The 115343-nt window shown below is 66.4% G+C and carries 102 protein-coding genes and 11 pseudogenes (2 of these 113 only partly in view); 65 read left to right on the top strand and 48 right to left on the bottom strand.

What is annotated here, in order from left to right:
• Positions 1–198, bottom strand: partial view of a TetR/AcrR family transcriptional regulator gene (locus M5I08_RS23780; RefSeq protein ID WP_219068287.1) — the 5' end (the start) only. Its footprint begins 423 nt before the window's first position; the window shows 198 of its 621 coding nt (coding positions 1–198); it begins with the start codon at positions 196–198; its stop codon lies beyond the left edge, outside the window.
• A gap of 129 nt (positions 199–327) precedes the next feature.
• On the opposite strand from M5I08_RS23780, the gene M5I08_RS23775 reads away from it, so the two are divergent.
• Positions 328–1647 (top strand): cytochrome P450, encoded by a 1320-nt coding sequence (locus M5I08_RS23775; protein ID WP_219068286.1) that lies wholly within the window; start codon positions 328–330, stop codon positions 1645–1647.
• Positions 1648–1739: 92 nt separating this feature from the next.
• Here M5I08_RS23775 and msrA read toward each other — a convergent pair whose 3' ends face one another.
• Complete coding sequence (gene msrA / locus M5I08_RS23770; protein ID WP_219068285.1) at positions 1740–2261, bottom strand: peptide-methionine (S)-S-oxide reductase MsrA; 522 nt, start codon at positions 2259–2261, stop codon at positions 1740–1742.
• A 58-nt stretch (positions 2262–2319) separates the two neighbouring features.
• On the opposite strand from msrA, the pseudogene M5I08_RS23765 reads away from it, so the two are divergent.
• Both M5I08_RS23765 and M5I08_RS23760 read left to right on the top strand, forming a co-directional pair.
• Positions 2320–2436 (top strand): annotated as a pseudogene (locus M5I08_RS23765) (hypothetical protein); the annotation flags it as partial.
• Positions 2437–2811: 375 nt separating this feature from the next.
• Complete coding sequence (locus M5I08_RS23760) at positions 2812–3192, top strand: DUF427 domain-containing protein (RefSeq protein WP_219068284.1); 381 nt, start codon at positions 2812–2814, stop codon at positions 3190–3192.
• Here M5I08_RS23760 and M5I08_RS23755 read toward each other — a convergent pair.
• A complete protein-coding gene (locus M5I08_RS23755) occupies positions 3189–3587 on the bottom strand; it encodes a nuclear transport factor 2 family protein (RefSeq protein ID WP_219068283.1) in 399 nt (132 codons plus the stop codon). The genes M5I08_RS23760 and M5I08_RS23755 overlap by 4 nt on opposite strands.
• 136 nt (positions 3588–3723) lie before the next feature.
• Between M5I08_RS23755 and M5I08_RS23750 the strand changes: the two genes are divergently transcribed.
• Complete coding sequence (locus M5I08_RS23750) at positions 3724–4638, top strand: DNA-3-methyladenine glycosylase family protein (protein WP_219068282.1); 915 nt, start codon at positions 3724–3726, stop codon at positions 4636–4638.
• A gap of 46 nt (positions 4639–4684) precedes the next feature.
• On the top strand, positions 4685–5239 hold the full coding sequence (locus M5I08_RS23745; RefSeq protein WP_219068281.1) for a Dps family protein: 555 nt from the start codon (positions 4685–4687) through the stop codon (positions 5237–5239).
• Between the two features lie 4 nt (positions 5240–5243).
• Here M5I08_RS23745 and M5I08_RS23740 read toward each other — a convergent pair whose 3' ends face one another.
• Positions 5244–6704 carry a chloride channel protein gene (locus M5I08_RS23740; protein ID WP_219068280.1) on the bottom strand — a complete coding sequence of 487 codons (1461 nt, stop codon included), beginning with the start codon at positions 6702–6704 and terminating at the stop codon, positions 5244–5246.
• A gap of 161 nt (positions 6705–6865) precedes the next feature.
• On the opposite strand from M5I08_RS23740, the gene M5I08_RS23735 reads away from it, so the two are divergent.
• From M5I08_RS23735 to M5I08_RS23710, 6 genes and pseudogenes are all read left to right on the top strand, one after another.
• A complete protein-coding gene (locus tag M5I08_RS23735; protein ID WP_219068279.1) occupies positions 6866–7498 on the top strand; it encodes a TetR/AcrR family transcriptional regulator in 633 nt (210 codons plus the stop codon).
• Between the two features lie 73 nt (positions 7499–7571).
• A complete protein-coding gene (locus M5I08_RS23730) occupies positions 7572–8501 on the top strand; it encodes a class I SAM-dependent methyltransferase (RefSeq protein ID WP_219068316.1) in 930 nt (309 codons plus the stop codon).
• Positions 8498–9238: an SAM-dependent methyltransferase gene (locus M5I08_RS23725; protein ID WP_219068278.1), complete on the top strand. Its 741-nt coding sequence runs from the start codon at positions 8498–8500 to the stop codon at positions 9236–9238. Before M5I08_RS23730 ends, M5I08_RS23725 begins: the two co-directional genes overlap by 4 nt.
• A gap of 43 nt (positions 9239–9281) precedes the next feature.
• Positions 9282–10709, top strand: a complete 1428-nt coding sequence (locus M5I08_RS23720) for an aldehyde dehydrogenase family protein (RefSeq protein ID WP_219068315.1) — start codon at positions 9282–9284, stop codon at positions 10707–10709.
• A gap of 71 nt (positions 10710–10780) precedes the next feature.
• Complete coding sequence (locus tag M5I08_RS23715; protein WP_219068314.1) at positions 10781–11644, top strand: SDR family oxidoreductase; 864 nt, start codon at positions 10781–10783, stop codon at positions 11642–11644.
• A gap of 10 nt (positions 11645–11654) precedes the next feature.
• Positions 11655–12047, top strand: a pseudogene (locus M5I08_RS23710) (MDR/zinc-dependent alcohol dehydrogenase-like family protein); the annotation flags it as partial.
• Between the two features lie 88 nt (positions 12048–12135).
• On the opposite strand, the gene M5I08_RS23705 reads toward M5I08_RS23710, so the two are convergent.
• The 4 genes from M5I08_RS23705 to M5I08_RS23690 all read right to left on the bottom strand — a co-directional run bounded on the left by M5I08_RS23705 (position 12136) and on the right by M5I08_RS23690 (position 16423).
• Positions 12136–13671: a PE-PPE domain-containing protein gene (locus M5I08_RS23705; protein WP_219068277.1), complete on the bottom strand. Its 1536-nt coding sequence runs from the start codon at positions 13669–13671 to the stop codon at positions 12136–12138.
• A 330-nt stretch (positions 13672–14001) separates the two neighbouring features.
• Positions 14002–14235, bottom strand: a complete 234-nt coding sequence (locus M5I08_RS23700) for a hypothetical protein (protein WP_249762991.1) — start codon at positions 14233–14235, stop codon at positions 14002–14004.
• A 144-nt stretch (positions 14236–14379) separates the two neighbouring features.
• Complete coding sequence (locus M5I08_RS23695; protein WP_219068275.1) at positions 14380–15210, bottom strand: tyrosine-protein phosphatase; 831 nt, start codon at positions 15208–15210, stop codon at positions 14380–14382.
• Position 15211: 1 nt separating this feature from the next.
• Complete coding sequence (locus M5I08_RS23690) at positions 15212–16423, bottom strand: acyl-CoA dehydrogenase family protein (protein ID WP_219068313.1); 1212 nt, start codon at positions 16421–16423, stop codon at positions 15212–15214.
• An 87-nt stretch (positions 16424–16510) separates the two neighbouring features.
• Here M5I08_RS23690 and M5I08_RS23685 point away from each other — a divergent pair, with 87 nt between their 5' ends.
• The 4 genes from M5I08_RS23685 to M5I08_RS23670 all read left to right on the top strand — a co-directional run bounded on the left by M5I08_RS23685 (position 16511) and on the right by M5I08_RS23670 (position 19943).
• Entirely contained in the window at positions 16511–16876 is a 366-nt protein-coding gene (locus M5I08_RS23685) for a DUF1348 family protein (RefSeq protein WP_219068274.1), read from the top strand.
• A 224-nt stretch (positions 16877–17100) separates the two neighbouring features.
• Entirely contained in the window at positions 17101–18198 is a 1098-nt protein-coding gene (locus tag M5I08_RS23680; RefSeq protein ID WP_219068273.1) for a Re/Si-specific NAD(P)(+) transhydrogenase subunit alpha, read from the top strand.
• Positions 18199–18522, top strand: coding sequence for an NAD(P) transhydrogenase subunit alpha part 2 (locus M5I08_RS23675; RefSeq protein WP_219068272.1), 324 nt, complete (start codon positions 18199–18201; stop codon positions 18520–18522).
• 56 nt (positions 18523–18578) lie between these two features.
• Positions 18579–19943, top strand: coding sequence for an NAD(P)(+) transhydrogenase (Re/Si-specific) subunit beta (locus tag M5I08_RS23670; RefSeq protein WP_249763439.1), 1365 nt, complete (start codon positions 18579–18581; stop codon positions 19941–19943).
• Positions 19944–20020: 77 nt separating this feature from the next.
• On the opposite strand, the gene M5I08_RS23665 is transcribed toward M5I08_RS23670, so the two are convergent.
• Positions 20021–20152 (bottom strand): hypothetical protein, encoded by a 132-nt coding sequence (locus M5I08_RS23665; protein WP_219068165.1) that lies wholly within the window; start codon positions 20150–20152, stop codon positions 20021–20023.
• 145 nt (positions 20153–20297) lie between these two features.
• On the opposite strand from M5I08_RS23665, the gene M5I08_RS23660 reads away from it, so the two are divergent.
• Positions 20298–20957, top strand: coding sequence for a TetR/AcrR family transcriptional regulator (locus tag M5I08_RS23660; RefSeq protein ID WP_219068164.1), 660 nt, complete (start codon positions 20298–20300; stop codon positions 20955–20957).
• A gap of 875 nt (positions 20958–21832) precedes the next feature.
• Here M5I08_RS23660 and M5I08_RS23655 read toward each other — a convergent pair.
• Both M5I08_RS23655 and M5I08_RS23650 read right to left on the bottom strand, forming a co-directional pair.
• A complete protein-coding gene (locus M5I08_RS23655) occupies positions 21833–22216 on the bottom strand; it encodes a type II toxin-antitoxin system VapC family toxin (RefSeq protein ID WP_249762990.1) in 384 nt (127 codons plus the stop codon).
• Positions 22213–22476, bottom strand: a complete 264-nt coding sequence (locus tag M5I08_RS23650) for a hypothetical protein (protein ID WP_219068163.1) — start codon at positions 22474–22476, stop codon at positions 22213–22215. The genes M5I08_RS23655 and M5I08_RS23650 overlap by 4 nt, the downstream gene beginning before the upstream one ends.
• A 219-nt stretch (positions 22477–22695) precedes the next feature.
• Between M5I08_RS23650 and M5I08_RS23645 the strand changes: the two genes are divergently transcribed.
• Positions 22696–24048 carry an FAD-binding oxidoreductase gene (locus tag M5I08_RS23645; RefSeq protein ID WP_370328539.1) on the top strand — a complete coding sequence of 451 codons (1353 nt, stop codon included), beginning with the start codon at positions 22696–22698 and terminating at the stop codon, positions 24046–24048.
• Here M5I08_RS23645 and M5I08_RS23640 read toward each other — a convergent pair.
• Positions 24045–24581, bottom strand: coding sequence for a TetR/AcrR family transcriptional regulator (locus M5I08_RS23640; protein ID WP_219068162.1), 537 nt, complete (start codon positions 24579–24581; stop codon positions 24045–24047). The genes M5I08_RS23645 and M5I08_RS23640 overlap by 4 nt on opposite strands.
• A 98-nt stretch (positions 24582–24679) precedes the next feature.
• A pseudogene (locus M5I08_RS23635) lies at positions 24680–24866 on the bottom strand (CoA transferase); the annotation flags it as partial.
• On the opposite strand from M5I08_RS23635, the pseudogene M5I08_RS23630 reads away from it, so the two are divergent.
• A pseudogene (locus M5I08_RS23630) lies at positions 24867–25052 on the top strand (CoA transferase); the annotation flags it as partial.
• Between the two features lie 26 nt (positions 25053–25078).
• Here the strand turns inward: M5I08_RS23630 and M5I08_RS23625 are convergent.
• Entirely contained in the window at positions 25079–26188 is a 1110-nt protein-coding gene (locus tag M5I08_RS23625) for an alcohol dehydrogenase catalytic domain-containing protein (protein WP_219068161.1), read from the bottom strand.
• Positions 26189–26202: 14 nt separating this feature from the next.
• Between M5I08_RS23625 and M5I08_RS23620 the strand changes: the two genes are divergently transcribed.
• From M5I08_RS23620 to M5I08_RS23550, 15 genes are all read left to right on the top strand, one after another.
• Positions 26203–26691, top strand: coding sequence for an acyl-CoA thioesterase (locus M5I08_RS23620; protein WP_219068160.1), 489 nt, complete (start codon positions 26203–26205; stop codon positions 26689–26691).
• A gap of 24 nt (positions 26692–26715) precedes the next feature.
• Positions 26716–27159, top strand: a complete 444-nt coding sequence (locus M5I08_RS23615; RefSeq protein WP_219068159.1) for an SRPBCC family protein — start codon at positions 26716–26718, stop codon at positions 27157–27159.
• A 46-nt stretch (positions 27160–27205) separates the two neighbouring features.
• The gene (locus M5I08_RS23610; protein ID WP_219068158.1) at positions 27206–27898 is read left to right on the top strand and encodes an AMP-binding protein; all 693 of its coding nucleotides are present in this window, start codon (positions 27206–27208) and stop codon (positions 27896–27898) included.
• Between the two features lie 306 nt (positions 27899–28204).
• A complete protein-coding gene (locus M5I08_RS23605) occupies positions 28205–28924 on the top strand; it encodes an MlaE family ABC transporter permease (protein WP_219068171.1) in 720 nt (239 codons plus the stop codon).
• Between the two features lies 1 nt (position 28925).
• The gene (locus tag M5I08_RS23600) at positions 28926–29795 is read left to right on the top strand and encodes an ABC transporter permease (protein ID WP_219068157.1); all 870 of its coding nucleotides are present in this window, start codon (positions 28926–28928) and stop codon (positions 29793–29795) included.
• Positions 29796–29812: 17 nt separating this feature from the next.
• Positions 29813–31135, top strand: a complete 1323-nt coding sequence (locus M5I08_RS23595; protein ID WP_219068156.1) for an MCE family protein — start codon at positions 29813–29815, stop codon at positions 31133–31135.
• Positions 31132–32169: a virulence factor Mce family protein gene (locus tag M5I08_RS23590; protein WP_219068155.1), complete on the top strand. Its 1038-nt coding sequence runs from the start codon at positions 31132–31134 to the stop codon at positions 32167–32169. The genes M5I08_RS23595 and M5I08_RS23590 overlap by 4 nt, the downstream gene beginning before the upstream one ends.
• Positions 32166–33755: a virulence factor Mce family protein gene (locus M5I08_RS23585; RefSeq protein ID WP_219068154.1), complete on the top strand. Its 1590-nt coding sequence runs from the start codon at positions 32166–32168 to the stop codon at positions 33753–33755. Before M5I08_RS23590 ends, M5I08_RS23585 begins: the two co-directional genes overlap by 4 nt.
• A gap of 6 nt (positions 33756–33761) precedes the next feature.
• Positions 33762–35417 (top strand): virulence factor Mce family protein, encoded by a 1656-nt coding sequence (locus tag M5I08_RS23580; RefSeq protein ID WP_219068153.1) that lies wholly within the window; start codon positions 33762–33764, stop codon positions 35415–35417.
• A gap of 20 nt (positions 35418–35437) precedes the next feature.
• Positions 35438–36571, top strand: coding sequence for a virulence factor Mce family protein (locus M5I08_RS23575; RefSeq protein WP_219068170.1), 1134 nt, complete (start codon positions 35438–35440; stop codon positions 36569–36571).
• Positions 36565–38124: a virulence factor Mce family protein gene (locus M5I08_RS23570; protein ID WP_219068152.1), complete on the top strand. Its 1560-nt coding sequence runs from the start codon at positions 36565–36567 to the stop codon at positions 38122–38124. The genes M5I08_RS23575 and M5I08_RS23570 overlap by 7 nt, the downstream gene beginning before the upstream one ends.
• Complete coding sequence (locus M5I08_RS23565; protein WP_219068151.1) at positions 38088–38786, top strand: Rv1363c family protein; 699 nt, start codon at positions 38088–38090, stop codon at positions 38784–38786. Before M5I08_RS23570 ends, M5I08_RS23565 begins: the two co-directional genes overlap by 37 nt.
• Positions 38783–39781 carry an RDD family protein gene (locus tag M5I08_RS23560; RefSeq protein ID WP_370328538.1) on the top strand — a complete coding sequence of 333 codons (999 nt, stop codon included), beginning with the start codon at positions 38783–38785 and terminating at the stop codon, positions 39779–39781. The genes M5I08_RS23565 and M5I08_RS23560 overlap by 4 nt, the downstream gene beginning before the upstream one ends.
• A complete protein-coding gene (locus M5I08_RS23555; protein WP_219068150.1) occupies positions 39778–40332 on the top strand; it encodes an Rv1363c family protein in 555 nt (184 codons plus the stop codon). Before M5I08_RS23560 ends, M5I08_RS23555 begins: the two co-directional genes overlap by 4 nt.
• Positions 40299–41042: a mammalian cell entry protein gene (locus M5I08_RS23550; protein WP_219068149.1), complete on the top strand. Its 744-nt coding sequence runs from the start codon at positions 40299–40301 to the stop codon at positions 41040–41042. Before M5I08_RS23555 ends, M5I08_RS23550 begins: the two co-directional genes overlap by 34 nt.
• 5 nt (positions 41043–41047) lie before the next feature.
• On the opposite strand, the gene M5I08_RS23545 is transcribed toward M5I08_RS23550, so the two are convergent.
• The 5 genes and pseudogenes from M5I08_RS23545 to M5I08_RS23525 form a co-directional block, all read right to left on the bottom strand.
• A complete protein-coding gene (locus M5I08_RS23545; protein WP_219068148.1) occupies positions 41048–41485 on the bottom strand; it encodes a hypothetical protein in 438 nt (145 codons plus the stop codon).
• A gap of 269 nt (positions 41486–41754) precedes the next feature.
• The gene (locus M5I08_RS23540; protein WP_249763438.1) at positions 41755–42792 is read right to left on the bottom strand and encodes a phosphodiester glycosidase family protein; all 1038 of its coding nucleotides are present in this window, start codon (positions 42790–42792) and stop codon (positions 41755–41757) included.
• A 181-nt stretch (positions 42793–42973) separates the two neighbouring features.
• Positions 42974–44326 (bottom strand): YhgE/Pip domain-containing protein, encoded by a 1353-nt coding sequence (locus tag M5I08_RS23535; protein WP_219068146.1) that lies wholly within the window; start codon positions 44324–44326, stop codon positions 42974–42976.
• Between the two features lie 27 nt (positions 44327–44353).
• On the bottom strand, positions 44354–45091 hold the full coding sequence (locus M5I08_RS23530) for a pirin family protein (RefSeq protein WP_219068145.1): 738 nt from the start codon (positions 45089–45091) through the stop codon (positions 44354–44356).
• Between the two features lie 159 nt (positions 45092–45250).
• Positions 45251–45622, bottom strand: a pseudogene (locus M5I08_RS23525) (sigma factor); the annotation flags it as partial.
• 84 nt (positions 45623–45706) lie between these two features.
• Here M5I08_RS23525 and M5I08_RS23520 point away from each other — a divergent pair.
• The 3 genes from M5I08_RS23520 (at position 45707) to M5I08_RS23510 (ending at position 47901) form a co-directional block, all read left to right on the top strand.
• Positions 45707–46546, top strand: a complete 840-nt coding sequence (locus M5I08_RS23520) for an alpha/beta hydrolase (RefSeq protein ID WP_219068144.1) — start codon at positions 45707–45709, stop codon at positions 46544–46546.
• A gap of 96 nt (positions 46547–46642) precedes the next feature.
• Positions 46643–47392, top strand: a complete 750-nt coding sequence (locus M5I08_RS23515; protein WP_219068143.1) for a DUF2786 domain-containing protein — start codon at positions 46643–46645, stop codon at positions 47390–47392.
• Positions 47389–47901, top strand: coding sequence for a TIGR04338 family metallohydrolase (locus tag M5I08_RS23510; protein WP_219068142.1), 513 nt, complete (start codon positions 47389–47391; stop codon positions 47899–47901). Before M5I08_RS23515 ends, M5I08_RS23510 begins: the two co-directional genes overlap by 4 nt.
• A 3-nt stretch (positions 47902–47904) precedes the next feature.
• Here the strand turns inward: M5I08_RS23510 and mymT are convergent, their stop codons facing one another.
• Positions 47905–48048, bottom strand: a complete 144-nt coding sequence (mymT, locus tag M5I08_RS23505; RefSeq protein ID WP_219068141.1) for a copper-binding metallothionein MymT — start codon at positions 48046–48048, stop codon at positions 47905–47907.
• 129 nt (positions 48049–48177) lie between these two features.
• On the opposite strand from mymT, the gene M5I08_RS23500 reads away from it, so the two are divergent.
• Positions 48178–48834: an O-methyltransferase gene (locus M5I08_RS23500; RefSeq protein WP_219068140.1), complete on the top strand. Its 657-nt coding sequence runs from the start codon at positions 48178–48180 to the stop codon at positions 48832–48834.
• 393 nt (positions 48835–49227) lie between these two features.
• Positions 49228–49665, top strand: a complete 438-nt coding sequence (locus M5I08_RS23495) for an SPW repeat protein (RefSeq protein ID WP_219068139.1) — start codon at positions 49228–49230, stop codon at positions 49663–49665.
• Positions 49666–49729: 64 nt separating this feature from the next.
• On the opposite strand, the gene ilvD is transcribed toward M5I08_RS23495, so the two are convergent.
• Positions 49730–51445 (bottom strand): dihydroxy-acid dehydratase, encoded by a 1716-nt coding sequence (gene ilvD / locus M5I08_RS23490; RefSeq protein WP_219068138.1) that lies wholly within the window; start codon positions 51443–51445, stop codon positions 49730–49732.
• A 189-nt stretch (positions 51446–51634) separates the two neighbouring features.
• On the opposite strand from ilvD, the gene ricR reads away from it, so the two are divergent.
• The 3 genes from ricR to M5I08_RS23475 all read left to right on the top strand — a co-directional run bounded on the left by ricR (position 51635) and on the right by M5I08_RS23475 (position 54372).
• Positions 51635–51925 carry a copper-sensing transcriptional repressor RicR gene (gene ricR, locus M5I08_RS23485; protein ID WP_219068137.1) on the top strand — a complete coding sequence of 97 codons (291 nt, stop codon included), beginning with the start codon at positions 51635–51637 and terminating at the stop codon, positions 51923–51925.
• 112 nt (positions 51926–52037) lie between these two features.
• Positions 52038–53264, top strand: coding sequence for an MFS transporter (locus tag M5I08_RS23480; protein WP_219068168.1), 1227 nt, complete (start codon positions 52038–52040; stop codon positions 53262–53264).
• Positions 53265–53403: 139 nt separating this feature from the next.
• Positions 53404–54372, top strand: coding sequence for a L,D-transpeptidase (locus tag M5I08_RS23475; RefSeq protein WP_219068136.1), 969 nt, complete (start codon positions 53404–53406; stop codon positions 54370–54372).
• A gap of 98 nt (positions 54373–54470) precedes the next feature.
• On the opposite strand, the gene M5I08_RS23470 is transcribed toward M5I08_RS23475, so the two are convergent.
• Entirely contained in the window at positions 54471–56465 is a 1995-nt protein-coding gene (locus M5I08_RS23470; protein WP_219068135.1) for a M13 family metallopeptidase, read from the bottom strand.
• Between the two features lie 155 nt (positions 56466–56620).
• Here M5I08_RS23470 and M5I08_RS23465 point away from each other — a divergent pair, with 155 nt between their 5' ends.
• Both M5I08_RS23465 and M5I08_RS23460 read left to right on the top strand, forming a co-directional pair.
• On the top strand, positions 56621–57253 hold the full coding sequence (locus M5I08_RS23465; RefSeq protein ID WP_219068134.1) for an Rv1363c family protein: 633 nt from the start codon (positions 56621–56623) through the stop codon (positions 57251–57253).
• Entirely contained in the window at positions 57250–57939 is a 690-nt protein-coding gene (locus M5I08_RS23460) for a hypothetical protein (RefSeq protein ID WP_219068133.1), read from the top strand. Before M5I08_RS23465 ends, M5I08_RS23460 begins: the two co-directional genes overlap by 4 nt.
• Here the strand turns inward: M5I08_RS23460 and M5I08_RS23455 are convergent.
• From M5I08_RS23455 to M5I08_RS23445, 3 genes are read right to left on the bottom strand one after another with little or no spacing between them, the layout of a single operon-like run.
• Positions 57926–58381, bottom strand: coding sequence for a CoA-binding protein (locus M5I08_RS23455; RefSeq protein ID WP_219068132.1), 456 nt, complete (start codon positions 58379–58381; stop codon positions 57926–57928). The two genes, M5I08_RS23460 and M5I08_RS23455, sit on opposite strands and share 14 nt — an antisense overlap.
• The gene (locus M5I08_RS23450) at positions 58381–58902 is read right to left on the bottom strand and encodes an XRE family transcriptional regulator (protein WP_219068131.1); all 522 of its coding nucleotides are present in this window, start codon (positions 58900–58902) and stop codon (positions 58381–58383) included. Before M5I08_RS23450 ends, M5I08_RS23455 begins: the two co-directional genes overlap by 1 nt.
• Positions 58899–61892 carry an MMPL family transporter gene (locus M5I08_RS23445; protein ID WP_219068130.1) on the bottom strand — a complete coding sequence of 998 codons (2994 nt, stop codon included), beginning with the start codon at positions 61890–61892 and terminating at the stop codon, positions 58899–58901. The genes M5I08_RS23450 and M5I08_RS23445 overlap by 4 nt, the downstream gene beginning before the upstream one ends.
• A gap of 277 nt (positions 61893–62169) precedes the next feature.
• On the opposite strand from M5I08_RS23445, the gene M5I08_RS23440 reads away from it, so the two are divergent.
• A complete protein-coding gene (locus tag M5I08_RS23440) occupies positions 62170–62736 on the top strand; it encodes a hemophore (RefSeq protein ID WP_219068167.1) in 567 nt (188 codons plus the stop codon).
• A gap of 8 nt (positions 62737–62744) precedes the next feature.
• Here M5I08_RS23440 and M5I08_RS23435 read toward each other — a convergent pair whose 3' ends face one another.
• Positions 62745–63875, bottom strand: coding sequence for a lysylphosphatidylglycerol synthase transmembrane domain-containing protein (locus M5I08_RS23435; protein ID WP_219068129.1), 1131 nt, complete (start codon positions 63873–63875; stop codon positions 62745–62747).
• A gap of 105 nt (positions 63876–63980) precedes the next feature.
• On the opposite strand from M5I08_RS23435, the gene M5I08_RS23430 reads away from it, so the two are divergent.
• A complete protein-coding gene (locus M5I08_RS23430) occupies positions 63981–65132 on the top strand; it encodes an AI-2E family transporter (RefSeq protein ID WP_219068128.1) in 1152 nt (383 codons plus the stop codon).
• Here M5I08_RS23430 and mmpL3 read toward each other — a convergent pair.
• The 3 genes and pseudogenes from mmpL3 to trmB form a co-directional block, all read right to left on the bottom strand.
• Positions 65129–68065 carry a trehalose monomycolate exporter MmpL3 gene (gene mmpL3, locus M5I08_RS23425; protein ID WP_219068127.1) on the bottom strand — a complete coding sequence of 979 codons (2937 nt, stop codon included), beginning with the start codon at positions 68063–68065 and terminating at the stop codon, positions 65129–65131. The two genes, M5I08_RS23430 and mmpL3, sit on opposite strands and share 4 nt — an antisense overlap.
• A 48-nt stretch (positions 68066–68113) precedes the next feature.
• Positions 68114–68509 (bottom strand): annotated as a pseudogene (locus M5I08_RS23420) (NYN domain-containing protein); the annotation flags it as partial.
• A gap of 62 nt (positions 68510–68571) precedes the next feature.
• Positions 68572–69390: a tRNA (guanosine(46)-N7)-methyltransferase TrmB gene (gene trmB, locus M5I08_RS23415; RefSeq protein WP_304502948.1), complete on the bottom strand. Its 819-nt coding sequence runs from the start codon at positions 69388–69390 to the stop codon at positions 68572–68574.
• Positions 69391–69604: 214 nt separating this feature from the next.
• On the opposite strand from trmB, the gene M5I08_RS23410 reads away from it, so the two are divergent.
• The 8 genes and pseudogenes from M5I08_RS23410 to M5I08_RS23375 all read left to right on the top strand — a co-directional run bounded on the left by M5I08_RS23410 (position 69605) and on the right by M5I08_RS23375 (position 78108).
• Positions 69605–70582: a hypothetical protein gene (locus tag M5I08_RS23410; RefSeq protein WP_219068125.1), complete on the top strand. Its 978-nt coding sequence runs from the start codon at positions 69605–69607 to the stop codon at positions 70580–70582.
• Positions 70561–72123: a hypothetical protein gene (locus M5I08_RS23405; RefSeq protein ID WP_370328537.1), complete on the top strand. Its 1563-nt coding sequence runs from the start codon at positions 70561–70563 to the stop codon at positions 72121–72123. The genes M5I08_RS23410 and M5I08_RS23405 overlap by 22 nt, the downstream gene beginning before the upstream one ends.
• Positions 72124–72257: 134 nt before the next feature.
• Positions 72258–74090: a phosphoenolpyruvate carboxykinase (GTP) gene (locus M5I08_RS23400; protein WP_219068124.1), complete on the top strand. Its 1833-nt coding sequence runs from the start codon at positions 72258–72260 to the stop codon at positions 74088–74090.
• Positions 74091–74358: 268 nt separating this feature from the next.
• Positions 74359–75642, top strand: a complete 1284-nt coding sequence (locus M5I08_RS23395; RefSeq protein WP_219068123.1) for a calcium:cation antiporter family protein — start codon at positions 74359–74361, stop codon at positions 75640–75642.
• A 100-nt stretch (positions 75643–75742) separates the two neighbouring features.
• Positions 75743–76103, top strand: a pseudogene (locus M5I08_RS23390) (AMP-binding enzyme); the annotation flags it as partial.
• Positions 76100–76297: a hypothetical protein gene (locus M5I08_RS23385; protein ID WP_219068122.1), complete on the top strand. Its 198-nt coding sequence runs from the start codon at positions 76100–76102 to the stop codon at positions 76295–76297. The pseudogene M5I08_RS23390 and the gene M5I08_RS23385, both read left to right, overlap by 4 nt.
• A 76-nt stretch (positions 76298–76373) precedes the next feature.
• Positions 76374–77158: pseudogene (locus M5I08_RS23380) on the top strand (IS110 family transposase); the annotation flags it as partial.
• Positions 77159–77397: 239 nt separating this feature from the next.
• A complete protein-coding gene (locus tag M5I08_RS23375; RefSeq protein ID WP_219066108.1) occupies positions 77398–78108 on the top strand; it encodes a YcnI family protein in 711 nt (236 codons plus the stop codon).
• Between the two features lie 128 nt (positions 78109–78236).
• Here M5I08_RS23375 and M5I08_RS23370 read toward each other — a convergent pair whose 3' ends face one another.
• The gene (locus tag M5I08_RS23370; RefSeq protein WP_219066107.1) at positions 78237–79388 is read right to left on the bottom strand and encodes an acyl-CoA dehydrogenase family protein; all 1152 of its coding nucleotides are present in this window, start codon (positions 79386–79388) and stop codon (positions 78237–78239) included.
• Between the two features lie 29 nt (positions 79389–79417).
• On the opposite strand from M5I08_RS23370, the gene M5I08_RS23365 reads away from it, so the two are divergent.
• A complete protein-coding gene (locus M5I08_RS23365) occupies positions 79418–80404 on the top strand; it encodes a MaoC family dehydratase (protein ID WP_219066106.1) in 987 nt (328 codons plus the stop codon).
• Positions 80405–80500: 96 nt separating this feature from the next.
• Positions 80501–81031, top strand: a complete 531-nt coding sequence (locus M5I08_RS23360) for a hypothetical protein (protein WP_370328536.1) — start codon at positions 80501–80503, stop codon at positions 81029–81031.
• A gap of 82 nt (positions 81032–81113) precedes the next feature.
• Here the strand turns inward: M5I08_RS23360 and M5I08_RS23355 are convergent, their stop codons facing one another.
• From M5I08_RS23355 to M5I08_RS23330, 6 genes and pseudogenes are all read right to left on the bottom strand, one after another.
• Positions 81114–82274, bottom strand: coding sequence for an acyl-CoA dehydrogenase family protein (locus M5I08_RS23355; RefSeq protein WP_219066104.1), 1161 nt, complete (start codon positions 82272–82274; stop codon positions 81114–81116).
• A 54-nt stretch (positions 82275–82328) separates the two neighbouring features.
• Positions 82329–83453, bottom strand: coding sequence for an acyl-CoA dehydrogenase family protein (locus M5I08_RS23350; RefSeq protein ID WP_219066103.1), 1125 nt, complete (start codon positions 83451–83453; stop codon positions 82329–82331).
• Positions 83454–83462: 9 nt separating this feature from the next.
• On the bottom strand, positions 83463–84356 hold the full coding sequence (locus M5I08_RS23345; protein ID WP_219066102.1) for an alpha/beta hydrolase: 894 nt from the start codon (positions 84354–84356) through the stop codon (positions 83463–83465).
• Positions 84357–84525: 169 nt separating this feature from the next.
• The gene (locus M5I08_RS23340) at positions 84526–85533 is read right to left on the bottom strand and encodes an MIP/aquaporin family protein (protein ID WP_249762987.1); all 1008 of its coding nucleotides are present in this window, start codon (positions 85531–85533) and stop codon (positions 84526–84528) included.
• Between the two features lie 336 nt (positions 85534–85869).
• A pseudogene (locus tag M5I08_RS23335) lies at positions 85870–85999 on the bottom strand (aldehyde dehydrogenase family protein); the annotation flags it as partial.
• Between the two features lie 42 nt (positions 86000–86041).
• Entirely contained in the window at positions 86042–86812 is a 771-nt protein-coding gene (locus M5I08_RS23330) for a class I SAM-dependent methyltransferase (protein WP_219066100.1), read from the bottom strand.
• 41 nt (positions 86813–86853) lie between these two features.
• On the opposite strand from M5I08_RS23330, the gene M5I08_RS23325 reads away from it, so the two are divergent.
• Together M5I08_RS23325 and M5I08_RS23320 are read left to right on the top strand one after the other, a co-directional pair.
• On the top strand, positions 86854–88008 hold the full coding sequence (locus M5I08_RS23325) for a glycosyltransferase family 4 protein (protein ID WP_219066099.1): 1155 nt from the start codon (positions 86854–86856) through the stop codon (positions 88006–88008).
• Between the two features lie 52 nt (positions 88009–88060).
• Positions 88061–88383: pseudogene (locus M5I08_RS23320) on the top strand (JmjC domain-containing protein); the annotation flags it as partial.
• On the opposite strand, the gene M5I08_RS23315 reads toward M5I08_RS23320, so the two are convergent.
• The 3 genes from M5I08_RS23315 to pgfA form a co-directional block, all read right to left on the bottom strand.
• Entirely contained in the window at positions 88287–88604 is a 318-nt protein-coding gene (locus M5I08_RS23315) for a DNA methyltransferase (protein WP_249762986.1), read from the bottom strand. The pseudogene M5I08_RS23320 and the gene M5I08_RS23315 overlap by 97 nt on opposite strands.
• A gap of 473 nt (positions 88605–89077) precedes the next feature.
• A complete protein-coding gene (locus tag M5I08_RS23310) occupies positions 89078–90790 on the bottom strand; it encodes an MmpA family trehalose lipid delivery protein (RefSeq protein WP_219066098.1) in 1713 nt (570 codons plus the stop codon).
• A gap of 14 nt (positions 90791–90804) precedes the next feature.
• The gene (pgfA, locus tag M5I08_RS23305) at positions 90805–92067 is read right to left on the bottom strand and encodes a cell envelope lipid trafficking protein PgfA (RefSeq protein WP_219066097.1); all 1263 of its coding nucleotides are present in this window, start codon (positions 92065–92067) and stop codon (positions 90805–90807) included.
• Positions 92068–92254: 187 nt separating this feature from the next.
• On the opposite strand from pgfA, the gene M5I08_RS23300 reads away from it, so the two are divergent.
• Positions 92255–93433 (top strand): acyltransferase family protein, encoded by a 1179-nt coding sequence (locus M5I08_RS23300; protein ID WP_219066096.1) that lies wholly within the window; start codon positions 92255–92257, stop codon positions 93431–93433.
• A gap of 199 nt (positions 93434–93632) precedes the next feature.
• Here M5I08_RS23300 and M5I08_RS23295 read toward each other — a convergent pair whose 3' ends face one another.
• The gene (locus tag M5I08_RS23295; protein WP_219066095.1) at positions 93633–94613 is read right to left on the bottom strand and encodes a phosphotriesterase family protein; all 981 of its coding nucleotides are present in this window, start codon (positions 94611–94613) and stop codon (positions 93633–93635) included.
• Positions 94614–94869: 256 nt separating this feature from the next.
• Positions 94870–96111 carry an amidohydrolase gene (locus M5I08_RS23290; RefSeq protein WP_249762985.1) on the bottom strand — a complete coding sequence of 414 codons (1242 nt, stop codon included), beginning with the start codon at positions 96109–96111 and terminating at the stop codon, positions 94870–94872.
• A gap of 228 nt (positions 96112–96339) precedes the next feature.
• On the opposite strand from M5I08_RS23290, the pseudogene M5I08_RS23285 reads away from it, so the two are divergent.
• Positions 96340–96684 (top strand): annotated as a pseudogene (locus tag M5I08_RS23285) (TetR/AcrR family transcriptional regulator); the annotation flags it as partial.
• A complete protein-coding gene (locus M5I08_RS23280; protein ID WP_219066093.1) occupies positions 96681–97616 on the top strand; it encodes a R2-like ligand-binding oxidase in 936 nt (311 codons plus the stop codon). The pseudogene M5I08_RS23285 and the gene M5I08_RS23280, both read left to right, overlap by 4 nt.
• A gap of 73 nt (positions 97617–97689) precedes the next feature.
• On the opposite strand, the gene M5I08_RS23275 is transcribed toward M5I08_RS23280, so the two are convergent.
• Positions 97690–99066, bottom strand: coding sequence for an NADP-dependent succinic semialdehyde dehydrogenase (locus M5I08_RS23275; protein WP_219066092.1), 1377 nt, complete (start codon positions 99064–99066; stop codon positions 97690–97692).
• Between the two features lie 81 nt (positions 99067–99147).
• On the opposite strand from M5I08_RS23275, the gene M5I08_RS23270 reads away from it, so the two are divergent.
• A complete protein-coding gene (locus M5I08_RS23270) occupies positions 99148–100794 on the top strand; it encodes an acetolactate synthase large subunit (protein ID WP_219066091.1) in 1647 nt (548 codons plus the stop codon).
• Positions 100795–100810: 16 nt separating this feature from the next.
• On the opposite strand, the gene M5I08_RS23265 is transcribed toward M5I08_RS23270, so the two are convergent.
• The 4 genes from M5I08_RS23265 to M5I08_RS23250 all read right to left on the bottom strand — a co-directional run bounded on the left by M5I08_RS23265 (position 100811) and on the right by M5I08_RS23250 (position 108594).
• Complete coding sequence (locus tag M5I08_RS23265; protein ID WP_219066090.1) at positions 100811–102250, bottom strand: lipase maturation factor family protein; 1440 nt, start codon at positions 102248–102250, stop codon at positions 100811–100813.
• An 85-nt stretch (positions 102251–102335) separates the two neighbouring features.
• Complete coding sequence (locus M5I08_RS23260; RefSeq protein ID WP_249762984.1) at positions 102336–103979, bottom strand: alpha/beta hydrolase; 1644 nt, start codon at positions 103977–103979, stop codon at positions 102336–102338.
• A 147-nt stretch (positions 103980–104126) separates the two neighbouring features.
• Positions 104127–108359 carry an alpha-(1->3)-arabinofuranosyltransferase gene (locus M5I08_RS23255; protein ID WP_219066121.1) on the bottom strand — a complete coding sequence of 1411 codons (4233 nt, stop codon included), beginning with the start codon at positions 108357–108359 and terminating at the stop codon, positions 104127–104129.
• Between the two features lie 61 nt (positions 108360–108420).
• Positions 108421–108594: a DUF2613 domain-containing protein gene (locus tag M5I08_RS23250; protein WP_219066088.1), complete on the bottom strand. Its 174-nt coding sequence runs from the start codon at positions 108592–108594 to the stop codon at positions 108421–108423.
• Between the two features lie 103 nt (positions 108595–108697).
• Here M5I08_RS23250 and M5I08_RS23245 point away from each other — a divergent pair, with 103 nt between their 5' ends.
• The 3 genes from M5I08_RS23245 to M5I08_RS23235 all read left to right on the top strand — a co-directional run bounded on the left by M5I08_RS23245 (position 108698) and on the right by M5I08_RS23235 (position 111806).
• Positions 108698–109852: a glycoside hydrolase family 3 N-terminal domain-containing protein gene (locus tag M5I08_RS23245; RefSeq protein WP_219066087.1), complete on the top strand. Its 1155-nt coding sequence runs from the start codon at positions 108698–108700 to the stop codon at positions 109850–109852.
• A gap of 72 nt (positions 109853–109924) precedes the next feature.
• On the top strand, positions 109925–110554 hold the full coding sequence (locus M5I08_RS23240) for a TetR/AcrR family transcriptional regulator (protein ID WP_219066086.1): 630 nt from the start codon (positions 109925–109927) through the stop codon (positions 110552–110554).
• Between the two features lie 25 nt (positions 110555–110579).
• The gene (locus M5I08_RS23235; RefSeq protein WP_219066085.1) at positions 110580–111806 is read left to right on the top strand and encodes a chloride channel protein; all 1227 of its coding nucleotides are present in this window, start codon (positions 110580–110582) and stop codon (positions 111804–111806) included.
• Here M5I08_RS23235 and M5I08_RS23230 read toward each other — a convergent pair.
• A complete protein-coding gene (locus M5I08_RS23230) occupies positions 111803–112645 on the bottom strand; it encodes a MaoC/PaaZ C-terminal domain-containing protein (protein ID WP_219066084.1) in 843 nt (280 codons plus the stop codon). The genes M5I08_RS23235 and M5I08_RS23230 overlap by 4 nt on opposite strands.
• 17 nt (positions 112646–112662) lie before the next feature.
• Positions 112663–114027, bottom strand: coding sequence for a 3-oxoacyl-ACP reductase (locus tag M5I08_RS23225; RefSeq protein WP_219066083.1), 1365 nt, complete (start codon positions 114025–114027; stop codon positions 112663–112665).
• Between the two features lie 126 nt (positions 114028–114153).
• Here M5I08_RS23225 and M5I08_RS23220 point away from each other — a divergent pair, with 126 nt between their 5' ends.
• Positions 114154–115343, top strand: the 5' portion of a protein-coding gene (locus M5I08_RS23220; RefSeq protein ID WP_219066082.1) for an acetyl-CoA C-acetyltransferase. 166 nt of this gene lie beyond the right edge of the window; only the first 1190 of its 1356 coding nucleotides appear in the window; it begins with the start codon at positions 114154–114156; its stop codon lies beyond the right edge, outside the window.

Here is a 115343-nt window from a genome sequence, read left to right as displayed (position 1 = left end):
ACACAGCTCTTTGCTGGGGAACTGGCCGTAGAACGTGCGCTTCGACGTGCGCGCGTGCCGGACGATGTCGGCGACGGTGGTGGCGCGGTAGCCGCGCTCGCCGATCGAGGCCGCGAGGCCGTCGAGCAGCCGGCGGCGGAACGGGTCGATGTCGACCGATTCGGCCGAAGCCGCTTCGCGGGAAACGGTTGTCGCCACGTCGCCTCCCTTCGGCGAATCCACGCCGGCTCAGCCCCGCCCTTGCCAGCTCTTGGTACCAAACGGTACCGTACCCGAATACGCCGTTGGTACCGTGCTGTACCAGATCGATGTTGGGAGTGCACAGCGATGAGCACCATCGACACCCAAGCAGCCCCGGCGGTCAAACTGCCCCCGGCGCCGCGGATTCCGAAGGCGCTCCAGGGTGCCGCATTCGCCATCTGTCGCCGGGAGCTTATGCACCGGATGGCATGCCGCTACGGCGACGCCTTTCAGCTCAATGCGCCGGTGTTCGGCCGCGTCGTGGTGGTGGCGAATCCGCAGTTGGCCAAGCAGGTCTTCACCGCCAGCGCGGCGGTGCTCGGCAACATCCAGCCGAACCTGAGCCGGCTGCTCGGGGCGGGCTCGGTTTTCGCGCTCGACGGCGACGATCACCGGCAGCGGCGCCGACTACTGGCCCCGCCCTTCCACGGCCAGAGCATCAAGAACTACGAAACGATCATCGAAGAAGAGACGCTGCGCGAAATCGCCGGCTGGCCGGAATGCAAGACGTTCCCCACACTGCCCTCGACGATGCGGATCACGCTCAACGCCATCCTGCGCGCGGTGTTCGGGGCCGAGGGCGCCGAGCTCGACGAGCTGCGGCGAATTCTTCCGCCGTGGGTAACGGCGGGCTCGCGGCTGGCAGTGCTGCCGAAGCCGTCGCGCAGCTACGGCCGCTACAGTCCGTGGGGCCGGCTCGCAGCGTGGCGGCGCAGCTACGACGTCGTCCTGGACAAGCTGATCGCAAACGAGCGCGCGGACCCGAACTTCGAGAATCGCACCGACGTGCTGGCGCTGATGTTGCGAAGCGCCTATGAGGACGGTTCCGCGATGTCGCGCAACGATATTGGTGATGAACTGCTCACACTGCTGGCAGCGGGGCATGAAACCACCGCGGCCACGCTGGCTTGGGCGTTTGAACGGCTGAGCCGGCACCCCGACATCCTCGCGGCGTTGGTGACCGAGGCCGACACCCAAGACAACGAGCTACGCCAGGCGGCGATCCTCGAAGTGCAACGGAGCAGAACAGTCATCGATGCCACCGGTCGTCACGTTTACGCACCGGTCTTTGAACTCGGCGAATGGGGCATCCCTCGCGGGTATTCGATCATCGTCAGCATTTCACGGCTGCACGCCGACGCGGAGATCTTCCCCGAACCCGACCGGTTTGATCCGCAGCGCTTCATCGGCTCGAAACCACCGAGCTTCGCATGGATTCCGTTCGGCGGTGGCGCGCGGCGTTGTGTGGGCGCGGTGTTCGCCAACATGGAGATGGATGTAGTGCTGCGAACAGTATTGCGCCACTTCGCTATCGACACCACCACTGCTCCAGGGGAGAACTACCACTCCCGGGGCGTCGCCTATACCCCGAAGGACGGCGGCAAGGTCGTCGTGCGTCGGCGTTAAGATCGGCGGTCACGACTGCTGACGCCACCCCGCTCGTGGGCTACCGGCGAGCAGCCGCAGAATCGCACGATTAGAGCTCGCGGAGTGCGATTCTATGTCTGCTCGGCGCCGGCCGGTCGCGGCAGCTTCCAGTCGGGCCGGATGAAGTGGCAGGTGTACCCGTTGGGGTAGTGCTCCAGGTAATCCTGGTGTTCGGGTTCGGCCTCCCAGAAGTCGCCGGCGGGGCTGACTTCGGTCACGACCTTGCCGGGCCACAGGCCGGATGCCTCGACGTCTGCGATGGTTTCCAATGCGATGCGCTTCTGCTCCTCGTCGAGGTAGAAGATCGCCGAGCGGTAGCTGGGTCCGACGTCGTTGCCCTGCCGGTTGCGGGTGGTCGGATCGTGGATTTGGAAAAAGAATTCCAGAAGTGTCCGAAAGTCGGTGTGGGCCGGGTCGTAGGTGATCTCGATGGCTTCGGCATGCATGCCGTGGTTGCGGTAGGTCGCGTTGGGGACAGCTGGGTCGCCGGTGTAGCCGACCCTGGTGGAACCCACCCCAGGCTGCTTGCGGATCAGATCCTGCATGCCCCAAAAGCAGCCGCCGGCCAGTATCGCCTTGCTGTAGTCCGTCATGGGTTCCATTATTACGGCTGCTCGACAAAACCCAATAGAACGTGTTCTAGTTTCTTGCGTGAGGCGGGTGTGCAGCCGCGACGAGCTGGTCACGGCGTTCGACACGTTCGAGCAGACCGTCGCACGCGCTGCCAAGAGCAGGGACTGGGACGCCTGGGTGGAGCACTACCATCCGCTGCCGGTGCGCCGGCGCCGGGGCGTGGCGACGCTGTATGCGAAGGCGCTGGACGCCGACTTCAAGAAGCCGATCCTGGGCGATCGGTTCGCCAAACTCGTTGTCGAGCGCATCGGCTACGACTGGAAGAAGACAACCATCGGCGGTGCCCGGGGTGCGGCCGGTGGGTTGGCAGCGGTGGTTCGAGTCGGACACGTTCGCAAAGTTGCCGCGCCTCGCCAAGCCGATGGGCACGGTGATGGCGCCGGTTTCATCAGTGGCCAACCCGTCCCAATATCACCGCTACGAGTTTGAAACGACATGAATTGAGCGGCAGCGGGAATCTTGTCCGTCGCACGGTGTTGAACAAGCTATTCACACCTGAGGAGATGTCACATGACTAGTCGGCCTGTCCTGGAACCCACCACCGAGCATCCGATCACGATCAACCCGACCCGGGCGCGGGTGGTCGTTCGGGTCAACGGCGAGGTCGTTGCCGACACCCACAACGCCGTGCAGCTGCAAGAGTCGACTTACCCAGCTGTGCAATACATTCCGCTTGACGATGTGCTTCAAGAGCTACTTACCCGCACCGACACCAGCACGTATTGCCCGTACAAGGGCGAAGCTGCCTACTACAGTGTGACCACCGCTGCGGGCGACACCGTCAACGACGTGATCTGGACCTACGAAAAGCCCTACCCCGCAGTGGCGGAGATCGCGGGGTGCGTCGCCTTCTACCCCGACAAAGCTGAGATCACCGTCGACCCCGATTAGGAACTCGCCGGGCCGAACTGTGGCGCGGCGAGTTGGGTGTCGCCGTATTCGCGCAACGACACAATGAGCCCGTCGCGGGTCTCGAAGATGAAGACCGCGGGACTTTCGTAGCGGACGCCGTCGGTGGTCTCGCCTTCGGCCAGCGCCTCGATCACTACGCTTTCGCCATCGTTGAAGCATTGGACGAAGTCGAGGTTCATCTCGGCACGGCGCTGGCGGCGCTCGACCTCCTGGCGCAGCGCCGCCTTGCCGACGGATTCGCGGCCCCGAAGGCTCCAATATGTGAAGTCGTCGCTCAGCAGCCCGAAGCACTCGTCGACGTCCCCGCCGTCGGACACGCACTGCAAAAACATCCACGCCAGTTCGGATTGCGGATCGTCGAACGGGGTGGTCATGCGCCACTCCTCGGCATCGCTTCGCTCTGCATCGTCGCCGGCGCGGTGGTCACCCGACCATCCTGACGCGCAAGACCGTTACCGGTCAATCGCGGTCGGGCCGCGCAGGCGCCGTCCACAACATACGATCGACCGGATGGTGAGTAGAGCCCGCACGGTGACGTTCGCGGGCGTGGTCAGCCCCGGGCTCACCCTTCTCCCGCTGCGCCGAGGACCTCGTGATCCCTGCCTTGAGGTAGGCGATGACGGCGCCATCTGGCGGACCAGCCTGCTGCCCAGCGGATCGGTCACAGCGCGGATCAGCCGGGCCGCACCCGACGCGGTCGAATGCACGGCATGGGGAGGCGGCGCTGAGGAATTCCTCGACACCCTCCCGGCCTTGCTCGGCACGCAAGACGATGCATCAGACTTCATCCCGGCCGACCCGATTGTCGCCGCCGCGCACCGCCGAGTGCCGCACCTGCGGCTTGCCCGCACCGGTCAGGTGTTGGAAGCCCTCATCCCCGCGGTCATCGAGCCGCGGGTGCCGGGCGCCGACGCTTTTCGGGCCTGGCGGCTGCTGGTCACCAAATTCGGCACACCGGCGCCGGGACCCGCGCCGGCGCGGATGCGGGTGCCGCCGTCAGCCGACGTCTGGCGGCACATCCCGTCGTGGGACTTTCACCGTGCCAACGTCGATCCCGGACGGGCGCGGACCATCGTCGGCTGCGCGCAGCGGGCGCCGTCGTTGGAACGGCTGGCGTCATGGCCGGCGGCAAAGGCGCGAAACGCGCTGACGTCGCTGCCCGGGGTCGGGGTGTGGACGGCCGCCGAGACTGCGCAACGTGCGTTCGGCGATCCGGATGCTTTGCCGGTGGGCGACTACCACGTCCCCACGATGATCGGCTGGACGTTGCTGGGGCATCCGATTGTCGATGCCGACATGATCGAGCTGCTTGAGCCCATGCGACCGCATCGGTACCGGGTGGTCCGCGTGCTGGAGGCCAGCGGGCTGGCCTACCGGCCGCGACGCGGCGCGCGACTGCGCGTGCAGGACATCCGAGCATTGTGAGGGGTCTGGCGGTTACCGCTCGTGGTCACCGGGTATGCGACCAGCCATGACTCAGTTCACGATTCCCGGCATGACCGAAAAGCAGGCAACCAAAGTCGCTGGGCTGTTGCAGAAGCAGCTGAGCACCTACAACGATCTGCACCTGACCTTGAAGCACATCCACTGGAATGTGGTCGGGCCCAACTTCATCGGGGTGCATGAGATGATCGACCCGCAGGTGGAGCTGGTGCGCGGCTACGCCGACGAAGTGGCCGAGCGGATCGCAACTCTTGGTGGGTCGCCGCAGGGTACCCCGGGCGCGATCCTCAAGGACCGCACGTGGGACGACTATTCCGTTGGCCGCGACACCGCGCAGGCGCACCTGGCCGCCCTTGACCTGGTCTACAACGGGGTCATCGAAGACACCCGTACGGCCATCAACGAAACCGAAGAGGCGGACCCGGTCACCCAGGACATCCTGATCGAGCAGGCCGCCGAGCTGGAGAAGTTCCAGTGGTTCGTGCGGGCGCACCTGGAGAATGCCGGTGGCAAGCTGGCTCACGAGGGCGCGTCCACCGAAAAGGGCGCCGCGAAAACGGCGCGGCAAAAGACTGCGAACTAGCCCGTCAGCCTCGTTTGGTAGCGGCCGCTGCCAGGCGTTCAGCTTCGGCGGTTTCGCGGTTGAGACGTTGCGAGCGGTAGATCGACACCTTGGTGTGATACATCAGCAATGAGGCGACCCCGACGGCGATGATCGCGCCGGGAACCACCGAGAACGAGCCGGTCATCTCGGCCACCATGATCAGCACGGCCAGCGGCGCGTGCGCGACGCTGCCGAAGCACGCCATCATCCCCACCACCACGAAAATGCCGGGCCCACTGGGGATTCCGGGCAGGTGAAGCAGATCGCCCAGCCGCCAGGTGGCGGCGCCGACGAATGCGCCGATCACGATCCCGGGGCCGAAGATGCCGCCAGATCCGCCGGTGCCGATCGATAGCGATGTGGCGACGATCTTCGCCAGTGGGAGCGCCAGCACGATCCAGAGGGGGATCGTCATCAGGGTTTGCTTGGTGGTGGCCAACTGCACCCAGCCGTACCCGCTGCTCAGCACCTGGGGTATCGCCAGGCCGATGAACCCGACCAGCAAGCCGCCGACGGTGGGCCAAAGCACCGATCCGCCGGGAAGCCGTTCGGTGAGCTTCCCTACGCCATAGAAGATGCGCGCATATGTGTAGCCGGCGGATGCCGCGAGAACGCCGAGGAGCACGAACCACAGCAGCGGCCCGGCGTTCTCGAAACGATATTCGGCGTCGACGTAGCCGAACATCGGGTCGAAGCCGATGGCGGAGCCAAAGACCGCAAAAGCGGTCGCCGATGTGACGAAGCCGGGGTAGAGCATGCGGTAATCGAAGTCGTCGCGGTAAATGATCGACGCCGGCAGAACGGCTCCGCCCAGGGGGGCGCCGAAGATCGAGCCGATGCCGGCACCGACACCCAGTGACACCAGGATCCGGCCGTCGGCGTCAGACAGATGCAGTCGACGGGTCACCATCGACGCGAAACCGGCCGAGATCTGGGCGGTGGGGCCTTCGCGGCCACCTGAACCACCCGACCCGATCGTCAGGGCGCTTGCCACGATCTTGACCAGCACCACCCTGCTCCGGATGTGCCGCGGGTCGGTGTGCACCGCTTCGATTGCGCTGTCGGTGCCGTGCCCGCTGGCTTCCGGAGCCAATTTGGCCACGATGATCGCCGACACCCACGCGCCTGCGGTGGTCACCAGCGGAAGCGCCCACGGTCGGCGGTAGTCGGACGACCCCAAGCTGTCGCCCTCGCCGTGCGGGGTCGGCAGGTGGTAGCCGGCAACATAGCCCAACAGGAAATCGGCGGTGTGCTTCAGCGCGACGTAGAAGACGATGGCGCCCAGGCCGGCGGCGACGCCGATCACCATCCCGAGCAACAGCCATTTGCGCACGTATTCGAGGTTTCTGATGAACCGGCCCAGTCGCCCGCCGGGCTCAGCGGTGACTGCTTGAGGGCCGGCCTCGGATCGGGCTCCGAGGTGGCTGTCGTCTGCCTGCGCCATGTACGGCACCCTAGCTAGTAGCGCGCCGGTCACGGCAAGCCCCGGCGCCCGGGGAATAAGCCGACGATCGCCCAGTCGTACCGGCCGGGTCGCCGCACAGCTAATAACTGGCTTCGGCCGAACGCGGCGGTTCAAAGTGTGAGCTATGGCACAATTCATCCGTGGTGCCGCCCGCGAGTCGGGGACCGGGTCGCCCCCCTGCAGCGAAGGCGGCCGAGACGCGTAAGCGCATTTTGCGTGCTGCTCGTGAAGTGTTCAGCGAACGGGGTTACGACGCGGCCACGTTCCAGGCGATCGCGGTCCGCGCCGACCTGACCCGGCCGGCGATCAACCATTACTTCGCCGACAAGCGTGCGCTGTACCGCGAGGTGGCGACGGAAACCTACGACATGGTCGTGGCAGCCAATATCCAGCGGGCACGGGGCGCGACAACGCTGGCAGGTCGGGTGTTTGCGCTCATCGATGCCGCGACTCTGGCCGACATCGAAAATCGCACAGCGTCGGCATTTTTGATCACCGTCGCGCTGGAGTCGCAGCGCCACCCCGACCTGAACCATGACGAGGCCGACTCGCTTCGCGCCACCCGGGAATTCCTGTCGTGGGCGGTCGGTGACGCGATCAGCCGTGGCGAGCTGGATTCGGATACCGACGCCGCGGCGCTCACCGAGACCTTGCTCGCGGTCTTGCTGGGAGTCGGCTTCTATGCCGGGTTCGTCGCCACGGACGAGCTTGTGCCGGTCGCTCGTCAGTTGCACCAACTGTTGGCCGCCAGCCTCGCCCGGCGCCTCGATTAACGGCAGTGATGTAGCGCACACGACCATCTAGCTTGCCTAACTTCTTGGGTAGCATGGTTGCACTATGAGCACAATGCGCACCGACGACGACACTTGGGACATCGCCACCAGCGTCGGCGCCACGGCGGTGATGGTCGCCGCCGCCCGGGCCGTCGAAACCGATCGCCCCGACCCACTGATCCGCGACCCCTACGCGAAGCTGTTGGTCAGCGAGGCCGGCACCGGTGTGTGGGAAACCATGCTGGACGACTCCCTGGTTGCCAAGGCGGAGTCGTTCGACCCGGAGGCGGCCGCGGTCTTTCGGCACATGCGCAGCTACCAGGCCGTGCGGACGCACTTCTTCGACACCTACTTCGCCGGCGCGGTGGCCGCGGGCATCCGGCAGGTGGTGATCCTGGCGTCCGGGCTGGACTCGCGGGCCTACCGGCTGGACTGGCCGGTCGGCACCACGGTGTACGAAATTGATCAGCCCAAGGTGCTGGCCTACAAGTCGGCCACGCTGGCGGCGCACGGCGTCACACCGTTGGCCGACCGTCACGAGGTGCCGATCGACCTGCGGCAGGACTGGCCCGCCGCGCTCATCGTCGAGGGGTTCGACGCGGGAGCGCCGACGGCCTGGCTGGCCGAAGGGCTGCTGATGTATCTGCCCGCCGACGCCCAGGACCGGCTATTCGCGCAGATCACCCAGCTGAGCGCGCCGGGCAGCCGGATCGCGGCGGAAACCGCGGCCAGCCATGCCGAGGATCGACGCCAAGAAATGCGCGATCGGTTCCAGCGGGTGGCCGACGAACTCGGCATCGAGCAGCCCATCGACATCCAGGACCTGATCTACCACGACGAGGATCGCGCGGTGGTTGTCGACTGGCTCAACGACCACGGCTGGCGGGCCACCGCGCAGCACTCCGACGACGAGATGCGCCGGCTGCACCGCTGGGTGGACGGCGTGCCGATGGGCGACGACCGCGACGCATTCGCGCAGTTCGTGACGGCGGAACTCCGGTGAGTGCGCCGGGTCGCTCAGACGACGACACTTGGGACATCGCGACCAGCGTCGGGGCGACCGCCGACGGCATCCGCCAGCACGTCATCCTGGCCGCCGGACTGGATTCGCGGGCCTACCGGCTGAATTGGCCGGCGGGGACCAGCGTGTACGAAGTGGACCAGCCAAAAGTGCTGGAGTACAAAGCCGCAACGCTGGCGGCCAGCGGCGTCCAGCCGGTGGTCGACCGTCACGAGGTGGCCGCCGACCTGCGGTTCGACTGGCCGAAAGCGTTGCGCGGCCAGGGGTTCGACCCGGCGCAGCGCACCGCGTGGCTGGCCGAAGGTCTGCTGATGTTTCTGCCGGGCGAGGCCGAGAACCGGTTGTTCGCCGACATGGACGCGCTGAGCGCGCCGGGGAGCCGAGCCTGCATCGAGGATCTCACCTTCGACGACGCGGCCCGCGAGGGATACGAGAAGCTCCGCGCCAAGATCGACGAACTGCGCCAGCGGATCGGCGACGAGAACGTGTTCGACCCTGGCGACCTGTGGTACACCGAGGACGACGCGTTGCGATCCGGCAGCTTGGTTCGGCGCGCACTCCTGGCGTGTCGAATCGTTGACCGGCCACGACTACCTCGCCCAAGTCGGTCGTCCGGTCCCCGACGAACCCACGATTGCGGCGACGTTCCGGGCTGTGTTCGTCTCCGCGGAAAAGCCGTCGGCGTCCTAACGCAGCCTGTTGCCCAACCGGGCGGTTGATTAGGATTGGGTTCCCCGGGTCAGGAAGGGAACCCCAGTGACCATCAAGACCACCGAAGCCACCGCGAAAACCTCCGATGCCCCGGTCGGCGCCGCCGCGCCCGGATCCGACGTCCCGAAAATCGTCGCTCGGCTACGGCAGACGTTTGCCACCGGCAAAACCCGCAGCGTGCAGTGGCGACGTACCCAGCTGCACGCGCTGGAGAAGATGATGACCGAGAACGAGCCGTCGATAGCCGCGGCGCTGGAGCAGGATCTGGACCGCAGCCCGTTCGAGGCGTGGCTGGCCGACTCCGCAACCACCGCGGGCGAGGCCCGGTATGCGGCCAAGCACGTCAAGAAGTGGATGCGCCGCAAGTACCGCCTGCTCGAGATGGCGCAGCTGCCGGGCCGCGGCTGGGTCGAGTACGAGCCCTACGGCACCGTGTTGATCATCGGCGCCTGGAACTACCCGTTCTACTTGACCCTCGGCCCCGCGGTGGGCGCGATCGCCGCGGGAAATGCCGTGGTGCTCAAGCCATCCGAGATCGCTCCGGCATCGTCGGCGCTGATGGCCGAGCTGGTTCCGCGCTACCTGGACGGTGATGCGGTCGCGGTGGTCGAGGGCGACGGCGCACTCAGCCAGGAGCTGATCGCGCAGGGCTTCGACCGGGTGCTGTTCACCGGCGGAACCGAGATCGGCCGCATGGTCTACGAGGGCGCAGCGCCACACCTGACCCCGGTCACCCTCGAACTCGGCGGCAAAAGCCCGGTGATCGTGGCGGCCGATGCCGACGTCGACGTCGCGGCCAAGCGGATCGCCTGGATCAAACTGCTCAACGCCGGCCAGACCTGCGTGGCGCCGGACTACGTGCTGGCCGATGCGAAGATCCGCGACGAGCTCGTCTCCAAGATCGGCGACGCCCTCACCAAGTTCCGCTCGCAGGAGAAGACCGGGCTGCGTATCGTCAACCAACGCCAGTTCGATCGCCTGACCGGATACTTGGCTACCACGAAGGGCACGGTCGCGTTGGGCGGCAACTCCGACGCCGCGACGCTGCGTTTGGAACCGACCGTCGTCGTCGACCCCGATCCGGACGAGCCGCTGATGAGCAACGAGATCTTCGGTCCCATCCTGCCGGTGATCTCGGTCCAATCCCTCGGCGACGCAATCCGTTTCGTGAATTCGCGGCCCAAGCCGCTGTCGGCGTACCTGTTCACCAAGACGCGGGCGGTGCGGGAGCGGGTGATCAGGGAGGTGCCCGCCGGTGGCATGTTGGTCAACCACCTGGCCTTCCAGGTGTCGACGGCCAGGTTGCCGTTCGGCGGCGTCGGCGCATCGGGCATGGGCGCCTACCACGGTCGCTGGGGTTTCGAAGAATTCAGCCACCGCAAGTCGGTGTTGACCAAGCCGACCCGACCCGACTTATCCAGCTTCATCTACCCGCCGTATACAGATAAGGCGTGGAAGTTAGCCCGCCGGCTGTTCTAGGCGCGGCACCACGCTGACCGAACCGGCCTGAGAAGCGTCGGGCGATGACGCCCGAGAAAGAGAGAATGCCGATGCCCGGAGTGCAGGATCGCGTTGTCGTCGTCACCGGAGCCGGTGGGGGACTGGGCCGCGAATACGCGCTGACCCTTGCCAAGGAAGGCGCCAGCGTCGTCGTCAACGACCTCGGCGGCGCGCGCGACGGCACCGGCGCCGGACACAACATGGCCGATCACGTCGTCCAAGAGATCAAGGACGCCGGCGGACGTGCGGTCGCCAACTACGACAGCGTCGCCGAGGCCGACGGTGCGGCGAACATCATCAAGACCGCGCTCGACGAGTTCGGCAAGGTCGACGGCGTGGTGAGCAACGCCGGAATCCTGCGGGACGGCACCTTTCACAAGATGTCGTTCGAGAACTGGGATTCCGTCCTGAAGGTGCATCTCTACGGCGGTTACAACGTGATCCGCGCCGCCTGGCCGCACTTTCGTGAGCAGAGCTTCGGGCGAGTGGTTGTCGCGACCTCGACCAGCGGACTGTTCGGCAACTTCGGCCAGGCCAACTACGGCGCAGCCAAACTGGGCCTGGTCGGCTTGATCAACACGCTGGCCCGGGAAGGCGCCAAGTACAACATCAAGACCAACGCGCTGGCGCCGATCGCGGCCACCCGGATGACCGAGGACATCCTGCCGCCCGCGGTGTTGAAGAATTTGACGCCGGACTTCGTGGCGCCGGTCGTTGCCTACCTGTGCACCGAGGAGGTGCCCGACACCGGCTCGATCTTCATCGTCGGCGGCGGCAAGGTGCAGCGCACCGCGCTGTTCCAGAACGAGGGTGTCACCTTCAAGGCACCGCCGTCGGTCGGCGATATCGCCGCCCACTGGAACGAGATCGACGACTTGTCCGCGGCAAAACAGGCGAATTTCTCGATCCGATGAGCGAAACGTGATGAAAGCCTGTGTATTACGGGAACTTTGAGGACCATCCGGCCTTGGCTACACAGATGTCGATGATGTCGCCGGCAACGACGACGCACTCATTGTCGACGTCCGTGCCGCCGGAGCGCGCTTTCCGGACCTGCTGCTGAGCAGGGGTGAATACCAGCTCAAGCTGCCGCCGCTGCTGGTGAACTACAACACCATGTACTTTGCGCTGGCTCGTCGTGCCGCGATGCGTCCGGGTGACAGCGTGCTGGTGCTGGGCTCCGCCGGAGGCGTGGGCGCCGACGTGGTGCTGCCGTTGACCGACGGCTGGGCTAAGGCGGTGCGCGACCATACCGACGGTCGAGGTGTCGACATCGTGGTCGACCCGATCGGCGGGCCGGCTTTCGGCGATGCCATTCGAGCCGTGAACTAGCGCCGAGTGTGGGTTTGATGCACGCACCGTCGCCGGTGAGCGGTCGTCAACCCCGCACTCGGCGCGACCGCTTTTAGAACAGACCCGAGAAGGCGTCGGTGATCTGGGTGGCCGCAGATTCGAGGACGGAGTACTCGAAGCCGGCAGCGAGCGTGTCCAGCGCGGCGTTCGCCGCGATCGGCAAGCCGAAAGCGTCGAGGAGGTTACCGGAGGAAAGGTTGTCCGAGATCAGCGAGGCGTCGTAGGCCGGGATGCTGGTCACCAGAGCGTTGATGATGTCCGCTGTCGGCAGCAACGTCGAGTAGGCTGCCGAGGCTGCTGTGGAGAGCGCGTTGACGAAGTCGGTGAGCGTCGCCGCGGGATTTGCGGCGTCCGCCGACAACGCTGACATCAGGTCGGTGAAGCTCGCCGCCGACGAGGTCGCCGGATCCGCCGCCGAGAAGGGGTCTGTGCCGCTCATCAGATCCTGGAAGCCTTGCTCGGTGTCGGTGGTCAGCGTGCTGAGCATCGACGACAGGCTGACGTCGGGAAACAGCCCGAACGGGGTGTCCACGTTCGCCGGCGAATCAGCCGTCACGGAGTAACCGAGGGAGCCGTCGCCGTAGCCCAAGTTGATCAAATACGTCAGATCGGGTCCCAGCAATTCTTGCAGCTGCTTGGGCAGCAGCGATACCAGCGGCGCCGTCTCGTCGATCATGTAGTAGTTGGTGAGGCTGTCGGTGGCGCCGTCGGCCGCCGACCCCGGCAGCAGCGTCGCGCTAGCGATCTCCGCCGCGGTCGGGCCGCTGCCGTCGACGCCCCCGTTCAGGTAGGTGCCGTGGATCGTCTCGATACCCAGGAAGGCGTTCAGGTCGGACAGGAAGTCGATCGGATAGCGCGGGAAGTCCGCGAAGCCGTCGTACTCCAGCGTGTAGATATTGGTGACGTAGTCGTCGGCCGGGGTGGCGCTGTCGAACGACACCCCCAGGCTTGGGAGGTTCAGTGGGTCCGAGACTGTCTGACCCGACGTGGTCTCGAAACCGGCGAAGCGCTCGAGCAGCCCGCCGTTGGGCGCGCTCGGGTCGCCGACCAGCAGGAACTGCAGACCGGAGTCCGGTTGGGGCGTGCCGTTGGGGTCCAGCTGCTGCATGGCGTAGCTGGCGATCGTGGAGCTCTGCGAGTAGCCGAACACCGTCGAGGTGTCCCCAGCTGAGGTGTCGGCCGCGACCGTGTTCGCCAGGATCGTGTCGCCCTGGCCCACCGAAGTGCTCTCCGACGGGAAGCCGTCGGCGGCGGGGGGGTAGTTGAACTCCAAGGTGTGTACACCGGTGAGCGGATACAAGCCCTCGGGCGTGTACAGGCCTTCGCCAAATGGGTTGGTTGGCGTCGCCTGGTAGAACGTCAAGTCGGGGTAGAGCTTCGTCACCGGGTTGTCGAGGTACAGCCCGTCAGCGGCCGCCACGTAGTCCGCGCCTGGGATAGGCGTGCCGCTGCCGCCGATCACCAGCCCGATGTCTTCGCCGTCCGCGTGGGCGGGCGCCGAACTCGTCGTCGCGGTCAGTCCTAAGACGCCGGCGCCGGCCGTTGCCGCCAGCCCTAAACCCAGCCAACGAAGCTTGCGGTCTGACATTTGCGACCTCCCAGAAAGTTGGCGGACACGTGGGGACAGGTGGCTACCCTAACGGCGCAGGTATTTAACGTATGTTTTACTCCTCTCGACCGCGGTTGTCTAAGAAATCCACAGGGTTTTGTTCAGTAAAATTAAGTCCCCGCTGGCGACTCCCTCATGCGACACGGGCTCAGAGGCCGGCCAGATCGCCGACGATCGTCTCGAGCTGGTCGAGGACGGCGCCTTGATCACCAAATCATTTCCAGCGTCGACTTGCGACAAGACCGTGTTGTTGAGAATCGTGACGCCCTGAGCTTCCGACGTGTCGAGGGGCAAGCTGTTGACGCCGGTCTAGAGCGCGTAATTCCCTTCGGGCGTGTAGAGGGGTTCCGGGGTGAAATTCGGGAAGAGGTTCTCGACGTAGAGGTCGAAGTTGGTCGCCCCGTCGCTGGGTGAGGGGATCGGCGTTCGGCTGCCGCCGATGATGTAGGCGATGTCGTCCATCAACCGGACCGGACGTGTTTGGACGCTGGTTTGCGGGGGCGACGCGAAGGGGACGGCGAGGAAGCCGGCGACCACACTCATGACGACACTCGTGACGACGCGGACACGGGCAGCGCGAGTCATATCCTGAGTCCCGTCCGCAAGCCGACTGAGAAAAACTTAATTAGACGAGAGCATAGTAACCTCGGCTGTCGAGGTTGCGTCCGGAATTGGGAGTCGCGCTGACTACCCCAAAAGCGCGTCGCGCAGCCGGGTCACGTCGGACGCGGTGATGCCGGCGCTACGGAAGTAACCGTCCAGCGAGCCGAACTTGTCGTCGATGGTGCGCCGTGCGGTGTCCAAGTATTCTTCGCGGACACCGAGGACCTCGTCGGACAGCCGCGCCTCGGTGAACGCCATCAACTCCGGCGTCATTTCGACGTCCGTCCGGTGCCGGACCGCATCCAGGATCACCTCCCGCAGCCGGGGGACCGCCCGGTTGCTGCCCAGAAAGTCCGCCATGATCGCGTCGCGCTCGACGCCCGCGGCCTCTAACACCAGCCCCACCATGAAGCCGGTGCGGTCCTTGCCGGCAAAACAGTGGGTGAGCACGGTGCGTCCGTCGGCCAGCAAGCTGACCACGCGATGCAGTGCCTGCTGGGCGCCGTTGTAGGTGGGAAACCGGCTGTACTCGTCGATCATGTAGCGGGTGGACGCAACGCTGACCGCTTCGCCGTCGGCCCTATCTTCCAGCAGCCGCCGAAACGCATGCTCGTGGGGCGCCTGATCGTCCGAGCCGTCCGGAGTGAGCTCGTCAGGCCCGAGGTCCGGGATGGGCAGCAGATGAATCTGCACGCCGTCCGGCACCCGGCCCGGCCCGTGGCGTTCTACCTCACGGCGTGAACGCAGATCGGCGACATCGGTTATGCCTAATCGGCTCAATTCATCGCGGCCGTCGTCGCCGAGATCGCTCAGCTCGCCGGAACGAAACAGCCGTCCCGGTCGCAGGACGCCGGTGCTGTCCGCAACGTCGCGAAAGTTCCAGGCCCCCTGCAGATCCCGCACGCTAAAGGCCATATTAGGTGACCGCCGCAGCGAAAGCGCTTTGCTCCCGGCCGATCTCGGCGCGAGCGATGGATCGCATATGCACCTCGTCCGGCCCGTCGAAGATGCGCATCGCGCGGTGCCAGGCGTAAAGGCGGGCCAGCGCCGTGTCTTCGCTGACGCCGGCCGCGCCGTGCACCTGGATGGCGCGATCGATGACGTCGCACGCCACCTGCGGTGCCACCGCCTTGATCTGTGACACCAGCAGATGCGCAGCCCTGTTGCCATGCTGGTCGATGGTCCAGGCCGCCTTATGGCACAGGAGCCTGGCTTGATCTATCTCGTTGCGGGACTTGGCAATTGCCTGCTGAACCATACCTTGGTCGGCGAGCGGCCGGCCAAATGCAATCCGGGTGTTGGCCCGGTGCACCATTAGCGCCAGCGCGCGTTCGGCTCCGCCCAGTGCTCGCATGCAGTGGTGAATGCGGCCCGGCCCCAGCCGCGCCTGGGCGATCGCGAACCCGCCGCCTTCCTCGCCGAGCAGATTGGTGACCGGAACCCGGACGTTGTCGTAGATGATCTCGCAGTGTCCGGGCTGGTCGCGGTAACCGAAAACCGACGTCGAACGGACCACCGTCACGCCCGGGGTATCCATCGGCACCAGAACCATCGACTGCTGCTGGTGGCTTGCCGCCTCAGGATCGGTGCGGCCCATCACGATCAGGATTTTGCAACGCGGATCGGCTGCGCCCGACGTCCACCATTTGCGGCCGTTGATCACGTAATCGGTGCCGTCGCGCACGATCGAGGTTTCGATGTTGCGGGCATCGCTACTGGCGACTGCGGGCTCGGTCATCGAAAACCCGCTGCGGATTTCGCCGTTCAGCAGCGGCTCGAGCCACTGCTTGCGCTGTTCCTCGGTGGCGAACAGGTGCAGCGTCTCCATGTTGCCGGTGTCGGGTGCCGCACAGTTGATCGCCTCGGGCGCGATCCCCAGACTCCACCCGGTCAGCTCGGCCAGCGGGGCGTAGTCGAGGTTGGTCAAGCCCGACTCGGCCGGCAGGAACAGGTTCCATAGGCCGGCGGCTTTGGCCTTTGTCTTCAGTTCCTCGATGATCGGGGGAACGGTGTGATCATTCGGGCCGGCCTGGTGTCGGTAGCGGTGGTATTCGGCCTCGGCCGCAAAGACGTGCTCGGTGATGAACTCGGACAGCCGTTTGTGGTAGTCGTTGGCTTTGGCGGACATCGCGAAGTTCATGCCCGTCACGATAGGACACCGCCAGGTAACACATTTGAAACCCGCGACAACCATCCACACGACACGCCGCGCCGGGTGCGCGTCGTTTCGGTCCGCGGTCGGGACCGCGGCTGCGCACCATGGTTCTATGACCGAATCCCTGCCGCCTTTCCCGCCCTTCACCTGACGCGCAAGTGGCAACGCGAACTCGACTATTCGCTGCGCAAGAGCCTGTGGGACTTCCACGAAGACCGCATCGCGGTGCGCTTCCAATACGAGTGCCGCGATGGCAGCGGCCAGTGGTACCGAAGCTACGGCAACGAGCTGTGGGAGTTCGCCCCGTCGGGGTTGATGGCGCGCCGCGAAGCCAGCATCAACGACGTGCCGATCGACGAATCCGAGCGCCGCTACTTCGGCCGCCGGCCAGCCTGCGAGCACGGCCTCGACATCCCGCTCTGGTAGCTGGGGTGACAACGCCATTTTGTGGTGCCACAACACCGCGACCGCTGTTCATTTCGCTTCGGGTGGCGAAGTATCACCCGAGAAGGATTCGGCCGCCGAAGTCAAATCTGGCTCACGTTAAGGTAGCTGAGGTGTGCGGCCGGGCCGGCGGCATGTGCGGGAATGTTTGGCGGCAGGAAGCACGGGACAGTACGGGAAAGTACGGGAAAGTAGATGCACGCGCCATGACAGATTCGCAGACGACGGTGGGGGTGGTCGCCGAGTCCGGGGCCGACGAGCGACGGGTCGCGCTGGTCCCCAAGGCGCTCGGGCCGCTGGTGAAAAGCGGGGTCGCGGTCGTCGTCGAATTCGGCGCCGGCCAACGGGCGCTGCTGCCCGACGACCTCTACGCCGAGGCCGGCGCCACGATCGGTGATGCCTGGGCGGCTGACATCGTCGTCAAGGTCGCACCGCCGACCGCCGACGAGATTGCCCGGCTGCGCCGTGGCCAGACGCTGATCGGATTCCTGGCGCCCCGCGAGGCCAACAACTCGATCGGCGCGCTGAAGCAGGCCGGCGTGCAGGCCTTCGCGCTCGAAGCCATCCCCAGGATCTCCCGCGCGCAGGCGATGGACGCGCTGTCGTCGCAGGCCAATGTCACCGGCTATAAGGCCGTGCTGCTGGCGGCGTCGGAGTTGACGCGGTTTTTCCCGATGCTGACCACCGCGGCGGGCACGGTAAAACCGGCCACCGTGCTGGTGCTGGGCGCCGGGGTGGCGGGTCTGCAGGCCCTGGCGACGGCCAAACGGCTCGGCGCGCGCACCACTGGTTACGACGTGCGTCCCGAGGTCGCTGACCAGGTGCGTTCGGTGGGGGCGCAGTGGCTGGACGTCGGAATCGAGGCTGCCGGTGAGGGCGGATACGCCCGCGAACTCACCGAGGACGAACGCGCCCAGCAGCAGAAGGCGCTAGAAGACGCGATCAGTGGATTCGACGTGGTGATCACCACCGCGCTGGTGCCCGGTCGCCGGGCGCCGCGACTGGTAACTTCGGCGGCGGTCGAGGCCATGAAGCCCGGCAGCGTGGTGGTGGACCTGGCCGGGGAGACCGGCGGCAACTGCGAGCTCACCGAACCCGGGAAGACGGTGGTCAAATACGGCGTCACCATCGCCTCGCCGCTGAACCTGCCCGCCACCATGCCCGAGCATGCGAGCGAACTCTTCAGCAAAAACATCACGGCCCTGCTGGACCTGTTGATCACCGACGGCAAGCTGTCGCCCGACTTCGACGACGATGTCATCGCGGAATCATGTGTCACTCGGCAGACGGTCGGGGAGGACTAAATGTACGACGAACTACTCGCCAACGCGGCGATCCTGGTGCTGTCCGGGTTCGTCGGGTTCGCGGTGATCTCCAAGGTGCCCAACACGCTGCACACCCCGCTGATGTCGGGCACCAACGCCATCCACGGCATCGTCGTACTCGGTGCTCTGGTGGTGTTCGGCGCGGTTGAGCATCCGTCGCTGGCGGCGCAGATCATTCTGTTCGTCGCGGTGGTGTTCGGCACGCTCAACGTCATCGGCGGCTTCATCGTCACCGACCGGATGCTCGGCATGTTCAAGGGCAAGAAGAAGGTCCAAGCCAAGGTTGACGAGGTTGCCAAGTGAACTATCTGGTGATCGGCCTCTACATCGTCTCCTTCGCGCTGTTCATCTACGGCCTGATGGGTTTGACCGGGCCCAAGACCGCGGTGCGCGGCAACTTGATCGCCGCCGCGGGAATGGCGCTCGCCGTGACGGCGACGCTGATCAAGATCCGCCACACCGATCAATGGCTGTTGATCGTCGCCGGCCTGGTGGTGGGCGTCGTGCTCGGCGTCCCGCCGGCCCGCTACACCAAGATGACCGCGATGCCGCAGCTGGTGGCGTTCTTCAACGGCGTCGGCGGCGGCACCGTCGCGCTCATAGCGCTCTCGGAATTCATTGACACGCGCGGCTTTTCAGCCTTTGCGCACGGCGAGTCGCCGACCGTGCACATCGTGGTGGCCTCGTTGTTCGCCGCCGTCATCGGGTCGATCTCGTTCTGGGGGTCGATCATCGCGTTCGGCAAGCTGCAAGAGATCATCTCCGGCAAGCCAATCGGCCTCGGCAAGGCGCAGCAGCTGATCAACCTGCTGCTGCTCGCGGTGGCCGTGGCGGCCGCGGTCGTCGTGGGCCTGCACGCCCATCCCGGAACCGGCGGGGCGCCGCTGGGGTGGATGATCGGTCTGCTCGCAGCCGCGGGCGCGCTGGGCCTGATGCTGGTGCTGCCGATCGGCGGCGCGGATATGCCGGTGGTGATCTCACTGCTCAACGCGATGACCGGGGTGTCGGCCGCGGCGGCGGGTTTGGCGCTGAACAACACCGCGATGATCGTCGCCGGGATGATCGTCGGCGCCTCCGGGTCGATCCTGACCAACCTGATGGCCGCGGCGATGAACCGCTCCATCCCGGCGATCGTCGCGGGGGGTTTCGGCGGTGGCGGCCTCGCCCCGGCCGCCGGCGCGGACGGCGACAAGACGGTCAAGTCCACCTCGGCCGCTGATGCGGCGATTCAGATGGCCTACGCCAACCAAGTGATCGTCGTGCCGGGCTACGGCTTGGCGGTCGCGCAAGCGCAGCACGCCGTCAAGGGCATGGCCAACCTTCTCGAGGAGAAGGGCGTGCCGGTCAAGTACGCGATTCACCCGGTCGCCGGGCGGATGCCGGGCCACATGAACGTGCTGCTGGCCGAGGCCGAGGTCGACTACGACGCGATGAAAGACATGGACGACATCAACGACGAGTTCGCCCGCACCGACGTCGCGATCGTCATCGGCGCCAACGACGTCACCAACCCGGCCGCCCGCAACGAAGCGTCCAGCCCGATCTACGGCATGCCGATCCTCAATGTGGACAAGGCCAGGTCGGTGATCGTGCTCAAGCGGTCGATGAACTCCGGGTTCGCCGGCATCGACAACCCGCTGTTCTACAGCGAGGGCACCACCATGCTGTTTGGCGACGCGAAAAAGTCGGTGACCGCCATCACCGAGGAACTCAAAGCGCTCTAGGTCCCGCCGAGCAGACGCAGAATCGCACGTTCGTAGACCGAATCGTGCGATTCTGCGTCTGCTGGCGCTGGTTAGCGTTAGACCGGCGGATATGCCGGCGGCGGATAGCCGTTGCCGTCGGTGACCCCCCGCAGGCCCCAGGTGAAGTACCGGAAGTAGAACTCGATCTCGTCGGAAGCGTCGTAGTCCGGGTTTGGATCAAAATTCATGTGACCACCTCTCGACTCGCGACTTGACTCTGGCAGAAGTCTAGACCGACAGGGCAATGCGCAACGGTGAACGAACCGTCCTGCATAGACTATCCAACTAGTTGATTGACACCGGGCACCCCCGGCCTGCCGATAGCGAGTACACATGCCATCCGAGAACGGCCTCTCCCGTCGCGAGGAGTTGCTGACTGTTGCCACCAAGCTGTTCGCCGCTCGCGGCTACCACGGCACCCGGATGGACGACGTCGCCGACGTGGTCGGTCTGAACAAGGCCACGGTCTACCACTATTACGCCAGCAAGTCGCTGATCCTTTACGACATCTATCAGCAGGCCGCGCAGCGCACCTTGGCCGCGGTGCACGACGACCCGTCGATGTCGGCACGTGAGGCGCTCTACCAGTACACCGCGCGGCTGCTCAACCAAATCGCCGCTAACCCCGAGGGCGCGGCGGTGTACTTCCAGGAGCAGCCCTACATCACCGAATGGTTCACCGAGGAGCAGGTCGCCGCGATCCGGGAGAAGGAAACCCAGGTCTACGAGCACGTGCACGGACTGATCGACCGCGGTATCGCCAGCGGTGAGTTCTATGCGTGCGACTCCCACGTCCTGGCGCTCGGCTACATCGGGATGACGCTCGGCGCCTACCGCTGGCTGCGACCGAGCGGACGCCGCAGCGCCCAGGAGATCGCCGCCGAGTTCAGCACCGCACTGCTGCGGGGTCTGATCCGCGACGAGTCGGTCCGCAACGAGTCGCCGCTCGGGGTGAGAACCGAAATCGGTCGGTCCGGCCGCCGCTCTAAATGACGGGGACGGTCATCGGGGTTGGCGGCGACAGCGTCGTTCGCCGCGGCGTCGAGGACATCGGCGGGGTCGGCGGCGGCGCTGGCCGCGCCCGACGGGTCGGCGCCGAGCAGGTCGTCGAACAACGTGGTCGCGTTGTCGAAGTCTGCGGCGCCGCCGGTGAACAGCGCATTGGCGAGGTCGTTGAACAGCGCCCCATCTTGCGGCGACGCCAGCTGCACTCCGCCCACGTCGATCGGGCCGGTGGCGTCCGGGTTGAACAGCGGCGGAGCGTCGTGGGCGTCGAAGTTGACCAGATCGACGAGCTGTTTATCTCCGTCGGCGGGCACCAGGAACGCGAGGACATCGTTGTCTTCGCCGGTTTGGACCGAGACTTCCTCGATTCCGGGCAACCAGTTGTCTTGGATGGCGAGGTTGTCCGAGGACCCGATGGTCGAAAGCGGCGTGAGGAACGACTCGTCCGATCCGATGCTGCTGAGCGGGGTAGCCGGGGCGCTGTCAAAGCCGCCGGTGATCGGTGAGGTCCCCCAGCCCCAGCGAATCACTGGGGTCGGACAGCGTGGCGGGTGAGGAACCCTCCGCAGGTGAATGACCGTCGCGCACCGCCCTGGGCCCAAGCAAGCAAACTTGAACGGTAGCAGGTCTGTCTCACCCGGTCTCGAAGCGGCGTTCGGCTTGCATCCCCGTTGTCCAAGCGGTCGGAAGGTCGGGCCTTGTCGGCCCGCCCGGCCCCAGAACCAAAGGACACTTTGCCCTTTCCGACCGGATGCCGCCGCGTCGCCCATCGCAGACCAACTGCATGCGATAGGTATCGCGTGGCTGGGGCATGCTCCTCGTCGGCGAATCTCAAAACCGCCTGCACGGCGGCGCGTCTGGAGTTAACTAGTGACCGTTACGCCGCGTTGTCGGGCGGCGGTGGCGAGCGCGTCGTCGAAAGTCGCCAAGCGCGCATGGTGGTGGATGGCGATGTCGAGGACGCAGCGGTCGGGGAGTTTGAGCCCGGTGGTGGCGCGCAGTTCGGCGAGACGCAGCGGTTCGCCGTCGTCGTGGGGGGCGACGGTGATGCCAGCGGCTTGTAAATCGTCGAGCATGGCCGCGCCTTGCCCGATGCGGACGCCGCCAACGAGGACTTCAGCCATGGTGACGGTATGGACAAGCATCTGGCCGGGTGTGCCGGCAATCAGGATGGCTGTCGCGGCCTGGTGGTGTGGGTCGGCGGGATTCAGATGGGCGATCAGGACGCTGGCGTCCAGCGCGATCACGCGGGCCAGTCCGCCCGCAGTTCAGTGAGATAGTCGGGTCCGAACGCCCCGGCATACCGGCCACTGCTTGCTTGCACAGCCGTCCGGTGAGCGTCGTCACTGGTGTGTTGCTCGTGTTCAAGGATTCCGCCGCCGATGTCGACCAGGCGCAGCAGCAGTTTGGAGCGCGACTCGCCGGGCCATCGGTTGGCGGCGAGGTCGAGCGCGCGGGCTACCTGCGGCGTCTCCGTCACCTGATGGCGCGGGCGGGTGGTTGGCATGCCAGAAGTGTACCACCTATGACCACGGTGTAACACTTCTGTGGCTTCGACAAGCTGATAGCTTCACGGGCGAGATAGCAGGGTGCGTTGCCTGTCGGTCGGTACAGCCACGCACTGATCCGGTCGTGACCTGAGTTGAACCAGACATCCTCACGCTGCATGCTCACGGTTCCTAATCCTGCATCACGCGGCCCAGCAGGCGTGTGATACACCCTCGCCATGACTTCGACCGTGCTGCGAGCCGTGTCATCGGTGGTGGGCCCAAGTCACGTCAGCACCGACCCCGATGTGCTGGCCGGCCGCAGCGTCGACCACACCGGCCGCTATCGCGGGCGGGCGAGCGCATTGGTGCGTCCGGGCTCGGCGGACGAAGTTGCCGAGGTACTGCGGCTGTGCCGGGACGCTGGGACGCACGTCACGATTCAGGGCGGTCGCACTTCTTTAGTGGCCGGCACCGTACCCGAGCACGATGATGTGCTGTTGTCGACCGAACGGCTCTGCGCCATAAGCGATGTCGACGCGCTGGAGCGCCGTGTGGCGGTTGAGGGAGGGTCCGCCCTGGCTGCTGTACAGCGCGCGGCGATAAAGGCCGGCCTGCTGTTCGGTGTCGACCTGGCGGCGCGCGACACCGCCACCGTCGGCGGGATGGCCTCGACCAACGCCGGCGGGCTGCGCACCCTGCGCTACGGCAACATGGGCGCGCAGGTCGTCGGACTGGACGTTGCATTGCCCGACGGGTCGCTGATGCGACGGCACTCCCGCGTGCGGGCCGACAACACCGGCTATGACTTGCCGTCGCTGTTCGTCGGCGCCGAAGGAACGCTGGGTGTGATCACCGCACTTGATCTGCGGCTGCACCCCGATCCGTCGCATCGAGTGACGGCCGTGTGCGGCTTCGACGACCTAGCAGCGCTGGTCGACGCCGGCCGGCTGTTTCGAGACTTGGACGCCATCGCCGCCCTGGAACTGGTCGACGGCCGAGCGGCCGCGCTGACCGGCGAGCATCTAGGTGCGGCGGCGCCGGTCCGCGGTGACTGGTTGCTATTGGTGGAGCTGGCGTCGGATCACGATCAAACCGAGCGGCTAGCCGAGGCGCTGACGGGAGTGCGGACTTGCGGAGAGCCGGCGGTGGGCGTCGATCCGGTTGCGCAACAACGCTTGTGGCGGGTGCGCGAATCGATAGCCGAGGTGCTCGGCGTCTACGGGCCGCCGGTGAAATTTGATGTGGCGCTGCCGATTTCGGCGGTTCCCGCGTTCGCCCGTGGCGCGGACGCGTTGCTGCGCCGGCGTGCGCCCGACGCGATCGGCGTGCTGTTCGGGCACATCGGGGAGGGCAATCTGCATCTCAACGTGCTGCGATGCGGCGCCGAGCAGGAGCGCGACCTGTACGCGGCGATGATGGACCTGATCGCAGCATCCGGCGGCAACGTCAGCTCTGAGCACGGCGTGGGCAGCCGTAAGCGCAAGTACGTCGGCATGTCACGCGAGGGCGCCGACATCGCGGCGATGCGGACGCTGAAGACGGCTTTCGACCCGACCGGCTACCTCAATGCCGCGGTGCTGTTCGATTAGTCGGAGCTTTTGATTCCCACCGCATGGCGTAGTTGGGCGAGGAATTGGTCGGCGTCGTCGCTACGGATCATGTAGTGCGAGGACGCTACTCGAATCGCGGTGGCGGCTTTGACCGCAGCGTTGGGCCCGGGTATCAGCCGCTGCAAACCATCCCGCATCTGCGGGATGACGTGTGAGAACTGGCTGATCACATGCTCCGGCTCGATGTCGACCATGCGCACGCCGGTGTAGGAGTGCTGATACTCGACGATGAACCGCAGCGCGGCGTCGAGCTTGTCGGCCCCCTTGAGGCCGGCCGTCGCCCGGCTCATACCGCTTTCGAAGGTTTGTCGTTCGTAATGGGAGAACGCCGAAAGCAGCTCCTCCTTCGAAGCGAACCAGCGGTAGAGCGTTGGCCGCGACACCCTGGCCTGCGAAGCGACGTCGGACAGGCTGAGCTTGCGCTTACCGTTGCGGCTGAGCACCTCCGCCGTAGCCGCGAGGATCCGCTGCTGCGTCGTGCTGTCGCCTTCAATGGCCGCCGTCTGCTCCATACCTATACTTTACAAAAATAGCCCGAAGTGTCACGCTGTTTTCGTGTCACCAGTAGCTGGCCACCAAATCTTAGCCGGGCCCCAACGCATCGTGGCTGATCGGCGGTCCTGGTGAGCCAATCGGCGGCGCGGTGGCCTTCGCCGCTGGCCAGATCGAGGACGACGCTGCGCTTGGAGCGATTGTCCATCTCGAACGGCGGGCTGACGTCCCACGTCGAGTCCCAACATCCGGCCGAACAGGCGCGCGGGGTCTCCGGCCGGCGGCTCGATTTTGGCGACGTCCGCATGGCTCTCGAATTGATCAGCGGCGCAGACGTGTTCGTCACCAACGTGCGCCCCGGCGCGTTGCGGCGTCCGGGATTCGACTTCGAGTCGATAGCCCCGGACAACCCCCGCCTGGTTTACGGGCTGATCACCGGCTACGGCGAGACCGGGCCGGACGCCGACCGGGCGAGCTGGAGTCACGGCGCACATAACGCGATGAGGGCTCGGCAGACCTAGCCGAAGCTGATCAACTGGCGCAGCGTCGTTCCGTCGGCCAGGTGATCCATCGCCGCATTGACGTCGTCGAGCCCGACCGCGGACGACACCAGCGATTCCACCGGCAGCCGGCCCGCGCGCCACAGCTCGACGAACCGCGGAATGTCGCGTGCCGGTACCGCCGATCCGAGGTAGCTGCCGATCAGCGACCGGCCCTCGGCGACAAAACCCAGTGGCGACAAGCTGATCCGGGCGTCCGGCCGCGGCAGGCCGACAGTGATGGTACGGCCGCCGGGAGCCGTCAGGTCGATCGCCGTCTGCAGTGCGGAGGGATGACCCGCCGCCTCGATGACGACGGGCGCTTTGACACCGGCGGCGATGGCCGCCCGCGGTGTATAGGTCTGGTGTGCGCCGAAACCCGAAGCGGTCGTCAGCTTCTCGGGTAGCTGGTCGACCGCGACCACTCCGACATCGTCGTGGGCCAACGCGGTCAGCACCGCCGCCATGCCGACACCACCGAGACCGACGACGGCCAGCATCTGACCGGGCGCTGGCTTGCCCACGTTGAGCACGGCGCCGCCGCCGGTCAGTACCGCGCAACCCAGTAGCGCCGCGACGGGCGGCGGGACGTCGGCCGGCACCGCAACGACACTGTTGCGGTGCACGACGGCGTGGGTGGCGAAGCCGGAAACCCCCAAATGGTGATAGACGGCCGAGCCGCCGCGGCTCAGCCGCATTCCACCGCCGAGCAAGGTCCCGGCGTTGTTCGCGGCGCTGCCGGGTTCACACGGTGTCAGGCCCTCGGTGGCGCACGCCGCGCAGTGCCCACATCGCGGCAGGAATGTCATCACGACGCGTTGGCCGACGGTCACGTCGGTCACGCCGTCGCCGACCTGCTCGACGATTCCGGCCGCCTCGTGCCCCAGCAGCATCGGCGTCGGCCGCACCCGGTTGCCGTCGACCACCGACAGGTCGGAGTGGCACACACCGGCGGCCTCGATGCGCACCTGCAATTCCTCGCGGCCGGGTGGGGCCAGGTCGATCTCGGTGACGTTGATGGGCCTTGAAGCCGCATACGGCCGCGGCGATCCGATGTGCTCCAGCACGCCGCCGCGGATCTTTCCCATGGTCGAATACAACCATGACTCCGTTTTCTGCGGATCCGCCCGACTCGGACGCGCTCACCAGCCAAGATTTTCCGGTGCACTGGCCGGTGCTCACCCGCTGGGCCGACAACGACATGTTCGGCCATCTCAACAACGCGGTGTACTACCAGCTTTTCGACACCGCGATCAACGGCTGGATCAACTCGAATGTCGCTGTGGACCCGGTGACGACGACGGCGCAGGGCATCGTCGCCGAATCGGGCTGCCGCTACTTCTCCGAACTGCATTTTCCGCAACGGCTTGTCGTCGGTGTGGCGGTGACCCGGCTCGGGCGCAGCAGTATCACCTATCGTCTCGGTGTCTTCCGGGCGACCGAAGAACTGGCCGCCGCAGAAGACGCAGTAGAGCAGAAGATCGCCGCACTCGGACATTGGGTGCACGTCTACATCGACCGCACCAGCCGTCGACCGGTACCCATCCCGGACGCCGTTCGCGCGCTGTTGTCCACGGTCAGCGTCGGTTAAGCCGCCGCTCGTTATGCTCGGCCAATGCCTTTTGTGAGCAAGACCGTCGAAGTCGCCGCCGACGCGGCCAAGATTCTGGCCATCGTCGCCGACTTCGAGTCCTACCCGCAGTGGAACCAAGAGATAAAGGGGCTCTGGGTGCTGGCCCGCTACGACGACGGACGCCCCAGCCAGTTACGCCTTGACGCTGCGTACGAGGGCATCGAGGACACGTTGATCCAGGCGGTCTACTACCCGAGCCCCAACCAAATTCAGACCGTGATGCAGCAGGGCAATCTGTTCAAAAAGCAGGACCAGCTGTTCAGCGTCGTCGAGATGGGTGCGACGTCGCTGCTGACGGTGGACATGGACGTCGAGCCCACGATGCCGGTTCCCGCGCCGATGGTGAAAAAGCTGGCGGACAACGTCTTGGACTACCTCGCCGAAAACCTCAAGCGGCGCGCCGAGGAATTGTCGTCGGCGGGCTAGTCCCAGATGCCGCTGCGGTCCAGCGTTTCGGTGAGCCGGCGCGCGCGTGATCCATCCGCGGGGCGCGTTCGACCCGGGGCGCCTGTTCGACGTGCTGGCGACCGAGAAGGTCACCGGGATCTTCGTGGTGCCCGCGCAGTGGCAGGCGGTATGCGATGCGCAGCAGGCGAATCCGCGCGACGTGAAATTGCGGATGATGGCATGGGGTGCCGCACCGGCATCCGAGACGCTGCTGCGACCAGATGTCGGAAACCTTTCCCGGGACGCAGATTCTGGCCGCCTTTGGCCAAACGGAGATGTCGCCGGTGACCTGCACGCTGCTCGGCGAAGACGCGATCGCCAAACGCGGCTCGGTGGGCAAGGTGATACCGACCGTGTGATACCGACCGCGGCTGCCCGCGCGGTCGACGAGAACATGAACGACGTTCCCGTCGGCGAGGTCGGTGAAATTGTTTATCGTGCACCCACATCGATGAGCGGCTATTGGAATAACCCGGAGGGGACGGCTGAGGCGTTTGCGGGCGGCTGGTTCCACTCCGGCGACCTGGTTCGGATGGACTCCGATGGTTACGTCTGGGTGGTCGACCGCAAAAAGGACATGATCGTCGACGCGCTGCCGCGCAACCCCGCAGGGAAGGTTTTGAAGACCGAATTGCGGGCGCGCTATGGGGTCTCGACCGGTGCCGCCGACGCCTCTCAAAGCGCTTACACGTCAACGGATCCGGCAAGGGACGGTTGAACCTGAGATAGCGCAGAACTCGCAGGTCAACTAGACGAAAGGCTAATAGTGCCAATGCTATGCGTGCCCACGAGATCATCGGGTACAGTCCTGTGGTCTGTCTTAACTACCTGCGAGTAGGGAGACGGAGGCCACGCACCTAGGGTCGGGGCAAGGAGGAGGCGTGCGACACCATCGGCTGCTTCGCCGCGAGGCTCCGGGTTGCCTTGTACCGGGGTGCCCGTGACGACCACGCAGCCACGGCTCACCGATTTCACCCGGGACCGCCTGGGTCCGCCGCTGGTTCTCGCCGGCGGGTTCTTCCGGATGTGTGTGCTGACCGGCAAGGCGCTATTCCGCCCGCCGTTCCAGTGGCAAGAGTTCGTCTTGCAGTGCTGGTTTATCGTCAGGGTCTCGCTTTTCCCGACCATGGCGGTTTCGGTGCCGGTGACGGTGCTTTTCGTTTTCACGTTCAACGTCCTGCTGATCCAAGTCGGCCTCGGCGACGTCTCGGGCGCGGGCACGGCGGTCGCTGTGATCACCCAGATCGGCCCGATCGTGACCGTGCTGGTGGTCGCCGGCGCGTGTGCGACGGCGATCTGCGCGGACCTGGGCGCCCGCACCATCCGGGAGGAAATCGACGCGATGGAGGTGCTCGGCATCGACCCCATCCACCGGCTGGTGGCGCCCCGGGTCCTGGCCATGTGCACGGTCGCGATGCTGCTCAACGGCCTGGTGAGCATGATCGGCCTGGTGGGCGGCTATATCTTCGGGGTCTACCTGCAGAATATCTCGGGGGGCGCCTACCTTTCCTCGCTGACGTTTATCGTCGGACTGCCCGAGGTAGTCGTCGCAACGGTCAAAGCCTTGATCTTCGGGCTGATCGCTGGCCTGGTGGGCTGCTACCGGGGGCTGACCACGAAGGGCGGCGCAAAAGGTCTGGGGGTCGCCGTCAACGAGACCGTGGTGATGGCCGTGGTCCTTTTGTACGCGGTGAACGTGGTGCTGACCGCCATCGGTGTGCGGTTCGGAACGGGGGCGATCTGAGATGACGACGGCTCAAGTGCTGCGATCCCGCTTCCCGCGGGCAACCGCCAACCTTCGTCGCTACGGCGTCGCCGCGACCGGGAGCCTGGAGGAAGCCGGCAAGCTGGGCTGGTTCTCGGTGCTCGCTGGTCGCGACATAGCGTTTGCGCTGACCCGCTACCGCAAGGAAGTCCTGCGGTTGGTCGCCGAGGTCGGCATGGGCACCGGCGCGCTGGCCGTCATTGGCGGGACCGCCGTGATCGTCGGTCTGGTGACGGCGTCCTCCGGCTCGCTGGTCGCCCTGCAGGGCTTTGCGGCACTGTCTCATCTAGGTATCGATGCGCTCATGGGGTTCCTTGCCGCACTGATCAACGTGCGTCTCGTTGCCCCCGTCGTCACCGGCGTCGTGCTGGCGGCCACGGTTGGCGCCGGCGCTACCGCCGAACTGGGCGCCATGCGGATCAGTGAGGAGATCGACGCGCTAGAGGTGATGGGCATCAACTCGAGAGCGTTTTTGGTGTCCACCCGGGTGATAGCCGTGCAGGTGGTGATCATCCCGCTCTACTCTCTTGCGCTGATCGCGTCGTTTGCCGCTCCGCAGCTCGTCACGACAGTGGCGTACGGACAAGGCTCCGGCAGCTACGACCACTACTTCCGCACGTTCCTACGCCCCGACGACGTGTTCTGGTCCTTCGCGGAGATGATCATTGTGGCCGGGGTGGTGATGCTGGTCCACTGCTACTACGGATACAACGCCAGCGGCGGTCCGGTCGGCGTCGGTGAAGCTGTCGGCCGCTCGATGCGCATGTCGCTGGTTGTGATCAACGTCGTACTCGTCTTGTTTGAAATGTCGCTGTACGGCACCAACCCGAACTTCAACTTCACGGTGTAAGGCAACGGGGCAACGGCATGACGACTCCGCAGGGGAAGACAAACAAGCCGCCGCTTCATCCGTTCCGGCTGGCCGGTGTGGTGTTTTTGTTGGTCGTTGCGCTGGTCGTGTGGCTGGTGTACCTGCAGTATCGGGGGGATTTCTCGCCCAAGACGACGTTGCAGATGCTGTCCGCGCGGGCAGGTTTGGTGATGGATGCCGGCTCGAAGGTCACCTATAACGGGGTCCAGATCGGCCAGGTCACCAAAATTTCCGAAGTGCAGCAGGACGGCAAGCCGGCGGCCAAGTTCCTGATGGATGTGGATCCACAATACATCAGGCTGATCCCGGCCAACGTTGATGCCAAAATAGTGGCGACCACGCTGTTCGGTAATAAGTATGTGTCGTTGACATCGCCGAAAAACCCGACGCCACAGCGGATCTCGCCACAACATGTGATCGACGCGAGGCATGTGACGACGGAGATCAACACCTTGCTGGCCACTGTCGCCTCGATTACCGCGAAGGTGGATCCGGTCAAGCTGAACCTGACGCTAAGCGCCGCGGCGGAGGCGTTCCGTGGGTTGGGCGACAAATTCGGGCAGTCGATCGTCAACGCCGACGCCATCCTCGACGAGGTGAATCCCTTGCAGTCGCAAGCCCGCCATGACATCCAGCAGTTGGCCGCCCTCTTCGACACCTACGCCAACGGGGCACCGGATCTGTTCGATTTCCTCAACAATGCGGCGACGACGGCGCACACGCTGCATGCCCAGCAAAAGGATCTGGATGCGGCGCTGCTGGCAGCGGTCGGGCTGGGGAATACTGGCGCCGACATCGTCGGTCGCGGCGGGCCGTACCTGCAGCGTGCGGTCGCCGACCTGGTGCCCACCACCGGGCTGCTCGACACCTACAGCCCCGAGCTGTTCTGCGCCGCCCGCAACATAGGCGAGGTCGAGCCCAGGCTCGCCAACGCCCTCGGTAAAGGTGACGGGTATGCGCTGGACAACCGCGCCGAGGCCCTCGGCGGATTCGGGCTTCTGTTGAATCCGCTAGCGGGGATCACCGGCGCGGCGCTCGCACCGCTCACATTCGGGCTTTCAGCCCTAGCCAACCTGATCGGCGGGGTGCAGAACCCCTACGTCTATCCGGATAATCTGCCGCGGAACAACGCTCGCGGTGGGCCGGGGGGCGCGCCGGGTTGTTGGCAGCGGATCACCCGTGACCTCTGGCCCGGGCCCTACCTAGTAATGGACAACGGAGCCAGCGTCGCGCCGTATAACCACTTGGATGTGGGCTCGCCCCTCGGCGTCGAATACGTGTGGGGCCGTCAGTGGGGGGAGAACACGATCAACCCATGAAAATCACCGGTACCACTGTCAAACTCAGCGCTGTCGGGCTGGTGCTGCTCGCCTTCACCGGCATGATCGCGGTGGTGTTCGGTCAGATGCGCTTCGACCGGACCAACACCTACTCCGCGGAGTTCAGCAGCGTCAGCGGCATGCGGACAGGCCAATTCGTCCGTGCGTCGGGGGTCGAGGTCGGCAAGGTCAAAAAGATCCGGCTCGTCGACGGCGGGCATCGGGCCCACGTCGACTTCGCCGTCGACCGCTCGCTGCGGTTGTATCAATCCACGACCGCCCAGATTCGTTATCTCAACCTGATCGGTGACCGCTACCTGGAGCTCACCCGCGGTGAAGGCGAGGGCGCTGACCGGGTTCTGCCGCCGGGCGGGTTCATCCCGCTGTCACGTACCCGACCGGCGCTGGACCTCGATGCGCTGATCGGTGGTTTCGAGCCGCTGCTTCGGGCACTGGATCCGCAGAAGGTCAGCACCATCGCGTCGACCATCGTCACCGTGTTCCAGGGTCAAGGCGGCACCATCAACGACATCCTCGACCAAACCGCGCAGCTGACCTCGACGATCGCCGAGCGTGATCACGCGATCGGCGAGGTGGTCAAGAACTTGAACATCGTGCTGGACACCACGGTGCGCCATCGCACGCAGTTCGACCAGACCATCGACAACTTCGAAAAGCTGATCACCGGCCTGAAGAACCACGCCGACCCGCTGGCCGACGACTTCGCGCACATCAGCAATGCCGCCGGAACGCTGGGAGACCTGCTCGCCGAGAATCGTCCGCTGCTGCAAAAGACCGTCAACTACACGCAGGGAGTCGCCCAACCGCTGATCGACAAACGCGATGACCTCAGCACGACGATCCAGGACATACCGAAGACGATGAAACTGTTCGGACGCACTGGTGTCTACGGCGACTTCTTCAACTTCTACGTCTGCGATGTCACCTTCCTTATTAACGGGCTGCAACCCGGTGGTCCGGTCCGCCGGGTCAGGCTTTTCCAGCAGCCCACGGGGAGGTGCACGCCGCAATGAGAACGCTGGAACCCGCTAACCGGCTTCAGATCGGGCTCATGGGCCTCATAGTGATCGTTCTCGTCACCGCCGTTGGCCAAAGTTATTCGAGTGTGCCGATGTTGTTCGCCAAGCCGACCTACTACGCGGAGTTCACCGACAGCGGCCAGCTGAGCAAGGGCGACAAGGTCCGCATCGCCGGGATGACTGTCGGCGATGTGGAGGCGCTGAAGATCGACGGTGACCACATCGTGGTCAAGTTCACGACCGGCGGCAACACCATTGGCAGCGAAAGCCGGGTGGCCGTCAAGACCGAGACCATTCTGGGCAAAAAAGTGCTCGAGGTCGAACCGCGGGGCACGCACCCACTGCGGCCCGGCGGTGTGTTGCCCTTGGGCCACAGCGCGACTCCGTATCAGATCTACGACGCTATCTTCGACACCACCAAGGCCGCCGCCGGCTGGGACATCGATACCGTCAAGCGCTCGCTGAAGGTGTTGTCGCAGACCGTCGAAGAGACTCACCCGCATTTGAGCGCTGCCCTCGACGGGGTGGCCAAGTTCTCCGACACCATCGGTAAACGCGACGGGCAGATCAAACACCTACTAGCGCAAGCCAACCAGGTGGCCAGTGTGCTCGGCGACCGCAGCGAGCAGGTCGACCGGCTACTGGTCAACACCAAGACGCTGCTGGCCGCGGTCAACCAGCGCGGCCAGGCCATCGACGCGCTGCTGGGTAACGTCGCGAACGTCTCAGCCCAGCTGCAAGGGCTGATCAACGACAACCCGAATCTGAATCACGTGCTAGAACAGCTGCGCACAGTCAGCGACCTGCTACGGGACCGCAAAAACGACTTGGCGGATGTGTTTGTCCAGGGCGCTAAATTCTGGACAATCTTCAACGAGACCGTCGCGTCGGGACCGTACTTCAAAGTGTCGGCGACGAATAATTTTTTCAACGGCATGGCCTACCAATTTACCCAACCGTGGCTCGATGCTGCGCTCAAGAAGCGCGGGATCTCGCCCGAGGAGTTCTGGCGCAATGCCGGGCTGCCGGCCTTCCGCTACCCCGACCCCAACGGCACCCGGTTCCCCAACGGCGCGCCGCCGCCGGCGCCGACGCTGCTGGAAGGCACCCCGGAGCACCCCGGGCCGGCGGTGGCGCCGGGTTCGCCGTGCTCGTATGCACCGGCGGCCGGCGCGTTCCCCAGCCCCATCAGCCCGCTGCCGTGCGCAGGAAACGGACTGGGGCCGTTCGGCCTCCCGGGCGGCCAGACGGACTACCCGGACGTGCTGACGTCGCCGCCGAACCCTAACGGTTTGCCGCCCACACCCGGGATCCCGATCGCTGGGCGGCCGGGCGAGCCGGCTCCGGACGTTCCGGGCACCCCGGTGCCGCTGCCGCCCAACGCGCCACCGGGGGCGCGTACCGAGGGCCTGGCCCCGGCCGGCCCGGCCCCACCGCCGTCGACGTTCGCGCCGGGACTGCCGCCGGGGCCACCAGCGCCACCGGGACCAGGCAACCAGCTGCCGGCGCCGTTCATCCCGCCCGGCCTGGGCGGCAACAGTCAGCCAGGCGGCGGTGGTGGCGCCACCGCGGGGAGGTAACCGGAGGTGAGCACGGTCTTCGATATCCGCAATCTGCGGCTCCCCAAGCTATCGCGCGCGTCGGTGATCATCGGCTCGCTGGTTATCGTGCTGGCGCTCGTCGCCGCCTTCGTCGGCCGTGAGCTCTACCAAAAGCTGGTCAATAACACCGTGGTCGCCTACTTCCCGGAGGCGAACTCCCTTTATTCCGGCGACGAGGTCCGGATCATGGGCATCCAGGTGGGTGCGATCGACAAGGTCGAGTCGGCCGGCGACAAGATGAAGGTGACCTTCCACTACAACAACAAGTACAAGGTGCCGGCCAACGCCACAGCGGTGATCCTCAACCCCAACCTGGTCGCGGCGCGCAACATCCAATTGGAGCCGCCGTACAAAGGCGGCCCGGTGCTGGCGGACAACGCGGTGATCCCGATCGACCGCACCCAGGTGCCGACGGAGTGGGACGCGCTGCGCGACAGCTTCAGCAACCTCATCGACAAACTTGGCCCCACACCCCAGGAGCCCAAGGGGCCGTTCGGCGACGCCATCGAAGCGTTCGCCAACGGGCTGTCCGGCAAGGGTAAACAGATCAACACCACGCTCACCGACCTGTCGCAGGCGCTGACCGCGTTGAACGAGGGTCGCGGCGACTTCTTCGGGGTGGCGCGCAGTCTCGCGCTATTCGTCAACGCGCTGCATGCCGACGACCAGCAGTTCGTCGCATTGAACCAGAACCTGGCGCAGGTCACCGATAGGCTCACGCACTCCGACCGCGGTGTCGCCAATGCGATACAGCAGCTGGACAATCTGCTGCCCACGCTGCGCCCGTTTTTGGCCAAGAACCGCGAAGTGCTGGCACATGACGTCAACAACCTCGCCGACGTGACCACCACCCTGGTCCAGCCGGAGCCGCTGAATGGGTTGGAGACCGGCCTGCACATCTTCCCGACTTTGTTCTCGAACGGCAATAATTTCTACCACCCGGCAAATGGCGCCCTGCTCGCCGATACCATCACCTTCCTTGTCGGGGCCCTGCCCGCCAACCCGCTGCTCTGGGTTTGCGGCCCGATACAAGCCGGCAGCCGGCTCGGCTACCAAGATTCCGCCGAACTGTGTGCGCAATACTTGACGCCGATCCTCGATGCGATCAAGTTCAACTACCAGCCGTTCACCTTGAACATAGCCACCACGGCCCAGGTGCTGCCCAAGGAGGTCGGCTACTCTGAGCCGCGGCTGCAGCCGCCGAACGGGTATAAGGACAGCACCGTCCCCGGGATCTGGGTGCCGGACACGCCGACCTCGCACCGCAATACTCAGCACGGTTGGATCGTCGCACCGGGGATGCAAGGAGTTCAGGTGGACCCCGTCACGGAGGGCCTGCTGACCCCGGATTCGTTGGCCGAACTCATGGGCGGCCCGGATGCCACACCAGCACTAATACCGGGACAGCAGACGCCGCCGGGACCCCCGAACGCCTACAACGAGGAGCCGGGCCCGTTGCCGTACGTCGGCCAGCCACCCGGCCAGGCGCCGATACCGCCGCCACCGCCCGGACCGAACGTAATCCCGGGCCCGGTGCCCCCGACGCCTGCTCCCGTGGCCGGGTCGCCGGGACCGGCACCTGCACCGGCCGGCCCGCCGCCGCCCGCCGAGGCGGCCTCATCGGCAGGACCGGGACAGTGATCGCCCTGCTTCGCCACCGCATGTGGCAGGGGACGGCCCTGCTGGCCTGCGCACTAATGTTGAGCTCGTGCGGTTGGCGCGGCATCTCCAATATGTCGATTCCCGGCGTTCCGGGCAGCGGTGGCAACTCCTACACCGTCTACGCGCAGATGCCGGACACGCTGGCGCTCAACGGCAACAGCAGGGTGCTGGTGGCCGACGTCTGGGTCGGCTCGGTCCGCGCGATCAACCTGAACAACTGGGTCCCGACGCTGACGTTGGGCCTGGACAAGAGCATCAAGTTACCGAAAAACACCACCGCCAAGATCGGGCAGACCAGCCTGTTGGGCTCTCAGCATGTGGAACTGGCAGCGCCTCAGAATCCGTCGCCGCAGCCGCTGAAGGACGGCGACACCATCCCGCTGAACCACTCCTCGACGTTTCCCAGTATCGAGCAGGTGCTGGCCAGCCTGTCCCTGATTCTGCGCGGCGGCGGTGTCCCGAACGTGGAATCGCTCACGAACGAGGTCTACAGCATCGTGAAGGGGCGGGCCCCGCAGATCCGCGCCCTGCTCGGCAAGCTGGACACCTTTACCGACCAGCTCAACCAGCAGCGCGACGACATCAACCACGCCATCGATTCCGCCAACCGGCTGTTGAGCTACGTGGGCAGCCGGGCGGATGTCCTGGACCGGGTCTTCGCCGAGGCGCCGCCGCTGATCAAGCATCTCGCGGATCCGGGCTATCTGCGCGACTTCATCAATGCGAGCGACGCGGTGGGCCGGCTCAGCGCGGTCACCGACCAATATGTGCGTCCCACGCGGGGCAACCTTCACCAGAACCTGCAGACGCTGCAGTGCCCTCTGAAGGAACTCGTCAAGGGCGCACCCTATCTGCCCGACGCGCTGAAGTGGCTCTTCACAGTTTGGCCGACCGACGCCGCCCCGAAGTCGATCCGCGGCGACTACATCAACCTCTCCTTCCTGGCCGACTTGACCTACTCCGCCACCGACAACGCGTTCCTCACCGGGACCGGATTTTCGGGGGCGTTGCGCGCGCTCGAGCAGTCGTTCGGCCATGACCCGGAGCAGATGATTCCCGACGTCCGGTACACGCCGAACCCCAACGACGCGCCCGGCGGACAGCTCATCGAAAGGGGGGACCGCAATTGCTGACTAAATTGATCAAACGCCAGCTGGTCCTGTTCGGCATCATCACGGTGATCGCCCTGGTCACGCTGGGCTGGTACTACCTGCGGATTCCCAGCCTGGTCGGCATCGGTCAGTACACGCTCAAGGCCGACCTGCCGGCGTCGGGCGGACTATATTCCACGGCCAACGTCACCTACCGCGGCGTCACCATCGGCAAGGTCACCGACGTCGAACCCACCGAAAACGGCGCCCAGGCCACAATGAGCATCGACAGCCGCTACAAGATCCCGGTCGACGCGACGGCAAACGTGCATTCGGTTTCCGCGGTCGGTGAGCAATACCTCGACCTGGTGTCGTCAGGCAAACCGGTGCGCTACTTTTCGCCCGGGCAAACCATCACGAAGGGCACGGTACCCTCTGAGATCGGGCCGGCCTTGGACGGCGCCAACCGAGGATTGGCCGTGCTGCCCAAGGAGAAGATCAGCGCGCTGCTGGATGAGACAGCAGAGTCGGTTGGCGGGCTGGGCCCGGCGCTGCAACGGCTGGTCGATGCGACCCAGGCGATCGCCGGTGACTTCAAAACCAACATCTCCGACATCAACGACATCATCGTGAACTCGGGACCGGTCCTGGACAGCCAAGCCAACTCCGGTGACGCGATCGAGCGGTGGGCCCGCAACCTGAACACCTTGGCCTCGCAATCCGCTGAAAAGGACCAGGAGGTCAGGAACATCCTGCGCCAGGCGGCGCCGACGGCCGACGAGCTTGCCGCGGTGCTCGGCGACGTGCGCGAGACGCTGCCGCAGACGCTGGCCAACGCCGCAATCGTGGCCGATATGGGCAAGCGCTACCACAAGAACCTTGAGGCATTCCTGGCGTTCCTGCCGCAATATGGCACGATCGGACAGACGATAACCTCAGAGTGGCCGGATGAACACCGTGCCGCGCTGGACATCCCGGGCGGGTTACTGAACCCGCCGCCACCCTGCTTGACCGGCTACGTCCCGGCATCGCATTGGCGCGCGCCCGCGGACACCAGCCCCGCGGAGTTGCCGGACGTCTACTGCAAGATCCCGCAGGAGGCGCAAAACGCTGTGCGCGGAGTACGCAACATCCCGTGCGTGGATGTCCCGGGCAAACGCGCGGCCACGCCGCGCGACTGCCGCAGCAGCAAGCCCTACGTACCGCTCGGCACCAACCCCTGGTATGGCGACCCCAACCAGATCCGCAACTGCCCGGCACCGGGTGCCCGCTGCGATCAGCCGGTGAATCCGGGCATGGTCATCCCGGCGCCCTCGATCGATACCGGCATGATCCCGCTGCAAGCCGACAGGCTGCCGGGAACGCCACCTCCGGTAAGCGACCCGCTGCAGCGGCCCGGATCGGGTCACGTCGAGTGCAATGGGCAGCAGCCCAACCCGTGTATCTACACTCCAAACAGGCCTCCCGCCGCGACCTATAGTCCGCAGAGCGGCGAGGTGGTGGGTCCAGATGGGGTCAGGTTCTCCGTCGAGAACTCGAGCAACATAGGAGACGACGGATGGAAGGAGATGCTGGCGCCAGCCGGCTCAACCTAGTCGACCCGGCCGGCGCCGAGGTAACCACTGAGGCTCCCGAGACGAATGCCGACGACGTATGCGCGGCGGCAGTCGACCCGCAGTTGGACCTCGAGGGGGAGGGCGCCGCGGCGGATTCCTCAGCCGCAGAGCCGGTATCGGTGGGTAACGAACGGCGGCCGTCGCGGCTTCGCCGTCGCGGGATGATCGGCGTGTGTGCGGTGCTTGTGCTGCTGGCGGCAGGCGCTGCGACGGGCGGCTACTTTGCGCTGCGCGCTCACCACGAAAGCCAGGCCGTCGCCCGCGACGACGCGGCGGCCATCGCGGCCGCCAAGGATTGCGTCGCGGCAACACAGGCGCCCGACGCCGCCGCGTTGCCCGCAGCTGCGCAGAAGATCATCGAATGCTCGACCGGTGATTTCGGTGCGCAAGCCGCGTTGTACAGCGACGGCATGCTCGTGCAAGGTTACCAGGCTGCCAATGTCCACATTCAGGTGTCGGATATGCGCGCGGCGGTGGAACGCCATTACGCCGACGGTTCGGTGGACCTGCTGGTGGCAGTCCGCGTCAAGGTCGACAACGTCGCAGCGCAGGGTCAGGAGTACGGCTACCGGTTGCGGGTAAAGATGGCACGCGACGACGGCCAGTACAAAATTGCCAGACTCGACCAGGTGGCCAAGTGACGGTTTCGGTCGCCGACCGTGAGATCTCGTCGAGCCCGGACGCGCCTCAGGAAGTCGAAGAGATAGTGGTCAACGCGCCGGCACCGTGGTGGATCCGCGCGGTCGCGTTGGCCGTCGACGTGCTACCCGGCGCCGCCGTGGTGACGACGATGGCGTTGGCCGCCTTAACCGTGCCGCTCCGCGGCGTGTGGTGGTGGTCGTGTGTCTCGGCGGGCGGGCTTGTGATATTGCTGACCGCCGGCAGCCGCTCGCTGTTGCCCTCGATCACCGGGTGGAGCCTGGGCCGCGCCGCCTTGGGCATCGCGGTTGTGCGGAGCGGCGACGGCGCCGCGGTCGGGCCGTGGCGGCTGCTGATGCGTGACCTGGCGCACCTACTCGATACCGTGTCGGTGTTCGTGGGTTGGCTGTGGCCCCTGTGGGATCAGCGTCGGCGCACCTTTGCCGACATGCTGGTGCGCACCGAGGTTCGGCGGGCGGAGCTGCGACGGCTGCCGCGAAACGTACCGGCGCTGGTGGCGGTGGTTTTCCTGACCGCAGCGCTGCTGTGCGTCTCCGGTGCCGCGGTGAGCTATCTGGTGGTGTACCAACATGACCGGGCGACCGAGGTGGCCCGCGCGCAGATCGCGCTGCAGGGACCCAAGATTGTCAAACAGATGCTGACGTATGACCCGAAGTCGTTGCAGGACGATTTCACCCGCGCCCAGTCGCTGACGACCGACAAATACCGCGAACAACTGGTGACCCAACAGCAGGCGGTGCAGAAGGCCAAGCTGGTCCCCAACGAATACTGGGTGACCGACAGCTCAGTGCTTTCGGCGTCGCCGCATCGCGCGACGATGCTGCTGTTCCTGCAAGGTGAGCGCGGCGATCCGGGTAAGGAGCGCCCCATCAGCGCCACGGTGCGGGTGACCTTCGCGAACTCTTCGGGCGCGCAATGGCGCGTCGACGACCTCACCGTAGTGACCAAACCGCTGCCCGCCGAGGATGGAAAATGAGCCCGCGGCGCAAGGTTCAACCGGGCGAAGCACCGCTGTTCGTGGAGCGGGCCGTTGCGCCGCGACGCGAATGGCGGCTGCCGCTCAGGTTTACCGTCGCCGCGGTAGTCATGGCAGAGGCGATCACGGCTTGCGCTCTGGTGCTGATCTCGCACGAGTCGCAGCGACGGGCAGCGATGAAAGACCGTACGGTGATCGCCGACGTCCGCTCCTTCATGACGGAGTTCACGTCGCCGGATCCGTTCCACGCCAACAAATACGTGGATCGTGTGTTGGCGCATGCCACCGGTGAGTTTGCCAAACAGTACCAACAGCGGGCGAATTTGGTTCTGCTTGCAGTGGCGAGGGGGGAGCCGACAACCGGCACGGTTCTCGACGCCGGAGTGGAGCGATGGAACGACGACGGCAGCGCCAACGTGCTGGTGGCCAGCCAGGTCAGCTCAAAGTCGCCGGACGGCAAGAAAACCGTCGATGTCGCATCCCGCTGGCTTGTAACGGCCCAAAAGGAAGGAGACCAGTGGAAGATCAGCAGCCTTGTCCAGGTGGTCTGACCGACGAGGCTCCCGACGAGGCGGGGGAACGCCCCCGCGAGCGCGACGACGCGGCAACCGGATCCGCCGACGCCAGCATCGATGGCGCTGAGGTCGACCGTACCGCGGACGACGGCACCAGCACCAGCGCAGCCGACGAGGCGGCCGCGGAGGAGTCGGCTGCAAGCGATGACGCCGTCGCCCCGGCAAAACGGCGGACAGGCCGGTGGCTTGCCCTGGTTGCGGGCGTGTCGGCGGCGCTGCTTGTCGGCTCTGCGGCGTTCGCGGGTGCTGCCCTGCAGCCGTATTTGGCTGATCGCGCACTGGTAGCGACCAAGCTGGAGATCGTCCAGACCGCGGTCAACGCGATCACCGCGCTGTGGAACTACACCCCGGAAAATATGGACACGCTGGCCGATCGTGCATCCACCTACCTCAGTGGTGACCTTGAAGCCGACTACCGCAAATTCATCGATGCGATCGCGGCGACCAACAAGCAGGCGAAGGTCACAGACAGCACCGTGATCACCGGTGCGGCCGTGGAATCACTAAACAGTCCCGAGGCCACCGTCGTCGTGTACACCAACACCACGGCTACCAGTGCTGCGGCGAAGTCAATTCCATGGTTGAAGTACCTATCCTACCGGATATTTATGAGGCGCGGTCACGACCGGTGGCTGGTGACCAGGATGACGACTATCACCTCGTTCGATTTGACGCCCAAGCTGTAAGGCGCTCACCCGACAGGGATGACTTCTGCGGGGGATCCAGGAAGTGGTGCGCCAGACCCGATCAGGCGCCCGGGCTGCCACCCTCGCGCTCCAAAGCAAAGCATTTCGAGTCCGTCGGGAGATTGTGCCGCCGATTGCGGACCCGGGCATGGTGCGCCGGCCTGCTGGACTCCGTACAGCGGGTACGAGATGACCCAATACGCGTCGGCCACGGACTGGGTGGGGAAGAACTGGTTCGGGATTGCGTGACATGCCAGGGCCTCGCCGCCGGGGCCTCGTCCAAACACATACCGCTCGTAGCTATCACACGGTCCGGAGAGGTGAGCGCCGTAGTCAATCCCCGGCACGTCGCCGTCATAGCGAGTCGGGTCGCTGGCGGCGGTTGGCGCCATGCCGATTGCGGCACCCGCGATTGCAGCGGCGATGGCTAGTTCGCGGAACATGTTCCACCTCTCTTCGCCACCAGTCACCGGGCCATGCAGTGCCTACCGGTGCCCTGCGCCAAAGCATAACGAGCGTGGTGTAGCCGCAGGGTCGTTTTGGAGGGGTGCCGCCGCCGACGTTCGCACGTTGCGGGAAATCAGAACAACTAAAGCGCCGCTGCGTGGTACTGCGACGATCGCGTCCTGGATCGACGACTGCGGAGCCCGGGATGTCACGAACTTGCGGACCTCGTTCATCTGATCGGTGAGTCGCTTGCTGGCGCGGCGATCTAGTTGAACGCCAGCCAGCTTGGCAGCGCGCGTTCGCGCGAGTCGCAGAGCACCTGAGCGGTGTCGCAATTCCCCTTCGGCACGCCGGCCCCGGCCCACATACCACCGGTGTCGCGGCGCAGCACGATCGCCGACGACCCACCGCCGTCCAGCAACACAGCGGTGTCGCTGCCCAAGCCGCGGAACAGGTCCTGGATGTTGTCCGGCGTGTAGCTGCCGCCCTGGAACACATACATCTCGTCTCGCGGTTTCGAATACCCGAGAGCCGTACGGGCAGCGCTGGGGCCGCCGTCGTTGAGCTGGCCGGTATTGCCCGGGGATAGCAGCCCGAGACCGCTCACCGCGACGAACGAGTCGCCCCGTTCCACCAAGCCGTTGACGACGGGCGTGGCAGCGTCGTAGTCGCGGCCGTCCCTGCCGCCGTTAGGCCACACCACCGATGGCGCACCACGGGTCGGCATGATCATCGTCGCCAATGCGCTCCAGTTTTCGTTCCCGCCGGACAGGCCCTGTTTGCCCGCATAGGGGATCGTGCCGGTGACCGCCTGGTTGGCACGGCCTTGACCACGGGTGTTGTCGACGTAAGCGCCCAGCGGTGAACTACAGTTCGTGGAGCGCCATGAACCGCCCTTCTGCCCCCGGATGTCGAAGAAGTTGGCGTTGACGGCGATTGTCGGCTGCCCCATCACCTGCCAGGCCTGCACGGGAGTGTAGGTCTCCGAGGCTTGTATCAGGCCGTCGCCGGTGCGTGCGCCGGGATTGCGTTCACAGCGCGCCTGGTAACCGCGATGGCTGTCGACCAGCAGATGTGGTGAAAGCCGTTGCGAGGCGCCCTTGACGATCATCAGATGGCCACCGCTGTTGCCGTCATACCAGCGACCGGCGGCGTCGAGCATTGGCGCCGGATGTCCACCGCCGAAGTTGTACACCAGGTAGGAACCTTGAGTGTTGGCAATGGCATTGGCCAACAGGTCACGGGCCTCGGCACGGGCGACCGGCTGCCCGGTGCTTGTTGTCAGCGTCAGGCACAGCGTCATCACGGCGCAGCAGGCTGCGGTGCGCCGGAAGGCGGCGACGGGAGACGGCACGGTTGCCCTTTCGGACGTTGGTACAACCAGCACAACATCAACCGCGGGGATAACCCAGTCACCTCGGATAACAGTCGCGTGACGGTTTAGCTGTGGTCCAATTACGTTCGGCGGCTGGCTATTTGCGCATTTACTCCGATGGCGCCGACGCCTCGAGCCACGGGGGAGTCCGGTGATAACCGCGCCGGTCGTAGATCCAGGTGACGACGGCGCCGAGCAGCACACCGATGACCAGCCCGATAGCCGTCATCGTCAGCGCTTGCGACAATCCGGCGTCGGCTTGACCGTCGAAGTACAGCAGCGACCGCGCGCCCAGGAACACCTGGTGCATCGGCTCGAACTTGGCAAGCCAGCCGAAGAACTGCGGCGCGGCCTCCAACGGCACCGTGGCGCCTGCCGACGGCAACCCGAGAATCACGAAGACGAACATGCTGACCAGCAGACCGAGTGCGCCCAGGACCGCGATCAGCGAGGTGGAGGTGATACCAACCGCCGCGATCGCGAACACCCCGTAGAGCCACAACTGCAAGCTGTGGTGGATCGGCATACCCAACCGCGCCGCAATCAACATGTAGACGCCCGACGTCAGCAACGCCAACACCGTCATCAACGCCCACTTGATCAGCAGTGTGCGCAATCGCGAGATCTTCACCTGCTCGGCGAACCGGTAGACCGGACCGACCTCGGCGGGCACAAAGCCGAGCATCGAGTCCACCAGCATGCTGACCACAATGCTGCCGGTGAAGCCGGCCAACAACAGCAACAACGAATAGTAGAACGCCGATAACCCGTTGCCGGTCCCGTCCGGCAGCGCATTGTGCACCGTGGGCTGGACTTCGATCGGATTCCGCAGCATCAACGTCACAGCAGCCGGCATCGGCCTTGGACCCGATTGCTGCGCTACTTCTTGTGAAAGCCGTTCGCCCACCCGATGATCGACCATCGTGATGGCACGCGTGAGGCTCTGATTGGCGATGCTGGCGCCGAGGGCTCCTGCTCGCGGATTCGTCGACACGACAATGATGGGCCGCTCGACGCGTCCCGGCGTTAGCGCGCTTTTCGCGAAGGCCTGCAGCGTGGAGGAGAAGTTGGGCGGTATCACCGCGACGCCGTAGACCTGCCCGGTGTCCAATTGGTGCTTGGCCTGGTCGCGCGTCAGCACGCGGACGTCGTAGGCGTCGTCCTTCTCGAACCCGGAGAGCAGTCCCTTGACGACCTGCGCGCCGGTGGGCCCGGCGTCCTCGTCCACCACCGCAATCGGGAAGTGGCGCAGGTTGGTCATCGGCCGCAGGATGCCGCCAAGGTAGAAAGCGGCCAGCGCCGCCAAGACGGTCAGCGTGATGACGATCGGGATGGCCCAGAACCGTACCGTCCGCGTCGCTTTGGGGTTGGCGAGGCCGGATTGAAGGATGTCATCCGGGTGCGGCAGCACCTCGACCGCCTCGGCTCCGGGTACGGCGTGACGGGGCTGGGATTCACTCATTACGGACTCCTGTTCGTCCGGCCCACCCTAGCCGCTGAGCGCCGCGTGCATCTCCCAGATCAGAATTTCGCTGGCCTGCTGTGCTGTGACCCGGGCGCCGTTCGACGCGGCGAACCGCGCTGCATCGCCCGCGGCCAGCGCGGCCTCGCTGTCGGCGGTCGGCATGCTCAGTCGGCCGCGGGCGACGAGCAGGTGCAGATAAGGCGCCGCAGGCAGGCCGATGCTGTCGCCGCGCCGCAGACGCGCGCCGTGCAGTGCTGCCGACCGGTTGTGGATGGTGATGGCGGCGTCGTGCCCGGGCATGCCCGAGGCGATCGTCACCAAGCGGCCGTCGAGCAGATCGTCGCCGATCTCGTGCTGCTGGTAGCTCGGCGCGATGCCCGACACGTCGGGCTGCACCCACATCTGTATGAAATGCACCGGATCACGCGGCGAGTCGTTGCGTTCGGAGTGCAAGATGCCGGTGCCCGCCGACATCCGTTGCGCCAGACCGGGATAGACCACTCCGCTGTTGCCCGCAAAGTCGCGATGCGCCAACGAGCCGTCCAGCACCCAGGTCACGATTTCCATGTCGCGGTGCGGGTGGGTATCGAAACCCGCAGCCGGTGCTGTCACCACGTCGTCGTTGTCGACCAGCAGCACGCTGTGGTGGGTGTTGGCGGGGTCGTAGTGGTCGCCGAACGAAAATGAGTGCCTCGAGTTCAGCCAAGACGTCTCGGTGACCGCCCGGTCGGCGGCCCGCCGGATCTGGACGGTGGCAGGCATGACTGCAGGGTAGGCGGGGTGTCCAACGTCGATTTTTCGGGGCCAAATCGGCAAAAATCGCGCAATACCTCGACGTTGGGCGCTTTACGATGTCTCGACGTGCGAGTTGCCGCCGCCGAAGATGTTGCCTTTCAACATCTTCTGCTCTCTCGCGCCGCTCGCCGCCACGAACGCCGGCCGCACCGATTCGCGAGCACCAACAATCACGGATCAGAGGGATCTTCGGAAACGTCCGGCAACGGCTCGAGCCACGGCATCTCAGCGCGCTCTACCAGCTCGGCGGTCGGATCCGAACTGGGCGCGGCCGGCCCTCCAGCGCGGTCAGGCAGGGATCGGTGGCGATGCGGTGTAGCCAGGTGCGCACCGACGACTTTCCCTCGAAGCGGTCGTAGGCCTTCCAGGCCCCAAAAAGGTCTCCTGCACCAGATCCTCGGCGGCGTGCAACGAACCCGTCGGGTAGCAATGCGCGAGCAGTTCGCGCCGGTAGGGCAGCGCGGTGGCAGAAAAATCCGCATCACCGCCACCGAACATGCCGTCGGTTGGGTCACCGGCGAGCAGGCTCACGCGAGCGAGCACACGCAGCAAGTGCGACGGCGGACCGCTACGCTGCCCCTGATGGCAACCACCCGCAGCGAACGAACCTTCGACGGCGTGGGCGGCGTGCGCATCGTCTACGACCTCTGGACTCCCGATATCACACCGCGTGGGGTGGTCGTGCTCTCGCACGGCCTGGGTGAGCACGCCCGCCGCTACGACCACGTCGCGGCGCGGTTCGGGCAGGACGGGCTGGTCACCTATGCGCTCGACCACCGCGGACATGGCCGCTCGGGCGGCAAGCGGGTGCTGGTCAAAGACATCTGCGAGTACACCGGCGACTTCGCCACCCTGGTCGGTATCGCCACCAAGGAACATTCCGGGCTCACGCGCATCGTGCTCGGACACAGCATGGGCGGCGGCATCGTCTTCGCCTACGGCGTCGAGCGCCCGGACGACTACGACCTGATGGTGCTTTCCGGGCCGGCGGTGGCGGCCCAGACCGCCGTTTCGCCGCTGCTGTTGCCGATCGCCAAGGCGCTCGGCGCGATCGCGCCCGGGTTGCCGGTGCAGGAACTCGACGCCGGCGCGATATCTCGCGACCCGGCCGTGGTGACCGCCTACAACACCGATCCGCTGGTACATCACGGCAAGGTCCCTGCCGGCATCGCCCGCGCGCTGCTCACGGTCGGCGAAACGATGCCGCAGCGGGCTCCCGCGTTGGCCGCGCCGCTGCTGGTCGTGCACGGATCCGAGGACAGGCTGATTCCCGTCGACGGCAGCCGCCAGTTGGTCGAGGCCGTGGGCAGCTCCGACGTCGAGCTGAAGGTCTACCCGGGTCTGTATCACGAGGTGTTCAACGAGCCGGAGCGCAATCAGGTACTCGACGATGTGGTTTCGTGGATCACCGCGCGCCTGTGAGGCGCCGCATCGGAAAGTCGTACCGGTGGCCTAGTTTGGTGGCCATGAGTCGCGCCACCGACGATGCAGAGCGAAGCGATGGGCAGGAGTGGCGCCATGAGTGACGACAAGATGCTGGCGCGGATCGCCGCCCTGTTGCGCCAGGCCGAGGGGACCGACAACGCCCACGAGGCGGAGGCTTTCATGGCGGCAGCGCAACGGCTGGCCACCGCGACGTCCATCGACTTGGCGGTGGCGCGGGCGCATGCGGACAAGCGCACGCCCGCGCAGGCGCCGGTCCAGCGCACCGTCACCATCGGCGCGGCCGGCACGCGGGGATTGCGGACCTATGTACAGCTGTTCGTGGCGATCGCGTCGGCCAACGATGTGCGCTGCGACGTGGCATCCAACTCGACGTTCGTGTACGCCTACGGGTTTGCCGAGGACGTCGATGCCACGCATGCGTTGTACGCCAGCTTGGTGGTTCAGATGGTGCGCGCGTCGGATTCCTACATCTCCTCAGGTGCGCACCGGCCCACCCCGACGATCACCGCCCGGCTGAATTTTCAGCTCGCCTTCGGCGCCCGGGTCGGTCAGCGGTTGTGCGAGGCCCGCGAGCAGACTCAGCGGGAAGCCACGAAAGACCGTCGCCGTCCGCCGGGCACCGCGGTCGCGCTGCGGGACAAGGAGATCGAACTTCGCGATTACTATCGCAGTGCCTCGACGGCGCGGGGCAGCTGGCAGGCCACCCGGGCTTCCGCGGGGTATTCGTCGGCGGCGCGACGGGCAGGGGACCGAGCCGGCAAGCGGGCGCGACTGGGAACCGGCCCAGAGCTATCCGGGGCGCGGAGCGCGCTGGAGCGGTGAACGCCGAGGAAGCGCCCGCCCGAGATTGGCAGCGTGCCAAGGTGTACGCCGCCGAGGCGTTCGTCCGGACGCTGTTCGACCGCGCCGCCGAACACGGTTGCCGCAGCGTGGAGTTCTTCGGCGCGCAGTTGACGCTGCCGCCCGAGGCGCGGTTCGCTTCGGTCCCGGCGGTGCAGCGTTACGTCGACGAGGTGCTGGCGATGCCGACGGTACGGCGACAGTGGCCGAACCTAACTCCGCTGAAGGTACGGCCGCGGCGGGCGGCGACGGCTGCGCACTACGAAAACCACGACAGCACTGGCGTTATCGCGGTTCCCGACCGTGCGACGGCTGATTGGGCGATGCGCGAGCTGGTGGTGCTCCACGAGATCGCACACCATCTGTGCCACGCTCAGCCGCCGCACGGATCGGAGTATGTCGTTACGCTGTGCACATTGGCCGAGCTGGTCATGGGACCCGAACTCGGGCACGTGCTGCGGGTGGTCTATGCCAAAGAGGGCGTGCGGTAAGCCCTAGCCGACAGCGACCATCTCGTCACCGCAGGTACACCGATACGGCTGGCCCGCCCCGGTGCAGTGGCATTCCTCCTCGATACGGACCCGGCAGCCACAGCCCTCGTGGGAGCAGGTCAGTAGAGTTCCGGCCTCGTTTGGCATCTCATTCTCCTTACCGATTCCGGGATTCACTGGACACGACGACGATAGCATATACCCCATAGGGGTATAGGGCATAACACGGATTTTACGTAGTGGCGACCGGCGAAGGCCCCGCGATAGCGTTAGCGCGTGACCCAGAATCCGAGCCCTGCCGATGTTGATGCTTACTTGGATACCACCGTGGTTGGCGATGACCCTGCGTTGTCTGCCGCCCGGGAGGCCAGCGACGCGGCGGGGCTGCCGCAGATCGCGGTGTCAACCCAGCAAGGCAAGTTCCTGAGCCTGCTGGCTGGTGCGATCAAGGCTCGGCGCATCCTGGAAATCGGCACACTCGGTGGCTTCAGCGCAATTTGGCTGGCGCGCGGCGCCGGTCCCGACGGGCGGGTGATCACGCTGGAATACGAGCCCACGCACGCCGAGGTCGCGCGTGCGAACATCGACCGTGCAGGTGTCGGCGACCGAGTCGAGGTGATGGTCGGTCCCGCACTGGAGACGTTGCCGACCCTGACCGACGGCCCGTTCGACCTGGTGTTCATCGACGCAGACAAGGTAAACAACGCCGCCTACCTGCAATGGGCCATCAAGCTGACTCATCCCGGCTCAGTTATCGTGGTGGACAACGTCATTCGGGAAGGCGCGGTAGTATCACCGGACCCCGACGAGGTTGTGCGGGCAACGCGACAGACGCTGGAGATCATGGGCCGGCATCCGGACCTTGATACCGCAGTGCTCCAGACGGTCGGTGCCAAGCACTGGGACGGGTTCGCGCTGGCGTTGGTGAAATAGGCGCCCACGGCGTCCAATCCTCGACCGCCTGTCGGGCCGAAACGATTCGCTGATCCGCGGTGCCAGGGATGTGAACAGCGGTGCCGGGGCGGCGGGCAACGCTTTGGCCGTCCCGTCGCCGCGGCACCACCGCCGAGTGGCGGCATTGGGAATCATTCGATGCCGCAGCGGCCAGTTGAAACCGAAAAGCTTGGATCCCACCGTCTTTTCAGCGCCGGTGATTCGTCGCTGATACTCCGGATGCGCATCGGACTCAAGCGTCATCAGCAACTCCTGCGCCGTCTCGGCGCCCGATTTTCGTTGCTGGCCCAGAACTGAGAAGCGTAATCTTGCGGAAGATGGATGGTTTGCAGTCAGCCCAAAAAGCTTGCTGCATAACAGAAAGGTCACAAAATGAGTACAGTCCATTCATCAATCGATCACCACCCCGACATACTGGCTCTGAGGGAGCGCTACGGGCGCGTTGCGGAGTCGATGACCGCGCAGGGCACCTTCGGCTTCACGTTGGTGGCTGCGGTCTACGCAGCTGTGTCGCCGTGGATCGTCGGATTCGACGGGACGAGACCGCTTGCGGTCAACGACCTCGTCGTCGGACTCGTCTGCGTCGCGCTCGTGTTTGGGTTCGCGATGGCGTTGGACCGTAGCCACGGCATGACCTGGGCGCTGCCGGTGTTCGGCGTGTGGTTCATCATCTCGCCCTGGGTTCTTCATGGTGTCTCGCCGCATGGCGGCATGATCTGGTCGAATGTGATCGCGGGCGCGGTGCTGGCTGTGTTGGGCTTGAACGCGATGTACTTCGGTATGCGCGCTCGTAGTTCAACGTCCGCCTGACGCGGAGGCCGAATTGCCTGGCCGGCCGGCGCAAGCCGGCCGGACGGGCGGTCGCGGCCCGTCGCTAGCGGCAGACCGCTCCGGTGGCGGCCGAACCCACCAGCTTGACGTACTTGGCCAGGACGCCGGTGCTATAGCGCGCTGGCGGGGGAGTGAAACCCACACGGCGCGCGTCGAATTCACTCGCGTCGACCAACACGTCCAAGGTGCTCTCGACTACGTCGAGCCGGATGCGATCGCCGTCGTGCAGAAAGGCTATCGGACCAGCGTCGACTGCCTCGGGCGCGACGTGCCCCACGCACAAACCGGTGGTGCCGCCGGAGAACCGGCCGTCGGTCAGCAGCAGCACGTCCTTACCCAGGCCGGCGCCTTTGATGGCGCCGGTGATCGCGAGCATTTCGCGCATCCCGGGCCCGCCCTTAGGGCCCTCGTAGCGGATCACCACCGCGTCACCGTGCGTGATGGTGCCGTCGGCCAACGCATCCAACGCGGCCCGTTCCCCGTCGAAAACCCTTGCGGCGCCTTCGAACACCTCGGAGTCGAAGCCCGCGGTCTTGACCACCGCGCCCTCGGGCGCCAGCGAGCCGTGCAGGATGGAGATCCCGCCGGTGGGGTGGATCGGATGGTCAAGAGCGCGCAGCACCTTGCCGTCGGGCTCCGGCGGGGCGATGTGCGCGAGGTTTTCAGCGACAGTGCGGCCGGTGACCGTCAAACAGTCGCCGTTCAACAAGTCGGCATCCAGCAGGGCCTTCATCACCACCGGCACACCGCCGATGCGATCGACGTCGGACATCACGTGCCGGCCAAACGGTTTGACGTCGGCAAGGTGCGGCACGCGTAACCCGATACGGCTGAAGTCTTCTAGCGACAACTTGACTCCCGCCTCGTAGGCAATGGCCAACAGGTGCAGCACCGCGTTGGTCGACCCGCCGAACGCCATCACCACCGCGATCGCGTTCTCGAACGCCTCCTTGGTGAGGATGTCGCGGGCGGTGATGCCGCGCCGCAGCAATTCGACGACGGCCTCGCCGCTATGGCGCGCGAAAGCGTCGCGGCGACGATCGGTTGCCGGCGGCGCCGCGCTGCCGGGCAGCGACATGCCCAGCGCCTCAGCGGCGCTGGCCATGGTGTTGGCGGTGTACATACCGCCGCAGGCGCCCTCGCCCGGGCAGATCGCGCGCTCGATGGCGTCGACGTCTTCGCGCGGGATCAAGCCGCGCGCGCACGCGCCGACCGCCTCGAACGCGTCGATGATCGTGACCTCGCGCTCGGCGCCGTCGGACAACTTGGCGTGCCCGGAAAGGATCGTGCCGGCGTAGAGGAACACCGAGGCCAGATCCAGTCTCGCCGCGGCCATCAGCATGCCGGGCAGCGATTTGTCACATCCGGCCAAAAGCACCGATCCGTCCAGTCGCTCGGCCTGCATGACGGTTTCCACGCTGTCGGCGATCACCTCCCGTGACACCAGGGAGAAGTGCATGCCCTCATGACCCATCGAAATACCGTCGGACACCGAAATCGTGCCGAACTCCAGCGGATAGCCGCCAGCGGCGAACACGCCCTCTTTCACGGCCTTGGCCAGTCGGTCCAATGACAGATTGCAGGGCGTGATCTCATTCCACGACGACGCGACGCCGATCTGCGGCTTGGCGAAGTCGTCGTCGTCCATGCCCACCGCCCGCAGCATGCCGCGCGCCGCGGCCTTTTCCAGGCCGTCGGTTACCTCACGACTGCGGGGCTTGATGTTGACAGCGGGCGACCGATCATTGGTTTGGGGCACCGTCTAAGTATGCGGGAACGGCCAGGTCGGCCCAAAATCATTGAGATACCGCGCTGGGGTATCGGATATGCTGGCAGAAGCCAAATCGCGGGGGCGCCGCGGCGAAGGCTCAATCCGAGATTGACATTGGTCTCAACAGCGACGCCGTCGCGACGGCCCCCAGAGACTAGCCAAGATGCCGGAGAGCAAATGACACCCGCACGCGGATATTCGTCGCAGAAGGACAATTACGCCAAACGGCTGCGGCGCATCGAGGGTCAGGTGCGCGGCATCGCCAAGATGATCGAAGACGACAAGTACTGCATCGACGTCCTCACCCAGATCAGCGCCGCCAACAACGCACTGCAGTCGGTAGCGCTCAACCTGCTCGACGAGCACCTCGGACACTGCGTCAGCCGCGCAGTCGCCGAGGGCGGTAGAGAGGCCGACGAGAAGCTCGCCGAAGCCTCCGCCGCCATCGCCCGACTCGTCCGGTCCTGATGTCTACGCGATAACGGTATTGCGTGGTTGAGTAGGGGCCGTGGGCTCAGCCCGTACCACCGGAGCGGCGCGGTCGCGCCGCTGGTGGAATGACCCCCCGCCACCTGCCGCCATCGACGAAAGCGCGGCCGGTGCGGGTGGACCGTGGACGCCGCGGATAGCGGTGCAGTTGGCGGTGCTGGCCGCGGCGGCCTTCATCTACGTCACCGCAGAAATCCTGCCGGTGGGTGCGCTGCCCGCAATCGCCCGAGGCCTGCACGTCAGCGTGCCCGTCGTCGGGACCCTGCTGGCCTGGTATGCGCTGGTGGCGGCCGTGACCACGATTCCGCTGGTGCGTTGGACCGCCCGTTGGCCGCGTCGGCGGGCGCTGCTGATGTCGTTGGCGTGCCTGACGGCCTCCCAGTTCATCTCGGCGGTGGCGCCCAACTTCGTCGTGCTGGCCGGTGGCCGAGTGCTCTCGGCGATCACGCACGGTCTGATGTTGTCGGTCATCGCGCCGATCGCCACCCGGCTGGTTCCGGCCAGCCACTCCGGACGCGCGACAACGATGATCTACGTGGGCATCAGCCTGGCAGTGGTGGTGGGCAGCCCGGCCACGGCGGCGATCAGCTTGCTGTGGAGCTGGCGGGCTGCCGTCGCGGCGGTGGCGGTCGTGGCCGCCGTGGTCACCGTGGCGGCCTGGGCTGTGCTGCCGTTGCTCGCGCTGACCGAGCACCAGCTGGCCCGCGTCGGCCGGGGCGCCGGGCATCATCGCAATCGGCGCCTGGTGACCGTGAGCTCGCTCACATTGGTCGCGGTCACCGGCCACTACATCTCCTACACCTTCATCGCGGTGATCATCCGTGACGTCGTCGGGGTGCGGGGGCCCGATCTGGCCTGGTTGTTGGCCGCCTACGGCGTCGCGGGCCTGCTGGCGATGCCGCTGGTGGCCCGACCATCCGATCAACGGCCCAGAGCCGCGGTGATCAGCTGCATGGCCGGGCTGTGGCTGACCTTGCTGGTGCTCATCGCGCTGACGTTCCACAGCGTGCCCACCGCGGCGGGCATCGCGATCGGAATCGCCGCGGTCGCGTTATGGGGCGCCACCGCCAATGCGGTGTCGCCGATGCTGCAAGCCGCGGCGATGCGCGCCGGAGCCGACGACCCGGACGGCGCGTCCGGGCTGTACATGGCCGCGTTCCAGATCGGCATCATGGCCGGATCCTTCGCCGGCGGGCTGCTCTACGAACACGGCCTGCTCGCGATGTTGGCCGCATCGGCGGTGCTGATCGGCGCCGGAGCCGCTGGAATGACCGCCGAACGCCACCTGTTCGACGTCCCCTCCGGTGGCCTCCGGTAAAGTTGCGTCTCACCGACCGACATCACAGCAGGTCAGCGGCCTGAAACGGGCCAGCGTCCGCGATAAATCACGATTGCCGAACCTGAAGTCGGTCTCGCCGCTAGGCATACTGGGTGAGACGTGACTGGAGGGATAGATAATGCCGCGATGGATCGTCGCCGCGCTGAGCGCAGCGGGAGTGACCGCTGCGCTGACCTTGGCAAGTGGCTCGGCGCTGGCCGACCCTGAGCCCGCCCCGCCGCCGCCCGCGCCGGGCGTAGACGCGCCGCCGCCTGCCGACCCGCTGGCACCGCCGCCCCCCGCCGGCCCGCTCGCGGCCGGCGACCCGTGGGCACCCCCGGTAGCGGCTCCGGCGGGCCCTGTTGTCGGGCAAAACCCTGCACCGTTCGTCGGCGAGCCCCCGTTCGTGCCCCCGACCTTCAATCCGGTCAGCGGCTCGACGGTCGGGGTGGGCGAGCCGATCATCATCAACTTCGGTCGGCCGATCGCCGACCAGCCGTTGGCCGAGCAAGCGATCCACATTTCGTCGACCCCGCCGGTGTCCGGCAAGTTCTACTGGATGACTCCGAGCCAGGTGCGGTGGCGGCCGCTGACCTTCTGGCCCGCGCACACCGCGGTGCACGTCGACGCCGCGGGGACTATTTCGGACTTCATGATCGGCGATCAGCTGATCGCGACGGCCGACGACGCCACCCATCAGCTGACCGTCACCCGCAACGGCGCCGTGGTGAAAACCATCCCGATGTCGATGGGGATGGCGGCGGGCGGTCACCAGACGCCGAACGGCACCTACTACGTGCTCGACAAGAAGGCCAAGGTGGTGATGGACTCGTCGACGTACGGGGTGCCGGTCAACTCGACCTGGGGCTACAAGGTCGACGTCCAGAACGCTGTGCAGTTCGACAACAGCGGCGACTACGTGCACAGCGCGCCGTGGTCGGTGGACGACCAGGGCAAGCGGGATGTCAGCCACGGCTGCATCAACATCAGCCCGTCCAACGCCCAGTGGTTCTTCGACAACTTCGGCGCCGGGGACCCCATTATCGTGAAGAACTCCACCGGGGGGACGTACTCGAAGAACGACGGCTCCAACGACTGGCAGCTCTAGGGCGAGCAGACGCAGAATCGCATGCGCGGCCTGCCGCGTGCGATTCTGCTGGGGGGCACCTCCCGCTTGCGGGGGACTGCTCGCGCGCAGAACGCTCCCTAGTTCCAGATCCTCACGCGGCGTTGCGGTTCGAGGTATAGCTCGTCGTTTTCGGTGACGTCGAACGCGTCGTAAAAGGTGTCGATGTTGCGGATCACGCCGTTGCAGCGGAACTCCGGCGGTGAGTGCGGGTCGATGGCTAGCCGCCGAATCGCCTCGGCGTCACGGGATTTGGCGCGCCACACCTGGGCCCAGCCGAAGAACACCCGCTGCACGCCGGTGAGGCCGCCGATGACGGGCGGGGTTTGCCCGTTCAGCGACAGCTCATAGGCGAGCAACGCGATGGAAAGACCGCCCAGATCGCCGATGTTCTCACCGACCGTGAACGCACCGTTGACGTGATGTCCGTTATCGAGCCCACGCGGGGTGTAGACGTCGTACTGCTCGATCAGCGCCTTGGTGCGGGCGCCGAACTCGGTGCGGTCGCCGTCGGTCCACCAGTCGACCAAATTGCCCTCGCCGTCGTATTTGGCGCCCTGGTCATCGAACCCGTGCCCGATTTCGTGGCCGATGACCGCGCCGACACCGCCGTAGTTGGCGGCGTCGTCGACGTCGGGGTCGAAGAACGGCGGCTGTAAAATGCCTGCGGGAAAGACGATTTCATTCATCCCCGGGTTGTAGTAGGCGTTGACGGTCTGCGGGGTCATGAACCACTCGTCGCGGTCGACGGGGCCGCCCAGCTTGGCCATCTCCCGGTCGTAGTTGACCGTGTAGCCGCGGCGGAAGTTGCCGTAGAGGTCGTCGCGGTCGATCTCCAGCTTCGAGTAGTCCCGCCACTTCTTCGGGTAGGCGACTTTGGCGGTGAACTTGTCCAACTTGGCCAGCGCGCGCTGCCGGGTTTGCGGCGTCATCCAGTCCAGGTTGGTGATGCTGACCCGGTAGGCCTCGCGCAAGTTGGCGACCAGCGCGTCGATGCGGGCCTTGGCATCAGGCGGGAAATGGCGCTGGACGTACAGCTTTCCGACGGCGTCGCCCAGCATGCTCTCCACCAACCCAACGCCCCGCTTCCAGCGCTCGCGGATCTGTTCGGCGCCGGTGAGCTTGCGGCCGTAGAACGCGAAGTCCTCGGCGACCAGCGCATCGGTGAGCAATCCGGCGCGGGCATGGATAAGTCGCCAGCGTGCCCAGCTCTTCCAGTCGTCGAAATCCTCGCTGTGCCATAGTTCGGCAAAAGCGGTCAGGTAATCTGGTTGACGCACAACAAGTTCGGCGACCGTATCCGGTGTGGCGCCCAGCGCGTCCACCCAGCCAGGCCAATTGAAACCCGCTGATTCGGCCTGCAGTTCGGCGAAGGTGCGCAGGTTGTAGGTGAGGTCGGCGTCGCGGCGTTTGACCACATCCCAATGCGCGGCAGCCAGTTTGGTCTCCAATGCCACGATCCGTGCCGCCGTCTTGTCGTGGTCGCCGATCGCGCCGCCGTAGACGAGCGCGAACATCCGCGCGATGTGCTCCGGGTAGGCGCCGAGCAACTCGGAGTGCTGCTCGTCGCGATAGTAGGACTCGTCGGGCAGTCCCAGCCCCGACTGACTGACGTGCACCAGGTAGCGGCTGGAGTCCTTGGAGTCGGTGTCGACGTACACACCGACCCCGCCGCCTACGCCGGTGCGCTGCAGGACCCCGACAACGGCCGCCAGCGCGTCGCGATCGGCGGCGTCGTCAATCGCCGCCAACTCGTCGAGTAGCGGTTGCACACCTCGCCGTTCGACCGTGTCCTCGTCGAGGAAGCTGGCATACAGGTCGCCGATGCGTTGCTCATCGGCGCCGGGCGCCGAGATATTCCCGGTCCTCTCGCTGACTTCGGTGATCAGGTCCCGCACCTGGACCTCGGCCCGGTCGAACACCGCACGGAAGGCGCCGTCGGCGGCGCGGTCGGCCGGGATCGGGTGGTCGGCCAACCAGCGGCCATTGACGTGGCGGAACAGGTCGTCTTGGGGGCGGGCGCCAGCGTCGACGTTGCTCAGGTCGATGCCCGAGCGGATAGCTTCTACAGTCACCACACCATCCTTACCATCTCAGCAACACGGAGTCATCGCAACTGGATGCAGCCTGAGGTGTCGCTGCGTTGAAACTGCTTGTATGGTCGTGGTTTTCCAGAAAATCACGATCATAGGCGCAATCTCGAGGACCACCAACGGCTAGGCTCGCGCCCATGCCCGAGCAGACCAAGCCAGTGGCCGAGCCGGCAGATGAAGCGGCACCGGAGCAATACCCCGATGGTTTCGAGGGCCCTTTCATCTCCGGCTACGGCGTGGCATCGGCGGCGCTGGGCGCGCTTTCCGTGGCCGCGATCGCGCTAGCTGCGGTGATTTGGCTGGCGCACCGCAGTGACGTCGCCGAACGCAGCTATCAGAGCCAAGCCATGCGCGCTGCCGTCGACTGGACGGGCGTGCTGATCAACATGAACGCCAGCAACGTCGCCGCCAGCCTGCAACGGCTGCACGACGGGACCGTCGGCGAACTCAACGCCGATTTCGACTCCGCCATGCAGCCCTATCAGCAAGTGGTGCAGCGGCTGCACTCGACCAGCCACGGTCAGGTCGAGGCGGTCGCGCTCGAAGCGGTGCGCCATGACCTGGACAGCCAGCCGGGCGCACCCCGGCCCGCGCCGGCTGAGCAACTGCCGACTTCGGTTGCCAGTCGCACCGACACCGTCATTGTGGTAGCCACGTCGGTCAGCGAGAACGCCGGCGGCAAACCGCAGACGGTGCACTGGAACCTGCGGTTGGCAGTCTCCGACGTGGACGGCAAGCCGATGATCTCGCGACTCGAGTCGGTCCGATGAGGAACGCCTGGCGGGTGCTGGCCTTTGATATCGCGGCGCCGGTGGCCGCGATCGCCGCCATGTCGGCGATCGGGATCGTTCTGGGCTGGCCGCGGTGGTGGGTGTCGGCATGTTCGATTCTGGTGCTGCTGATCGTCCAGGGTGTGGCGGTGAATGTCTGGCTGCTGCGCCGGGATTCGGTCACCGTCGGCACCGACGACGACGCGCCCGCTCTGCGGTTGGCGGTGGTCGGGCTGTGCGCGGCGGCGGTGGTGTCGGCGGCGCTGACCGGCTACACCCACTGGACATTGCCCGACCGCCGGCTGACGGCCGACGCGACCGAGGTGGTTCGGATAGCGACCGCGATGGCGGAGGCGACGGCGAGGTTCTCACCGCAGCAACCGATGGCCTCGATCGATCGGGCCGCGGCGATGATGGTGCCCGAAGAAGCGACCGCGTTCAAGGACAACTTCGCCAAGGCCACCGCGGATTTGGCGCATCGAAACGTCACCGCTTCCGCCGAGATGTTAGAAGCCGGCGTCGAAGCGATCGGGCCCGCTGCGGCCGCCGTCGCGGTGGTCCTGCGCGCTACGCAGAACGCACCGGGTCAGCCGCCCAGCAATGCGGTGCTGGCGTTGCACGTCACCCTGACCAAGAAGAGCGACCATTGGCTGGTGCTGGACGTCGCACCGATCAACGCCCGCTGACCAACCTCAGCGCAGCCGGGCGTGCTCGACCATCGCAACGGTCCATCACCACCCGCATGCCAGCTGCCTCGGCGTCGCGGCCTACTTGCTCATGCCACAAACCCTGTTGCAGCCAAAAAACCTGTTGCAGCCGAAGGATTTTCGGATATTGGTCAAGGGCTAGCATGTCGGCCAGCACCGATGGCAACTCATCGAACCGCCGGAACACATCGACCATGTCGGGTACCAGCGGCAAATCCGCCAAGCCCGGACACACTGCGGCGCCGTCGATCTCGGTGATCGCCGGATTGACCGGATAAACCTGGTATTCGCCGGTCGAGACCAGATACGCGTAGGTCTCGTGGCTTGGCCGCGTCGGCTTGTCGGATGCGCCGACCACCGCGATGGCGCGGGTTTCGGCGAAGATGCGCCGCAGCGTGACATCGTCAGGTTCGCCGAGCATCAGTGCCCGCGGGCCGGCCGCTGGGGCGGCGGCTGAGACGGCTGTTGAGTTCTGGCCTTCGCGAACCGGTCGGACAGCCGGCGCATCCGGATCATCAACGACGCCGACGGGCTGGTCGTGGCAGCGAGGTAGGCCCCCAGTTCGTCGGCGGGCACCCCGATCCGGGACGCGAATTCGGCCATCTTCAGCCCTGACCGTTCGATCAGCAACCGCACGTGGCGGGCCACTTCAGCCCGCTCGTTGGCCTCGAGGTGGTCGCGGGCGCGGTCCAGCACCTCCGCCAACGCTTTGGAAATGCCGTAGGGCCGCGAGTTCTCCAGAACTTCTTCGACTTGGCGGGCGGTGCGCCCGTACGGGTCGCGTTTGATCGCCACCGCGATCTGCTTCCAGGTGGTTATGTCGCCACCCTCCAGCGCCGAGCGAATGGCCGAGGTAGGCCAGACCTCGACGGGCCGCTCGACATTGCGACGGACGGGCGGCCGATGCGGCGACCCGTGGCGTCGGTCGGGTGCCAACGTCACCTCGCCTCCTCCAGCATGGCCACTGCCACCGACAGGCAGCGCTGCCTGACCTCCTCCCAGTTTGCCTTGGCATCCGGACTGGGCCAATGCTCGTCGTCGAGATCCGTTGGGTGTGGATCCGCGAGCCGGCGGACCAACTGGGTGGCGATCCATTGCCGCCTGGATGATTGACAACAGTAATACCTATCCATACCGGCCAGCACTAATGCGGCGGTCTGGGCTTCCATCGTGTCTACCAGCTCAGCAAATTCCGCGTAATCGCGGCTGCTGTTGCGCGACATGATCAGGTAGCCCTTGAGCCGCAGCGTCTCTGCGCCGGTCGGGATTTGCAGCCGGTCGCCGGTGGGCAACTGGACGCGGGTGGTTTCCACCGGGCTGCGCCGCTCGAACATCGGGTGGTCGGTCTCGGCCTGGGTTGCTGCCTCGGTTTCCAATGCGTCCAACGCCACCGAGAGGCGACCGCGCCACAGCGTGACCGGATGCACGGCCCGCACCGCGCGGGGCGCGGTGCGGGCGACGCCGTGATGTGACAAGCCGCCGGAGAGCTTTTTGGCCGTCGAATTGCCGTTGGTCCGGGTGGGGGCGGCGGCCTCGGCCGACCGCGCACTGGCGGCATCGTCGCCGCCGGTGACATGTCCGCGGAGTTCGCCGTTGCGTCCACATCCGGTGAAGGCCAACGGGTCGGCCACGGTGATCGCGTCTGGCGCCAAGTGCTTGAGCCTCGCTGCAGACTTCAGCACGATCCGCAGGTCTGCACCGGGCGCCACCGGCGCCGAGATGCCCTCGGGGATCATCACGATATCGCCGAGATCGACTGTTGGCAGCGGCTTTTCGAAGTCGACCGAGGGCAGGATGCGGTGCAGCCAGCCCGGTAGCCACCAGTTCCACTGGGCAAACATCGCCATCAAGGCGGGCACCATCACCAGTCGCACCACCGTGGCGTCCACCGCGATCGCGACAGCGCACGCCACCCCGATCTCGGCTACCAACGGCATACCGGCGAACGCGAAACCGATGAACACCGCGATCATGATCAACGCGGCGCTGGTGATGGTGCGCGCGCTGGTGGCGACGCCGTAGGCCACCGCGTCGTGGGTGTGGCCGGATTGCAAGAACCGTTCCCGGATCCGGGTCAGCAGGAAGATCTCGTAGTCCATCGACAAGCCGAAGGTCATTGCCAGCACCAGCGGCGGAACTGTGCTGTCGATCGAGGTGATCGGCGCGAATCCCAGCTTCTCCAGCCAGCCCCACTGGAAGACCATCACCAAACTGCCGTAGGCCGCGGCCACCGACAGCACCGTCATCAGCACGCCCTTGAACGCCAAGAACACCGACTGAATCGCGACCAGCAACATGACGAAGGCGATCAACGCGACGAAAACCAATACCAGCGGCTCGGTCGCGGCCACCCGGTCGTCGAAGTCTTTGATCAGCGCCGTCGGTCCGCCGACGGCCACCTGCGCGGTCCCGGTCCCCGCCGCCGCAGGCAGGTGGGCCCGCATCCAAGTGATGGTGCTACGGGCGCCCAGGTCCTCGGGATCCACCGACAGCACCCCGGACAACAGGGCGCTGGTGTTGTTGTCGGCGAACACCGGCGGCGCCACCGACACGCCGGGGCCGGGCGCCTTTGCCATTTCGTGGCCGATCGCCGCCAGCGTCTGAGCGTGCGCGGGCGCCGAGGCGTCGCCGTCGGGAAAGGTCACCAGCACCTGCACCGGGCCCAGCGCGCCGGGACCGAGCGCCTCGGCCGCCGCCGACACCCCGGCACGGATCTCGTGGGATGAGTCGAATTGCCGCAGCAGGCTGTTGCCCAGCACCATCGACAGCGCCGGCACCGCCATGGCGATCAGGACGGCCGACGCGGCCAGCGCCGACGCCCACGGCCGGCGCATCACCCAGCCGATCCAGTGACTCCAAAACGGCGACTGGGTCGTTTCGGGTCGCCGCGACCAGTGCAGCATCGCGGATCTCTTGGCGGCGGCCCGGCCGAACGTCGCCAGCACCGCCGGCGTCATCGTCGTCGAGGTCAGCATCGCGGCCGCCACCGCGAGGATCGCGCCGGTGGCCATGGACGCCAGCGCTGGGGTGTTGATCAAGTAGATGCCGGTGAGCGAGGCGACCACGGTCATCCCGGACAGCACGACGGCTAGCCCGGACGTCGCCATCGCCGCGTCCGCCGCCTCTTGGGGCTGACGTCCGGCGCGCAGTTCTTCGCGGAAGCGCATCAGGATGAACAGCGAATAGTCGACGGCCAGCGCGATACCGAACATCGACACCGTCGAGGTGACGAACACCGACATCGTGGTGTAGGCCGACAGCAGAGAAACCAGTCCCATGGTGATGGCGACGGTGCAGATGCCCAATGCCAGCGGGATCGCGGCGGCGGCAAACGAACCGAACACCGCCAGCAACACGATCAGGATGATCGGAAGGTTCCAGCGTTCGGCCGCGGCGATGTCGTGTTTGGTGTTGGCCGCCGCGGCCGTGCTCAGCGCGCCCTGGCCGATCACGTACAGCCGGACGTGGCCGTTTTGCATCTGTCCCGGCCGATCGCCCTGGATGCCGATTTTTGAGCGGAGCTTCTTGGCGGCATCGCTGGCGCTGCCGTTGTTCGAGGAGTCCAGGCGCAACGACACCACATACGGCCGATCGGGCTGCGGCGGCGGCTGAGCCGGATTTTTGACCACCGCGACCTCGGCGACTTGGCCGGCGACTTGCTGCAGAAACGCCGCCGCGGCGTTCATGTCTTGGTAGCTGGCATCCGCGCGCGGCGCCGCCACCAGCGCCAGCGGTGACGTGCCCTGCTCGGGGTAATGCTGCTCGAGCTCGTCATGCACACGCAGCGACTGCGATCCGGCCACCTCGAAGCCCCCGCCGGTGAGGTTCCCACCCTGCGTCATCATCAGATAGATCGCGGGAATCAGCGCGAGCAGCCAACCTGTGAAGACCAGCCAGCGGAATCTGCGCAGGTTGCTGCTGAGGCGCATCATGAAGTGCTGGATTTCTTCACTCCCCGTATTCGGTTTCGCGGCGACCCGCTGCGCCCGGCTTCGCCGCGCTTGCGATCGCAGCACGGTTTCGCGGCCGACCCTACCCCAGCAAGCTATGTGGCGAGACCGCTTCCGGCTCGCTGAGCTGCAACAACTCCGCAACGATGGGAGCGTGTCAGCAGTGTCTTGTCCGCTGAGTTGGCCACCCTCGGACTCGATGGCAGGATGGCGCCTGGGCGTTTGCCCCCAAACCAATGAGGAGCCCTGTATGACTTCCCTGATCGGGAGTACTGCTACGTTGCGCCGACGGCTGCTCGGTGTCCTGACCGCGACAGCGTTGGGTGGCGCCACCGCGGTGGCGCTGTTGTCGGCGCCGTCGGCGGCCGGGGCGTCTGATCCATGTGCTGCCAGCGAGATGGCGAGGACGATCGGCAACGTGGCCAGGTCGGCCGGCGACTACCTGGACGGGCATCCGGAGACCAACCAGGCGATGACCAGCGCCCTGCAGGAGCCGGCCGGACCGCAGTCGGTCAATTCGCTGACGGGCTATTTCGAGGCGAACCCGAAGGCGGCCAGCGACATGCAGACGATCGCGCTGCCGCTCGCCGGGCTGTCGAGCAGGTGCAAGTTGCCGATCAGCCTTCCCCAGGTGCTCGGCATCATGCAGGGTGCGCAGGGCGGCCTGCCGGGCGGGTTACCCGGTGGCCTGCCGGGCGGTCTGCCCAATGCCGCTGCGCAGGCCATCTCGGGAGCCCAGGGCGCGGCGCCCGCAGGCGGCGTCCCGGCCGCGGCTCCGGTTGCCCAGGGCGCGGCGGCGATGCCGGGACTGAGCGCGGTCAAGTAGTCGCGCGGCTAGTTTTGCGGGTCTCCCGGCAGTTCGATCGCGGCGCGTTCGCCCGGTTCGGCGGCGACCGAGTCGTCGTCGACCTCGTCGCCGCCGGGGTCGGCGTCGCTCTTGGTGCGGAACATGAAGAAGAACACCGCCCAGCCGACGGCAGCGAGCAACAACCAGCTGATCAGCCGGTAGATCAACATCGCCGAAATGGCGCCGGACAACGGCAACCCGCTAGACACTAATCCAGGTACCAGCACCGCCTCGACGACCAACAGGCCGCCGGGCATCAGCGGTATCGTGCCCACCGCGCGGGCGGCCGCACAGGCGACGGTCAGCCCGCCGATTGAGGCGTGATACCCGGCCGCGTAAGCAGCGAAGCCGAGGCAGGCGACGTCAGCGAACCGGTTGACCAGCGACCAACTGAACGCCGACGACAACGCGCGACGGCTCAGGGTGACCGATTCGAGCTGCGCGAGCATCTCCCGCCACTTGGCCAGGCCGGTATCGGCTGGCCGGCCACGAAGGGAGTTGACCCTCGACAACACCCGGGATCCGATTCCGTCGATCAGTTCCGGTCGCGACGCCGCCGCCTGCGCCAGCAGCAACAACGCGATGAAGCCGCCGAGGGTGAACAGCACCGAAAGCGGGTTGTTCTTCGCCCCGAGGAAAAACGCGCCGCCCAGGCCCAGCAGTGCCAGCCCAACCGCTTGCAGCACACCAGACGTCACCAGCTGCCACGACGCCACCAATGTCGAAGCGCCCCAAATCCGTTGCTGGCGAAGCAGAAACGTCGCCGCCAGCACGGGACCGCCGGGGAGTGTGGTGCTCAGCGAGTTGGCCGCGTAGTAGGCGGCCTCTGACCGCAATTCCTTGACGTGGACCCCCGCCGATGCCAACAGGGTCCGCTGCACCTGGGCGAAGCTGTGCATCAAGACGACGGCCGCCGCGGCCGAGGCCAGCAGCCACCACCATTTCGCCGAGTAGAGGCTCTGGGCGGCCTTGGCCAGTTGGTCCCACACCAGCGCCACCTCGACCGCCAGCACGATCGCGACGACGCCCAAAACGGCCCAGCGCACCCACCAGTGTGTGCCGCGGGCACGTTCTTCGTGCTGACCGTTGACGTTCGTCCCCGGTGCGTCGGGAGACACGTGCTGTAGCGTAGCCGGGCAGGTCGCGCCGAGATCGGTGCAAGGCGCAGGTGTCGGACTGTATTTGCGTACGGTGACCCATGCGCCGCGGTTAGGCTAAGCCGCATGCCGCCGAAGGCCGACGCGGATTACGGCGATTCCGTCGAACCTCTCGTTCGTAAGGCCGCCGCCTGGTCGTGGCGGTTGCTGGTCATCCTGGCGGCGCTGGTCGCGTTGCTCTGGGTCATCGAGCGGCTGGAAATCATCGTCGTCCCGTTGCTGCTGGCATTGATGTTGAGCGCATTGCTGGTCCAGGCCGTCGATTGGCTGGATAAGCGAGGGGTGCCCCGCGCCGGCGCGGTCGCCCTGATGCTACTAAGCGCGTTCGCGATTCTGGGCGGCATCTTGGCGTTCGTCATCAGCCAGTTCGTCATCGGTTTGCCGGATTTGGTCAACCAGGTCAGCCGCAGCATCGATTCCACCCGCAACTGGCTGATCGAGGGGCCACTGCATCTGAGCCGTCAACAGATCGAGAACGCCGGAAACGCGGCGATCCAGGCGCTGCGGGACAATCAGGCGAAGCTGACCAGCGGCGCGTTGTCCACCGCGACCACCGTCACCGAAATCCTCACCGCCGCACTGCTGACGCTGTTTACGCTGACCTTCTTTCTCTACGGTGGCCGCAATATCTGGGCCTACGTGACGAAGATCTTCCCGGCCCACGTCCGGGAGCGGGTGCGGGCCGCGGGCAGCGCGGGCTATGGCTCGCTGGTCGGCTATGTGCGGGCCACCTTCCTGGTGGCGTTGGTCGACGCGGCCGGAGTCGGCGCTGGGTTGGCCGTCATGAGCGTGCCGCTGGCACTGCCGCTGGCCTCGTTGGTGTTCCTCGGTGCGTTCATCCCGCTGGTCGGTGCGGTGCTCAGCGGCTTTCTCGCCGTGGTGGTTGCACTGCTGGCGAAGGGCTTTCTCTATGCGCTGATGACGCTGGGCGTGCTCATCGGCGTGAACCAGCTCGAGGCGCATATCCTGCAGCCGCTGGTGATGGGCCGGGCGGTGTCGATCCATCCGCTGGCCGTGGTGGTGGCGATCTCGACGGGCGGGGTGCTCGCGGGGGTCGTCGGCGCGCTGCTGGCCGTCCCGACGGTCGCGTTCTTCAACAACGCATTCCAAGTGCTACTGGCCGAAGATCCGTTCGCCGCGGCGAAGCGAGCCGACGACGAAGACGCGTCGATGATCCAAGCCGAACCGGACAGGCCGGAGCCGGAAAGCGAAGCCTAGATTCGGCCTTCGCGGCGCAGCAACTCCTGCGCGCTGAGCCCACCGCCCCGGCGCTGACGGGTCCGATCGCCGTTGTCGCCTTCATTTCCAGGGGCGTTCAGTTTCTGCGTGGCCACGTCCGAGTCCTCCCCTTCTCGCGGAGGGGTCGGGATGGCGGTGGTGGCATCGTCGTCAGCGGGGGGCCGCTGGCCCGGCACCGGCAGCGCGCGGGTTTTGTCGGCTGACGGTTCAGAGCTGCCGGTGCCGCCCGCGTCGCCGGGAACGTCGTTGCGCTGCGGCCCCCGCAATTCGCTGAGCCAGGACTCTATTTCGCGATCTTCTCCGCGAACAGGTGGGGTCCCCGGCGGCGGAGCGGCCGGGGAGGGCGGGCCTTCGCGTCCCTGGGCCGCGAGCCGCGTGGTCGGCGGCTCGGCGGGCTCGGGGTGCCCGGGAGCGCGCATCCTCGTGGTGCCTGCGGCCGACGGCGTCTCCTGCGCCGGTGGCCGGTTATCCGCCCGGTCTGCCGGCTCAGGCGGTCTGCTCGGCCGCGGCGGCACCTCCGCGCCGGGGTGGGTGGGGTCGTGCGGCGGACTCGGTTGCGCAGCGACGGCAGGGCGCCGCGCCGGCCGCTGCGCGCGGGGGACGGGCCGCTTGCGCTCGTCGGGCAGGTGAATCTCGCCGAGCCCCAACCGGTTCTGCAGTCGCTTCATCCACATCGGCGCCCACCAGCAGTCGTCGCCGAGCAGCTTCATCACCGACGGCACCAGGAACATCCGCACGACGGTGGCGTCCAGCAGCAGTGCGGCCATCAAACCGAATGCCAGGTACTTCATCATCACCAGATCGGAGAACACGAACGAGCCGGCGACCACGGCGAGAACCAACGCGGCCGCGGTGATGAGGCGACCGGTGGTCGCGGTTCCGATCCGGATGGCCTCCGCGGTCGACATGCCGCGGGCTCTGGCCTCGACCATTCGGGACACCAGGAACACTTCGTAGTCGGTCGCCAGGCCGAAACCGACCGCGATCACCAACGCTATGAGGACGACCATCAACGGTGTCGGCGTGAAATTCAGCCACTTCGCGAAGTGTCCGTCGACGAAGATCCAGGTCAAGATGCCCAATGTGGAGCCTAGGGTCAACGCGCTCATCACCGCGGCCTTGATCGGCAGCACAACCGACCCGAATGCCAGGAACATCAGCAGCATTGTCGTGGTGAGCAGAACCACCGCCATCGGCGGAGCTTTGTCGGACAAGCTGTGGATGCTGTCCTGTTCGAGAGCCGGCACTCCGCCGACCATCAGGCTCAACCCTTTGGGTGGAGTGATCGAACGCAATTCGGCGATTTTCTTAGCCGCGTCGTTCGCATGGGCCAAGCCGTTCTGGATCACCCGCACCGAGTCGTCTTTCGGGTGAGAGGTTCCCTTGGCTCCCGCGACGCAGGGGTTGCCCGCGATGGTCGGGCAGGCCCGTTCTTTCCAGGTTTTGTCGGTGAACCCGCTGATCGAGGAGGCATCGTTGCGGATCTCGGCGAGCTGCTGGTCGGTGACCTTGCCGTGGTTATTGCTCTTGATCACCAGCGTCAGCTGGTTCGTTCGGTAGCCGGGAAAGAGCTTGTCGAAATTCTCCTGCGCCAAGCGGACCGAGTTGTTCGGCGGCAGATACTTCTCGCTCATACCGCCGAACGAGAGGTTGTGCAGCGGAATGACCAACGCGATCATGGCCACGACGATCGGGACGGCAAAGAGCAGTGGCCGCTTCATCACCACGTTGACGAGCTTGCCCCAGAACCCGGCTTCGACTTCTTCGCGCGTTTTGGTCTTCTGCAGCCGATCTGCAAGCCAGGTCAGATACGCCCGCGACACCTTCCAGTTCGCCAGGACGGGCACGCGGAACAGTGTTCGTACCCCGAGCGCGTCCACGTTGCGGCCCAGTATCGCCAGGCAGGCCGGCAGGAGGGTGATCGACAACACCGCAGCCAGCGTCACCGCTGCGATCAGCGCGTAAGTCAGCGACTTCACGAAGCCCTGCGGCAGCAACAGCAGGCTGGCGCCCGACGCGGCGATCAACACGGCCGAGAACGTCACCGTACGACCCGCCGTCATCACCGTGCGGCGCACCGCGGCCTCGGTGTCGTACCCTTCGGCGATCTCTTCACGGAAACGACTCACCACGAACAGCCCGTAGTCGACCGCGATGCCGAGACCGATGAGAGAGACAACCGGCTGGGCGAAGAAGTGAACGGGCCCGAACAAGGAAATGAGCCGCAAGATCCCGGTTGCTCCTGCGATGCTCAATCCGCCGATCATCACCGGCAAGCAGGCGGCGACCACCCCGCCGAAGACCAAGAACAACACCACCGCGACCATCGGCAGCGCGAGTACTTCCATCCGCTTCTCGTCAGTGGCGATGGTGCCGGTCAGTGCGCTGGCGATCGGCTCCAGCCCCGCGAGCTGGACCTGGCCGCCGTTGAGTTTCTCCAGATCCGGCTCGACGGTCTTGTAGTTTTTCAGGATGGTGTCGTCGTCATCGCCCTTCAGCGGGATGCTGACGAAGGTGTGTTCGCCGTCCTCGCTGGCCATCCCTTTGATGACCGGGTCGTCGCTGGTGGGTGCGGCCAGCCAACCGGCCCAACCGACGACCTGCTGGGCATGGTCCTTCTTAAAGGAGTTGAGTTCGCCGGTGATTTTCTTCTGCCAGGCCGGGTTTTGAACGGTTTCGCCCTTGGGGGCGGTGAACGTCGCGACGATGTGGCTCGTCCGATCACGGCCGTAGGTGTCGTCACCCAGCACCGATGCCTTGACCGACTGGCTGCTGTCGTCGTAGAAACCGCTCTGCGTGACGTGCTTGCCGAGGCTCATCCCGAAAATGCCGCCGAGCAGGCTCAGCGCCACTGTGACACCGATGACGATGTACCTGAAGCGGTACACAGCTCGACCCCACCAGGCGAACACGTAACCTCCTACTTGGTCGGTGGCGACCCGCGCATTGGTTTTCCAGTGTCAGACACGCGAGGTCAGCAACGAAGACAGCGGCCGGAACGGTTGCAGCCACGCCCCCTTCTCAGGCAGCGAATCAAGGCCCATCCGCGGCAGCGGCTCCCGGAAAACACCCGCGATGTCCTCCAGGTCGACGAACTCCAAGGTATCCGACGCTAGCGCCCAACTAGCGTGTTCGCGAAATCCCAGCACCTGTACGGGCACCCCGCGGCGGGAGATTTCCTCAAGCGGCAGGCGGAAGGCCTGGCCGTCGGCGGACGCTACTACCAGCGCCGCCAGGCCGGCGGCGCTGCGCTGCGCGATGTGACCCAGCATGTCGCTGTCCACATCGCTGTCTTCGTCGAGTTTCGGCTTGGCGAACACCGCAAACCCCACGTTACGCAGCGCATCCACCCAGGGCAGGGCGTTGCCGGACAGGGCCGCCGGCGCGCTGATCGGTGGGGTCGTTTCGTCGGTCAGGCTCATGATGCGCGTCCTTCGAAGCGGCGCTGCCAGAGCAATTCGGTGACGGCGCTGCCGGCATGCCGCGCCTTGTCCTCGTACTTGGTGGTTGGGCGGACCACCGAGATCGGTAGTCCGGTCCCCGCTGGCCCCGCCGGATCCACCCGGGTCAGGCGGGGTTCGGCGTCGCCCACCTCGGCGATCTGCTCGCCGTAGCCGGGATGGTCGGTGGCAGCGTGCAGCACACCTCCGGCCTGGAGCCGGTCAGCGATCAGCGCAACCGTGGCGGGCTGGAGCAGCCGACGTTTGCGATGCCGGGCCTTGGGCCACGGATCGGGAAAGAACACCCGGACTCCGCTCAGCGAGCCCGGCGCGATCAGAGATTCCAGGACGTCGACGGCATCCCCGCGGACCAGCCGGATATTGCTGACGCCTTCCCGTTCGATCGCCGACAGCAGCTGAGCCAGCCCACGTCGATACACCTCGACGGCGATCACATCTACCCCCGGCTCCGATTGCGCCATAGCCAGCGTGGAAGTGCCAGTGCCGCAACCGATTTCGAGTACAAGCGGAGCATCGCGGCCGAACCGGGCGCCGGCGTTCAGCGGCTCGTCGGGCGCATCGGCGCTGTGTCGGGAGGCCGCCACGATGCCCAGGTCCGGCCACAGCCGCGCCCAGGTCCGCTGCTGGGCGGCCGACAATGCAGAACGGCGCGAGCGGAAGCTGGTATTCCGGCGATAGCCGCCGGCAGAGCGCGCGCCGGGCAGGGCGTCTGGCGGTGTCGGCGGTGTGACCGCGTCCACCGAAGGCTGCGCACTCATCCGTTCATCGTTACCCATTATTCATCGTTACCCATTAATCGATGATGTTGCCGCCCGTGGCCCAGATTGATACCCAACAGTTGCCTTCGACTGGTAGCGGGTGGCTCGCGTCTGCGCGCCGCAGGTGTCACCATGCCGCAGGTGTCACCATTCAGCGGCAGACGTGGGCCTGCCGCCTTCGGGCGGTGCCAGCGCATGACCGACAGGGGTATCGGCTTAACAGGGGAAACACATGATCGGACACGGCTACCAGGTTTTCCTCGATGAGCTGGAGCGATTCGCCGCCGAGGCCGGTGACTCGCGCTGTGCTGCGATCGCCACTCCGCTCGCCGCACCGCTGCGAGTGGCAGTATCGGGACGGCGCGGCGTAGGCCGCAACACTGTCGTGCGCGCCTTGGCTCGCGCCGCGGACTGGCGGGAAACGATCACCATGACGACATCACCGCGCGCCGACGTGGCGGTCTATGTCGTCGCCGAAGTGGTCAAACCCGAGGATCGCGCGGCGATCGCGGCGTCGGCTCGGCCGCTCTTGGCGGTGCTGAACAAGGCCGACCTGATCGCCACCACCCAGCCGGGCCGCCACCCCGACGGGCCGACCAACGCGGCGAGAGTGCGCTGCACACGCCTTTCTGCGCGTACCGGTCTGCGGATCGAACCGGTGGTGGGATTGCTGGCGGTCGCCGCCCTCGACGATCTGGTGGACGACACGATGTGGGCGGCGCTGCAGGCGCTGGCCAGCCGAACCGGGCCGGTGGCGGCCAGGCTCCTCGACACCCTGGACGTGTTCGGCGTCGAGCAGGCCGTGGCCGCGATCCGGCGCGGCGCCACCCGCGACCAGACTCGGGCCGTATTACGGCAACTGAGCTGCATTGACGACGTCGTCGACAGCATCGAGTCGATCGGCGCGCCGGTGCGCTACCAGCGCGTGCTGGACGCCGTCGCCGCTTTGCAGACGCTGGCCGTCACCGACCGACGAGTCGGCGAGTTCCTGTGCCGCGACGACACGGTGGTGGCCCGGATGGCGGCCGCCGTGGACGTCGTCGAGGCGGCCGGCGTCAAGGTCGACCGTTGCGACAGCGCCGCGGCGTATCTGCGTCGCGCGGTGAGCTGGCAGCGCTACAGCCGCGGGCCGGTGGCGCGGTTGCACCGCGCCTGCGGCGCCGACATCGTCCGGGGTTCGCTGCGGCTATGGTCAAAGGCCGGGAGTTGAGCGTGGCCGACCACACAGGTGACGACGCGGTCACCGAAGAAGACGCAGTCGACGCACTGGTAGCGGCGATCGGGCCGCGGCTAAGTGCGCCGATCGCTGTGCGCCGCGACGCGGTCCTGGTCACCGGGCCCTGGCTGGGCGGAGTTAGCAGCGTGGTCGCAGCGCTGACCAAACGACTGCCCAAGCACACGTTCATCGAGTCGACCGACCTGGCGGCCGGCGAGGCGCCGACGGTGGTGGTGTTCGTCGTTTCCGCGGTGGCCACGTTGACCGAATCCGACTGCATGCTGCTCGACGCCGCGACCGCCGACACCGACGCGGTGATCGGCGTGGTGTCGAAGGTCGACGTGCATCGCGGCTGGCGTGATGTGCTGGCCGCCAATCGTGAGGTGCTGGCGGCGCACGCGCCGCGCTACCGTGACGTGCCCCTGGTAGGCGCGGCTGCCCTGCCCGAGAGCGGTAAGCCCCGCGTCGACGACCTCGTCACGGCGGTACGTAAGCAGCTCGCCGACCCCGACCTTTCACGACGAAACAGGTTGCGAGCGTGGGAAGCCCGATTGCGGACGCTCGCCGACCGCTACGTTCGCGACGCAGACGGCGCCGGTCGGCGAGCACGGGTCGAGGCATTACGTGAGCAGCGCAGCGACATCCTGCGGCAGCGACGGCTGGCCAAGTCCGAGCGCACGATCGCGCTGCGCAGCCAGACCCAGCAGGCCCGCGTTCAGCTGTCCTACTTCGCCCGCAACCGCTGTGCCTCGGTGCGCTCCGAGTTGCAGGAGGACGCCGGGAGCGTGGCCCGGCGCCAGCTGCCGGCGTTCGAGGCGGATGCCCGCGGCCGGATCGGCAAGGTGGTTGCCGAGGTGGACGAGGGCGTCACCACGCATTTGGCCGACGTCGAGCAAAGCCTGGGCCTGACCGTGGACCCGCCGGCAGCCACCGCGCTCCCGACGATCGAGATACCGGCGCCGCAGCTGAAGTCGCGGCGGCTGGAGACCCGGCTGATGATGCTGGTGGGGGCCGGTTTCGGGTTAGGTGTGGCGTTGACGCTCAGCCGGCTGCTGGCCGGCCTGGCTCCCGGGCTCACCGTCGCCGGAGCCGTCGCATGTGCGGCGATCGGGCTTGCGCTTACCGTCTGGGTGGTCGGAATCCGGGGACTGCTGCGGGAGCGCGCGCTGCTCGACCGCTGGGCCGGCGAGGCGGCCACCCAGCTGAGGTCCGCACTCGAGCAGCTGGTCGCGACTCGGGTGCTCGCAGCCGAGTCGGCGCTGACCGCGGCCCTGGGCGAGCAAGACGAGGTCGAGAATGCGCGGGTTGCCGAGCAGGTCGGCGTCATCGACACCGAGCTGCGCGAGCACGCCGTCGTCGCGGCCCGTGCCGCGGCGGTGCGGGGCCGGGAGATGCCGACGCTGCAGGGCGCGCTCGCGGCGATCCGAGCCGAGCTCGGCGAACCAGCCGAGCCGCGATCCGAGGACGCGCCTGCCACGGCTGAGGGCAGTACCGATCGAAATCGACGAAAACCCGTCGGCGAACACCGCAGATAACGTGTTCTGAATCGTTCCTGCGAGTTGGCCGATACACTCCCAAGCCTTTCTGGGTATACACCTCGCGATAACCTGTGTTGAGGGCGCCGAAAATTGGCCGCGCAACACGGACACGGCGAGTGCAGGAGATTTCGATGACGTCAGCGACCGTTCCCGGTCTGGATACCGCGCCGACGAACCATCAGGGCTTGCTGTCCTGGGTCGAGGAGGTCGCCGAGCTCACCCAGCCGGATCGGGTGGTCTTCGCTGACGGCTCCGAGGAGGAGTGGCGACGGCTCTGTGAGCAGCTGGTGGAAACAGGCACCTTCACGCCGCTGAACCCCGAGAAGCAGCCCAACTCCTACCTGGCGCTGTCCGACCCGTCTGACGTGGCGCGGGTGGAATCTCGGACCTTCATCTGTTCCGAGCGCGAGATCGACGCCGGCCCGACCAACAACTGGATGGACCCGAGCCAGATGCGCTCGACCCTGACCGATCTGTACCGCGGTTGCATGCGGGGCCGCACCATGTGGGTGGTGCCGTTTTGCATGGGCCCGCTCGGCGCCGACGACCCCAAGCTGGGCGTGGAGATCACCGACTCGGAATACGTCGTCGTGTCGATGCGCACGATGACCCGCATGGGCAAGGCCGCGCTGGACAAGCTCGGCGACGGCAGGTTCTTCGTCAAGGCATTGCACTCCGTCGGCGCCCCGCTGGCGGAGGGCCAAAAAGACGTCCCGTGGCCGTGCAGCGACACCAAATACATCACACACTTCCCGGAAACCCGCGAAATCTGGAGCTACGGTTCGGGTTACGGCGGCAACGCGCTGCTCGGCAAGAAGTGCTATTCGCTGCGAATCGCGTCGGCGATGGCTCGCGACGAGGGTTGGATGGCCGAGCACATGCTGATCCTTAAGCTGATTTCCCCCGAGAACAAGGCCTACTACTTCGCGGCGGCATTCCCGTCGGCGTGCGGCAAAACGAACCTGGCGATGCTGCAGCCGACCATTCCTGGCTGGCGGGCCGAAACGCTCGGCGACGACATCGCCTGGATGCGGTTCGGCAAGGACGGTCGGCTCTACGCGGTCAACCCCGAGTCCGGTTTCTTCGGGGTGGCGCCGGGCACTAACTGGAAGTCCAACCCGAACGCGATGCACACGATCGCCAAGGGCAACACCGTCTTCACCAACGTCGCCCTCACCGACGACGACGACGTGTGGTGGGAAGGCCTGGAAGGCGACCCGCAGCACCTGACCGACTGGAAGGGCAACGACTGGTACGCCGGGAAGACGGAAAGCCCTGCAGCCCACCCGAATTCGCGGTACTGCACGCCGATGTCGCAGTGCCCCACGCTGGCGCCAGAGTGGGACGACCCGCAAGGCGTGCCGATCTCGGCCATCCTGTTCGGCGCCCGCCGCAAGACCACGGTGCCGCTGGTGACGCAGGCCCGCGACTGGCGGCACGGCGTGTTCACCGGCGCCACCATGGCCAGCGAGCAGACCGCCGCCGCCGAAGGCAAGGTCGGCGCTATCCGCCGCGACCCGATGGCGATGCGGCCGTTCATCGGTTATCACGTCGGCGACTACTTCCAGCACTGGCTCGACCTGGGCGAGCACGCCAAAGACTCGGCCGAGTCGAAGCTGCCGAAGGTGTTCTTCGTCAACTGGTTCCGCCGCGGCGAGGGCGGCAATTTCCTGTGGCCGGGCTTCGGTGAGAACAGTCGGGTGCTGAAGTGGATCGTCGATCGCATCGAGAACCGGGCCGGCGGCCGGGACACCCCGATCGGAATCGTCCCGTCCGCCGACGATATGGACTTGGACGGGCTGGATGTCGATCCCGCCGACGTGGATAAGTCGCTCGTGGTCGATGCGGGCGAATGGCGCGAGGAACTGCCGCTGATCGAGGAGTGGTTCGAGTTCGTCGGCGAGAAGCTCCCGACCGGCGTCAAGGACGAGTTCGACGCGCTCAAGCAGCGACTGGCTGAGTAGCGCGAAACGCGAAAAGACGCATAAGCCCCCGACGCGCCGTGCGCGCGGGGGCCTATGCGTCTGACTCGGCGTCGTCGGGTTAGCCGAATTATCAAACACGGGTGGCCGAAACCTGGGTTCACCCGGGCCTGACCAGCGGATTCGATCTATTGACGGCCCTCTTTTCGCAGACAGACTATGTTGCTGGATCTCGCTCAACCGGGTAGTTTTCCGACCGGGGATGAAATCAGCCTCCGGTCTTGACAATCGGGCGACTGAAGGGGTCAGGATGACCGACACGGCGCCGGACGCCGTCCTGGATGCGGTGTCGTCGCGGCCGTTGTTTCGCCCGCTCGCGATCGTCGCCGTCGTCATCTGCCCGGCGCTGGTGCTGCGGTTCGTCGGCATCCACCCGACTCCGATCCTGGGCCTGATCACCTACGGAGCCGCCGTCGTAGCGGCCAGTTTCGTGCTGGCGTGGGCCGCAGAAGCTGCCCAGATCGATGTCTCGGGTGGTCTGGCGGTCGCGGTGCTGGGGGTCATCGCGGTTCTGCCGGAGTACGCGGTCGACCTGTACTACGCCTACACCGCGGGCCATGTGCCCTCCTACGCACAGTACGCCGCCGCGAACATGACGGGCTCGAATCGGCTGCTGATGGGTCTTGGGTGGCCGGTGGTCGTTTTGATCAGCATGCTGGTGGCGCGCCGGTCTACCGGCCGCAAAGCCGGCGCACTGGATCTTGACGTCAGCAACCGGCTGGAGATCGGCTTCCTGATGATTGCCGGCGTGGTCGCCTTCGTCGTCCCCGCGACCGGCCGCATCCACATTGCCCTCGGCGTAGTTTTGTTGGGCTGGTTCGGTTTTTACCTGTACAAACTGAGCCGCGGCGAGGTCGAGGAACCCGGGCTGGTCGGCACCGCCGCCGCGCTGGGAGCACTCCCGGACCGAGCCCGTCGCATCGCGGTGTGCACGCTGTTCGTCCTGGCCGCATCGGTGATTGTGACGTGCGCAAAGCCCTTCGCTGAGAGCCTGATCGACGCCGGCACGCAGCTGGGCGTCGATCGCTTCCTGCTGGTGCAGTGGCTGGCGCCGCTGTCCTCGGAGGCGCCGGAATTCATCATCGCCACCATCTTCGCGGCCCGAGGCAAGGGCGCGTTCGCGATCGCGACGCTGATCTCGTCGAAGGTCAACCAATGGAGCTTGCTGGTCGGGTCGTTGCCGGTGGCGTTCGTGCTCGGCGGAGGCGGCTCCTCGATTCCACTGGACGGCCGCCAAATCGAAGAGATGGTCCTCACCGCGGCGCAGACGTTGATGGGCGTCGCGCTGATACTCGGGCTTCGATTCCGCCGCTGGGCCGCCTGGGCATTGCTCGGCCTATTCGTCGTGCAATTCCCGATCGCCTCGACCGAGGGCCGGGTTGTGCTCAGCGCCGCCTACGCGGCGGTGGCTGTCATTGCGCTGATAGTCAATCGCCGCGCGCTGGCGCCGACGTTGTTGGCGCCGTTCGCCGGTCGCGCCGAGCGCCACGGCGGACACCCGCAGCGACAGGCCGAACCGGTGCCCGTGCCATGACGTTCGGCACCGACTGATCAGGCCGTTGACACCTGTCAAGTTTGACGGCGGTACAGTCCGCGCATGCAGATTCGCGAGCACACTTCCGGTCACGGGGGCGCGGGCCGGTGAAATCTATTTCGCCGGCGGCTACGACTTCGAATACCTCAACGACGCGGAAAAGACCGCGGCGTCGCGGGATCAGCACGGCTGGACCACCGTCGGCGACGTCGGTTACCTCGACGAGGACGGCTACCTGTACCTGACCGACCGTCGCCGTCAGATGAGCATCTTCGGCGGCGGTGCAGACCGTCGACCCGGCGGACGCCACCGACCAGTTCGCCGACGACCTGCTCGCCTGGCTGCGAGACCGGTTGGCGCACTACAAATGTCCACGGTCGATCTCGTTCGAAGCACAGCTGCCGAGAACCGATACCGGCAAGTTGTACAAAAACGAACTGGTCAAGAAGTATTCGGTGTGACGCTACGCATCGTCGACGTGTCGGAGCCGGTTCCCGACGTCCTGGACAGGACGGTTGCACCATTCGCCGCCCTGGTGGCGGCCGTCGGGTCACTCGAACGCGGCCCCGCGCAGATCCTCGAGATCGCCGATCCGCTGCAGCCCCGCGCTGCTCCTCGACGCGCTGACCACCCGGCTCGGGCGCGCGTGCCGTGAAAAGCGAGCCGGCGAGATCGCGGTCCGCCATGCCGGCAGGGGCAACCTGACGCGGATCTGATGACGATGCGCGCTCGAGGACGCGTTGCCGGTGATGCTGGTCAATCCCCATGAGGCCCGTAACCGGCCGGGACGCAAGACCGACGTCAGCGACGCGGCGTGGCTGGCAGACCCCGCCGCACACGGGCTGGTTCGCGGGTCGTTCGTCCCGCCGCCGCCGATCCGTGAGTTGCGGGATCTGACCCGTGCCCGCACCGCCCTGGCCCGTGAACGGGGCCGGTTAGTGCAGAAGATCGAGAAAGTCCTGGAAAGCGCCGGGATCAAACTGTCGTCGGCGCCCAGCGACATCACCGCAGTATCGGGGCGGGCGATGCTAGAGGCGTTGATCGGCGGTTGCCGCGACCCCGAGGCGATGGCCGACCTCGCCAAACGGAAACTACGCCGCAAGATCCCCGAGCTGACCGAGGCGCTGGGCGGCCGGTTCACCGAGCATCACGGGTTCCTGATCCGGATGCACCTGGACCTGATCGATCAGCACACCCTGGCATTGGCGAGGGCGGAGGCCCGTATCGAGGAGGCAATATCGCCGCATCGGCTGCGGCCCGACCGGCCAACACCGCGTTCTTCGGCGCGAAATTCCGCCGTATCACCGCACGGCGTGCACCGATGAAAACGATCGTCGCCGTCGAGCACGCCATGGTCACCGCGGCGTGGCACATGCTGGCCGGCGGCAAGTTCTACCGTGACCCCGGACCCGACTACTACACCCGACGCCGGCCCGAACACATCAAAGCCAACGCCGTCCGACAACGCGAAGCACTCGGCTACCGCGTCATCCTCGAGGAACCCGACGCGGCATAGACAAACATAAAACCGACCAGCCGTCACTGACCACGTGGCCGGTTACCGACGCCTGTGTTCACCAGCTGCGGTCACCTCAATTTTCGTAGGAACGCGGGTTATCGAACTGTCAGCGTCCACTGCGGTAGCATCACCCACCGAAGCCGGAATCGTTACCTGATTTGCACCGGACTTCGGACGTCAACCCCAACCGTCGGGTGAACTACCGACCAAGCCCAGTCGACAAAGGACGTGAGTATATGAGAAGTCCGGCACGCGCCGCCTTGCTCGCTGTGGTGGCCGCTTTGGCCGCGCTTGTTTTCGCATCGCCCGCGCTGGCGCATGTCAAGGTCTCCGGCACCAACGCTCGGCAGGGTGGTTACGGAGTCCTGACATTTAGCGTCCCCAACGAGTCGGATTCCAACGCTGTCGTCGAATTGCGGGTGTTCCTTCCCCAGGACACGCCCATATATGTGGTGGACACCGCGTCCATGCCCGGCTGGACAGCGATCCTCACCGAGAAGCCCCTTCCGTCGCCGCAAACGGACAACAACGGCACGGTGCACAACAATTTTGTGTCGGAAGTGCATTGGATTGCCGACAACCCGCAGGCGGCGATCCCGCCCAAACAGTTCGGCCAGTTCCTCCTGTACGCCGGCCCCCTGCCGAACCGGAATGCGCTGCCGCTGCCTGCCGAACAAACGTACAGTGACGGACGCAAGGTGAACTGGAATGACGACCCGTTCGCCGGTCCGCCTCAGCCTGGGCACCCGGCTCCGGTGCTAAAGCTGGGCTCGGGAGCCACCGACCTGGATATCTTCACCACCACGGAAACAGTCCAGAACAACACGCCACTGTGGCCCGCCATCGTCGCGCTCGCTGTCGCGTCTGCGGCGCTGTTGATCGGGTGCGCAAGCCTCGTGCTGTTGCGCCGCAAAAACAAGAACACCGTTGTTGCTCCGCAAGAATAAACAGCTGGTAAGCCCGAGGTAATGCTGAATTACCTCGGGCGCCACCGGTTCTCGGGTTAGCGTGCCGTTTGCTGTGCCGGTACGGTCCGACGTGAACGCGGCCGGCGGATTGGCTGCATGCTCTAAAGTTAAATTCCGCCCCGGGAAACCAGTTGTGCGGCGATGACGTTGCGCTGGATCTCGTTGGTGCCCTCGCCAACAATCATCAGCGGGGCGTCGCGGAAGTAGCGCTCGACGTCGTATTCGGTCGAGTAGCCGTAGCCGCCGTGGATGCGCACCGCGTTCAGGGCGATCTCCATCGCGACCTCCGAGGCGAACAGCTTGGCCATGCCTGCTTCCATGTCGGCGCGTTCGCCGCGCTCGTAGCGCTCGGCGGCATACCGGGTGAGCTGGCGGGCGGCGGTGAGTTTGGTCGCCATGTCGGCCAGGTAGTTGCCGACCGACTGGTGCTTCCAGATCGGCTGGCCGAAACTCTCCCGCTGCTGGGCGTAGGCCAGCGCGGCCTCCAGCGCCGCGGTCGCGACCCCGAGCGCGCGTGCTGCGACCTGAATGCGCCCGGTCTCAAGGCCTTTCATCATCTGCGAAAAGCCCTTGCCCGCTTCGCCGCCGAGAATCGCCGACGCCGCCACCCGGTAGCCGTCGAACGACAGCTCACAGCTCTCCACGCCCTTGTAGCCCAACCTGGGCAGATCCCGCGACACCGTCAACCCCGGCCCGTGCTGCACCAGCAGCACCGAGATGCCCTTGTGCCGCGGCGTGGCGGCCGGATCGGTCTTGCACAACAGCGCGATCAACCCTGAGCGCCGGGCATTGCTGATCCAGGTCTTCGACCCGTTGACCACCAAGTGGTCTGGCCCGTCGGGTAGCGCGGCGGTCGACATGTTTTGCAGATCGCTGCCGCCGCCCGGCTCGGTGAGCGCCGTCGCGGCCCGCAGCTCGCCGCTGGCCATCGCCGGCAGGTACTGCTGCTTCTGCTGCTCGGTCCCGAACAAGGCCAGTAGCTTCGCGACGACGGTGTGCCCGCCCATCGCGCCGGCCAGGCTCATCCAGCCACGCGCCAACTCCTGGGTCACCAGCACGTAGCACGGCATCGACACCGGTGCGCCGCCGTACTCCTCACCGATGGCCAGCCCGTAGATGCCGATGCGCTTCATCTGCTCGATCCACGCTTCGGGATACTCGTTGGCATGCTCTATCTCGCGGACCGTCGGCTTGACCTCTTTGTCGACAAACTGACGCACCGTCTCGACCAGCATCGCCTCGTCGTCGTTCAGCCCCATTCCGCAATGCTGACACGGCGAGGAACCCGATGACCGGCGGCCCGTACTTCGACGAACTGCAGTCCGGCCAGGTGTTCGCCGGCGCGCCCTCGATGACGCTGACCCACGGGATGGCCGCCGTGCACCAGAGCATTCTCGGCGATCGGTTGCGATTACCGCTGGACGCCGAGCTGTCGGCGGCGGTCACCGGGTCCGCCGGGCAAATCGCTCATCCCGGCCTGGTGTGCGACGTCGCGATCGGCCAATCGACCCCGGTGACTGCGCATGTGAAGGCCAACCTGTTCTATCGCGGGTTGGTGTTCTACCGGTTCCCGGCTATCGGCGACACCCTGTTCACCCGCACCGAAGTGGTGGGCTTGAAGAAGAACTCGGCCAAGCCGGACCGGGCGCCCACCGGGTTGGTGGCATTGCGGATGACCACCATCGACCAGGTTGATCGGTTGATCCTGGACTTCTACCGCTGCGCGATGTTGCCGCTGAGCCCGGATGCCGGCCCCAACGCCGCGGATCACGCCGACGACCTGTCGAAAGTCGGCGCCGATCTGGCCCCGCCGCCGTCGGCCGTCGACGAGTGGGACGGCGAGGTGTTCCGCGAGCGGATTCCCGGACCGCACTTCGATGCCGACCTGGCCGGCACGGCGCTGCGAGGGAGTGCCGATGTGGTCACCGGCGCATCCGAATTGGCCCGCCTGACTCTGAATATTGCCTCAGTTCACCACGATTCGCGTATTAGCGGGCGACGGTTGGTCTACGGCGGGCACACCATCGGGCTGGCGTTGGCGCAGGCAAGTCGGCTGTTGCCCAATCTGGCCACGGTGCTGGGCTGGCAGTCCTGCGACCACACCGCACCGGTGTATGAGGGCGACACCCTCTGCAGCGAGCTACACGTCGATTCCGCCGAGCCCACCGACAACGGCGGAGTGCTGGGACTGCGGTCGCTGGTGTACGCCGTGAGCGACTCAGGCGACGCGCCCCGGCAGGTGCTGGACTGGCGTTTCACCGCGCTGCAGTTCTAACCCGCTAACAGCCGGCGCGCACAATAGTGAAATGAACGCGGCGGCGGACTGGGCCGACAGCGGGCTGGCGTGCAGCACCGAAGCGGGGTGCTGTGGATGCTCAACTCCGCGGGTCTGGTTCGCGTTGGTCTGGCGGGGCATCCCGACGGCCGGTTGCGCAGCACCGACTCCTGGTCGGACGCGCTGAGCCGTGGCCAAACCGAGCTGGCCGAGCTGAGTGCTCGGCTGAGCGGCTATGGGGTCACCGGAATCACCGATGCCACACCGGAGCTGGGGGCGGGCGACATCGTGCGGTCAACCGAACTGCGTCGGCGCGGCGAGCTGCGCCAACAGGTGCACTGCCTGGCCCCCGGCAAACGCATCCTGCACGACGACGACCTGGATCTCGAGCGGCTCGCGCCGAGCGGCGCGGTGCTGGGCACCGATGAATGCATCTCGGCGCGAACAGCTTTGAGCATGTTCTTCGGATACCCGGCCCATCCCACCCGGGCGCGTACCCTCCAACCGGGAGAGCCCGGAGACCTCTGCGTGCTGAGCCTGCCGCCCGAAGCGGCGCTGGCCGAGCTCGATGCCGGCATGGTCGCCGCGACAATCGTCGACGGCCAAATAACTTATGCGGCGGAATGAAATGGCCGAGCGTGCGTGTTTGCACATCGACACGCCGCAAAGCGTGTACAAATACGCACGCTCGGCGGAAACATTCACCGAATCAACGCGGCAAATCGCGGAACGGTGTGTTGCGGTGCGGCTCAGGCTCTTTCGGCAGTCCCAGCACGCGTTCACCGATGATATTGCGTTGAATTTGATCGGTCCCACCACCGATCGAGGTGAAGTAGGCGTTCATCGTCCGGAAGGTCACCGCGTCACCGACAGGGTTTTCGGGTCCGGCCAACATCGCTTCGGCGCCGACGATTTCAGTTTCAACACGAGCGGTCTCGTGCAGGATGCGTGACATGGCGATCTTCCCGAGCGCCGTCAGCGCGGCGGCCTCGCCGTGATCGGCCGCAGCCTTCGACCGTTGAGTGTTCCAGCGGTTGACGGTCGCCAGCGCATCGACTCGGGCGATCTGCTGACGTATGTAGGGGTCGTCCAGCTTGCCGGCATCGCGTGCCAATTCGATTAACAGGCTCGCGTTTGCCGGACGGGGCCGCCGACCATCCTTGGCGGTGCGGGCCAGATCGCCCATGAACCGTCGCTCGTAGCCCAACGCGATCTGCAGCACCGACCATCCGGCGTTCAGCTCTCCGACCAAGTTCTCGGCGGGGATGCGGGCATCTTGGATGAAGACCTCGTTGAACTCTGATTCGCCGGTGATCTGGTGGATCGGCCGGATCTCGACGCCGGGCTGACGCATCGGCAACATGAAGAAGCTGATGCCCTGGTGCTTGGGGACATCCCAGTCGGTCCGGGCCACCAGCATGCCGTAGTCGGCGGTTTTGGCGAACGACGTCCACACCTTCTGCCCGTTGATCACCCACTGGTCACCGCGGCGCTCCGCTTTGGTGCGCAGGCCGGCCAGGTCTGATCCCGCACTGGGCTCGCTGTAGAGCAGGCACCACTTGCTTTCGCCGCGTATCGACGGCGGAATCAGCCGTCGCTTCTGCTCCTCGGTTCCGACGTCGTGCAGGGTGCAGGCGAACAGGTTCGCCCGGTCGTGACCGCAGCCCGGCGCACCTGCTGCCGCGAATTCGGCAGCAACGAGCCGCGATCGGGCCTCCGACAAGCCGCGGCCGTACCACTCGGGTTCCCAGCTGGGCACCGCCCACCCGGCGTCAACGACGCGCTGGGCCCAGCTGGCGCGATCGATTGCGGGATTCCAGTTGGCGGCCAGCCATTTTCGAACCTCATCGCGCAGTTCGTCGTCGTTCAAGCGCCACTCCTCCTCATCGCTTCGCTCTGCATCGTCGCCGGCGCGGGTCAAGGCTCAGGCTCCGATCTGCCGCAGGTAGCGCTCCCGGTGCCACGACGGGCTGCCCAGCAACTGCGCATCGCTGCGGGCACGCCGCAAATACAGGTGCGCCGGGTGCTCCCAGGTGAACCCGATGCCGCCGTGGACCTGGATGTTGGTCGCCGCGACGAAGACGAACGCGTCGGAGCAGAACGCCTGCGCCAGAGCAAGATCGGCGATATGCGAGGGCGCCTGCTCGGCGAATGATCCGGCGATGAAGCGCGCCGCCGACACCGCCGACTCGGCCTCCAGCAGCATGTCGGCGCACATGTGCTTGACCGCTTGGAAGCTGCCGATCGCGCGGCCGAACTGGTAGCGGGTCTTGGCGTACTCGGTGGCCATCTCGACAACGCGTCGCGCAGCACCGGCCTGCTCGCTGGCCAGTGCCACGGCTGAGCGGTCCAGCGCCGCGGTGAATACCTCGACACCGGCACCCAGCCGGCCGACCAGCCGCGCCGGGGTGTCGACGAATTGCAGACGGCACAGCTTACGGGTCGGGTCCACCGTCGTCAGTGGCGTCACATCCAGGCCGGCAGCACCGGCGTCGACGGCGAAAACGGCTGGGCCCGAGTCAGTTCCGGCCAGCACGTAGAACAGCTCCGCCGCTTGCCCGTCGACAACGAAATGCTTGTAGCCGGTAACGTGCCAGGCGTCACCGATGGCACCCGCGGAGGCGGCGATCGTGGCGGGCAACCGAGCGGAGTCGTCCTCGGTGAAGGCGACGGTGGCGATCAGGTCACCCGCCGCGATCCGCGGCAGCACCGCGGCGCATTCGGCTGCGTCGCCGGCTTCGGCCAGCAGGCTGGGCACCAGCACCGCCGTCGACAAAAACGGGCCGACCGACAACGCGCGGCCCATCTCTTCCATCGCGATGCCCATCTCCACCGGGCCCGCACCGGCACCGCCGTACTCCTCGGCGATCAGCAGGCCGGTTAAACCCATGGCCGCCAATTCGTGCCACATCTGGCGGTCAAGACCGGTGCCGGTGGCCATCAATGCTCGCACCTGCGCTTCGCCGCAGTGTCGCGCCATCACGTCGGCGACCGCGCTGCGCAGCGCTCGCTGCTCGTCGGTTACCGAGAACGGTGCGCTGGCGCGCATAGCGGCCGATCAGCTCTTCAGGGCAAGCGCGGTTCGCAGACTCGCGCACTGGCTGGCGAAAAACGCCTGGGATACCGCAGCTTTCGGGACCACCAGGTCGAAAGCGTGGAAGGCTCCGGGGACCACCTCGACGTCGCACGCCACCCCGGCCGCGGTGAGGCGCTCGGCGTAGGCCAGATCCTCGTCATGGAACAGGTCGTGGGTGCCGACGCCGATCCACGCCGGAGCCAGCCCGCTCAGGTCGTCGCGGCGCGCCGGAACGGCGACCTGCGGGTCGGCGGCGCCGAGGTAGGCCGTCCAGCCGAAGCGATTGCTTTTCGGGCTCCACAGTCGGTAGTTCGGGTTCTTCGGCCCGGCTGCGCCGCGGTCGTCGAGCATCGGGTAAGCCAGCAGCTGCAGCACCGGGGTGATCTCGCCGCGGTCGCGGGCCAGCAGCGCCAGCGCTGCCGCCAGCCCGCCGCCGGCGCTGGCCCCGCCGACTGCCACCCGCGCCGGGTCCACCGCGGGGAGTCCGGCCAGCCAGGTAAGCGCCGAATAGCAGTCCTCCAGCGGTGCGGGGTAGGGATGCTCGGGCGCCAGCCGATAGTCCACCGCCGCGACGGTGACGCCCAACTCACGGGTGAAGCGCTGGCACAGCGCGTCGTCTTGTCGCGCGCTGCCCAGCACATAGCCGCCGCCGTGGATCCACAGCAGCGCGGCGCTGCGTTGGCTGACGCTGGTCGCCCGGTGCAGCCGCACACCGACACCGGAGCCAAGGGTGAGCACCTCGACGCCGTCCGGGGTCTTGCCGCGTCGCAGCCCGCTCAGCGCCCGAACCGCGCGCAGACTGTGCGGCCCGACCAGGGCGCGTGGCGCGAGGCGAGCGACTTTCTGCAGATCGGGGTGAAAATCGGTGCTCGGCATCGGTCCAGTATGCCGACCGGGTCAACCCGCGGCGTCCTCGCGGTGGTTTTGCGGCGCCGCGAATCTGCTGGCTCGGGGCATGGACCCGCGGGCCGGACCGCAGACCGATCGGACACGATATGTGGCGGACCCCGCTCCCACCAAAGGCGAGCTGGTCCGGAACCTGAGATCAGGCCGCGCGATCCCGACCCTCGGCGCTTTCCTCGGCGGTGACGGGCCCCGCAACCCCCGACGCGGCATCGGTAGTCGGCAGCGGCGCCAGGCCCGGTTCGGGAGTCAACAGCATGGTGGCGCGCGCGCCCAGCACGTGGCCGATGAAGAAGTCGTACAGGCCGATCCCGATCACCGCTCCGACCAGTGGCCCGACGATCGGGATCCACCAGTACTGGGTTGTCTGCCCGTAGTTCCCGGATAGCGCCAGCTTGCCCCAGCCCGCCAGATAGGCGAACAGTCGCGGACCGAGGTCGCGGGCGGGGTTGAGCGCGGCGCCGGCGTTGGTGCCGTACGAGCACATGATCACCGCGATGACGAAGCCGATGGTCAGCGGCGCCATGTTGCCGGCCGGCGCCTGGTTGCGGTGGTCGATCAGCGCCGCGATCAACGCGGCCAGGATCGCTGTCCCTACCAGCTGGTCAACGAACGGCCCGAGGTAACCGCCGTGAAAGTATGAGGCGGGATAGGTCGCGAAGATCGAGAACGTGTCCAGCGAGTCCGGCCGGGTGAGGTGATTGGCCGCGTTGAACTCGTCGATTGCGGACAGGTAAACGGTGTAGACCACCGCGGCCGCGCTGAACGCTCCAACGAGCTGGGCCAGGCAATAGGGGACGACATTTCTCCAGCCGAACTTTCGGGCGATCGCGAAAGCCAGCGTGATCGCGGGGTTGAGATGCGCGCCACTGATCCCGCCGGCCAGGTAGACAGCCAGCATGACGGCGAAGGCCCAGCCGAACACGAGGATCAGCCAATTCGCCGGGCCGAACGCCACGGTTTGCCTGCCTGAGCTGGGCAGGCCCACGACGTTCAGTGCGCCGGCGCCCAGTCCGAGCAGCATCAGCACGAAGGTGCCGAAGAACTCGGCCAGCATCGCGCCGGGAAGCCCGGCGCGCAGCCGGGTGAACGCGGTGGCAGCAGGCCTAGTTGCTGTTGCTTTCTGGTTGATCACCGATGTGGTACCCAAGACGCTCCTCATCCAGATCGTCGTTGTATGGCCCGCGCCGCCCATGGGCGACCCAGGTAGCTGTCGCGACCGCCCGCCATCAGCCGGTTGGAAAGCGCCCGGACGGCTCGGCTGCGAGTAACCACGCCGGTCGGTGGGTAAACCTGGTCGCCATCCCGGTTCGGCCGGAGCGATCCACGGTGTGGGTCTGGACGTAGTCGAGTGATCTAAACTACGGGCGGGCATGACAGTCTTAGCGAGATTTGTAATGCGATGGCGCTACAGGAGGTCCGAGCTCGAGCATTTCGTCGCTTCTCGAGATGGCGTTGTCGGGCAATCCCGGCCGAACGGCCGTCGTCTCGGGCGGCACCTTGCCGACGTATTCGCCGGTGGCAGGGCAGTGCGCCTCGATCACCTCGGAGGTCGACGGCGCCGCCCACCTACCGCCGATGAAAAGCTTGTCGTACTCCGTTACCGCGTTGCTCATGGGCGCCGCCCTGCCCAAGCCGAAGCAAAACGAGAACATGTTTCAGTATTGCGGCTGCAGAACCAGCACGAGGTTGCTCACCAGGAACTCCCTCAGCACCGGCACCGAGGTCAGCCACCACGCCCATCTGGGGTGGTAGCGGGGGAACGCGCAGACCAGCGCGCCGGTGCTGGCCGCCCAATTCAAACCGTCGGCCACCGATACCGCGAACAACGACGAGCCGTAGTTGTTTTTGGCCGGGTGGCCGTGCTTGCGGGCATAACGCGCAGCGGCCCGGGCGCCGCCGAGATAGTGCGCCAGCCCCGTTTCATGCCCGCCGAATGGTCCCAGCCAGACCGTGTAGGACAGCACGACCAGCCCGCCCGGCCGCGTCACTCGCAGCATTTCGCCGCCCAGCTGCCAGGGTTGGGGTACGTGCTCGGCGACATTGGACGACAGGCAGATGTCCACGCTGTTGTCGGCGAAGGGCAATGCCAGGCCCGAGGCGCGCACGAATGTCCCCGCTTCGCGCGCCAAAATGCGCCCGCCGGCGTGCATTTCACTCGGATCTGGCTCCACGCCGATGTACCGAAGCCCGGCATCGGTAAAGGCGGTCGCGAAGTATCCGGGCCCGCCTCCGACGTCGAGCAGGCTGCGAGCCACCGGGCGTTCACGGTGGATGCCCTGCCACAGGTCGCTGACCATGCCCGCGGTGTCGGTGGCCAGCGTCCCGTAGAAGCGGGCCGGATCCCGCTGCTCGTAGCGAAACTCTGACAGCAGGCGCACCGACCTCCGCAGGGTCGCTCGCCGCGCGAACAGGTCAGTCACGGCCACCGGCCCACCCTATGCAGGCGCGCAGTTTAGGCTGACCCGTAATGTCTGGTTTGCGCTCGGTACTGCTGCTGTGCTGGCGCGATACCGGCCACCCCCAGGGCGGTGGCAGTGAAACCTATCTGCAGCGCATCGGAGCCCAGCTTGCCGCTTCCGGTGTCGCGGTCACATTGCGCACTGCGCATTATCGCGGCGCGGCGCGGCGCGAAGTCGTCGACGGTGTGCGGATCAGCCGCGCCGGCGGGCGGTACTCGGTTTATGTGTGGGCACTGGTGGCGATGGCGGCGGCACGGTTCGGGATGGGACCGCTGCGGCGGGTGCGACCGGACGTGGTGGTCGACACCCAGAACGGCTTACCGTTTCTGGCCCGATTGATCTACGGACGGCGGGTCGCGGTGCTGGTACACCACTGCCATCGCGAGCAGTGGCCGGTGGCCGGTGCGGTGCTCGGCCGGTTGGGTTGGTACGTCGAGTCGCGGGTGTCGCCAAGACTGCACCGCGGAAACCAGTACGTGACGGTGTCGCTGCCGTCGGCCCGCGACTTGGTCGGCCTGGGTGTGGCAAATGAACGAATCGCGTTGGTGCGCAACGGTCTCGACGAGGCACCGGAGGCGTCGTTGCGTGGTCCGCGGGCCGGCGACCCCCGCGTGTTGGTGTTGTCCCGGCTGGTGCCGCACAAGCAGATCGAGGACGCGATGGCAGCCGTGGCGCTGCTTCGGCCATCGACCCCGGGATTGCATCTCGACATCGTCGGGGGCGGGTGGTGGTGGCAGCGCTTGGTCGACCATGCGGCGAGCTTGGGCATCAGCGACGCGGTGACGTTCCACGGCCACATCGATGACGTCACCAAACACCACGTGATGCAACAGTCTTGGGTTCATGTGCTGCCGTCGCGGAAAGAAGGCTGGGGTCTGGCGGTGGTCGAGGCAGCCCAGCACGGGGTGCCGACGATCGGCTACCGCTCGTCCGGCGGGTTGGCCGACTCGATCATCGACGGGGTGACCGGTGTGCTGGTGGACAGTCGCGATGAATTGGTGGATCGATTGCACCAGTTGCTGACTGACCCGGTGCTGCGTGATCAGCTCGGCGCCAAGGCGCAAGCACGCAGTGCCGAATTCTCTTGGCGCCAAAGCGCAGACGCAATGCGCAGCGTACTGGAGTCGGTGGTAGCGGGAGAACGCGTCAGCGGAGTCGTCTGACCGGCCGCAAGGGGTATCCCTTGCGGCCTCTTCACCATGATGTGGGGGAGGGATTACCGTCGAGTCCTCGCTAGCCTGGTTGCTTCAGCCTCTCCCGGTGCAGACCTTTCTTGACAAGGTCTGGGGGACAACGCACTACCATGTCCAGCGATGCCGCGCGGACTACTTCGATCGCCTCATGGATCCCACTCCATTGAGGTCGAGCTGAATTTCCCGACGCGGGTCAACGCCTACGTAACCCCTGCCGAATCAACAGGATTCGTACCCCATTACGACCCTCACGATGTGTTGATTCTTCGGATCCAGGGATCCAAGATCTGGCGTTTGTCCGACAGCGCCGATGTACCGCCGCACGAGATGCTTCGCCGGGAGGGTGCCCGCCAGGTCCGGCCGCCGCTGGTGTACGAATCGCCGATGTTCAACCACATAGTGCCGTCGTCGCGCAGCACTCGCCAGACTTCCTCGAACAACTCGGCTAGCGCGTCAATGAAGGCGTAAACCGAGTCTTCCAAACCGATCTGGCCATCTATCCCGTAGTTGCGAAGTGACCAGTATGGCGGCGACGTGACGACAGTCTGCACGCAACCTTCAGGCATCGAGTTAGAACCTGGTGCGCGTCGCCAAGCACGAGGGCAGAGCCCTTGAGGACTGCCTCGTAATCTTCGCTCCCGTCGTGTTTCACCACTGCGAAGCGTTGTCGAGCGCGGTCACTCATGTGCCGCATCGTATCCGCCGGTAGGGACAACGGAGCCCCAGGCGCGCCGGAACTCTCCTCGTCGGGCAAGTCCAGCTCCAGCTGGACGAGCTCTTGGGCTTCCAGCAGTGTAGGGCCGTCTGGGTCCAGCCCTTCGGCGACGGCCTCGCGGTCTATGCCGTCCATGCGTCCGCAGGACGCTGGTAGCGCGGCATCGGTTCCCGCCTGGTGACAAGGGCTCCAAAGTTGCTAACGACGTCGGCTGCGGGTCTACGTCACGTGACTGCTGACGCAGCGGCCGAAAGCGCTCCGGTGGCCGCATGCTCGCCGGTCGAGACGGGGGGACCATGAGACTGGATCGATTGGCGGACGACATTATGCCATCTCTGCCTGCCGCCAGCCCGCTACCGCCATGCCGGTAGCTCCGACGATCAGCATCTCCAGCCACACGAGATGGGCGATCACCGCGAGCAACCGCCGATCGGCGGGCACTGCGCCTGCCTGGCCGTTGACCCGATACAAGGTCAAATCGTGGCCGCGATAGACTACCGGCAGTCGCTCGAATGTCCTTGCCGCCCAGCCCATATCGCCGGTGGTGCCCGCTTCGACAACCAGCCACGCCACGCCTGCGTTGCGAAGTGCGGCGGGATCGGCGCCGGCCAACAGCAGCCGCTGTACCTTGCGCGCCCGGTGTCCCTCACCAAGAACCGTCACCCCCGAGACGATCAGATCGCCGGTAATCAGCACATCGCTGCGCACCCAGCGGGGCAGCGGATCCAGCACCGGCGCCGGTCGGCTCCAGGCGAAGCGCCGCATGGTGTCGACCGGCAACACCGCGACGAGTCCGGGATCGCGGTTGATCAACGCCGCCACGGCCGCCCACCCCGCTGGATAGTTCACCGGCGCCACGCGCCCTCCCACACCCCAGGCCAAGTCGGGAAGTGTGAGCAGCAGCGCGGCGCAGCACACCAGCGCGGGAACCGCGGGCCCCGAAAAACGGCGCAATGTCAGCACCGCTCCCGCACCCGCCAGTGCATACCCGGGCATGGCCAGCGCCACCCACTTCTGCCCGTCGCGCAGCACGCCCACACCCGGCGCGGCATCCACCGCCGCCTGCAGCGTTGCCAGCCCCGGCCCGGTGGCCAGCGCGGCAGGCGCCAGCACGGACACCGCCGCCAGCGCTATCAGCGGGACCGCCGCCCGTCGGCGCAGCACCGTCGGCAGCCCGATGGCCACCACACCAAGCAGCGCCCCGGCCGATACCATTGCGAAAAGCGTTGTCCGCGACGGCGGTACCGCCTCGCTGTTCCAGATCCCACCGAGGCTGGCCAGGCTGCCCAGTGTGCCCAGACCCGGCTCGGCGCGGGCGGCGAACGCCGCAACGTCGGGAGCCTGCACCCAGATACGGTCCGCTGATGACAAGCCCAGTGCCGCCGCCGTCAACCATGGCAGCGCCGCCAGCAGCGCGCCGGCCAACGCGGCGGCGGCGCACACCCAGCGCGGTCGGGACCCACCCGCGCCCCCAACAGGGACAGCCGCACAGACCAATGCGACCGTTGCGGCGAGGATCAGCCCGGTGGGGGTCAACCCGGCCAGCGCGATCCAAAACGCCAACCCGAAAAACCCTGTCGAACCTGAGCGCAGCGTCAGCATCGTGGTCGCAACCCACGGCAGGCAGCCGTACCCGAGCAGCAGGCTCCAATGCCCCTGTAGCAACCGCTCGGCGACATATGGATTCCAGATCGCGAGCGTGATCGCGACAAATTGGCCGCCGGCCCCGGCTTCGGGCAACACCAGTGCGACCAGGCGTGCCGCGCCCCAACCGGCCAGCCACAGTCCCGCGACCAGCAACGCCTTGACCACGAGGCCGCCATCGACGAAGTGCGACGCCAACGCGACGGCGAAATCTTGCGGCGTCGCACGGGGGGCCGACATCAGCCCAAGGGCGCTATCGGACAGATATGAGCGCGGGGTGCTCACCGCATCGCGCAATAGCAAATATCCGGGCCCGATCAGCGGCACCACCACCAGCACCGCCAACGCCAGTGCGTACCCCGGCCGCGACCACCGCGCAACCCAGTGGCGCATCCCGGCCCCGTCGGTCAGGGCGCCCCGGGTGGATCCGAAGTCGGTCGGCTCTCCGTGCCCGGCGAGCCTGCGCCGGGCGGGCCGTGCTCGCGCTCTACGTCTTTGGGGGGTGTTGGCAGCTTCTCGGTTTCGGCCTCGGCGCCGGGTACCCTTTCGACCGGCGGCTCGCCGCGGCCGAAGAAGCCGTGGTCGGCGGTGTCCAGGCCGGGGTCGAGCAGTGCCGCTTCGGTGCGCAAGCTGAACGAGCCGAGCAGCAGGCCACCGATCAGCGCGATCACCCCGGACGCGGTGAAGCTGATCGGCAGCACCCGCGACCACAGGGCCAACCGGTCACGCTCGTTGCGTGCGGCGTTCACCTGTGACTCGACGGTCTCTTCGCTGGAGGTGACTTTGTAATCCACCAGCGTCAGCTCGGGCTTCAGCGGATCGCGAGCATAGTAATGGTTGGCATGATCGGCTTCTTTGACGATCGTCCCCGACTCGGGATCCACCCAGAAGGTCCGCTGCGCCGCGTAGTAGCGGGTCATGGTGATCTTCTCGTCCGGATCACCGGGCACGCCCCACATCGCCGCGGTCGCTGTGACCTTGCTGTCCGCGTCGTCGGCGTACAGCGAGGGATACTTGACCGGCGCAGCCAGCTTGCCGTCGGCGTCGTAGCCGACGTCTTGGGTGAACTTGTAGGTGGTCAACCCGTTGACGTCTTGTTCGCCGCTGTAATTGGCGTCGAAGGCGTCCTGCGCGATCGGGTCGAAATACGGATACGTCCTCTTCTCGGTGTAGAACGGAAATCGGTAGGACAGTCCGTCGTGCGGCAATGCGATGTTGGTGGGCGGATTTTCATCGTTGAAGCTGCGCGGTTTCTGCACGGCGCCACCGGGATGGGTGTCGTCGGAAACCGCCATCGCGGTCTTGCGGTTCAGTGTGACGGTGTCGACGAGTGCGAGCAGCAGGCCGGAGTCCTTTTGCATGTCGCTGCGTCGAACCGAGCAGCCCACCTGCAGTGTGACGACATCGGCGTTAGCGGGCGATTCGACGTCGATCTGCTGCTGGGACACCAGCGGCACGTTTTTGTTGACCACCAGCTTCGGACTGTTGATCGACGCCGGGTCCAGCGCGGTGCCGGTGCCGTCACTGATCAACGTGGCAGTCAGGTCGAGCGGAATCTTGGTGATCCTGCTGCTGGTGTAGGTCCATAGCAGCAATGCGGCGACCAGTAAGGCGGCTCCGAGGCCCATGATCCCGCACGCGGCCATCCGCAACATCACTGCTCGGTTCACGTCGCCGTGACCTCCTTCTGGTCTCATTCGGTTCGGAACGACCCGACCGCCCCGACCCTGGGCCAGCGAAGCAAAACTCGTTCGACCCTAACAGCAAAATTTAAGGTTGCCGTTTAGGTCCCCACGGTGCGCAACGGGCGTGTACCCGATTTGCCGGACAACCGATCACGGGCACACTGTTGCAGTGATGAGTGGCGTCCAGCAGGCGGGGGGGGCCCGCGGCTTCCTGCCCGCCGTCGAAGGAATGCGGGCCTGCGCGGCCATCGGCGTCGTCATCACCCACGTCGCATTCCAAACCGGACATTCGAATGGCTTCGACGGTCGGTTGTTCGGTCGCTTCGACCTTGCGGTCGCGGTGTTCTTCGCCCTGTCGGGGTTTTTGTTGTGGCGCGGACACGCTGCGGCGGCGCGCGGGCTGGGCTCGCGCCCGTCGACCGGTCATTACCTGCGATCACGGGTGGTGCGAATCATGCCGGCCTACCTGGTGGCCGTCGTCGTCATCCTGACCCTGCTGCCCGACGCCGACCACCCCAGCCCGACGGTGTGGTTGGCCAATCTCTCGCTCACCCAGGTCTATGTGCCGCTGACGCTGACCCACGGGCTCACCCAGATGTGGAGCCTGTCGGTGGAGGTCACTTTCTATCTGGCATTGCCGATCCTCGCGCTGTTAGCCAGCCGGCTGCCCGTCCGTGCTCGGGTGGCGACGATTGCGACTCTCGGTGTCGGGAGCTGGTTTTGGGGCTGGATCCCCTTTGCCGCCCCGGCCGGGCTCAATCCGCTGAACTGGCCGCCGGCATTCTTCTCCTGGTTCGCGGCGGGCATGCTGCTCGCCGAGTGGGTGCACAGCCCGCCCGGCTGGCCGCATCGGCTGGCCCGACGCCGGGTCTTGATGGCCGTCGTCGTCGTGGCGGCCTATCTAGTGGCCGCCACACCACTGGCCGGGCCCGCGGGGCTGGTCCCGAGCAGCGCCGCGCAATTCACGGTCAAGACCGCAATGGGTGCGCTGGTGGCGGCGGGTCTGGTGGCGCCGCTGGTGCTCGACCGGCCCGACACCGGCCACCGGCTATTGGGTACCAGGCCGATGGTGACGCTGGGCCGCTGGTCCTACGGCATTTTCATCTGGCATCTTGCGGCGCTGACCATGGTGTTCCCGGTGATCGGCGAATTCTCCTTCATGGGCCACATGCCCGAGGTCTTGGCGCTGACGCTGATCTTCACGATCGCCATCGCCGCGGTGAGCTATGCGCTGGTCGAATCACCCTGTCGAGGAGCATTGCGGCGCTGGGAATCTCGCAAGAGGCAACAGCGTGTGCCGCTGCGCGACGGTGTCGTCAGCCCGCGTCAAGAAGACGCAATCGCGCCATGAGCCGCGCGGGCGACGATGCAGAACAATCCATGCCTCTTTGATCGGGGGCGGGCACGGCACTCCTCCCATATGCCAGAACCGCCGCATCGACGAGAGGTCGTAGGCGTGCGGGCGTCGCAGGTGACGGCCGGCTCGTCGGGCGCGAGTGCGGCCAGCGCCGAAATCTGGGCGCCGATCGGCGGGACCGGCTCGCTGTGCGTCACTCGTAGCCGCCCTGTCGGTCGAAGATGCGCCGCGGATTGTCGACGAGCATGGTGTGCAGCTGCTCGTCGGTGACCCCGCGCCGCTTGAGTGCGGGGATCACGTCGTTGTGGATGTGCAGATAATGCCAATTGGGGGCGGCCACCGGCAGCGGTTCTTCGGGCAGTGCGTCGAAGTAGCAGTTGGCGTCGTGCGAGAGCACCATCTTGTCGGCGTGGCCGCGTTCGCACATCTGCGCCACGACGTTGACCCGATCCTCGAACGGCAGGATCACGTCGATGCCGAACCGGTCCATTCCCAAGTAGGAGCCGGCGGCACTGAGCTCCTCGAGATAGCCGATGTCGGTGCTGTCGCCGGAATGGCCGATGATCACCCGGCTCAGATCGACACCCTCTTCTTCGAAGATGCGTTGTTGTTCGAGTCCGCGGCGCAGCCCGGCGTGGGTGTGGGTGGAGATCGGCACACCGGTGCGCTTGTGTGCTTGTGCGACGGCGCGCAGCACCCGTTCGACGCCGGGGGTGATGCCGGGCTCGTCGGTGGCGCATTTGAGAATCCCGGCCTTGATGCCGGTGCCGGCGATGCCCTGCTCGATGTCTCGGACGAACATGTCGGTCATGATCTCGGGGCCATCCAGTTGGGCGCCCGGGCCTTGGTAGTGGAAGCGCAACGGCACGTCGTTGTAGGTGTAAAGGCCGGTCGCGACGACGATGTTCAGTTCCGTGGCCGCGGCGACGCGGGCGATGCGGGGAATGTAGCGGCCCAGCCCGATCACGGTGAGGTCGACAATGGTGTCCACGCCGCGGGACTTCAGCCCGCCCAGCCGGTCGATGGCGTCAGCCACCCGTTTGTCCTCGTCGCCCCATGCTTCCGGGTAGTTCTGCGCGATCTCGGTGGTCATGATGAACACGTGCTCGTGCATCAGGGCGACGCCTAGATCAGCGGTGTCGATCGGTCCTCGAGCGGTGTTCAGTTCTGACACGTGTCTGATGCTAGGTGGGCCCGTCCCCGACGGACAGTGACTTTTTATCCAACCTCGACCACCAGCAACGCCGGTGCCCGCACAGGGGCTCCGCGGAGATATCGCGTCCGGGTGTGGTACTCCGACTGAGCGGGCGCGTCGACGGTCGCGAGCTTCGCTCACCCGCGTAAGGACGCGCTGGCGAGCGAACAGACCGACGTGCTTGCTGGCCAGTGCCATTCCCCGGCGCGGCGCAGCAGCGCGGCTGGTCGGCTGCTCACGTAGCGAGGAGATCGAGCATCACATGGCCGGCGACTTTGGCCCCGAACGGGATCGCCGCGATGTCGACCCGGTAGTCCGGGCTGTGCGGGGAGTACGGGAACAACCTTCCGGCGGCCAGCGCGCCGGCGTACACCTGCGGGTCGGCGACCCCGACGAACAGGTACGCGAGTGGCACGTCGTGGTGGGGGCCTTTGAGCAGCTGGCAGTCTTCCGACGCCGTCACCGGCGGCAGCTGCGTCAGGACCCGGTCCGGCCCGACCGCCTCGCCTAACGCCGCGGCCAGGCGGGCGCACAAGTTTTCGTCGTTGACCAGCGGCGTGCAACCACCGGGAAGCGTGATCTGCGGAAGCTGGTCCTCGGGCACCCCGTAGGTGTGGGCGATGCCGTTGCAGACGGCCTTGATCCCGCCGACGAGTTGCTCGCGTACCTGCGGGTTGAACCATCGCAGGTTGGCCTTTAGCAGCGACTGGGTCGGGATGACGTTATGAGCCGAGCCGGCCTGCAGCGAACCGACGGTCAGCACCGCGGTCTCGTGCGGGGGGATCATCCGGCTGACGATCGTCTGGAATTCGACGACTGCCAGAGCGGCCATCAGCACCGGGTCCGTGGTCAGCTGCGGCATCGACCCGTGGCCGCCAACGCCGCGAAACACGATGTCCACCTGGTCGGAGCCGGCCAGGGTCGGGCCGCCGGCAGCGGCCACCATGCCGACCGGGGCAGGCGCGGTGTGCATACCGACGAGGCGATCCGGCCTCGGAACCACGCCGTAAAGGCCGTCGTCGACCATGGCCTGTGCGCCGGCGATCAGTTCCTCGGCCGGCTGGCCGACGAGCACGGCGGTACCCGACCATGCGTCGGTCGCGCCGGCCAGCACCTTGGCCATCCCCAGCATCCAGGTGACGTGGGCGTCGTGTCCACACACGTGCGCGACCGGTGACAAGGCGCCGTCCGCGTCGGCGACTGTCACCGAGCTCGCGTAGTCCAGGCCGGTGTCTTCGGCAACCGGTAGGGCGTCCATGGCGGCGCGGTACATGACGGTCGTCCCCGTGCCGTTGCGCAACACTGCCGCCACGCCGGTGCCGCCGATCCCGGTCGTCACCGCGAAACCCAGCCCAGCCAATTCCCGCGCGACGATCCCTGCGGTGCGGGTCTCGGCGAACCCCAGCTCGGGATGGCGGTGGAGGTCTTTGAACAGCTTGACCAGGCGAGATGCGTCGGCGTCGACGGCGGTGTCCACGAGCTCTGAGCGTGTCGTCACTGCTGCTGACTCTCCGGTTGTAGCGGGTTGGAATGCCACCTCATCGAGCCGGTCGAACACCGCCCAGCGTAACGGTTGTCCCGGTACCGCGTGTACAACGTCCCGCCATGGCGCGCGACGACGGCATCCTTGACTGTGACACCACTCACACTAGAATGACCAGTGGTCACTGATGCGAGGAGGGCGCGATGCCGACGGTGACATGGAGCCGCGGCGACGCTTGAGGTCGACACCGAAGCCCGCGTCAGCGTGCAGAACGTCATCCACCGCCACTACCTGGACGTGCTGCGGCCGCTGGTCCGCGACGCGCGCCTGCGCGGCGACCTGCGTGCGGATTCCGACACCGACGCGCTGCTGGCGTTGCTGCTGATGATCTTTCCGCATCTGGCGCTGGCCCCCTATGTGCGCGGCCTGGATCCGATTCTCGGACTCGACGAGCCCACGCCGGAGCAACCGGCGCTGGCGGTGCGCCGGCTCGTCGCGGTACTGGCGGCGGCGTTTACCCCGTTGCCGCAAGCTCGCCACGCGGAGATCAAGGAGGTCGCAACATGACACGGACGCATTCGGGCTCGATGGTTGCCGGCGGGCTCAGCTGGGACAGCTTGCCGCTCAAGCTCTTCGCCGGCGGCAACGCGAAGTTCTGGAACCCGGCCGACATCGACCTTTCCCGCGACCGCGTCGACTGGGAGCGGCTATCGGACGACGAACGCAACTACGCCACCCGGCTGTGCGCCGAGTTCATCGCCGGCGAAGAAGCGGTGACCGAGGACATCCAGCCGTTCATGTCCGCGATGCGGGCCGAAGGCCGGCTGGGCGACGAGATGTACCTGACGCAATTCGCGTTCGAGGAAGCCAAGCACGTCCAGGTGTTCCGGATGTGGCTCGACGCCGTCGGCGTCACCGATGACCTGCACGTCTTTCTCGAGGACATCCCCACCTACCGGACAATTTTCTACGAGGAGCTGCCGAATTGCCTCAACGCATTGTCCGCTGACCCGTCTCCGGCGACGCAGGTCCGGGCGTCGGTGACCTATAACCACATGGTCGAAGGCATGCTGGCGCTGACCGGTTACTTCGGCTGGCACAAGATCTGCGTGGAGCGCGGCATTCTGCCTGGCATGCAGGAACCGATCCGCCGCATCGGCGACGACGAGCGCCGCCACATGGCGTGGGGCACCTTCACGTGTCGGCGCCACGTCGCTGCCGACGATGCCAATTGGGACGTCTTCGAGACGCGGATGAACGAGCTCGTGCCGCTGGGCCTGCGCCTTATCGAAGAGGGCTTCGCCCTCTACGACCCGATGCCGTTCGGCCTGTCGACGGACGAGTTCATGCAGTATGCCAGCGAGAAGGGGATGCGCCGGTTCGGCACGATCGCCAGCGCCCGCGGCCGGCCGCTCGGCGAAATCGACCTGGACTACTCGCCGCTGCAGTTGGAGGACGCCTTCGCCGCCGAAGACCGCAAGGCGCTGGCGGCGGTCTGACCCGCGGGCAGACGCAGAATCGCCGATTCGGGCGCCAATTCGTGCGATTCTGCGTCTGCTCGGCAGTGGACTGTTACCCGATCCAGACGGATTTGGCGTTGCAGAACGCGCGGATGCCCAGGCCGGCGAGTTCGCGGCCGTAGCCGGACCGCTTGACGCCGCCGAACCCCAATTCGGGATAGGACACCGTCATTCCGTTGATGAACACCTGCCCGGCCTCGATGTCGTCGATGAAGCGCCGCTGCTCTGCCTCGTCTCTGGTCCAGGCATTGGAGCCCAGCCCGAACGTCGTGGCGTTGGCTATCGCGACGGCTTCGTCGATGCCCGAGGCCCGATACACCGAGGCGACCGGGCCGAAAACCTCTTCGGTATACAGCGCCATGTCCTTGGTGATGTCGGTGAGCACCGTCGGCGGGTAGAACCACCCCGGCCCGTCGAGCGGCTTGCCGCCGGTGCGCAGCTTCGCGCCGGCCGCCACGGCGTCGTCGACTTGCTTGGCGATTTCATCGCGGCCCGACTCGGTGGCCAACGGGCCCACGTCGGTGTCCGGGTCGGTCGGATCGCCGACTTTCAGCGCGTCCATCTTTTCGACGAACTTGTCGACAAACGCGTCGTAGATGTCGGCGTGGACGATGAACCGCTTGGCGGCGATGCAGGACTGGCCGTTGTTCTGCACCCGGGCGGTGACCGCTGCCTCGACGGCCTCGTCGAGGTCCGCGGACGGCATCACGATGAACGGGTCGCTGCCGCCGAGCTCCAGCACGGTGGGTTTGATCTCGTCGCCGCAGATGGCGGCGACCGATTGGCCGGCGGGTTCGCTGCCGGTGAGGGTCGCCGCCGCAACCCGGGGATCGCGAAGGACCCGCTCGACGGCGCGCGACGAAATCAGCAGCGTCTGAAAGCAGCCCTCCGGGAAGCCGCCGCGCCTGATGACGTCGGAGAGATACAGCGCCGACTGCGGCACGTTGGAGGCGTGCTTGAGGATGCCGACGTTGCCGGCCATCAGCGCAGGTGCGGCAAACCGGACAGCCTGCCAGAGCGGGAAGTTCCACGGCATCACCGCCAGCACCACGCCCAGCGGCTGGTAGCGGATGTAAGCCTTGGCTGCGCCGACCTTTGCCGCATCGGCGGGCTCGTCAGCCAGCAGCTTCTCGGCGTTCTCGGCGTAGTAACGAAAACCCTTGGCGCACTTGATCGTTTCGGCTTTAGCCGATTTCAGCGTCTTACCCATTTCCAGGGTCATCATCGCGCCGACCTCATCGGCCTCCGCCTCTAGCAGGTCGGCGGTGGCGGTTGCCCATCGGGCCCGCTGGGCAAAAGTGGTGTTGTGGCGGTAGTGCTGGAATCTGTCGTAGGCGCGGGCGATGGCCGCGTCGACCTCGTCGTCAGTTGCCGGGGTGAAGGTTTTGACCGTCTCGCCGGTCGCCGGGTTGATCGTGGCGATGGACACGCTGACATCCTTTTAACGTGAGTGGGTTTGCAAAACGTCCGCTATCCAGCCTGCCACTATCCTGGCCCGCGGAGGTGGCGGATGACTACAGCTGCGCAACTGATGGTGAAATGCCTGGAAAACGAAGGCGTTGCCGTCGTCTTTGGGTTACCGGGCGAGGAGAACATCCGCTTTGTGCAGGCGCTGGCCGCGTCTGACATTCGCTATGTGCTGACTCGTCACGAGCAGGCGGCGTCGTTCATGGCCGAGATGTACGGGCGGGTCACCGGCCGGGCGGCGGTGGTGTCGGCCACTCTGGGGCCGGGTGCGATCAACATGCAGCTCGGCGTCGCCGACGCCACCACCAACAGCACCCCGATGGTCGCGATTTCTGCACAGGTCGGCCACGATCGCCAGTTCAAGGAGTCGCACCAGTACGTCGACCTGGTGTCGATGTTCACCCCGATCACCCGCTGGGCCGCCGGCATCCCGACCGTCCAGGCCATACCGGAGATGTTCCGCAAGGCGTTCAAAGTCGCCGAGACCGAACGCCCGGCCGCGGTCTACCTCGCCGTACCGGAGCACATCGACGCCGACGCCGCCGACTACGACTTGACGCCGTTGCCGCGCAATGTGGTGCGCGCCGACGCGCCGGCGGCGCGCCAGGTGGCGCGCGCGGTCGACATTCTGCGCGAGGCCAAGCGGCCTGTTGTGCTGGCCGGGCACGGCGCGGCGCGTGCCGACGCGACCGCGGCGTTGGTGCGGTTCTCGCACGAGTTCGACATCCCGGTGGCCAATACCTTCCACGGTAAGGGTGTGATGCCCGACGACCACCCCAACAGCATCGGGACCATCGGGTTCATGCGACACGACTACGTCAACTTCGGATTCGACAAGGCCGACGTCGTGATCGCGGTCGGATACGAGCTGCAGGAATTCGACCCGGTCCGGATCAATCCCAAGGCCGACAAGTTGATCATCCACCTGCACCGCTTTCCGGCCGAGGTCGACGCACACTATTCGGTCAACGTCGGCATCATCGGTGACATCAGCGCCTCACTCGACGCGCTCACCGAGGCGCTCGCAGGGCATACCTATGAGGCTGATCCGGACATACCTGGCTCGGGTATGCTCGACGAGGAATTTGCTCGGGGGCAACAAGATTCGCGATATCCACTGGCGCCCGCACGGTTAGTCGCCGACACCCGGGCCGCGCTGGGCCGCAGCGACATCGTCCTGGTTGACACGGGCGCCACCAAGATGTGGATGGCCCGGCTCTACCCCACCTACGAACACAACACTTGCCTGATCTCAAATGGCTTGTCCACGATGGGTTTTGCGTTACCTGGAGCCCTTGGGGTCAAATTGGCGCGGCCCGAGTCCAAGGTGCTGGCCGTGGTCGGCGACGGCGCGTTCTTGATGAACTCCCAAGAGATCGAAACCGCCGTCCGGGAGCGGATAGCACTAGTTGTATTGATCTGGGAGGACGGCGGTTACGGGCTGATCGAATGGAAGATGGATCTCGAGCTCGGCGAGCACCACTACGTGCGGTTCGGCAATCCCGATATTGTTAAGTACGCGGAAAGCTTCGGCGCCAAGGGCTATCGAATCTCTCACGCCGAAGAACTGCTGCCCACCTTGACGGCTGCGCTCGACGACGACGGCGTCACGCTGATCTGCTGCCCGGTCGACTACTCCGAAAACCTACGGTTGACCGACCGGCTCGGCGAGCTCGACGAGTCACTGTAGCCGACCTGCGCCGACCCTATTCGGCTGTCGTGGGCGCCAGTGAAATCGGCTGCAGGTAGCCACCTTCCAGCGTGCGATGCCACCAAGCGCGATCACGCCGCAGTTCGGCCGCGGTGGTGAAGCGGTAGCGGTAGAGCCGGGCGCGCACATACCGCGGCGGGCAACCGGGGAAGGGGTTATGCCGGAGCAGGCGCAGCGTCGCCGGATCATTCTGCAAGAGCCGCACCATTAATAGTCTAAGCCAGGGGTACGCATACTGCGGCGAGATGGCGGCAAACCACATCAGCCAGTCAAGTCGCAGATGATACGGGGCCCATTGCGGCGGCATCCGCCGCACAGATCCCGGCTTGCCCTTGAACTCGTATTCTTTCCACACCGTCTGATCGGTGAGCTTCGGCTCGTCGGTACCTTCGAGCACCACTTCCCGGCGGGTTCGTCCGACGGTGCCGAACGCGCCGTAGGTGTTGATCAAGTGATATCGGTTGAACGACATGTTCATGCGCTGCCGCCGCGAGATCATGTTGGCCACCGGCCAATAGGTCAGTACCACCGTCAGCGCCGCGAACACGATCACCAGGCCGGCGAACCACGGCGGAACCGAGGCCAGCGCCGGCTGCTTGGGGATCGGCAGCACCGCCGCAGCCGACGAGACATCGATTGCGCTGCAGCCCAACAGGATCGTCAACCAATTCAGCCAGGCGAAGTTGCCGGATACCACCAGCCACAGTTGGGTGATGACGACAATCGCTCCGGCGATGCTGGCCACCGGCTGCGGGGCGAACAATCCGAAAGGTACGACGAGCTGCGCGAAATGGTTGCCGGCGACTTCCACCCGGTGCAGCGGTTTGGGTAGGTGATGAAAAAACCAGCTCAGCGGACCGGGCATGGGCTGAGTTTCGTGGTGGTAGTACAGGCAGGTCAGGTCGCGCCAGCATGAGTCGCCACGGAGCTTGATCAGTCCCGCGCCGAACTCGAGCCGGAACAACAGCAGACGCGCCAGCCACATCGCTAGCAACGGCGGCGCCACCCGGTCGTTGCCCAGGAAGATCGCCAGGAAACCGGTTTCCAGCAGCAGCGACTCCCAGCCAAACGCGTACCACGTCTGCCCGACGTTGACGATCGACAGGTAAAGCACCCAGAGCACCAGCCACACCAACACCGCGGCCCACAACGGCATCACGCCGGCCAAGCCCAGCGCCATCGCCGCTGACAGCAGCGCGCCCAACCAGGCGAGCGTCGCGAAGAACCGATCGGAATAGTGGACGTGGAAGATGCTCGGCGCACTTCGAAAGGATCGCCGGGCCAGATATTGCGGCACCGGCAGCAGTCCGCGCTCACCGATCAGCGCCCGAAACTGTCGTGCCGCACCGACGAACGCGAGCACATAAACGACCGCGATCCCGCGCTCAAGCATCAGCCTGCCCAACCAATACTCGGGCGCGTCAAACCATCCCATGTCCGAGACTCCTCGCACGGTGGACGTCTGCCACCATCCTGCCGCGTGCATAGCCTGTCCGGGTGAAAACCAACCGCCGTCGCGCTCACTGCGGTCCGAGGATCCTCGGAGGCGCAACCGCGGCGATGACGGCACCCATGTTGGCCAGCGCGATGTTCTGTTGATCCCAGTAACTGCTGTGCGGGTCGATGCTCGGCAGCCACGCCAGGCCGGCGGGTCCCGGGTCGGCCGCCAAACTACGGGCGCCGAAGTTGGGCGCCGTCGGATCGGGTCCCAGTGTCCATTCGGTGACCACGCCGCTGACGCCGATGATGTCGTTAGCCGCCCGGATCGCATACACGTGTGCGCCGGGTGCCAGGCTGAGCCCGCCGGCGCGGTCTACCAGCATGCCGGGGCTGCCGACCGCGATGACGTTGTCGGCAGCCAGGTGATGCCCGCCCGAGGCCGCCGCGCCGACCAGCGTCGAGCCGTAGCTGTGGCCGATCACGGTGTCGATCGACGGCGGCCCGATGTGCGAGGCACGAAGCCCGCTTTCGAACGCCTCCAAACGGCCGGCGCCCGTGCGAGCCGGATCGGGAAAAGCTGCGTGACTCAGGGTCATTGGACGGTCGTATCCCATCCACGTCGTGATCGACACATCATGCGGGCCAAGAGCCTTGTCCGCGCCGCGTGCAGCGTTGTACATCGCGGCTGCTCTTGCATCACTGAACGGCAGCCGGGCCGGGTCCTGGCCGGTGCCGGGGACGAATATGCCGTTGCGTTTGGCGTAATCCGGGTTGCCGATAGCCACCGCGACGTGGCCGGTGTCGTCGAGGTAGCCCAGGTAGCGACTCAGCCCATCGCTGCGGTCCAGGTCGGCGAGCACCGCCTGATATCCCTGCAGGCGGCGTCGGGCCGCCGCCAGCTGTGATTGCAGTGCGTAGAGCGCGCCGTCGTCGACGTTGTGGCCGGCAAGCATCTCGTCGACGCAGTGTTGCATCCGGTCGACGTCAGCTTTGGCCTGCTGCCGGAGCTCCTGCAGATGGAGCCGGTTGTAGTGGTCTTTTCCCAAGTGATCCGTTGGGTCCCATGGCATCCCGGCCCGGTTGCCGATGTCGTGGTTTCGGCTGTAGAGCCAGTCCTTCTCTTCGGGGGTGAGCCGCTGCCACAACGCATTGAACTGTTTCGGTTCATCGGGCAACGGCGCGCAAAGCGCGTCCTGAATTGGCGGCCGATTGTCATGGGGCCCGGGTGGGATGGGCAGGTCTTCGTCGGCGAGATTGATAGCGCTCGCCAGCTCCGCGTCGACTGCGCTGGCCTGGGCCACAATTGCATCCAGCCGCGGCTGCAGCTGCATTTCGGCGACCAGCGCCGCTATCGGCGGACCATTGAACGCGGCGCTCGGCACCACCTTGTTAGCCATCGGGTCGATCGTCATCTGCAGCTCGGCGGCGTCGTGACGCAGCGCGCGCAGCGCGGACTGCACGTGCTCGATGCCGTCGGCGGCTTTGCCCGCCGCCGCAGCCACCGCCAGCGACTCGTTGCCGTGCGCGTCGAGGTCTTGGCGGATCACGGCATTGGCGTGCCTCCTGGCCTCGGCGGTTGCACCTTCCCAGGTGTCGAACACCGTCAGCGAGCTCAGTTGACGCGAGGCCTCCAGCGTGGCTTGTCCGCGCGCGCTAGCGGCGTGGAACACCGTCCGCATCGCCTGGACGCTCCACCGGTCAATATCGGCCACCGGCAACGTCACGAGCCACGGCCGCAAAAGTTGATCTCCGACATCGCCACCGCCTCGGCAGAAAGAAGTGCTGCCTATCCGGGTAACAGCGTTGACGAGTGGGCACAAGTCACCCGCTGCCTGAGTTGCTTACCGGGCGGATGTGTGCCGCGACGTCATCTATTGGCGCTGCTTCGCCTCGGGCCGGTTCCCGGCCCGCATCGTCGCAGCGCAGGCTGCCACGACCGCCACTGAAATCAGCGCCAGCAGTTGCACGCCGGCCCAATGGCCGGCGTAACCGTCGACCGACCGCCACGGATGCCGGGACAGTGCCGCGCCGGCCAAAATCAGCCCGCCGGCGGTCAACCCCACAGCGGCCACGTCACGCCGTTGGGGACGGTCGCGCAGCGCCCACTGCATGGCGAGCGCGGCGCCGCACACGAGCACGCCTACCACTCCGGCGATCACCGCACCGGCGGTCAGCACCGCAATAGCCGCCCAGGGCCCGGGCGACCACGGCCGCGCCGGGGGGTCGGTGCAACGCCGACGTCGCTGCGGCCACCACGTCATCAGGGCCAACAGCGGCAGCAATGCCAGCCCGCCGGCCAGGCCGGCGCGATATAGCGAGTTGGGCGCAAAACTCAGCGTGATGGTGCCCGACGTTCCGGCGGGCACCACCCAACCCTGCTGCCAGCCATTGACCGCCGTCGGCATGAGCCGAGTCCCGGTGCTGGTATGTGCGACCCAACCGGGGTTGATGCTTTCCGGGACCACCAGTAACCGCGATGTCGCTGTCGCCGATATGTGGACCTCGCGACGGGCGGGACCCCACGCCCCCGTGGCGGCCGGGGTCACGGATGTGGCCGTGGTGGGTGATTCGGCTGCGAGCGGCCCGGACAACTGCGCGCCGTCGACCACGAATTGCGGTCCCGGACTGATCAATAGCTCCTGCTGACCGGTCGGCAACAGGATCGGCTGATGGTCGCACACCTGGGCGGCTACCGGCGCGCCGTCCAGCAGCGCGCCCACCGTCGTCTGGATGGCGGTGTGCACGAAGCGGCCGGCGATCGCGATGACCGGCCCGTGTGCGCAATCGACGGTGACCTCCCGCGCACGGTTGCGCACTGGGTCGGCTGCAGCGATCGGTTGGCCAGCGGCGCCCAGCACCGAAATCTCAGCCAGCCCCGGCGGTTTGAGCTGATCGAAGCCCAGCGCGGTGCGGTCGATCACGTCGTCCCAGTCGAGCAGGCTGAGCGTGACGGTGTCGGTGGCACGGGATTTCAGCCGAACGGTGTCCTGCCCGGTCAGCTCCCGGACCTGCGGGCCGTCCCCGAGGTCGACGGCGACCATCGTCGGGTGCGCAGGCGTGGGCGACCGGCTGGCAACCAGCCGCAACCCGGCCACTTCCGTTGGCCGGGGCAGGGTGACGGTCAGCGTCGGGGGGGTCTTGTGCTGCACTACCCGCTGCGGTGCTGTCCACGCGGTGGCCGGATCACCGTCGGTGGCGGCGTAAGCGGAGCCCAGAACGTCGACCAGGTCGGAGTCACCGCGGGCCCGGGTGGTGTTGGGCTCGGCGATCAGGTCGGCCAGTCGGGGTCCCGAGCGCGCGCGCACCCATACCGTCGGCAGCACCGAAACCGGTTGGGGCACCGTCAGCGTGCGGCTGAACGTGACCGGCGTCTCGGGTAGCAGCGCCATCGAGGCCGCGCACTGCATGGTCCCCGGGTCCCCTGGACCCTCAGCGCAGCCCGGTCTGCCGAGAAGTTCGGAGCCCAAGTCCCACCGCGCCACGGCCGCATCCGGCGGGGGACCGGCAACCTGCACGGTGTGCCGCAGTTCGACCGGGTGCGCGAACCCCGAGGCGTCGTACTGGGTGATCGATAAGTCGGTGATCGCGAACTGCACTCCAGCCGAACCGTCGTCGGTGCCGATCGCGGTGATCCGCACCCACGGGGTTTCGCCGTAGGGCAGCGCCGCGGTAAGCGGTTTGCCGGCAGCGTCGAACCGCAGGGTGGTGGTGCCGGTGGCGGTGGCTACTTCGATCCTGCGGACCTGGGCGCCGACGGCGGTCGCGCTCGGGGTGATGGTGATGACGCTGTTGGTGACCGGATGGTCGAAGTTCACCTGGAGCCATTGACCGACGGCGGACTGCAGCCCGTTGGACACCCATGCCGTCGCCGGATCGCCGTCGATCGCGGCGGCGGGTGATGTCGCGGGGGCGACGTCGGGCAGCGCCGTGGCATCCGACGACGAACTGGACGCCGTGAGCCGGCCACCGGTCCAGGCGCCGTAGACGGTCGCGGCGCCCGGGGTCGGGTAGTCGGGCACCCGGTTGAACGTGCGACGGGCGTCGCCGACGGCCTGAATCGCCGACGAGTGGTCATCGACCCGGCCATAGTCGGTCTCCCGGGCCACCGGCGTATCGGTGACGGTGACCACCGGTATCGGCAGCCGTGCGTGTTCGGCGTCCGCGGTCATGAGTACCGGACCCAGCGGTGGCTGACCGGTCAGCCGGCGGCGTTCGTCGAGGCGCAACAGCACTTCTGGCCCGCCGTCGATGCGGGCCAGCTGGTCGGTGTCGGTCAAGTAGGGGGCGCCGGGATTGCCTCCCGCGGTGGCGTCGGTGGCGACGCGGTAGATCTCCACGGCCGGATATCGGGGTCGCAATGCGCTGTCGGCGACGAAGCCCGCCACCGGGCCGGGCCCGACGAGCGGGCCGAATTGGGCGACTTTCGTCAGCCGCGGCGATTCGGCGATGGTTCGGTGCACCAGAATCGGGCGCGCCGAGCGGGACGTGTCGGGGTTCAGGTCATTGCGCACGACGACATACGAGATGCCTTGGCGGGCAAGCGTATCGGCCAGGCCCGCGGAGGGTCTGCCGGCCGCGAACAGTCGTTGTATCGAGTCCAGCGCCCGGATGGTTTGTGGCGGGGTCAACGGGACGGAGTCACGCACACCCCACGGGCTGTCGCCGAGCACCTGCAGCGGTTCGTCGTGGCTGGTGCCCCACAGCTGGGTGGCGAACGGCGCGCCGGGAACCACCAGCACTCGGCCCGCAATCGGGGTACCGGTGTTGTGCGCGGAGAGCCAGTCGGCGGTCTCATGCCAATACCGCGGTATCGCGGTGAACGTCCCGGGCGGGGTGAGCCGACCGGTCCATGCCAGCGACGTTCCGGCCATCAGCGCGGTCAGGATCACGATCGCCGCCGCGACCCGTTTGTCATGCTCCGGATGAGCGAATGCGTGGATCCATGCGACTTTCGGGGCGCTTCCCGGTAGCGGGATGCGGCCCAGCACCTGCGCCAGCCCCAGGACTATCGGGATCCGGATCAGCGACTCCAGCTTGTGCACATTGCGCAGCGGCGCGCCACCCGCATCCAGGAATGATTGCACGTGCTGGGCCAGCGGTGAGCCGAACCCGCCGCTGTAGCCGGCGGCCAGCAGAACCACACCGACCAGCAGCATCGTCACCAGCCGGCCCCGCGCCGGCAACGCCCGCACCACCAGCCCGGCCAACCCGGCCGCCGCCACCAGGCAGGTGGCCAGAATCGCGACCGATCCGGTGACCAAGGGTGCGCCCGCCGTCGCGTCGGGCGCCACGAACGGGGTCCAACTGTCGGTACCGCGCAGCACTTCCACCAGCGAGGACCACTGGGTGGTCACCCCGGACGATTCGATGAAGTCCAGAAACGGCGGGCTGATGCGAGCCAGCAGGATCAGCGCCACCAGCCACCAGGACACGGCCAATGCCAGGGCCAGCAACCACCACCCGGTAAAGCGCCACCACCGGCGGTTGGGCCGGTGGCAGGCCCACCAAATGACTGCGGGCAGGCAGCCGGCCAGCGTCGCGATCGCATTGACCGCTCCCATCAGCGCGGCCGCCACTCCGGCCTGCCCGGCGAGTTGGCGCACCGATCGGTTGGCCTCGCCGCGCAGCGCCACAATTGTGGGCAGCAACGCCCACGGCGCCAGCATGATCGGCAGGGTCTCCGACGAAATCGAGCCCAACGTGGTCAGCACCCGGGGTGAAAGTGCGAACGCCGTCGCGGCGATCACCCGTGACGGCGGGCTGCCGATACCCAGCGACTCAGCGACCCGAAGCAGCCCCCAGAACCCCACGGTCAGCAGCAGCGTCCACCACAGCCGCTGGTTCACCCAGCCGGGCAGGCCCAGCAGATGACCGGCCAGGAAGAAGGCGCCGTGCGGAAACAGGTAGCCGTAGGCCTGGTTTTGCGCCTGCCCGAATGGCGGTTCGCTGTTCCACAAATTGGTCGCGCGGGCCAAAAAACGCAGGGGGTTGGCGGTCAGGTCGAGCTTGGTGTCGGGGGAGATCTGGCCGGGCGCCTGGGCGAAACTCAACGCCAGCGCGACCGCCGCGACCGACCACAGCCAGCGCCGCGACAACGGCGTCACATCAGACGGCGCGTCCGGCTCCGCAGCGGGCCGTTCCCCGGCTCGCTGCGTCACCAGACTGTCAGCTGCGGTTGCCGTACTCGACCCGGTTGAGCACCGACGACTGCGGGTCGCCGGCGGGAAGCGGTGGCTTGGTGTCCTGTTGCACCATCAGCGTGATCCCGAAGACCGCGGCCGCGCCGAGCAAGAGACCGACCACGACGCTGGCCGTCGCGGGTGCAACGAACCGGTTCATAGTCGCAACCTAGCAGAAGGGGCAGGAGACGGGTCGCAGCCGGTAGAGCGTCCGCCGGGCGGGGCGGCGGCGCCGCGAATCGACCCCATGACAGCATGGGCGAATGGCTTTTGCCCGGGTTCTCGCTGTGCTTGCTGGGGTTGCGGCGCTGCTGGTGGGGTGCGCCCACAGCTCCGAACGACCCAACTCGACACCGGCCGCGTCCAAGGGCCGGCCGCCCCCCGCGGCCCGACCCGCCTGCGGAGATCCGCCGGCGATCTTGGCGGCGATGTCCACCCGCGACAAGCTGGCCCAGCTGCTGATGGTCGGGGTGCGGGGCGGCGACGATGCCAAAACCGTGGTGGCCGGCCACCATGTCGGGGGCATCTTCGTCGGAAGCTGGACCGAACTGTCGATGTTGACCGACGGCTCGGTGAAGAACTTGTCCGCGAGCACGGCGTTGCCGGTGGCGGTCAGCGTCGACGAGGAGGGCGGCCGGGTGGCGCGACTGTCCTCGCTGATCGGGTCGACGCCGTCGGCGCGGGTGCTGGCCCAGACGCACACCGCTGACCAGGTCTACGGCATCGCGCTGGACCGCGGTCACCGGATGCGTGGCCTGGGCATCACCATTGATTTCGCTCCAGTGGTCGATGTCTCCGACGCTCCCGACGGCACGGTGATCGGCGACCGGTCGTTCAGCTCTGATCCGGCCGTGGTCACCGCGTACGCCGGCGCCTATGCGCGAGGTCTGCGCGACGCCGGTCTGTTGCCGGTGCTCAAGCATTTCCCCGGCCACGGGCACGGCTCCGGCGACTCGCACACCGGCGAGGTCACCACGCCGCCGCTGGCGCAGTTGCAGACCGACGATCTGGTGCCCTACCGGACGCTGGTGTCGGCCACCCCGGTCGGTGTGATGCTCGGCCACCTGCAGGTGCCCGGCCTGACCGGCGACCAACCGGCCAGCCTGAGTCGGGCCGCGGTCCAGTTGTTGCGCACCGGTACCGGGTATCAAGGCCCGGCCTTCGACGGCCCCGTGTTCAGCGACGACTTGTCCAGCATGGCCGCGATCAACCAGCACTACGGCGTGCCCGACGCGGCCTTGCGCACGCTGCAGGCCGGTGCCGACGTTGCGCTGTGGGTCACCACCGACGAGGTGCCCGCCGTGCTGGATCGTTTGGAGAAGGCATTGGCCGCAGGGGAGCTGACGATGTCTGCCGTCGATACTTCGGTCCTGCGGGTGGCGAAGATGAAGGGCCCGAAGCCCGACTGCGGGCCGTAACCACGCCAGCCCTACGCATTGCTTACGCTAGGCAGACAGGCGCACCCGCACGTCAACTAAAAAGGGGACAGGATGGCAGGTGGTACCAAACGGCTACCCCGTGCCGTGCGCGAACAGCAGATGCTGGACGCCGCTGTTCAGATGTTCTCGGTCAACGGCTATCACGAGACATCGATGGACGCGATCGCCGCCAAGGCCGAGATTTCCAAGCCGATGCTGTATCTGTATTACAGGTCCAAAGAAGAACTGTTCGGCGCGTGCCTTGACCGCGAGATGACCCGATTCATCGATGGTGTGGGTGAAAAGATCGATCTCGAGCAGAGCCCGAAGGATCTGTTGCGCGGCACCATCGTGGCGTTCATGCGCTACATCGACGCCAACCGCGCCTCGTGGATCGTGATGTACACCCAGGCCACCAGCTCGCAGGCCTTCGCCCACACCGTGCGCGAGGGACGCGAGCGGATCATCGCTATGGTCGCCCGCTTGCTGCAGGCAGGTACCCGGAATCCCGGACCTGACGCCGATTTCGACATGATGGCGGTGGCACTGGTGGGCGCCGGTGAGGCGATCGCGACCCGGCTCAGCACCGGCGATACCGATGTCGATGAGGCGGCCGAGCTGATGATCAACCTGTTCTGGCGAGGCCTCAAGGGCGTGCCATCCGATCGGGACGTGGCGGGAGCCGCCACCGGCCCCGGCTAGTCGCGGGCCGACGACAGTTCACGCCATGAGCCGCCGCAACGTCGACTTTCTGTGCGCGGTTGTGATTGTCGGGCTGCTGGCCGGTGTCGCCGGGTTGGCGACGACGCTGGTGTTGCGTTTTGTCGAGCACCTGACCTATCACTACACGTTCGCGACGCTGCTCCAGGGAGTCACCGGCAGCAGTCCGGTTCGTCGAGCTCTGGGGCCGATGGTCGGCGGAGGCCTGGCGGGGCTGGGCTGGTGGCTGCTGCGGTCTCGGACCGACGTCCCGTCACTGTCAGCGGCCATCGCGAACCGTCAGCGTATTCGACTGTTGCCGTTCGGCGTCGACGCGGCGCTGCAAGTGATGGTGGTCGGCTCTGGTGCGTCGCTGGGCCGGGAAGGGGCTCCGCGCCAATTAGCGGCGGCGCTCGCCGATTTGGGAGTCGGATGGCTGAAACGGCTGTCCGTCCGCGACCGTGAGATCCTGCTGGCATGTGCGGCGGGCGCCGGGCTGGGTGCGGTTTACGCGGTGCCGTTCGGCGGTGCGCTGTTCGCAGTGCGAGTGGTGTTGAATACCTGGCATCCCCGAGCGCTGGGTGCCGCGTTGATCACGTCAAGCCTGGCGGTCTCGGTCGGCTCGCTGGCCACCCATGACAAGCCGAGCTTGGTCTGGCCCAGCCTGCACGGGTCTTACCTGCTGACTGGTTACGCGCTGGCGTTGGCCCCGTTGACCTTCGCTGTGGGATGGGGTTTCAACCGGATCATGGCGGCGGCGCGGGCGCGCGCGCTGATCCGCTCGTGGGTGCTGATCCCGGCAATCGCCGGCGCCGGATTGTTGACCGGCATCTGCTCGCATTGGTGGCCTGATCTGCCCGGCAACGGCAGATCCATCCTTACGGTGAGCCTCGACAGCGGGTTGACGTGGGCAGCGGCGGCGGTGGTCCTGATCCTGAAACCGCTTCTGACGGCGGTGTTCTTGGGCGCCGGCGCGGCGGGCGGGATGCTGACGCCGGCACTGGCCACCGGCGCGGCGGCGGGGTCGCTGGTCGTGCTCAGCATCAATTCAGTAGCGGGGACCCAGCTGCATGTCGCGGCGATCTCGTTGGCGGGCGCCGCTGGCGTGCTGGCGGTGACCCAACGAGCGCCGGTTTGGGCCGCCGTCTTCGTCTGGGAACTCGCCGCGCCTCCCGTTTGGTTATTGCTGGTCTTCTTCGGCGCCGCTCTCGGCGCGCACGGTCTTCGGTTGCTGGTTGAGCGCGATCGTGGCTAACCCGCCCGCAGCGTGCCGGTCAGATACGGATAACCTTTGGCGATGTTGCGCAGGCTGATATCCCAGCCGTCCTCGACCTGATCGACATAGAGTCCGGCGCTGGCCGGAAGCACCAGCGGTTTGCCGAACCGCACCGAATACGTGACAGCATCGGCAAGCCCAGCCTCCAGATTGGCCAATACTGCCGCGGCGCTGAACATTCCATGCGCGATGACGGTGGGAAAGCCGAACAGCTTGGCCCCGACGGGGTTGGTGTGGATCGGGTTGTGGTCGCCGCCGATGGCCGCATAGCGGCGAATCTGGCCCGGCGTTACCCGCAGGATGGCTTTGGGCGGCGGCAGTTTGGGCTGTTTTTGCGGCGGTGGTTTCGGTTCGTCGGACAAGCTGGTGCGCTGTTGGTGCAAGAAGGTCGTCACCTGGTGCCATGCAACGTCGTTGCCGACGCTGACATCTGACACCAGATCGACCAGTAGGCCCTTGCGATGTTCGCGCAGGTTTTCGGCGTGTACCGCGACGTTGACCGTATCGGTCACCTTGATTGGCCGGAACTGTGTGATGTGGTTTTCGGTATGGACGGATCCCATTGCGGCGAAAGGGAAGTCAAACCCTGTCACCAGCGACATCACCGTCGGGAAGGTCAACGCGAACGGATAGGTCAACGGCACGGTGTCGCCGTAGCGCAGTCCGGTGACCGCAGCGTAGTCGGCCACGTTCCCACGGTCGATCGTCACGTCGTTGATCGTGAGTGTTCTGCTGGGCAGGTGATTGTCGCGCGGGATGAACGGCAGTGCCCCGGCCACCGCGCGCAGCAGGTTTTTCATGCTGCTTGGTTGCGTCACTGCAGTGTTCCTTTCAGCTACGCGCCCAGCATGGCCTGGCCGCAGACACGAATGACGTTACCTGTGACAGCGTTTGAGGCCGGGCTGGCGAAGTAGGCGATGGTCTCCGCCACGTCCACCGGTTGCCCGCCCTGGTACAGCGAGTTCAGGCGGCGGCCGACCTCACGGGTGGCCAGCGGGATGGCCGCGGTCATCTGGGTTTCGATGAAGCCCGGCGCAACGGCGTTGATCGTGATGCCTTTCTCGGCGAGTTCGGGTGCCAGCGCCTGGGTTAGTCCGATCATGCCCGCCTTGGTGGTGGCGTAGTTGGTCTGCCCGCGGTTGCCCGCGATACCGGCCATTGACGAGAGCCCGATCACCCGACCGCCGTCGCCGATGCTGCCGTTGCCGACCAAGCCCTCGGTAAGCCGTTGCGGCGCAAGAAGATTGACGGCGAGAACGGCGTCCCAGCGCGCGTCATCCATGTTGACCAGCAGCTTGTCGCGGGTGATACCGGCGTTGTTCACCAGGATGTCAGCCCGGCTGTTGTAGTGCTCGCGCAGATGCTCGGTGATCGCCTCGACCGCATCATCTGCGGTGACGTCGAGAGTCAGGGCAGTCCCCCCGACGCGGGTGGCAGTCTCGGCCAGCGCTTCGCTGGCGGCGTCCACGTCGACGGCAACGACGCGGGCCCCATCCCGGGCGAACACTTCGGCGATCGTCGCGCCGATTCCCCGTGCGGCGCCGGTCACGATGCCGACCTTGCCGTCCAGCGGCCGGTCCCAGTCGGGCGGTGGAGTGGAGTCGGCCGCACCGACGTAGAACACCTGCCCGTCCACGTAGGCCGATTTGGCCGACAGGATGAACCGCAGAGTGGACTCCACGCCGGTGGCGGCCGGTTTGGCGTCGCGCGACAGGTAGACCAGCGCGACGGTGGCGCCTCGACGCAGCTCCTTGCCCAGTGAGCGGGTGAAGCCCTCCAGCGCCCGTTGCGCTATCCGCTCGTCGGTGCTGGGGGCTTGGTCGGGAGTGGTTCCCACGACGACGACACGACCGCAGGCGCCCACGTTGCGCAGCAGCGGGGTGAAGAATTCGTGCAGCGCGTTCAGCTTGGCCGGCGTGGCGATGCCGGTGGCGTCGAACACCAGCCCGCCGAACGAATCGGCCCAGCGTCCGCCGAGGTTGGCGCCGACCAGGTCGTAGTCCTTGTTCAGCGCCGCACGCAGCGGCTCCGCCACTCGGCCCGCGCCGCCGATCAGCAGCGAGCCGGCGAGCGGCCGATCGCCGACCCGGTAGCGCCGCAGTGGCTCGGGCTGTGGGATGCCGAGTTGCTTGGCGAGAAACGAGCCGGGCCCGGAGTTGACGACTTGGGAGAATAGATCGGGTGAAACCTTCGGGGCCACTGAGCTGCCTTCCATATCGAGCGGGTCATCTGTCGACTACCGTATCGAGAGCGAACTTACTCTAGAGTAAGAACAGTGGGTAGTATGACCTCTATGGCTGAATAACCCCAACTGACGGAGATAAGCGTGGCTTCTGAGAGTTTTTCTGCACGTTCGCAGCCGAAGGTCAACACCGACGGGACACGCTCGACGCGGCGTGTCGCGGTGCTCGGCGGCAACCGAATTCCGTTCGCGCGCTCGCACCGCGCCTACGCCGAGGCGTCCAATCACGACATGTTCACTGCCGCCCTGGGTGGACTCGTCGACCGATTCGGTCTGGCCGGTGAACGCTTGGGCGCGGTGATCGGCGGCGCGGTGCTCAAGCACAGCCGAGACTTCAACCTGATGCGAGAGTGCGTGCTCGGCTCGGCGCTGTCGTCCCACACGCCGGCGTTCGACATTCAACAGGCCTGTGGGACGGGGCTGCAGGCGGCGATTGCCGCGGCTGATGGCATCGCCTCCGGCCGCTACGAGGTTGCCGCCGCCGGCGGGGTGGACACCACCTCAGACGCGCCGATCGGCTTGGGCGACAACCTGCGTCGCACCCTGCTGGGACTGCGGCGGTCGAAGTCCAACGTCGAGCGGCTGAAGCTGGTCGGCAAGCTTCCGGCCAGCCTCGGAGTGGATATTCCGGTGAACAGCGAGCCACGCACCGGACTGTCGATGGGCGAGCATCAGGCCATCACCGCCAAGCAGATGGGCATCAAGCGGGTCGACCAGGACGAGCTGGCCGTCGCCAGCCATCGCAACATGGCCGCCGCTTACGACCGCGGCTTCTTCGACGACTTGGTCACCCCGTTTTTGGGCTTGTACCGCGACGACAACCTGCGGCCGGACGCGTCGGTGGACAAGCTGGCCAAACTCAAGCCGGTGTTCGGCGTGAAGGCCGGCGACGCCACCATGACCGCCGGCAACTCGACGCCGTTGACCGACGGCGCCTCGGTGGCGTTGCTGGCAAGCGAAGACTGGGCCGCCGCGCACTCGCTGACGCCGCTGGCCTACTTCGTGGACGCCGAGACCGCGGCGGTCGACTATGTCAATGGCGCCGATGGCCTGCTGATGGCGCCGACGTACGCGGTGCCACGCTTGCTGGCGCGCAATGGGCTCAGCCTTGGCGACTTCGACTTCTACGAAATCCATGAGGCGTTCGCCTCGGTGGTGCTGGCGCACCTACAGGCCTGGGAGTCAGAGGAATACTGCAAGGAGCGGCTGGGCTTAGCTGCCGCCCTGGGGCCCATCGACCGGTCCAAACTCAACGTGAATGGGTCGTCGCTGGC

Origin of the sequence: Candidatus Mycobacterium methanotrophicum (assembly GCF_023515995.1) — a bacterium.
GTDB classification, from domain to species: domain Bacteria; phylum Actinomycetota; class Actinomycetes; order Mycobacteriales; family Mycobacteriaceae; genus Mycobacterium; species Mycobacterium methanotrophicum.
The sequence above is the reverse complement of the archived record's forward strand: the minus strand, read 5'-3'. Positions and strand labels throughout refer to the sequence as shown.

Bases quoted from the DNA above. Each gene is read 5' to 3' on its own strand.
- M5I08_RS23775 (WP_219068286.1), top strand. From the start codon at position 328: ATGAGCACCATCGACACCCAAGCAGCCCCGGCGGTCAAACTGCCCCCG.
- msrA (WP_219068285.1), bottom strand. From the start codon at position 2,261: ATGACGGACTACAGCAAGGCGATACTGGCCGGCGGCTGCTTTTGGGGC.
- M5I08_RS23760 (WP_219068284.1), top strand. From the start codon at position 2,812: ATGACTAGTCGGCCTGTCCTGGAACCCACCACCGAGCATCCGATCACG.
- M5I08_RS23755 (WP_219068283.1), bottom strand. From the start codon at position 3,587: ATGACCACCCCGTTCGACGATCCGCAATCCGAACTGGCGTGGATGTTT.
- M5I08_RS23750 (WP_219068282.1), top strand. From the start codon at position 3,724: ATGGTGAGTAGAGCCCGCACGGTGACGTTCGCGGGCGTGGTCAGCCCC.
- M5I08_RS23745 (WP_219068281.1), top strand. From the start codon at position 4,685: ATGACTCAGTTCACGATTCCCGGCATGACCGAAAAGCAGGCAACCAAA.
- M5I08_RS23740 (WP_219068280.1), bottom strand. From the start codon at position 6,704: ATGGCGCAGGCAGACGACAGCCACCTCGGAGCCCGATCCGAGGCCGGC.
- M5I08_RS23730 (WP_219068316.1), top strand. From the start codon at position 7,572: ATGCGCACCGACGACGACACTTGGGACATCGCCACCAGCGTCGGCGCC.
- M5I08_RS23715 (WP_219068314.1), top strand. From the start codon at position 10,781: ATGCCCGGAGTGCAGGATCGCGTTGTCGTCGTCACCGGAGCCGGTGGG.
- M5I08_RS23705 (WP_219068277.1), bottom strand. From the start codon at position 13,671: ATGTCAGACCGCAAGCTTCGTTGGCTGGGTTTAGGGCTGGCGGCAACG.
- M5I08_RS23700 (WP_249762991.1), bottom strand. From the start codon at position 14,235: ATGAGTGTGGTCGCCGGCTTCCTCGCCGTCCCCTTCGCGTCGCCCCCG.
- M5I08_RS23695 (WP_219068275.1), bottom strand. From the start codon at position 15,210: ATGGCCTTTAGCGTGCGGGATCTGCAGGGGGCCTGGAACTTTCGCGAC.
- M5I08_RS23690 (WP_219068313.1), bottom strand. From the start codon at position 16,423: ATGTCCGCCAAAGCCAACGACTACCACAAACGGCTGTCCGAGTTCATC.
- M5I08_RS23680 (WP_219068273.1), top strand. From the start codon at position 17,101: ATGACAGATTCGCAGACGACGGTGGGGGTGGTCGCCGAGTCCGGGGCC.
- M5I08_RS23675 (WP_219068272.1), top strand. From the start codon at position 18,199: ATGTACGACGAACTACTCGCCAACGCGGCGATCCTGGTGCTGTCCGGG.
- M5I08_RS23670 (WP_249763439.1), top strand. From the start codon at position 18,579: ATGGGTTTGACCGGGCCCAAGACCGCGGTGCGCGGCAACTTGATCGCC.
- M5I08_RS23665 (WP_219068165.1), bottom strand. From the start codon at position 20,152: ATGAATTTTGATCCAAACCCGGACTACGACGCTTCCGACGAGATCGAG.
- M5I08_RS23660 (WP_219068164.1), top strand. From the start codon at position 20,298: ATGCCATCCGAGAACGGCCTCTCCCGTCGCGAGGAGTTGCTGACTGTT.
- M5I08_RS23650 (WP_219068163.1), bottom strand. From the start codon at position 22,476: ATGCCAACCACCCGCCCGCGCCATCAGGTGACGGAGACGCCGCAGGTA.
- M5I08_RS23645 (WP_370328539.1), top strand. From the start codon at position 22,696: ATGACTTCGACCGTGCTGCGAGCCGTGTCATCGGTGGTGGGCCCAAGT.
- M5I08_RS23640 (WP_219068162.1), bottom strand. From the start codon at position 24,581: ATGGAGCAGACGGCGGCCATTGAAGGCGACAGCACGACGCAGCAGCGG.
- M5I08_RS23625 (WP_219068161.1), bottom strand. From the start codon at position 26,188: ATGGGAAAGATCCGCGGCGGCGTGCTGGAGCACATCGGATCGCCGCGG.
- M5I08_RS23620 (WP_219068160.1), top strand. From the start codon at position 26,203: ATGACTCCGTTTTCTGCGGATCCGCCCGACTCGGACGCGCTCACCAGC.
- M5I08_RS23615 (WP_219068159.1), top strand. From the start codon at position 26,716: ATGCCTTTTGTGAGCAAGACCGTCGAAGTCGCCGCCGACGCGGCCAAG.
- M5I08_RS23605 (WP_219068171.1), top strand. From the start codon at position 28,205: ATGTGTGTGCTGACCGGCAAGGCGCTATTCCGCCCGCCGTTCCAGTGG.
- M5I08_RS23600 (WP_219068157.1), top strand. From the start codon at position 28,926: ATGACGACGGCTCAAGTGCTGCGATCCCGCTTCCCGCGGGCAACCGCC.
- M5I08_RS23595 (WP_219068156.1), top strand. From the start codon at position 29,813: ATGACGACTCCGCAGGGGAAGACAAACAAGCCGCCGCTTCATCCGTTC.
- M5I08_RS23590 (WP_219068155.1), top strand. From the start codon at position 31,132: ATGAAAATCACCGGTACCACTGTCAAACTCAGCGCTGTCGGGCTGGTG.
- M5I08_RS23585 (WP_219068154.1), top strand. From the start codon at position 32,166: ATGAGAACGCTGGAACCCGCTAACCGGCTTCAGATCGGGCTCATGGGC.
- M5I08_RS23575 (WP_219068170.1), top strand. From the start codon at position 35,438: ATGTGGCAGGGGACGGCCCTGCTGGCCTGCGCACTAATGTTGAGCTCG.
- M5I08_RS23565 (WP_219068151.1), top strand. From the start codon at position 38,088: ATGGAAGGAGATGCTGGCGCCAGCCGGCTCAACCTAGTCGACCCGGCC.
- M5I08_RS23555 (WP_219068150.1), top strand. From the start codon at position 39,778: ATGAGCCCGCGGCGCAAGGTTCAACCGGGCGAAGCACCGCTGTTCGTG.
- M5I08_RS23545 (WP_219068148.1), bottom strand. From the start codon at position 41,485: ATGTTCCGCGAACTAGCCATCGCCGCTGCAATCGCGGGTGCCGCAATC.
- M5I08_RS23540 (WP_249763438.1), bottom strand. From the start codon at position 42,792: ATGACGCTGTGCCTGACGCTGACAACAAGCACCGGGCAGCCGGTCGCC.
- M5I08_RS23535 (WP_219068146.1), bottom strand. From the start codon at position 44,326: ATGAGTGAATCCCAGCCCCGTCACGCCGTACCCGGAGCCGAGGCGGTC.
- M5I08_RS23530 (WP_219068145.1), bottom strand. From the start codon at position 45,091: ATGCCTGCCACCGTCCAGATCCGGCGGGCCGCCGACCGGGCGGTCACC.
- M5I08_RS23520 (WP_219068144.1), top strand. From the start codon at position 45,707: ATGGCAACCACCCGCAGCGAACGAACCTTCGACGGCGTGGGCGGCGTG.
- M5I08_RS23515 (WP_219068143.1), top strand. From the start codon at position 46,643: ATGAGTGACGACAAGATGCTGGCGCGGATCGCCGCCCTGTTGCGCCAG.
- mymT (WP_219068141.1), bottom strand. From the start codon at position 48,048: ATGCCAAACGAGGCCGGAACTCTACTGACCTGCTCCCACGAGGGCTGT.
- M5I08_RS23495 (WP_219068139.1), top strand. From the start codon at position 49,228: ATGAGTACAGTCCATTCATCAATCGATCACCACCCCGACATACTGGCT.
- ricR (WP_219068137.1), top strand. From the start codon at position 51,635: ATGACACCCGCACGCGGATATTCGTCGCAGAAGGACAATTACGCCAAA.
- M5I08_RS23475 (WP_219068136.1), top strand. From the start codon at position 53,404: ATGCCGCGATGGATCGTCGCCGCGCTGAGCGCAGCGGGAGTGACCGCT.
- M5I08_RS23465 (WP_219068134.1), top strand. From the start codon at position 56,621: ATGCCCGAGCAGACCAAGCCAGTGGCCGAGCCGGCAGATGAAGCGGCA.
- M5I08_RS23460 (WP_219068133.1), top strand. From the start codon at position 57,250: ATGAGGAACGCCTGGCGGGTGCTGGCCTTTGATATCGCGGCGCCGGTG.
- M5I08_RS23455 (WP_219068132.1), bottom strand. From the start codon at position 58,381: ATGCTCGGCGAACCTGACGATGTCACGCTGCGGCGCATCTTCGCCGAA.
- M5I08_RS23445 (WP_219068130.1), bottom strand. From the start codon at position 61,892: ATGATGCGCCTCAGCAGCAACCTGCGCAGATTCCGCTGGCTGGTCTTC.
- M5I08_RS23430 (WP_219068128.1), top strand. From the start codon at position 63,981: ATGCCGCCGAAGGCCGACGCGGATTACGGCGATTCCGTCGAACCTCTC.
- trmB (WP_304502948.1), bottom strand. From the start codon at position 69,390: ATGGGTAACGATGAACGGATGAGTGCGCAGCCTTCGGTGGACGCGGTC.
- M5I08_RS23410 (WP_219068125.1), top strand. From the start codon at position 69,605: ATGATCGGACACGGCTACCAGGTTTTCCTCGATGAGCTGGAGCGATTC.
- M5I08_RS23405 (WP_370328537.1), top strand. From the start codon at position 70,561: ATGGTCAAAGGCCGGGAGTTGAGCGTGGCCGACCACACAGGTGACGAC.
- M5I08_RS23400 (WP_219068124.1), top strand. From the start codon at position 72,258: ATGACGTCAGCGACCGTTCCCGGTCTGGATACCGCGCCGACGAACCAT.
- M5I08_RS23395 (WP_219068123.1), top strand. From the start codon at position 74,359: ATGACCGACACGGCGCCGGACGCCGTCCTGGATGCGGTGTCGTCGCGG.
- M5I08_RS23375 (WP_219066108.1), top strand. From the start codon at position 77,398: ATGAGAAGTCCGGCACGCGCCGCCTTGCTCGCTGTGGTGGCCGCTTTG.
- M5I08_RS23370 (WP_219066107.1), bottom strand. From the start codon at position 79,388: ATGGGGCTGAACGACGACGAGGCGATGCTGGTCGAGACGGTGCGTCAG.
- M5I08_RS23365 (WP_219066106.1), top strand. From the start codon at position 79,418: ATGACCGGCGGCCCGTACTTCGACGAACTGCAGTCCGGCCAGGTGTTC.
- M5I08_RS23360 (WP_370328536.1), top strand. From the start codon at position 80,501: ATGCTCAACTCCGCGGGTCTGGTTCGCGTTGGTCTGGCGGGGCATCCC.
- M5I08_RS23350 (WP_219066103.1), bottom strand. From the start codon at position 83,453: ATGCGCGCCAGCGCACCGTTCTCGGTAACCGACGAGCAGCGAGCGCTG.
- M5I08_RS23345 (WP_219066102.1), bottom strand. From the start codon at position 84,356: ATGCCGAGCACCGATTTTCACCCCGATCTGCAGAAAGTCGCTCGCCTC.
- M5I08_RS23325 (WP_219066099.1), top strand. From the start codon at position 86,854: ATGTCTGGTTTGCGCTCGGTACTGCTGCTGTGCTGGCGCGATACCGGC.
- M5I08_RS23315 (WP_249762986.1), bottom strand. From the start codon at position 88,604: ATGCCTGAAGGTTGCGTGCAGACTGTCGTCACGTCGCCGCCATACTGG.
- M5I08_RS23310 (WP_219066098.1), bottom strand. From the start codon at position 90,790: ATGCGCCACTGGGTTGCGCGGTGGTCGCGGCCGGGGTACGCACTGGCG.
- M5I08_RS23300 (WP_219066096.1), top strand. From the start codon at position 92,255: ATGAGTGGCGTCCAGCAGGCGGGGGGGGCCCGCGGCTTCCTGCCCGCC.
- M5I08_RS23280 (WP_219066093.1), top strand. From the start codon at position 96,681: ATGACACGGACGCATTCGGGCTCGATGGTTGCCGGCGGGCTCAGCTGG.
- M5I08_RS23270 (WP_219066091.1), top strand. From the start codon at position 99,148: ATGACTACAGCTGCGCAACTGATGGTGAAATGCCTGGAAAACGAAGGC.
- M5I08_RS23265 (WP_219066090.1), bottom strand. From the start codon at position 102,250: ATGGGATGGTTTGACGCGCCCGAGTATTGGTTGGGCAGGCTGATGCTT.
- M5I08_RS23250 (WP_219066088.1), bottom strand. From the start codon at position 108,594: ATGAACCGGTTCGTTGCACCCGCGACGGCCAGCGTCGTGGTCGGTCTC.
- M5I08_RS23245 (WP_219066087.1), top strand. From the start codon at position 108,698: ATGGCTTTTGCCCGGGTTCTCGCTGTGCTTGCTGGGGTTGCGGCGCTG.
- M5I08_RS23240 (WP_219066086.1), top strand. From the start codon at position 109,925: ATGGCAGGTGGTACCAAACGGCTACCCCGTGCCGTGCGCGAACAGCAG.
- M5I08_RS23235 (WP_219066085.1), top strand. From the start codon at position 110,580: ATGAGCCGCCGCAACGTCGACTTTCTGTGCGCGGTTGTGATTGTCGGG.